This window comes from Bradyrhizobium sp. USDA3010, from assembly GCF_056429065.1.
This window is the reverse complement of record NZ_JBWJZD010000027.1, coordinates 1-110846: the sequence shown is the minus strand read 5'-3', so window position 1 is coordinate 110846 and position 110846 is coordinate 1. Positions and strand designations below refer to the sequence as shown.

The window sequence follows — 110846 nt, the reverse complement described above, 5'->3', positions numbered from 1 at the left end:
CGCCGCCTCGTCGTCGGACTCGCGGGTGTCGGGTGTGAAGCCGCCGACCAGATCGAGATGGGTGCCGGGCTTCAGGTTCGCGCCCTTGACCAGCGGCTCACGCGAGCGGGTGCAGGTGGTGATGATGTCGGCCTCGCGTGTCGCGGCGTCGAGATCGGTGACGACATCGGCGGCGATGCCGTCGTCCTCCAGCAGCGTGGCGAGCTCCTGCGCGCGCTCGACGGTCCGGTTCCAGATCCGCACCCGCTTCAGCTGCGGCCGTACCGTGCGGTGGCCCCGCACCAGCCAGCGCGCCATCTCGCCGGCGCCGACCACCAGCAGGGTCTCGGCATCCGGCCGCGCCAGATGCTTGGCGCCGAGCGCGGAGTCGGCGGCGGTCTTCCAATGGGTGATCTCGGCGGCGTCCATTACTGCCAGCGGCCGCCCGTCATTGCCGTCGAACAGCACGCAGACCGCCTGCACGGCCGGCAGCTTGCCATGCGCAAGGTTGCCCGGGAAGCTGGTGTACAGCTTGGTCATCATGAAGCGGCCGGCATCGACCGCGCTGCGCGTCACCAGCTGCTGGCCCCTGTCGTCGCCGAGATAGCCGTCCTTTACGGCGATCTTCGGCCGCCGGTGCGCGGCCTCGATCGCCTCGATCAGGATCGGAAAGGTCAGGACGCGGTTGACCTCGCGGTCGTCGACAATATGCACGTGTTTCTCTCCTCGGGCGCGCCGGACGCCCCAAAAAGCGTTCCGGACTGATAGCGCGTAGGGACGGCCAGTCAACCGGACATGCGCCACCGCGCGGCGCTTGCTATCCTGCGCACCTGATTCTCTCGCAGGTCTTTGCAAGCCGTGGTTGCAGTCGTCGTCGCCGTCCTGATCTTCATGCTGCTCGGCGGTGCCGCGCTTGCGACCATGGCGATCCATGGCCGGCTCCAGGACCATCACCGCAGCGACGAGACCAATACCTCGGTACGCCTGGTCGCGACCCTGTTCGTCACCATGCCGTCGCTGCTGCTCGGCCTGATGATGAACAATTCGGCCAACACCTATGTGGCGGTTGACCGCAACCTGCATGTGTTCGCCACCGACATCATCCTGCTCGACCGCAGCCTGCGGCCGCTCGGCCCCAGCGCCGACGAGCCGCGCAAGCGGCTGCTCGCCTATGTCGAGCAGGCGCTCAAGGATGTGCCGATCTCGCGCGCGAACGAGGTGTCCGAACATCTGCTCGACGAGGTCGGCACCAGCCTCCGCGAGCTGAAGTTCGACGACGAGCAGAGTGTCGCGCTGTGGAACGACGCCCGATCGGTCTACCGGCAGGCGGTGCAGCAGCGCTGGACCTTTGCCGAGCAGTCCGACAGTACGTTTCCGTCGCCGCTGATCTGCATCCTGGTCGGGTGGCTGACGCTGATGTTCGCGACGCTGGGCTTTCGCGCACCGCGCAATGCGGTCGTGGTCTCGACCTACATCGCCGCCGCGGCGCTGATCGCGGCCGCGATCTATCTGATCCTCGAAATGAGCACGCCGTTCTCCGGCCCGATCCAGCTCTCCGACCGCCCGCTGGTGCGCGCGGCCGAGGAGATCAGACGGTAGGAGATTCGGTGCTGTAGCCCGGATGAGCCAACGGGTCGCGCGAACGCGCCCGATGACAGGCTCCGCGATATCCGGGGGCGTCCCGCATATCGCTGCGCTCATGCGGGCTACGGGACGGTATCAACGCGCGCCTGCCGCTTTATTCCGCTTCTGCGGACGGATGTATCGAAAATTCTTCGCGCGCCGCCAACGGAATACGGTGCGTCCTTCGGCGTCCTTACGCATGCAAGCCATTTGCATTCGAAAGGGAGACACCATGAAGACAACGCTCGCACTCGCGCTCGCTACCGCCGCTTCATTCGCACTCGCCTCCGCCGCCTTTGCCGCGCCGCCGACCAAGACCGGCACCACGGCGAAGGGCTCGGTGCTGACCGACACCAAGGGCATGACGCTCTACACTTTCGACAAGGACACCGAGGGCAAGTCGGCCTGCAACGGCCCGTGTGCCACGAACTGGCCGGTGCTGAAGGCGGAAGCCAGCGACAAGGCCGAAGGCGGCTACACCATCATCGCGCGTGACGACGGCTCGAAGCAGTGGGCCTACAAGGGCAAGCCGCTCTATACCTTCGCCAAGGACCAGAAGGCCGGCGACATCACCGGCGACGGCTTTCTCAACGGCGCCTGGCACCTCGCGCAGCCCTGAGGCGTTGCGGAGGACCGCAGGGCGGGTGAGCGCAAGCGTAACCCGCCATTTCTCCGCGTGCGAGATTTGCGGCGGGTTACGCTGACGCTAACCCGCCCTGCATTCGCGCCTCACGCTCGCTGCTTCAGCGCCATGCCCATGCTGATCCAGCTGACGCCGGCGCAGATCAGGTCGACGCTGAGGAAGATGCCGAGCACATAGAGGCTCGACACCGGCCAGCGCGCCAGGATCATGGCCCCGAGCACCAGCGTGATCAGCCCGGAGATCGCGACCATTCCCCACGGCGCCGCCGAGTTCATGCCGAACGCCAGGAAGATGCGGACGATGCCGGAGACCACCAGCGCGATGCCGAGGAATAGCGTCAGCGTTGCAGCTGCGAGCAGCGGGTTTTCGAAGGTGATGAAGCCCGCGACGACATAGAGCGCGCCGAGCAGCAGCCAGAACAGGAACTTGCCCCAGGTCTTGAACTGGAACGCGTTGATGATCTCGGCAACGCCGGCGACGATCATCATCGCGCCGACGAACAGCACGCTGACGACGGTGGCAAAGAACACGCTGCCGAAGGCGAGCACGCCTGCGATCAGGTAGATCACGCCAAGGGCAACGATCCAGCCCCACTTCGCGCGAAGGTTGGCAAGCCCGGATCCGAGGCTGTGAGGAGGTGTGGCGGGTGAGCTGGACGCTGTGGACATCGATCGCTCCCGAATACTTGATCAAACCATGCTACCATAGGTCATGGCGCCGACAAGGGCAGGCGCCCGGCTGGCACCAAATGCATGCTGGCACCAAAGGCGCCGCAACACGTTGATTCAAGTCAACCGGTGTGTTGCCGCGCAGCATTTCGTGGTTTGACGACAGCCCGTACCGGACGACGGACTGTCCGGATCGGAGTGCAAATAGTCCGGATCGCGCAACCACCCCAGGGAGGTCGACATGCCCACCACGCACGACAAGGACCACGTCTACAAGATCCTCGAACTGGTCGGATCATCGGACAAGAGTATCGAGGCGGCGATCGAGAACGCCGTCAGCCGCGCGTCGGCGACGATCCGGGAAATGAAATGGTTCGAGGTGGTGCAGACCCGGGGCCATATCGAAGGCGGCAAGGTCGCGCATTATCAGGTGACGCTGCGGGTCGGCTTCACGCTGGAGTAGGGCGGCCTCAGTTCGTCACCCACTACAACTGTCATCGCCCGGCTCGACCGGGCGATCCAGTACGCCGCGGCCTCTCGGCTCAAGCACTGGCGTCTCTGGAATACTGGATCACCCGCTTTCGCGAAGGCGGGTGATGACACCGAACTTGCTCGAGATCGCGCCACACATTCGATGTCGTCCTGGCGAAAGCCAGGACCCATTACCCCAAATCTAAATTGTTGTGCGGCGCTGGGGCCGCTGTCCCGTTCATCACCGAATGCGGTGGTTATGGGTCCTGGCTTTCGCCAGGACGACGAATGGGAGGGAGCCGCGCACCCCCATCGCCCATCACCGCCGCGACAGCGGCGCGGGTGGCGGCGGGGCGGTCGAGCCGGCGGCGAGCGAGCGCTGCACCATCACGGTGTCGGACCAGCGGCCGTAGCGATAGGCGACACCGGGCAGATGGCCGACGCGGGCGAAACCGAACCGCTCGTGCAGCGCCAGCGACGCCGCATTGTCGCTGTCGATGTAGCCGATCATCTGGCGGAATCCGGCCGCCGCGCAGGCGTCGACCAGTTCCTGCAACAGCCGGCCGCCGACGCCCTTGCCGGTGAAGCGGTGGTGGATATAGATCGAATGCTTCACCGTGTAGCGATAGGCCGGACGCTTGCGGAACTGGACCACATAGGCATAGCCGACCACCTCGCCGTCGCACAGCGCGACCAGATGCGGCAGGCGGGTGTTGCGCAGATTCTTGCGGCGGTCGCGCAGGTCGTCGGGCTCCGGCGTGCCGGAATCGTCGACGCTCTCCTCGATGCCGTGGCGGATGTGATAGCGGTAGATCGACAGCATCGCATCGACGTCGCTGTCGCGCGAGGGACGGACGGTGATCTTGTGATCATTCTCCATTGTGTTGCGTCCGCTGGCCCTATTCGGACACGACATAGGTGTAGAAGCGGACGCGGCCCGCGTCGTCGATCTCCTTGTAGATGCCCTGGACCTCGACCTCGAAGCCCGGGAACGCATTGAAGCTCGCCTCGAACATCCGCAAGTAATCGATCATCGGCTTGCTGCGTTCCGACAGCCGCTCGCCTGGCACGATGGTGGCGATGCCGGGCGGGTAGACCACGAACGGCGTCGCGGCGATGCGGCCGAAGATCTGGTCGATCGGCAGATAGTCGACGTCGTTGCGGATCAGATATTGCGCCGCCTGGCGCGGCGACATCGCGATCTCCGGGAGATGCTCGGGCAGGAATTGCTTGGCCTGCAGCGTGCTGACGCCGCCGTCGCGGAAGAAGCGGTGCATGTCGCCGCAGAGGTCGCGCAGCCGCACCCCGGTGTAGCGTTGCGGGCGGCGGCGGAAGAATTCGGGGATGACGTCCTCGACCAGCGCGTTGTCGTCGTGCAGCTTCTTGAAGGCGACGAGCCCGGACACCAGCGTGCCGGCCTTGCTGGCCTCGACGCCGGGTGTCAGCAGGAAGAGCAGGGAGTTGAGGTCGTTCTTCTCGGCGACGATCTGGTTCTCGCGCAGATATTGCGCGACGACCGGGGCGGGGATGCCGTGGTCGGCATAGGCGCCGGTGGCGTGGTCGAACCCCGGCGTCAGCAAGGTGAGCTTGTTCGGGTCAGTCATGGCGAAGCCCGCGGTCAACTCCGGGAAGCCGTGCCAGGTTTCGCCCGGGCTGAGCTGCCAGTAGGACGGATTGGTGGCGAGCTGATCGGTCGAGATCGTCTCCCAGGCGACATTGTGCACGCCGTTCTCGCGTGCGACGTCGGGGATCATCACGCGGTCCGGCACGAACGGCTCGAAGAACCAGCGCCGCTCGGCGCGCGTCTCCTTCTCCTCGAACTCGCGCTTCACCGCGCGGATCTTCTTGCGCAGCTCGATGCCGAGCCGGATCGTGTCGTCCCACAGCACTTCGCCGGAGCGGCCCTTCATCATCTGCGCGCCGACGTCGAGCGAGGCGAAGATCGGATAGAACGGCGAGGTCGAGGCGTGCTGCATGAAGCTTTCGTTGAAGCGGCGGTGCTCGACCCGGCGCTTCTGGCCCTTGATGTGGCGGTCGCGGATGTGGATCTGCGAGGCCTGCGAGAAGCTCGCGAGCTGCTTGTGGGTCGATTGGGTGGCGATGATGCCGGGCGCCTCGGGGCCGAGATCGGCAAGCCCCATCGCGAAGCGGCCGGCATAGATCGGGTGGAACTTCATGAAGCCGGCCCAGGCCTCGTCGAACAGGATGTAGTCGCAGAGATGGCCGATGCGCTTGAGGATCATCTCGGCGGAGTGGATGGTGCCGTCATAGGTGCACTGCTCGACCACGGCGACGCGGAACGGACGCTCCTTCTTCCAGGCGTTCTCGTCCTTGACCAGCGGGTGCTTGCGGATCTGGTCGCGCAAGCTCCCCTCGTCGAGCAGGTCCCAGCGCATCGGGCCGATCAGGCCCCAGGCGTTGCGCACTGTCGGCACATAGACCGGGATGCCGCCGCCGATCAGGAGCGCGCCGTGATGGGCGGCCTTGTGGTTGTTGCGGTCGAACAGCACGAGATCGCCGTCGGTGACCAGCGAGCCGAGCGCGACCTTGTTGGATGTCGAGGTGCCGTTGAGCACGAAATAGGTCTTCTCGGCGCCGAATATCTTGGCGGCTTCCTTTTGCGCCCGCAGCGCCGGCCCCTCATGGGTGAGGAGGTCGCCGAGATCGAGCACGGAATTGTCGAGGTCGTCGCGGAACACCGCCTCGCCGAGATGCTCGACGAACACCCGGCCGATCGGGCTGCGGCTGTAGAACACGCCGCCATTGTGGCCCGGGCAGGTCCAGAGCTGGTTGCCTTCCTCGGCATAGTCGACCAGCGCCCCGAAGAACGGGGTCTTCAGGTTCTCGGCATATTGCTTCAGCCTGGAGATCAGGTTCTTGGCGATGAAGGGCGGGGTTTCCTCGGACAAGAACACATAGCCGTCGATGAAATCGAGCACCTCGACCGGCAGGTCCTCGAACCGCTTGCGGCGGATCAGCAGGAGGATCGGGAAGTCGAGGCCGCGCCGGCGCATCAGATTGATCAGCGCCGCGGTCTTGCCCTCGAGACCCTTCTTGCCCCAGTCGACCACCATGCAGCCGATCGCCGCATCGGTCTGCACCGCGATCTCGGCATCTTCCAGCTTGCGGGCGCGGACCACCTCGAAGCCGGAGCGCTCGATTTCGGCGATGATCTGGTTGAAGCGGATGCCTTCGAGGTCGTCGGCCTCGAAAACAGGCGCGGCGAACAGGAAGTTGAAGCGTTTGAAATAGTCCATGCGTGTCCCCGAAACTGGTCCGCTGAACCTGTCGGCACAATTCATGACAAAGAGATGACACTCCCGCTGCGACGCCAGGTGCCATGGCCAAATCCGCGTCGCCGCGCTGAACTCCCGATATTGCCAGCTTTCGCAAAAGGAAGGCGCCATGCCCCAGCCTGCCAACCCCGCTGTTGCCGACCATTTGGCCGCGCTCGAGCGGCTTGCCCCGCTGATTGCCGAGCAACGGGCGGATTTCGACCGGGGACGCCGGCTTCCCGACGCCGTGGTCCGCGCCCTGGCCGAGGCCGGAATGTTTCGGCTGTATTTGCCGAAGGCGCTGGGCGGGCCGGAATTCTCGCCGCTCGACTTCATGACGATCGTCGAGGCGGCCGCCGCGCTCGACGGCTCGGTAGGCTGGCTGGTCGGCAATGGCGGCGGCATGAGCCGGGCCGGCGGCTATCTGCCGGAGGAGGTGGTGCGGGGCTGGTTCGCCGATCCGCTTGCGTTCATCGCGAGCGCAACTGGGGCGATCGGGACGGCGGTGGAGGTCGAGGGCGGCTATCGCGTCAGCGGACGCTGGCCGTTCGGCAGCGGCGCGCCCCACGCGACCAGGTTCATGGGGCTGGCGAGCGTCAAGGGGCCCGACGGCAAGGACAGCCCGCCGATCTGCTGCTACGTCGATCGCGCCGACGTCCGCCTCCACGACACCTGGTTCGTGTCCGGACTGCGCGCCACCGGAAGCTGCGACTTCGAGATGCAGGACTGCTTCGTGCCTGACAGCCACACCCATCCGCTGGTCGACTTCAAGCCGACCCAGCCGGGTATCCCGTACCGCCTGCCGGGTCTGGCGGCGTTTTCCTGGACCGTCTCGGTCGTGCCGCTCGGGATCGCGCGCGGCGCGCTCGACGCCTTCATCGCGCTCGCGGGCAAGAAGCCGCGGCTGGGTGGCGTCGGCCAGCTGCGCGACGGCGAGCTGGTCCAGTCGATGGTCGGCCGAGCCGAAACGGCGCTGCGGTCGGCGCGGGCGCTGCTGGTCGAGGACATGACGGAGCTGATGGCGGCGAGCGAGGCCGGAGGCGAGCGCCTGATCGAAGCGCGGCTGCTGCACCGGATCGCCTGCGCCAACGCCGGCGAAAGCGCCGCCCGAATCGTCGATATGATCGCGGCGTCCGCCGGCACGGCCGCGATCTTCGAGACCGGTACGCTGGAACGTTCGATCCGCGACGTCCAGGCCGCGATCAAGCATGTCGCGATGACCCCGATCAGCTACGGGCTGGTTGGCCGCGTAAAACTCGGCCTGCCGCTCGGCACGACGCGGTTTTGAGCAGGGCCGCCGGCGGTGCAGGTTTCTCTTGCCGAGCGCTCAGGAAGCGACCGGCACCAGGCCGTAGCGCAGCATCGTATCTTTCATCCTGGCTGGATCCGGGGCACCGCCTGCCATCAGCGCCGCCATGTCCTTGAAATATTGCGGTCCGAGCGCGCCGGGGCTGAGGAGGCAGAGGCAGGTCGCCGGACCGTTCGAGCGGTTGGTGAAGCCGTGCACGACACCGCGCCTGATGAACACCGACTCGCCGGGCCCGATGTCGACCTCCTTGCCGTCGACCCGCCAGGTCGAGACGCCCGAAAGCCCGTAGATCGTCTCGTCCCAGCTCTCGTGATAGTGCGGAATCGGCATCCGGGCGTTGGGCTGCAGCGTCATCTCGAACAGATCGACGCTGCCGCCGGTGGTCTCCTTGCTCTGCAGGAATTTGAGCTGCAACGTACCGAAATCGATCAGGTCGGGCATGACGGACTCGCAAATGGTTCGGGTGCCCACCGATAGCGGACGGCGCCGCGAGAAGCCAACGGCGCGTGCAGCCCGGACGCGAAGCGCGCTCAGTAGACGAGGTTCGTACCCGGCGGCTTCTCCAGTGCCGCGGCCAGCGTGCGATACTCCTCGCAGTCGGTGCCACAGATCTCGGCGATCCGCTGCAGATGATACTGCGCCTGGTCGCGGTTGCCCTGTTCGATCTGCCACAGGCCGTAGTAGTTCCACGTCAGCACGTGGTTGGGATCGGCCTTCAGCGCGCGCTCGTACCAGACCTGCGACTGCTTGTAGTCGCCGAGCTTGCGATAGGAGTAGCCGATCAGGTTGGCGACGTTCGGATGATCGTCGCGGCCGAGCGTGTGGAGCTGATCGATCGCGGCGGCGTAGTCGTTGCGTTCGTAGATCGTCGCATAGGCCGCGCGATAGCCGTCGCGGAATGCCGGATCGTCGAAGCTGGACTGCTTGGCGGGCTTCTTGACCCTGTGCGTGGTCCGTCTGTCCTTCTGCTGGGGATAGGCCGGCGTGGGGGTGCTGTAGCTCGACCCGTAGAGCTCACCGCCGCCTGCTCCTCCGCCGCCGCCACCACCTCCACCAGCGGCGAGGGCGGTGTGCGGTGGGAACAGGATGATCGGTGCTGTCAGAAATGCCGTAAGCATTGCGAGCTTCATCGGTGACTTGATCATGCGCATCTCCCGATTTGACGTAGACAGTCGTTGATCTCAAGCACTAACTCCCGATCGCGAGAGACATTCCGCGCGCTCTGAAAATTATCTGTCGATGCGGCAATCGCACTGTCGCTTCCGGGCGTTGCACTTGCGCCTGCCGGCTGGTTTGTTCGCCGAAACTAACATCGGTGTTAGAATCGTATTCAAGTCTTCAGTGTCTACCCGGCGCGCAGCGACAAGGACGATTGATGATGCAGACGGACCTCGCCGAGATCTACCGGAACTACATTGCCTGCCTGAACCGGCAGGACTGGCCGCGGCTTGGCCAATTCGTCGGCGACGACGTATCCCACAATGGCCGTCGGATCGGGCTACCAGGCTATCGCGCGATGCTGGAGAAGGACTTTCGCGATATCCCGGACCTTCGCTTCAACATCGCGCTGCTGGTGTCAGACGCGTCTCACGTCGCAAGTCGGCTGGCGTTCGAGTGTTCGCCGAAGGGAAACTTCCTCGGCCTGGCTATCAACGGCAGGCGTGTGTCGTTCACCGAAAACGTGTTCTACAAACTCCGCGATGGCAAGATCGTGGAGGTGTGGTCAGTGATCGACAAGACGGCGATCGAGGCGCAGCTGTAAGCGGTGGCTGACGCGGCGCTATTTCTGCTCCAGGTGCCAGGCACTATCCCAATCCGCCGCCGGCGGATTTTGCCTGAAGGCTGCAACGCGCGCCTTCATTGCGGTCGACGGTCCGTCGCCCGGCGCCGCGGCCAGTGCCGCGGTGAAGGCTTGCTCGGCATCGTCCCAGCGCTGCGCGCGATAGGCGGCGAGGCCGTCGGCGTAATGCTGCCGCAGCTCGGCCTGCGCTGATGTCAGCTCGTCCTTCTTGCCCATGATCTCGAACACGGCGACCGGCTGGCTCTGCCCCATCACGACCAGGCGATCGATCTCGCGCAGTTCGATGGCGTCGGCACAGGCGCTCGCGGTGGCTTCCGAGATCAGGCTGCGGCTGCCGTAGAACTTGTTGGCGCCTTCCAGCCGCGAGGCGAGGTTCACGGTGTCGCCGAGCACGGTGTAGCTCATCATGAATTCAGAGCCGATGCTGCCGACCAGCGCTTCGCCGGTGGCGATCCCGATCCGGATATCGCAATCGGCCGGGATTGCGCGCACGCCGAGCAGTTCGGGCAGATCCTTGCGCAGCTGGCTGACCTGGCCGATCATGTCGATGGCGGCAAGCGCGGCCAGATGGGTCTGCTCGGCCTCCTCGACGAAGGGGGCGCCCCAATAGGCCATGATGGCGTCGCCGATATATTTGTCGATGATGCCGCGATGCGCATGGACCGGCGCGGACATCGTCGACAGATAGAGGTTCATGATCTTGACGAGGCCGCGCGGCGTCACGCCTTCGCTCAGGCTGGTGAAGCCTTTCATGTCGCAGAACATCACCGTCATGATGCGGCGCTGTCCTTCGGTGGCGGCGATCGCCGGCTGCTCGAGCAGGCCCTCGGCGATCCGCGGATTGATGTAGCGGCCAAAGGTCTCGCGGATGCGCTGGTTGTGACGCAGCGTCTCGATCATGCGGTTGAAGGCGGCCGACAGCTGGCCGATCTCGTCCTGGGTCGTGATCGCGATGGTGCCGTCGAGGCGGCCCGCCTCGACCTCGCGGGTGCCCTCCAGCAGCCGCATCACCGGGCGCGTAATGCCGCTGCCGACCAGCATCGCGAACACGAAGCCGAGGATCGCGGCAATCGCGGTCACGACGCCGGAGATGATGATCGCCCGCTGCTGGGCACTCATCACCTTCGCGGCGGCCGAAGCGACCTGCGCCAGCATGTCGGCACGAATGCCTTCGATCTTGTTGGCGAAGTCGTCGCGCAGCGCGTCGGCGCGCAGCGTAGTCGCTTTCGCGGCCGCGAAGTCCTGGGCGTCGAGCTGGTCGAGCAGCGTCTTGTTCTCGGCGTTCAGGCGCATCAGGAGGTCGTTGACGGCATTGTCGATGCGGTCATCGAGGCGCCCGAGGGCGGCGTTGTCCGACGGGGTCGAGGGATCGGCGATGATCGAATCGATCAGCACGCGCGCCGCGTCGGCCTCGCGCTTGATCTGGGGCTCGATTTCGTCGAACGTCTTGCGCGCCGCGTCGTAGCCGCTGGCTTCTCCCGCCGCCTGCATCTTCGCCATCATCATCCGGCGCATCGCCAAAGACCGCTCCAGCGAGCGGATGTTGACGCGGGCGAGATGGCCATAGGCGGGGATGTAGCGGTTGGTGAGCTCATCCAGGAGATGGCCGACCTGGCCCGCCATCACCATCGACAGCAGCGAGGTGATCACCGCGAGGACGATGAGTCCTGCGGCGATGCCGACGATCTTCTGCCTGATCGAATTGCGAAACATGCCCAGCCCGGCCGCAGCTGCAATAAGCGGATCACCCCCGCCATGGCGGCGAAACAGCTAATAGAGTTCCGCGGCCCGCGGTGCAAGCGACCGGCGTGGCCGGTCTCGCCGCCGGACGAGGGCTGGCGTCGGGGCTAGCGCAGTCCTTCGTAGACCATGAGGCCGCGCGCGATCGCGAGCTTGCGCAGGGTCCGCGGCACCAGCCGCTCCTGGGGATGCAGGTAGCGCCACGAGGTCAGGACGAGGTCGTGCAGCCGGGTGACGTCATCCTCGAACGGGGCGAGCAGGCCGGTCAGGCTCGCCGGCATATGGACGCGGGCGGTGAAGGGCAGGAGCAGCAACTCGAGGTGCGCCTTGGAGCCGGTTTCGGTCGTGGCGGTGATGCCGGCGATGGCCGGCAGGGTCTCTTCGACGACACAGGTGATGATGTCTTCGATCTCGCCGCGGCTTTCGCCAGTGAAAAGGGCGGAAAAGCTGCGGTTCTTGAGGTCGCAGCCGAGCAGGGCGGAGGTGCGGGTGCCGGCGACGCGGAACGGAAAGCGGGTCTCGCCGTCATAGGACAGCACGAAGATGTCGGACAGCAGCTCGCGCACCGCGGACGGTTCGAATTCACTCCGGTCGGGTGCACGCGCAGCGCCGCGCTTCGCATTCCAATAGGCGAAGAATTCGCGGCTGGAGCTGTGTTTCATCTAAAAACCTTGCCCGGCACCTGGCTCGGCGGGACACATCTGTCCCGGTTTTGCTCAGGCGCCTTCCCTTCTCTGTTGTGCAGGGAGGGCTGTGCAGCGTCCATGCCGTGGCCGCGGTTCGGGCGGCTTATCGGCAGCTTTGTGTTGTTAAGGTAAATTTAACTATGTCCTTGGCGGCCGCGGAACCTGCGCCTAGGGTCCGCGCGTTCCCGTTCGCCGGCTGCCCCAAGCGCCGGCGTGGTTGGTACACAGGTGGCGTGAAACAGTTTGGTCACCGTGCGGGAGGGGTGGGGATATTCTCCCGATCCCTCTGGGGCACGAGAAGACCAGCCGATCAGGGAGGGCGTTCTCAGCGCCCTCCCTTGTTTGTTTTTATTGACGTTTTCCGCGCACTGCATTTCCAGTTCGGGACAGCCGTCTCCTTTTGATCCACCGCAACGCGTCCCTCATCTCGTCGAGAAGATTTCGCTCTGATCCCCGATGACGAACCGCTGCCCCACCGAAACCGAAGCCTGCACCCTAGCCGAAAGCGCAGGGCATGGCAGATGGACGAGGCACAAGTCGTTGCAGCTAAACGGCGGGTTGCAGAAAAACCCTCCGTTTCCGAAAGGCCCATCACCGTCGCGCCCGTAAGATGGCTGCGATCCCGGAAGCAACATTTGAAAGCGGCATAAAGGATGCACGCCGAAAGGTAGAGGAGCATTCGCGCGGTCAGCATGATGGCTGAGCAGAAGGCGAAGAATGAGATGACGGCCAAAAATGCGCCCGGACCTGGGCGCGGAAAAGCCGTGGTGCCAGCGGCACCGGCTTTTAAACCTACGCTCGCAAGTCAAAAGATCGATAAGAACCTCGCGAAGCGTGCCCGTAAGATGGCGGCTATCGGAGCGCGCGCACGTAACCGATCATCTCTTCGGTATCATCAGTGTCTTTGAAGAGGGTCCTCAGCAGCCGCCACAATTCGCGGTGCCCGGCAGTTTGTCCACCTTGCTTGAGATAATCCGCGATATCGATTGCTGCAGTTTGGATCTCAATCGTACCGCTGACGCGTGCGTCCAAATGCGCCACCTCCCGCTCGACATACAAGCTTTTGGTGTCCGTATCGAAGACCAGTGCGCAACGATCGGCGTGGGTGACCTCAGGGCCTCTAACTTGGCGGTACAACTCGCGTCTGAGGAGGGCCATGTTCAACTCCGACGGTTTCCGACAGCAGAATCCGAAGCTTCGGCTTCATGAGGCCGCCGCCTTCTCTCTCGCCTTCTTGATATGGAAGTCGGCCAGCTTGGCTTCTTCCTCCGCCAACAGCTCGTGGAGCAGGGCGATCTTCCTAGCGTCGGTCGCGGTCGCCAGTAGCTCTTTGTAGTGAGCGATGTTCGCCTGAAAAATGAAATTCAACATGGCTCGACTTCCTTTGGTTGAGCCAAGGTTCGTTATGCTGCGCCTCGGAAAAGCAAATAGCGAATCAAATGTCGGCTACCGACAATATGAACCTAAGGCCACTCCAAAAATCGAAACTGAGCCCCCAGGTGCAAACACTAAGTAGGTTAGGTGAGCCGCTTACCTTTGACTCCCAATGGCTTTCTCAGCCCGGTCTTGATCCTCCACGCCCAGCGCAATGCAGTTGCCGTACCGAACTCAGCCAGAAAATGCGGTGCAGCTGAGGGACCGAAATGCTTGCTGGACGCCATCAAGTGGACGGCCTGCAAGCACTTGTGCAGCGAGATATGGGCGGACTCGAATACCCCTGATCCGGGAAACCCCTTACGCACACCACCCGAATTTTAAACACGGGCTCCTTCGGGCTAGATGATGCTCGATGAGTCAGGATGCTCGGGGCCATGATGGGCAAAGAGTGTCCGTTAGCGGTGTCCGACGACAATGACCAAGCTTGAATTGATGAAGGTCAAAGACGCTGCCAAGGAACTGCCAGACCATTTTGTTATGGACTGGCAGACGATAGCGAGCGCACCGTTCGACCGTGATCTCGAAGTCGCGGTTTTCGACGCTGGAGAAACCCACGCGGTTGTCTTTCCGTGCCGCCGTGTGCTTCGGGGTTGGGTAAGCGCGGAGACGGCGGCCCCCGTTGCCATTCATCCAACCCATTGGCGCGAATGGCAGGCCTCCAACTCAGCGCTTTTTGTTGTGCTCGGTCCGGGCATTGCGCAAGGCGGCGACCTTTAGCTCCTCCTCCGCCAGTAGACGTTCGATAGCGGCGCGCCTCTCCGCGTCCGTTTCCGTCTCAAGGAGCGCCTTGAAGTGCGCAATGTTGGCGTTCGCGATCTCTTCAGGCATCCGGATAGGCGTCCAATCACCGACCAAGTTGATCCGACCCCGATCCACAAGGGACATACGGCCGTATTGCGATGCGGCACGAGAGTATCGCGATCATCTGCCCCCTTCAAGCCGTGGCCGATCAGCGGTACAAGCGATCCATCGAGTTGGAATCCTGCTCAATGAAAATCTGTCATGCAGCGATTTTCGCCGTCGCGTTTGAACTGACCGGATCGGCGGCCCTTGCTGCGGATGCAAACCACGGGGCGGAGCTGGCAAAACGATGGTGCGCCACCTGTCACGTGGTCAGCGACGATCAGAAGCAGGCAGTCGCCGATGTGCCGCCATTTGCTGCAGTTGCGCGTAACCCAGATTTTAGTCCCGATAAGCTGGCGCTTTTCCTGCTCGACCCGCATCCAAAGATGCCAAATTTTCCGCTGAATCGAGTCGAAGCAGCGGATATCGCCGCTTACATCGCATCGCTGCGCAAATAGCGCAGAGGCGAGGTTATAAGCAACCGGCCCCATCACCGTGATTCTACGGCTTGGCACAATCTGCACTGGTGCGGTCGGTTCCCGGGCGTAGGCTTCAATCCCAGCTGTAGGGGTTGTGTCATGGGCAGTGACATACTCGAAAGCGTTTGCATCGTGCTCCTCGGGCTGAGCCCGCTCGTCATCATCGGCGTCGTCATGTACGTGGAGTGACCGCAATCTGGCTCAGCGCATCGGGCCAGTAGATGGCCCCAGCAACTAGCCTCCTCATAGGCCGCCAATGGTTGCTGGGGTCGCTCAATCAGAGGCCGCCTCAGTTGGCGGCCTCTATCGTCTCTGGGTGTAACGTTACGAGACGATTTCCTAAACGCACCTCGTCATCTCCACGCATCACCTTGGCTTTGATCCTTCCAGCCTGTTGGATCACCAAATTTTTGAACGTGGCCGTGATCGTCATATCGAGGCAATTGCTTGGAAGTGTCGCCATGCCTCAAGCTGGGCGCCACACGACAGTAGGTACGAAGCCGTGGCAACAATGAAGTAGCGGTCGAGGGCCGTCGCCGGACGTTCACCGGCCTTGCGGATCGCCTGCGCCTCGGCGTCGATGAGCTTCGTGAATTCGGCCTCGATGTCACCGCCCAGCGGCTTGGTCACGCCACATGCAGCGTTCCGCTTCGCCCGTTCGCGAGGATGTAAACAAAGAATTGCGCGTTCATCTTGCACCAAATGGATACGGAAGGCGTCTTAAGTCTCGCAAGTTCAGGGAGCATTGCCAATTTCGATGGGTCCGGCTCTGCATCGCAACACTGCGTGGCTGCGACGCGTCCGGGCCACGAGAGATGTCCGATTTCGGGATTGTGCACTTGCACAGCGGCATGAAAGCCGCCTATCTGGGATGCACAGCCGCATTCGAGGTCGTCGACCCCTTGGACTCCCATCCCGAATCCCCGCTCGAGCCGCCGCCGGAGGCGCCGCGCGAGCCGATCCTGACCTTGCCGCCGGCGCTCACCGCCTACATCCTCCTGATCGCGGTGATCCATCTGCGGGTGCTGCTGCCGCCGGAGATGGAAAACTGGACCATCGACGTCTTCGGCTTCATCCCGAAGCGGTACGATTCGACGCTGCTCGACATCACCTTCCCGGGCGGAGACGGCGCCAAGGTCTGGACCTTCGTCACCTATTCGCTGCTGCACGCCAACCTTACGCATATCGGCTTCAACGTGCTGTGGCTGCTGCCGTTCGGCAGCGCGCTGGCGCGGCGCTTCGGTGCGGTGCGCTTTTTTGTCTTCATGGCGGTGACGGCAGCCGCCGGCGCGCTCGCGCATCTGTTGACCCATGAGCACGCCATTGCGCCGATGATCGGCGCGTCGGCCTCGGTGTCGGGGACGATGGCGGCGGCGATGCGCTTCGCCTTTGTGAAGGGCAGCTTTCTGTCGTTCAGCCGCGGCGATGCCGACGCGGCCGCCAAGGTGCCCGCGCTGTCGCTGTGGCGGGCGCTGCGCAACGGGCGGGTGCTCGCGTTCCTGGCGATCTGGTTCGGCGTCAATATCCTGTTCGGCGCCACCTCGCTGTCGCTCGGTGCTGAGGACGCGAGCGTCGCCTGGCAGGCGCATATCGGCGGCTTCCTCGCCGGGCTGTTGCTGTTCTCGCTGTTCGATCCGATTCCGCGCGCGCGAGATGATGCTGCGGATGCGTCGTCGCTGGACCAGGCCGGCCGCGTCTGATCGCCGCTTGCGGCTCGGTTCGAATTCCTCCATCATCTTTGCGACACAGAACAAAGCGGGCCAACACATCGAGCCCAGCTACCGACCGCGCCCCAAAACCGAAATTGGCGCGGAACTGTTGATTGAAGACTCTGGCGAACAGGCTCGACCCCGCTGATGCGGGGAGCGAACGGATTCAGGGAGACGACAATGACGGTACGTTCCATTCTCGATGCAAAGGGCCATCAGGTCATGAGCGTCGCGCCCGGCGCGAAGCTCTCGGCCGCGGTCAAACTGCTGGGCGAGCGCAAGATCGGCGCCGTGCTGGTGATGGAGCAGGGCCGGATGGAAGGCATCCTGTCGGAGCGCGACATCGTGCGCGTGCTCTCAGAGCGCGGCGCGGGCGTGCTGGAGGAACCGGTGAGCGCGGTGATGACCAAGAAGGTCGTGAGCTGCCGCGAGTCCGATACCGTCAGCGGCCTGATGGAGATGATGACCACCGGCAAGTTCCGCCATCTCCCTGTCGTCGAGGACGGCAAGGTGGTCGGGCTGATCTCGATCGGCGACGTCGTCAAGCGCCGCGTGCAGGAATATGAGCAGGAGCAGGAAGCGCTGCGCGACTACATCAAGACCGCCTGAGCAAGACCGCCTAAGCGCTACTTCCCGGGGGTGCCCACGCCGTTGGACGGCGGCACCAGGATCTCGATGGCTTCCTCGATCGCGCCGATGGCGCGTTCGGCGGCGCGGATGCCGTGTGCGATCAGGTCGTCGGCGCGGTGGAAGTCGAACCAGCCGATCTGACCGACGCGCGGCGAGATCAGCATGTCGGGCGGATCGCCGGCGAGGCGCGCGCGGGTAATGCGGTCCTGCATGATGTTGAAGGCGTCGACCATGACGCTCGAGATCCCGGGCCGGCTGGCGCTGCCGAAAAACTCCCGCTTCACGGTCCGTTCGGCGGAGAAGAAGCGGCCGAACCGCCGCTTCGGAGGTTCCGGCTCGATCTCTGCCTCGGCGGTCACCGCGACCGTCACTTCGGGCGCGGCGGACGGTCCGTGATTGTAGATCGTGGTCGAGTGCGCGAACACGTCGCTGGAGAGGTTCGCTGCAATGACGATCTCGGCGCCGAGGGCACGGGCGGCCGAAACCGGCACCGGATTGACCAGCGCGCCGTCGACCAGCCAACGGTCGCCGATCAGCACCGGCGCGAAGATGCCGGGCAGGGCGTAGGAGGCGCGCATGGCGTCGACCACACGGCCCTGGGTCAGCCAGATCTCGTGCCCGGTGCGGACTTCGGTTGCGACGCTGGCGAACTTGACCGCGAGGTCCTCGATCATGATCTGGCCCAGCGCCGCCTCGATCTCGGCGGCGAGCTTGGTCCCGCCGATCAGGCCGGAGCCGTTGAGGCGGATGTCGAGGTAGCCGAGCACGCTGCGCGGCTGCAGGCTGCGGGCCCACTGCTCCAGCTTGTCGATTTGGCCGGCCGCATAGGCGCCGCCGACGACGGAGCCTATCGAGGTGCCGACCACGACGTTGGGGACGATGCCGTGGGCGAGCAGGGTCTTGATGATGCCGATATGGGCAAAGCCGCGCGCGGCGCCGCCGCCGAGCGCGAGCCCGATCACCGGCCGGCGAACCGTTCCCAGTCCTACCTTGTCAGGACCGTCGGAGCTCTTTTGGCCTCGGCCCATCCAGCTATCCAACACGGCAAATCTCCTGCCAGCGCGAGACTAGGCCGCGCGGCATCGCTGCGCCAGCGTCGTCCGGTTTCATGGTTATTCCCCACAGGCATGATTCATGCCCCGGGTGGACCGCGGTAGGCAGGGAATGTGACTTGACCGCGACGATAGGACTAACATCGGCTTGATCGAGCGGTTCCAAACCGGGGACGGCGCCCCCGGGACTGTGACAAAGCATTGGACGAAGGCTTGAATTTGCCGCGTTTTCGTTGAAAAGCATGCTGATGACTTCGAGGGGCAACGGCATCGGCGGATGCGGGCGGGGCATGCAGCTCCTTCCGCTATTGACGCTTGCGGCATTTTTGCTCGCCTTGATCCCGACTTCGGTGTCGGCGCAGTTCTTCAGCGACCGGCCACCGCCGATCCCGCCAGCCTCGGTTCCGGACGTACCGTCCGGCCCGGCGCTCAATTTGGCGCCGCCGTCCGGGCCCGGTTCGGGGCCCGTTCTGCCCGGTCCGCTGACCCAGCCGACCATCGTCCAGCCGTCGATTGCGACCGTGCCTCCGGTGACGCCGCCGGCCGGCTCGCCGACCGCCGGGCAGGCGGTGCTGTCGCTGACGGCGCGATACGGCAAGGACCTGCCGGTGATCAATGCCGGGCTGGTGTGGCGGGTGTTCGCCGACAAGCCGGATGACAACGGCACCTACAAGCTGATCCGCGAGGAGCGCGGGGCGACGCCCAACCTCGTGCTGCCGCCCGGCAACTATGTCGTCCATGTCGCGCTCGGCCTCGTCAGCGCGGTCCGCGCCGTCAGCCTGAAGTCGGAGACCGACCGCGAGTCCTTCGTGCTGCCGGCCGGGGGCCTGCGGATCGAAGGCCGGGTCGGCTCCAGCAAGATCCCGGCCAACCAGATTTCGTTCGCGATCTACAAGGGCAGCCAGTTCGACGGCTCGGACCGCGGCCCGCTGGTGCCCAACGTGTCCGCCGGCGACGTCGCGCTGCTGCCGGAGGGCACCTACTACATCGTCTCCAACTATGGTGACGCCAACTCGGTGGTGCGCTCCGACATTCGCGTCGCGGCGGGCAAGCTCACCGACGTCACCGTCACGCATCGCGCGGCCGTCATCACCCTCAAACTGGTCAGCGAGAAGGGCGGCGAGGCGCTCGCCAACACCGCATGGTCGGTGATCACGCCGGGCGGCGACGTGATCAAGGAATCGATCGGCGCGTTCCCGCGCGTCGTGCTCTCCGAAGGCGAGTATCGTGCGATCGCCAAGAACGAGGGCAAGGTGTTCGAGCGTCCCTTCAACGTCGTCAACGGCGTCGATGGCGAAGTCGAGGTCGTGGCGCGCTGACGCCCGCTCGAATTGCATTTCATGCAACTGTCATAGTCTCTAACGTGAACTAACCATCGCGCCAGTTTGAGCTGTCATAATCGCTGGCGGCGACGCACGGGCTCGCTATTTTTACATGGCGTTAAGCCGCGGCATGACTTGGATGCCACGGGGACTAAGGCGCGCCGAGTTCAAATTGTGTCGTCATCGCGCCTTGGCTTTTTGCTTGAGCATGATCCCTTCGGAAAGCTTGTTTCGCATTTTCCGGATCATGCTCCGGCGTTTGCGTGAACGGGGCGTGCCATGATCATGGCCAACAAGAAATCAGCAAAGACTTCGGCCAAGTTCAATTCCGAGATGTTCGCCGACGTTCCGGTTCTGCAGCGCAAGTGGCAGGCGGCAGTTCGTCCCGGTGAACAGCTGCCGCATTACGAGGACGTGATGCTCGGCAGTCTCGGCCGGCTCGCCGATCACATCGTGCTGCTGCGCAACGTCGACGGCGTGCTCAGCGTCTCGCACACCGGCCGCTACGTCCAGACCTGGCTGAACGACGAGCGCTGGGACATTCCACTCAGCGCGCTGCCGCCGGACTGCGCGACGGCATTGACCGAAGCCGCCGCGAATGCGCGCGAGAACTGCCGGCCCTATCTCGCGTCGGCGCATTGCGTGCGCGACGGTCTGGTGCGGACCTTCGACGTGCTGGCGCTGCCGACGCGGTCGCGCTGGGGCGGCATCCTGGTCGGCGTCTATGTCAACGAGCGCAATGCGCAGTACAATCTTCTCGATACGATTTTCTCGGCCACCGACGAGGGCGTGCTGTCGCTCGCCGCGATCCGCGACGCGCGGGGCGAGGCGGCCGACTTCCAGATCGTGCATCTCAACCAGGGTGCCGCAAGGCTCCTGATGCAGCCCGCGACCGAATTGCTGTGGCGCCGGCTCAGCGCCGGCGGCAATCCGCTCGCGGCGCCGGCGGTGATGAACCGCCTGCGCGGATTCGTCGGAAGTGGATTCGTCGGCAACGGTCCTGGCGGCCAGTTCGAGATCGACAGCGGCGATCGCTGCCTGCGGCTCGGCGTCACGGCGTTCGGCGACATGCTGTCGCTGACCGTCTCCGGCGTCACCGCGTTGAAGCAGCGCGAGCAGTCGTTCCGTCTGCTGTTCGAGAACAACCCGATGCCGATGTGGGTATTCGACGCCGGCACGATGGAATTCCTCAGCGTCAACGACGCCGCCGTTCAGCACTATGGATACAGCCGGGAGCGATTTCTCGGCATGACGCTGCGCCAGATCTGGCCGGAGGATGAGTGGGCCATGCACAGCGCCGCCTTGCGCGAGGTCGGCAACGTCTATCAATCGAGCCGCGACTGGCGGCACATCAAGGCGGACGGCGCCGAGATCCATGTGCTGACCTTCGGACGCAGGGTGGCGTTCGAGGGCCGCGACGGCTATCTGGTCGCGGTGGTCGACATCACCGAACGCCGCGCCGCCGAAGCGCGGATCGCGCACATGGCGCACCATGACGGTCTGACCAACCTGCCGAACCGCGACTTCTACCAGGAGCGCCTGCGCGAGGCGCTGGAGCGCAGCCGGCCCGGCAATCGGCGGGTCGCTGTGATGTGCATCGATCTCGATCTGTTCAAGAACGTCAACGATTCCTTCGGGCATCCGATGGGCGACCGGCTGCTCAAGCTGGTGGCGGAGCGGCTGCGCGAACTGGTCCGCGATGACAATGTGGCGGCCCGTCTCGGTGGCGACGAGTTCGCGATCGTGCTTGCCGCGGATGTCTCGCCGAACGAAGCGAGCGCTTTCGCCGAGCGGCTGATCGATGCCCTGAGCGCGCCCTACAAGATCGACGGACTCGAAGTCGTGGTCGGTGCCAGCGTCGGGATCGCGCTGTCGCCGGGCGACGGCACGACGTCGGAGGACCTGATGCGCAATGCCGACATGGCGTTGTATCGCGCCAAGTCCGAGGGCGGCGGCGTGCATCATTTCTTCGAGCCGGAGATGGATCAGCAGGCGCAGAAGCGCCGCGACATGGAGCGCGATCTGCGCGCCGCCTTCAGCAACGGCGAATTCGAGCTGCACTACCAGCCGCTGGTCGACATCGCCGCCGACCGCATCAGTGGCTTCGAGTCGCTGCTGCGGTGGCAGCACCCGCAGAAGGGCATGATCTCGCCCGCGGAGTTCATCCCGGTTGCGGAAGACATCGGCCTTATCGTCGCGCTCGGCGAATGGGTGCTGCGCGAAGCCTGCGCCGAGGCGATGAAGTGGCCCGCCGACGTGAAGGTCGCGGTCAATCTGTCGCCGGTGCAGTTCCGCAGCCGCAATCTGGTCCAGGCCGTGATTTCGGCGCTGGCGCATTCCGGCCTGTCGGCGCGTCGGCTCGAGCTCGAGATCACCGAGTCGGTGTTTCTGGCGGAGACCGAGGCCAATCTCGCCATCCTGCATCAGCTGCGCGAGCTCGGCGTCAGCATCTCGATGGACGATTTCGGCACCGGCTATTCCAGCCTGAGCTATCTGCGCAGTTTCCCGTTCGACAAGATCAAGATCGACCGCTCCTTCGTGAAGGACCTCGCGCGGCGCTCCGATTGCCTGGCGATCGTGCGCGCGATCTCCGGCCTCGGCCGCAGCCTCAAGATCACCACGACCGCGGAAGGCGTCGAGACAACAGACCAGCTCGACTGGCTGCGCGCCGAAGGTTGCAACGAAGTGCAGGGCTTCCTGTTCAGCGCGGCGCGGCCCGGGCACGAGATCGCGGCCCTGCTGCGCGGCTTTGCGGAGCGCGCGTCGAAGGCGGCGTAACTCTCCGCTCGTCATGGCCGGGCTTGACCCGGCCATCCAACATTCTTCAGAAGATTCTATCGGTAGATGGATTGCCGGGTCAAGCCCGGCCATGACAGATCTACGGTTTCAGAACCGCGTCACGATATCCGACAGCACCGGGCGCGGGCGATCCTCGCTCGGCTTGGTCGGCGTGCCGATATGAATTAGACCTGCGAGCTTCTCGTCCGGCTTCAGGCCGAGACCGTCGAGCACGTCGCGGTCGAAGGCAAACCAGCCGGTCAGCCAGCAGGCGCCGTAGCCGAGCGCGCTCGCGGCGGTGACGATGTTCATGGCGCTGGCGCCGGCCGACAATTCCTGCTCCCACGGCGGCACCTTCGGGTGCGGCCTGGTGAAGGAGACCACGCCGATCACCAGCGGCGCGTCGGTCAGGCGCTTCTTCTCGACCTCGATGTCGGCGGCGGGCGCGCCGGGATTCTTGCGGGCAAACACCTTCGCGATCACGTCGCCGGCGCGGGCGCGGGCCTCACCCTCGAACACGATGAAGCGCCAGGGCGCCAGCTTGCCGTGGTCGGGCACGCGCGCACCGATGGTCAAAATGGTCTCGAGCTCGGCCGCGGACGGGCCCGGGCCGGTCATCTCGCGCGGTTTCAGCGAGCGGCGCGTCTTCAGGAGTTCAATGGCATCGGGCACGGAAATGTCCTTCAAGTGGAGTCATGCCCCCAAGATGGGGGCACGACCAAGCCGACGAAAGGCAGTTTAGACCGATTGTGAAGATCAGGCGGCCGATCGCGCCCGTTTCACGTCCGGCGGTGTCGCTTCATCGACCAGCGCGGCGATCGCCTCATCGGTCGGCATCACGGTCTGGCGCTCGCTCCCGAGGCGGCGGACGGAGACCGAATGCGTCTCGGCTTCCTTCTTGCCGACGACGAGCAGGGCCGGGATCTTGGCCAAGGAGTGCTCGCGGACCTTGTAGTTGATCTTCTCGTTGCGCAGGTCGATCTCGACGCGGAGGCCGGCGCGGCGCGCCGCGGCCGCCACCACCTTGGCGTACTCGTCGCCCTCGGAGGTGATGGTCGTGACCACGAGCTGGGTCGGCGCCAGCCAGAGCGGGAAGTTGCCGGCATAGTGCTCGATCAGGATGCCGATGAAGCGTTCCATCGAACCGCAGATCGCGCGGTGCACCATCACGGGCGCCTTCTTCGAGCCGTCGTGATCGATGTAGAACGCGCCGAAGCGTTCCGGCAGGTTGAAGTCGACCTGGGTCGTGCCGCACTGCCAGTCGCGGCCGATGGCGTCGCGCAGCACGTACTCGAACTTCGGCCCGTAGAACGCGCCTTCGCCCGGGTTGATCTCGGTCCGGATCCGGTTGCTGCCCTTGGCCTTGATCTCCGACAGCACGGTCGCCATCACGCGCTCGGCATGATCCCACATCTCGTCGGTGCCGACCCGCTTTTCGGGCCGCGTCGAGAGCTTGACCGTGAGCTCGCCGTCGAAGCCGAAATCGGCGTAGGTCGACAGGATCAGCTCGTTGATCTTGAGACACTCATCGGCAAGCTGCTGTTCGGTGCAGAACACATGGGCGTCGTCCTGGGTGAAGCCGCGCACCCGCATCAGGCCGTGCATCGCGCCCGACGGCTCGTAGCGATGCACAACGCCGAACTCGGCGAGCCGCAGCGGCAGGTCGCGGTAGCTCTTCAGGCCGTGCTTGAAGATCTGCACATGGCCCGGGCAGTTCATCGGCTTCAGCGCGAACCAGCGCTTGTCCTCGGCCTCGTCACCGGCGGACTGCGCCGCGAACATGTTCTCGCGGTACCAGTCCCAGTGGCCCGAGGTCTCCCACAGCACCTTGTCGAGGATCTGCGGCGCGTTGACCTCGCTGTAGTCGCCGAGCAGCCGGCGCCGCATATAGGCGATCAGCTGCTGGAAGATGGTCCAGCCCTTCGGGTGCCAGAACACCACGCCGGGCCCTTCCTCCTGGAAGTGGAACAGGTCGAGCTCGCGGCCGAGCTTGCGGTGGTCGCGCTTCTCCGCTTCCTCGATCTGCTTGAGGTAGGCGTCGAGATCTTCCTGCCTGGCGAATGCGGTGCCGTAGATGCGGGTCAGCATCGGATTGTTGGAATCACCGCGCCAATAGGCGCCGGCCACCTTCATCAGCTTGAAGGCGTTGCCGATCTTGCCGGTCGAGGTCATGTGCGGGCCGCGGCACAGATCGAACCAGTCGCCCTGGAAATAGATCTTGATCGGCTCGTTGCCGGGAATCGCGTCGACCAGCTCGACCTTGAAGGCCTCGCCCTTGTCGCGGAACACCTGCTTGGTCTTCTCGCGATCCCAGACTTCCTTGGTGAACGGCTTGTCGCGCGCGACGATTTCGCGCATCCGCTTCTCGATGGCGGCAAAATCTTCCGGGGTGAACGGCTCGTTGCGGAAGAAGTCGTAATAGAAGCCGTTCTCGATCACCGGGCCGATCGTGACCTGGGTGCCCGGCCACAGCGACTGCACGGCTTCGGCAAGCACGTGCGCGGCATCGTGCCGGATCAGTTCCAGCGCGCGGGGATCTTCACGGCTGATCAACTCGATCTTGGCGTCGGCTTCGATCGGATCGTTGAGATCGGCGAGCGTGCCGTCGAGCGCCATCGCGACGGTGCGCTTGGCGAGCGAGGGCGAAATGCCTTTGGCGATGTCGAGGCCGGTGGTCCCTTTCGGGAAATCGCGCCTCGCTCCATCAGGGAAGGTGAGGGCGATCTTGTTCACGGGTTCTGCGGGTTTGAGGTTAGAGAGGCTGTACTGGAATCCGGAACCGGATTTGGGCGTGTCTGCCATCGATGTCTCCTGTAGCTCACTCCTGCGAACGAGCGCAGGTAAGCGGAAAGCAGCGGTATAGCAGGGGATTTGACGCCTGCAATCCGGCAATATCAAGAAATTGGCCCTCCTGCCGCACCGATTCGAGAGAAGCTCGCCTGCACCTGACGGCGCCAAGCGTTGCGACGCTGCCGATCATCGTCTAACGTCGAATGTCCACTTTCCCGCCATCGTGCCATCCGCAAGGTTCATGTTTTCCCGTCTCCTGCTTTTCGTGGCGTTGCTTCTGGTCCCGGGCATCTTGCGGGCGGAAGAAGCACCGGTCGAGAAGGCCGGGTTTGCGAAAAGGCTGACCATCTATCTCGCCAAGGGACCGGCGAATGCCTGCGGCGCCGGTTGCGATCGCTGGATCGCGATCGAAGGCGAGATCGATCGGAATGCCGCAGCGCGGATTCGCAGCTTCCTGCTTACCGTCAAGGACCCGCAGCTTCCGATCTACCTTCATTCGCCGGGCGGAAACGTCGAGCAGTCCTATGCGATCGCGCGGTTTCTGCGTGCACGCAAGGCGATTGCCCGGGTCGGCCGCACCAGCGTGCCGGCCTGTTCCACGGGCACGCAGATCGACACCGCCTGCGAGAAGATCAAGGCTGTGAAAGGCGAGGTCGAGGCCGAACTCACCACGCGCAACGCGATGTGCGTTTCGGCCTGCGCCTATCTGTTCCTGGGCGCGACCAACCGTGAAGTGGCGCCCGACTCGGTTCTCGCGGTGCATAACTCCAAGCTGATGTTCGTCGTCCACGGGAATCCGCCGCCGCAGGTCGTCGCCGATTTCAGGCGGCGCGAGATGGTGAGCGCCGATCGCGACCGCAACCTGTTCCTCGCGGCGATGGGAATCAGCCATGAGCTCAGCGAGCTGATCCGGACCGTGAAGTTCGAGAACCTGCACGTGCTGACGCGGCCGGAGCTCTATCGATTTGGAATCGATACGCGGCCGCTGCCGGAAACGCTGTGGGCGGTGGAGAAGGAAACCCGGCCCTATGTCCGCAAGATCGCGCAGCAGAAGAAGGGCGACGGCAGCTCGTTCCGCATGATGGAGTGGCGCCTGTTCTGCGAGAACAAGGATCGCGGGCGGCTGATGTTCGTGCGCGAGTTCGACGAGGGCGCCGCCGGCAAGAGCACGGTGGTGATGATGGCCGGCGCCGCCAAGGCGATCGCATTCGGCAGGTTGCCGGCGCGGTTCGGCAAATACGAGGTCTGGAGCGACCCGGTGGGGTCGGACACCGTCAAGGCGATGCTGGCAGTCCCGCATCTGCAGATCGGCGAAAGCACGCCGTCGTCAGACGGCAAGTCTGATCCCAAGGGCGATCCCAAGTCCGATATCAAGTCCGATCTCAAGCCTGACTTTGCGACATTCGATATCGAAACGACCGGGCTGGAGCAGGGCTGGACGCAGCTATTGGCGTCGTGCCCGGCAGCAAGCGCCGGCCCGAAGCCTGCGAGCCCGTTGCCGGCCGCCGTGTCGCCGAGCGTCAACGCGGCGCCGGTCGCATCGCCGTCGCCATGAGCGCAACAGGCGCCATTCGATCACGTGCCATCGATCACGTGCTATGCATTTAGATGCAGTTGCATTGATTTCGGGGTCTGCTATCAACGCGGCGTGAAACGCTTCGCTCCCACCGCATTGATGCTCGGCAATATCGTCACCGGCTGCTCGGTGCTGGCGCCGGCCGGCATGCTGTCGGAGCTGTCCAACGGGCTCGGCGTCACGATCCACGCCGCGGGTCTCCTGATCACCTTCGGCGCGATCGTGCTGTGCGTGGGCTCGCCGGTGACGGCGTGGCTTACCAGCCGGTTCGAGCGGCGGGCGCTGCTGACGGCGACGCTCCTGGTGCTGACCCTGACCAACGCGGCATCGGCCTTCGCGCCGGACTACGACAGTCTGTTGATCATCCGCCTGGTGATGCTCGCGGTCGGTGTCCTCTACACGCCGCAGGCGGCCGGCACCGCGGCGCTGATCGTGCCGGTGGAGAAGCGCGGCAGCACGATCGCCTATATCTTCCTCGGCTGGTCGCTCGCCGCCGCGATCGGGCTGCCGTTGATCACCTTCATGGCAAGCCGTTACGGTTTTCGCGTGACCTATGGCGCGATCGCGCTGACCGGGCTCGTGAGCTGCCTGCTGCTGTGGTGGCGGTTGCCCGGCGGGTTGCATGGCGCGCCGGTCGACTTGAGGACCTGGGCCGATCTCGGCCGCAATCCGACCGTCATCCTGCTGCTGTCGATCACGACGCTGCAGATGTCCGGCCAGTTCGTGGTGTTCACCTTCATGGGGCCGCTGCTCGGCAAATTGACCGGCGCCAACGCGGACGCCGTCGGGATCGTGTTCGCGCTCTACGGCATCTTCGGGTTCGTCGGCATTGCGATCGCAACGCGCATCGTGGATTCCTGGGGCGCGTGGAAGACGTCGGTGCTGTTCACGGTGCTGCTGCTCGCCGGCGTGGCCGGCTGGGCGCTGAGCGCCGGCGCCTACGCATTGATGGCCGTCTCGGTTGCGGTGTGGGGCCTCGGCTTTGCGTCGACCAATTCGATGCAGCAGGTGCGGCTGGTCGGCGCGGCGCCGACGCTTGCGTCGGCGTCGATCTCGCTCAACACCTCGGTGCTCTATATCGGCCAGGCCATCGGTTCTGCGATCGGCGGATTGCTGTTCGCGCGCGAATGGCTCCACAGCGCGGGCTATGTGGCCACGGCCTTGGTCGCGGCGGCCCTTGCGGTCGTGGTCATGACGCGGCCGCGACAGACGGTGCGCGCTGCCGCAGCCGAGTGAGCCTCGCGCTTGACGCGCTCGAGAGCGTTTTCGAGCGAAGTGAATAACGGTCCGCAAGAAACGCGTTGCGCGTCACCACTTCACGCTCTGGCTGGGCACGATGAATGCCGTCGTGCTCGGCTTGCTCGGATTGTGGGTGAAGTAGCCGTAGGCGGCAACGATCACGACGAGCAGGGCAAGTACGGCCAGCAGATCGATCTGCCGGGGATCGTGCCCGTTGTGGCTGAGTTTCCAGCGCATTGTTGTTTCCTCCCCAAGGGGGCGATGAAACAATACGCCAAGTATCGCCACAGTTCCGCCGGAACAGCTACGCGCGTGGCGTTTGGGAGCGTCGCAACAGATCAAGCGTCGTTGACACCGCGCCATCGGCCATAGCGCCAGGGCAGATACCAGTGCGCCCCAGGCGGCCTCGTCTGCGGGACATTATCGATGCCGGAGGTTCCCCAGGGCTGGCAGCGCAGCAATCTTGCCAGCGTCATCCACCCGCCGGCCCAGAGTCCGAAGCGCTCGATCGCTTCATCGCCATAGACCGAGCAGGTCGGCAGATGCCGGCAGTTGTAGCCGACCAGCGGCGACAGCGTGTGCCGGTAGATCCAGATCAGGGCGCGGCCAAGGTTGCGCGGCAGGCGGCGCATGGTGGTGGCACAGTCCATGCATCGCGGATGGTGTGTCGTTGAATGATCGGTCGGTGACATACGCAAGTATGTACGTAATCTTGCGGGGGTTCCAAGCTAAGGAACTGTTCAATTGCAGATATTTACGCCACAGTTGGCCATTATTGCACAGCACCGATGGCGCTGCAGCAAGGGCTCTATGGACGGTCCAGGTCAGCAACGCTACCGTTCCCATTGCGCGCCGATGACAGATTCGTGGCGCATTGCCATGGGGCCATTGCCACCGCTCGCATCACCAAGGGCTTGGGGGAAGGAACCAAATTGAGGCTCGTGAACTCGCTTTCATTGCGCAGTTGGGTGCTCACCGGCGCCGCTGTCTTTTGCTTCGCGGTTTCCGGCACGGCCGCATGGGCGGGTAACTCCCCGCAGGCCAGCCCGACCCTCGAAGAACGCAAGCTGCCGATGAAGTTCAGCTGGATCGCATGCCAGCCGAATTGCCGCGGCTGGGTGTCGGCGGTCGGCATCATCACGGCCGACAGCCCCAAGGAGTTCGACGAGTTCGCGCGCAGCCGCCAGCTCAGCGGCGCCACCATCGTGCTCGACTCCAGCGGCGGCTCGGTCAACGACGCGATCGCGCTCGGCCGCCGCTTCCGCGGTCTCGGCGCGCTAACCACGGTTGGCACCAGCGTCGTCAATGCGGCCGCGCAGGGCGACCGCGCCAGCGTGCTGCCGGATGCCTATTGCGAGTCGATGTGCGTGTTCCTGCTGTTGTCGGGCAAGACGCGCTATGTTCCGCCGGCCGCGCACATCCGGGTGCATCAAATCTGGATGGGTGATCGCGCCGATGACGCCAAGGCCGCCAGCTACACCGCGCAGGACCTGATGATCGTCGAGCGCGATATCGGGCGTCTTGCCAAATACACCTTCGAGATGGGTGGGGCGGGTGAGCTGTTGTCGCTCGCACTTAGCGTACCGCCGTGGGAAGATTTGCACGAATTGTCGGCGGCCGAATTGCGGCTGACCAATCTCGTTACCACCGATGCAGTCGCCGACGTGCTGCCGCATCAGGACAACGCAATCCCGGTCGCCGATGCGAAGCCGAAGAACGCCGATCGCTTCGCGAGCAGCGCGATGGAAGGCGAGGCGCTGCCGCAAGCCACCAAGGCGACCAAGACCGCCGAGGCCGTGGTGCCGACCGGCGGCACCGCAGCGCCGGCGCCGGTCCAGCCGTCGCAGTAAGGTTGAGGCTGGCGGTCGGGCTTACGCCGGCTGCTTTGCTTTGGCCTCGATCTGGCCGATCGCATCGACCACGGCGTCGAAGGTCAGTAGCGTGGAGGCATGGCGGGCCTTGTAATCGCGCACCGGCTCGAGCAGTGCGATGTCGGCCCATTTGCCGCCCTGCGGAGGCTGGCCATTTTCCTTCAGCATCTTGCGGACGGTCTCGCGCAGTTCGCGCAGTTCGTCCGCAGTCGACCCGACCACATGGCTTGCCATGATCGAGGAGGAGGCCTGGCCGAGCGCGCAGGCCTTCACGTCATGGGCGAAATCCGTCACCACGGGGCCGTCCATCTTGAGGTCGACCTTGACGGTCGAACCGCACAATTTGGAATGGGCGGTGGCACTGGCGTCCGGCTCGGCCAGTCGTCCGAGGCGCGGAATATTGCCGGCCAACTCAATGATCCGCTTGTTATAAATGTCGTTCAGCATGGGGGTAGATGCCTGGTTCCGGCTGCGCCGGGCGCTCTTGGCGGCTGGGTCTCACCGTCCTATATATGAACCGCATCGTCCGAAACATAGCCCGGCTATGCTTCCACCGCGGGTCACTTGCGCCGCGACGGTGCTACAAGAATGGGACTCAGGCGCCCGGCGGTTCGACGACCCGCCCCGTCTGCCCGGTGACACATCCGGCCCGAAGGCAAATGCCAGGGCCGGTCGAACGGAGAAGACATGGACGCCTTGATCAAACCGATTCGCCCCAACAAGCCGGCCGATGCGAAGGCCAGCGAGCTCGACCCCTCAGAATTCCTGGCTGCGGCCGTTCGTGCCGACCAGCCGCGCCCGTCGCGGGCGGAGGCCGAGGACGCCGTGAAGACGCTGCTCGCCTATATCGGCGAGAACACCGGCCGCGAGGGCCTGCTCGACACGCCGCGCCGCGTCGTCGAGGCCTATGACGAGCTCTATCAGGGCTATCATCAGTGCCCGGCCGAGGTGCTGAACCGCACCTTCGGCGAGACCGCCGGCTACGACGATTTCGTCCTGGTCCGCGACATCGAATTCACCTCGCAGTGCGAGCATCACATGATGCCGTTCTACGGCAGGGCGCATATCGCCTACACGCCGGTGGAGCGCGTCGTGGGTCTCTCCAAGCTGGCGCGGTTGACCGACATCTTCGCCCGCCGCCTGCAGACCCAGGAGCATCTCACCGCGCAGATCGCGGCCGCGATCGACGAGGTGCTGAAGCCCCGTGGCGTTGCGGTGCTGATCGAGGCGGAGCATACCTGCATGTCGGTGCGCGGCGTCGCCAAGCATGGTGCATCGACCTTCACCAGCCGCTTCACCGGCATGTTCCGCGACAATCCGGCGGAGCAGCAGCGTTTCCTGTCCCTGGTGCGAGGACCGAGCCGGTAACCTCGCGTTTTCCCAAGCGAGGTTTGCCGTGTCCGCATCGACCCACGATCACGACCGCGAAGAAGGGCTGGCCTTCCAGCCCAAATTCGACGCGACAGGTCTTGTGACCTGCGTCGCGACCGATGCCGCGACCGGCGACGTGCTGATGGTCGCGCATATGAACGACGAAGCCCTGCGCAAGACGATCGCGACCGGCGAAGGCTGGTACTTCAGCCGCTCGCGCAATGCGCTGTGGCGCAAGGGCGAGAGCTCGGGCCAGACCCAGCGCGTGATCGAGATCCGGATGGATTGCGATCAGGACGCGGTGTGGATCAAGGTCGAGCAGATCGGCGCCGCCTGCCACACCGGACGGCGCTCCTGTTTCTATCGCGCCGTGAAGGGCGAGGGCGGCAATGTCAGCCTGTCCTTTGTCGACGCCGAGCGGCTGTTCGATCCGGCGCAGGTCTACCGCAAATAGCGGGTCCTGCTGGGCTCTCTGGATCTTAACGTGCCGTTAACCATAATTGCGGCAGGTTGGCGGGACATGGGTGCCGATTGCCGGCACCCGGCAAGGCACCCGGACAGATGGCGGTCGACCTCTTCAATGCGACGGCTTCGGCAGGTGTCGATGCTTCGCGCCTGAAGGTCGCCGGTTCGATCAAGCAGGCGGCCGCGACCACCGGCACGAGCTTCGAATATTTGCTCACGACCGCGAAGATGGAATCCAATTTCAATCCGCGGGCCGGCGCCACGACCTCGTCGGCGCACGGACTCTATCAATTCATCGACCAGACCTGGCTCGGCACCGTCAAGGAGGCCGGAAGCCAGCTCGGCTACGGCCAGTATGCCGACGCCATCACCAAGAATTCCGACGGCAGCTATTCGGTCAGCGATCCCTCCGCGCGGAGCGCGGTCATGAAGCTGCGCGACGATCCCGATGCGGCGTCGTCGATGGCCGCGGTGCTGACGCAATCCAACAGCTTCAAGCTCACCGGCATGCTCGGCCGTCGCCCGACCGATGCCGAGCTCTATATGGCGCATTTCATGGGTGTCGGCGGCGCCGGCAAGCTGATCTCGAGCGCCGAGGACAGCCCGAGCGCCAATGCCGCCGCGATGTTTCCGAAGGCGGCAGCCGCCAACCAGTCGATCTTCTACGATAAGTCGGGCAGCGCGCGCAGCGTCAGCCAAGTCTATTCGGTGCTAACCACGCGCTACGCCGCGGCTGCGAATTCGAACGACACGCGCACGGCGTTTGCCGCGGCGGGCGGCGACACCATGTCGCCTTATGCGATCGCAAGCGCTGCGCCGACACAGGCGCCGGCCATGGACACCGCGTCCTATCTTTCGACCTTCCCGAATGCCCGTGCGGCCTCATCAGCCGGTGCGACCTCGGCCGTCGCATCGGCGCAGCCGGCGCCGGCCTTCCGCTCGCTCTACCAGGGCGGCGACCGTTCGGAGCCGATCTCGCCGGCGGTGCAGGAGCTGTGGGGAAATTCCGCATCGCTGACCACGTCGGCGACGCCAAAGGTCCGCGCGCCCGGGCGGCTTGATCTGTTCAGCGATCCGAACGGCACCTACAGCAGCGGCTAGATTGCCGGCTTCGCAGGTGCGTTGGCGCGCCGTGGCTGTCTTAACGAAACGTCAATAATCCCAAACGTTTATGGTGAACCCTTTGTTAAGCGTCATGGTTTATTTTTCCTTGTAGTGGCGTCGTATGTCGATGCCGTCTCGTTGCGTAAGCCGGCAGGACCATGATCGTTCGGCAGTTCATTAGTTGGATTAGGACCGCTCCGGCAGGCGAGCGGGCAGAGGCGACGCGGGCGTTGGCCCGGGCTTGGCTCATTTCGGATCTCACCGAAGGCGACCGCATCGCAGCCGAAGGCGCGCTGCTGATGCTGCTCGACGACCCATCGCCGCTGGTGCGACAGGCGATGGCCGAGGTGTTTGCATACAGCGCGGAGGCGCCGGCTACGATCGTGCAGGCACTGTCGGCCGACCAGCCGGCGATCGCGCTGCCGGTGCTGGAGCATTCACCGCTGCTGATCGATGCCGACCTGGTCGACATCGTCGCGACCGGCTCCGACGAGATGCAGTGCGCGATCGCGCGCCGCGCCAATCTGCCGGCCTCGGTCGCCGCGGCGATCGCCGAGGTCGGCTCGGCGGCGGCCGCGCTCGAGCTGATCGAGAATCCCTACGCCGGGCTTGCGCCATTCTCCTGGGACCGCATCGTCGAGCGCCACGGCCATCTCGCCGCCATCCGGGAATCGATGCTGCAGCTGGAAGATTTGCCGTCGGCGACGCGGCTCTCGCTGGTCGCAAAGCTCTCCGACACGCTGGCGCAGTTCGTCGTCGCGCGAAACTGGCTCGGCGCCGACCGCGCCGACCGCATCGCCGGCGAGGCGAAGGAGCGCTCCACGGTGAACATCGCCGCGCGTGCCTTCGGCGACGACATGCAGAACCTGATCACGCATCTGCGCGCCACCGGCCAGCTCACCGCCGGGCTGATTCTGCGCGCGCTGCTGTCGGGCAATCTCGATCTGTTCGGGGCTGCGCTCGCCGAATTGTCGGGACTGCCCTATGGCCGGGTTTCCGCGCTGTTGAACGACCGCGGCGGCAACGGCCTGCAGGCGCTGCTGCGGCGCGCCGGCCTGCCGGAATCCACCTACGCGGCGTTCCGCGTCGCGCTCGAGGCCAGCCACGAGGTCGGCTATGTCGACAGCGGCGACGGCGCCGCGCGGCTGCATCGCCGCATGGTCGAGCGCGTGCTGACCCATTGCGAGACCGATCATTCGGCGGCCGAACCGCTGCTGATCCTGCTGCGCCGCTTTGCGACGGAATCGGCCCGCGAGGATGCGCGCATGTTCTGCGAGGAGCTCGCCGCGGAAGACGCGGTCGCGGTGCTGCCCTACGACGACGATCTGATCGCGGCCTGACAGCCGCGTTCTCCCGAGATTGAGGATGATTGAAGCCGTGGCCGCTGCCGCGGCGCGCGGCTATTCGCCAGGCACGATGCTCGGCGCGAGGATGGCCTCGAGATGCTCGGGGCGGTCGCGGTTGGCGTGGGTCAGGAATTCATCGGCGATGCCGCGGAGCTGCTTGCTCAACACGCCGGCCACGACCGCGGTATCGAGCTTGGTGCGGTTCCGCACGATCGCCTGCACGGCGTTGATGTGGTGGGCAATCAGCTGCGCCGGCACTGCGGCGAGATCAGGTGCGTGCTCGATGATGCGGCACAGGCTCTCGGCCGCCGCCGCCGCCGAGGGATAACCGAATGTCGCGGCATCGCCCTTGATGTCGTGCGCGGCGCGGAACAGCTCCTCGCGCGTCTTGTCGTTGAAGCCTTCGCGCTGCACCGTGGCGTGCGCGGCGGAGAGGCGGTCGGCCTCGATCGCCATCCATTCCTTGAACTCGCCCGACAACCCGGCGAGCGCCTTTTCGGCGCGGCCGACCGGATCGTCGAGATCGCTCTCGGGGATGCGCAGCAGCACCTTGCGCAGCGGGTTCGGCTGCGTGATGACATGGTGGGTGCCGAAACTCTTGACCTCGATCGTCCCGGGTTTGTCTTTCGCCATGGCGATATCCTAAATGGTCGAGCGCGCCTTCTCGAGCAGCGACGGCTGTTGCAGGATTTCGACCTCGCCGCTGCCGCGGCGTTCGGGGCCGATATAGGTGTTGGTGGTGTTGCGGCGGCGGTCGGGGCCGAAATAGGTCTTGGTCTTGATGAACGGACGCGGGTTGGCGACCACGTTCATGATGCGTTGGTAGAGGCCCTTGGCCGAGATCGGCTTGGCCAGGAATTCGGTGACGCCGGCATCGCGCGCCACGGTGACGCGGCGCTTCTCGGAATGGCCGGTCAGCATGATGATCGGCGCGTAGGGATTGCCCTTGGATTCCGGCTGCCGGATCATCTGCGCAAGCTCGAGCCCGTCGAAGATCGGCATCGACCAGTCGGTGATGACGATGTCGGGCACATAGTGGGTGTACATCTCGAGCGCGGTGGCGCCGTCCTCGGCCTCATACACCTCGCGCGCGCCGAACGAATGCAGCAGCGTCCGCAGGATGCGGCGCATGTGCGGATTGTCGTCGCAAATCAAAAATCGCAGCTTGTTGAAATCGATGCGATACATGGTCCGGTCCCGAACGGGCATACCGGGCCAATGCGGTATTACCCGACGTTAACCATATCCCGCCCTGGGTTAATGATTGGTTGCCGGGCGGGGTGGGCCGGTGCGCCGTCAGTAGCCGAACTGCTCGCGCAGGATGCGCTCTTCGAGCGAATGGCCGGGATCGAACAGCATCCGCATCGCGATCGTCTTGTCGGAGAGCACCTCGACCCGGCGGACGTCGCGGACCTCGTCATGGTCGGCGACCGCGGCGACCGGGCGCTTCTCGTCCTCGATCACCTCGATCACCACGAAGGCGGAATTCGGCAGCAGCGCGCCGCGCCAGCGCCGCGGCCGGAACGCGCTGATCGGGGTCAGTGCCAGCAGCGCCGCGTTGATCGGCAAGATCGGCCCCTGGGCGGAGAGGTTATAGGCGGTCGATCCGGCCGGCGTCGCCACCAGGATGCCGTCGGCCATCAGCTCGGGCATCCGCTCATGCTCGTCGATCAGGATGCGCAGCTTGGCGACCTGGTAGGTCTGCCGGAACAGCGCGACCTCGTTGATGGCGTGATGCAGATGCACCGCGCCGTGGATGTCGGTCGCGCGCATCAGCAGCGGATTGATCAGCGACTCCCGCGAGGCCGCAAGCCGCGTGCGCAGATCGTGCGTCGAATATTCGTTCATCAGGAAGCCGACGGTGCCGCGATGCATGCCGTAGATCGGCTTGCCGCTGCGCATGTTGGCGTGCAGCGTCTGCAGCATCAATCCGTCGCCGCCGAGCGCAACCACGACGTCGGCATCGGCGGCCGAATAGTTGCCGTACATCGCGGTCAGCTGCTCGAGCGCCGTCTGCGCTTCCGCGCTCGCGCTGGCGACGAAGGCGATCTTGTCATACCGCTTGGAGCTAGCCATCGCTCACGAACTCGTTTGGCACGGAACACGCCGCGCTCGTCTATACATCCCGGGCGGCCTTGTCGAGATGGTCCCGTGAGAGACCCGATGCCCAACGGGTGCCGCCAGACTAGCGCAGTTCGCTAGTGATATGCGTAAATGTCGGCCCAGGGAGTGAACGGCATGGCTAACAGTTTTGCGACACGGCTCACCGCGGCGTTGCTGGTGGCCTGCCTCGCAACCGCGGTGCGGGCCGACGACGAGACCCCGCAGCCGTCGCCGTCGCCGAGCGCGCAGGCCCCGAGCGGTCAGAACCCAAGCGGCCAGAAGGGACGGGCAGGGCGCGGCGAGACGGGCTCCGGCGCCAGCGCTACGGCCAACACGCCTGCCGCCGAGCAGCACCGCCTGCCGCCGGATTCCACGACCAAGCAATCCGTCGCGCTGCCCGGCCGGACACTCGCCTTCAGCGCGACCGCGGGCTCGATCCGCGTGTTCGACGACAAGGGCGAGCCGCTCGCCGACATCGCCTACACCTCCTATCAGCTCGACGGCGCCGAGAAGGCGAGCCGCCCCGTGACGTTCCTGTTCAACGGCGGGCCGGGCTCCGCGTCGGCCTGGCTGCAATTCGGCAATGTCGGGCCGTGGCGACTGCCGTTCGACGGAGCGGTCTCGTCGGCCTCGCCGGAGCTGCAGCCGAATGCCGATACCTGGCTCGATTTCACCGATCTTGTGTTCATCGATCCCGTCGGCACCGGCTACAGCCGCTTCGTCACCTCCTCGGAGGATGCGCGCAAGCGCTTCTTCACTGTCGATGGCGACGCCAATTCGGTCGCGCTGGTGATCCGCCGCTGGCTGGAGAAATACGACCGGCTGACCTCGCCGAAATATCTTACTGGCGAAAGCTATGGCGGCATCCGCGGGCCCAAGGTGGTGCGCAATCTGCAAATGCAGCAGGGCGTCGGCGTCCGCGGCCTGATCCTGATCTCGCCGGTGCTCGATTTCCGCGACTATACCGGTACCAGCATCCTGCAATATGTCGCGAGCCTGCCGACCATGACGGCGGTCGCGCGGCAGGCGAAGGGGCCGGTGACGCGCGAGGATCTCGCCGACGTCGAGAGCTACGCGGGCGGCGACTTCCTGCTCGATCTCGTCAAAGGGCAGGCCGATACCGAGGCCACCACGCGGCTCGCCGACAAGGTCGCAACGCTGACCGGCATCGATCCGGCGGTGAGCCGCAGGCTCGCCGGCCGCTTCGACATCGGTGAATTCCGCCGCGAGTTCGATCGCAAGAACGGCAAAGTGACCGGCCGCTACGACGCCTCGGTCGAAGGCTTCGATCCCTATCCGGACTCCAGCTCCTTCCGCTTCAACGATCCGTCCGGCGATCCCCTGATGGCACCCTTGACCAGCGCCGCCGTCGATCTCACCACGCGCAGACTGAACTGGCGGCCGGACGGTTCCTATCATCTGCTCAGCGAAAGCGTGAACAAGGGCTGGGAGTTCGGCCATGGCATCAGCCCGCCGGAGTCGGTGACGCAGCTGCGCCAGATGCTGGCGCTCGACCCCAAGCTGAAGCTCCTGATCGGTCACGGCCTGTTCGATCTCGCGACGCCGTACTTCGCCTCGAAGATCATCCTCGACCAGCTGCCGGCCTTCGCGGGTCCGAGCCGCACCAGGCTCGCGGTCTATCCCGGCGGCCACATGTTCTACTCCCGCGACGGCTCGCGCCAGGCATTCCGCAAGGAGGTCGAGGCGCTGGTGAAGTGAGGGGAATATCGCTGCCGATCGGAGTGGAGTAGCGGACGGAGCGCGATCTCTTTCCGACGTCGTCCCGGCGAATGCCTGGCCGTCGTGCTTCGAAGCTCGCTGCGCTCGCACCTCCAGCGACAAAGGCAAAGCCTTTGCGCGGGCATGACGGTGATGGAGCTGGTCGCATTTCTCTCCATTCGTCGTCCTGGCGAAAGCCAGGACCCATAACCACCGAATTTCGATTGTGAACGAGATCGTCGCCCCAGCGTCGCGCACCGATTACCATTTGGGGTAATGGGTCCTGGCTTTCGCCAGGACGACGGCGGTGGATGGTGCTCGATTCATGATGACAAACACGCGGTGTCGAGCCGGGCGATGACAGATGAGGATGAGGGCATGGCTTCACGTTCTTGTCCGAGCCTTGCTGTTCGTTCCGCCCTCTCCTGAACGGAGGGCGCAGGAAAGCCGGGTGCCGATCGCATTGCCTCACCCATAGGTCTCCACGATGAAGTCGATCAGGGCGCGGAGCTTCGGCGTCATCTTGCGGTTCTTCGGCCACAGGATCTGGCGCGCGCGGGCCTGCGTCGTATAGTTCGGCAACAGGACCTGCAGCCGTCCCGCGGCGATGTCCTCGGCGAGCAACTCGTCGCGCATCAGCACGATGCCGGCGCCGGCCAGCGCCGCATAGCGGATGCCGAACGCGCTGTTGATGAAGAGGCGGCTTGTGACATCGACATGCACTTCGCCCTCCGGTCCGACGAAGGTCCATCGCTGCCCGTCCGACCAGCCGGGATAGCGCAGGCATTCATGGTGGATGAGATCCCCCGGATGCGTTGGTGTGCCGCGTTCGGCGAGATAGCTCGGCGCGGCGCACACTACACCTGTGTAGGGCGACAGCGAGCGCGACATCATGGTGGAGTCGGTCAGCGTGCCGACGCGGATCGCGGCGTCGAGGCCTTCCTCGAGCAGATCGACCATTTTGTCGCTGAGCACGAGGTCGACCGAAACCTCCGGATATTTCCTCACGAAGCGGACCAGCGCGGGCGCCAGGCTGTACGACCCGAAGGCGACCGAGGTCGCCACGCGCAGCTTGCCGCGCGGCGCGCTCAACGCCTCCTCGACCAGCGCATCGCCGGCCTCGGCCTGCTCCAGCAAATGCTTGCAGTGATCGAGATAGCTGCGGCCGAGCTCGGTGAGGCCCTGCCGCCGCGTCGACCGGTTGATCAATTGCGAGCCGAGCCGGTCCTCGAGAAAACGGATATGCTTGCCGATCATGGTCGGCGAGATCCGCAGCTCTTTGGCCGCCGCGGTGAAGGAGCCGAGATCGGCGACGCGGGCGAACACGGCCATGCTGGTCAATCGGTCCATGGATTATAAACCAACGGTTATTTCATTGCGCATCATCGCGCCGCTTACGCGGCGTTGGAATTGGATTTATTACCATAAGTGAGTAATCGGCGCGAATGCGCGTTCGATCGCTTTGGAATGTCGCGGTTGCGCCCGGAGGGGCGCAGTCCGGGCGGGTCTCGAACCAGGACAGGAGTGTCAGGATGCCTTTCCAGATCATGATCAATGGGACCAGTCATTCGGTCGATGCCGATGGCGATACGCCGCTGCTGTGGGTGCTGCGCGACGTGCTCGGCATGACCGGCACCAAGTTCGGCTGCGGCATGGCGCTGTGCGGCGCCTGCACGGTGCATCTCGACGGCAGCGCGGTGCGCTCCTGCATCACGACGATCGACAGCATCGGGGACTCCAAGATCACGACCATCGAGGCGGTCGGCGGGACGCCGTCCGGCAAGAAGATCCAGGACGCCTGGCTCGCGCATGAGGTGCCGCAATGCGGCTACTGCCAGTCCGGGCAGATCATGTCCGCCTCCGCCTTGCTCGCAAGCAAGCCGAAGCCGACCGACGCCGATATCGACGACGCGATGTCGGGCAATATCTGCCGCTGTGGCACCTATGTGCGCATTCGCGAAGCCATCAAGCAAGCCGCGCAGTCGGGAGGTTGAGCCATGACGCTGATCGACAATTTGTCTGAGCGCGCCGCCGATCTGTCGCGGCGCAATTTCCTCCGCGCCAGCGCGATCGCAGGCGGCGGCCTGCTGCTCAGCGTGAGCCTGCCGTTCGCCAGCCGCGAGAGCGAAGCCGCGGCCGCCGGTGACTTCGCGCCGAATGCCTTCATCCGGATCGGCGGCGACGGCAAGGTCGTGCTCACCATGCCCTATGTCGAGATGGGGCAGGGCACCTACACCTCGATCCCGATGCTGATCGCCGAGGAGCTCGAGATCGGCCTGACGCAGGTTCAGCTCGAGCACGCGCCGCCGAGCGACAAGCTCTATGCCAACCCGCTGCTCGGCGTGCAGGCGACCGGCAATTCGAATGCGATGCGCGGCGCCTGGCAGCCGATGCGCAAAGCCGGCGCCACCGCGAAGGCGATGTTGGTCGCGGCCGCGGCGAAACGCTGGAACGTCGAACCCGGCTCGTGCCGCGCCGAGAACGGCGAGGTGCTTCATGGGGCGACGGGACGCAAGCTCGGTTACGGCGAATTGGCGGCCGACGCGGCGCAGATGCCGGTGCCCGAGAACGTGACGCTGAAGAGCCCGGCCGAGTTCAAGCTGATCGGCACGCCCGCCAAGCGGCTCGATACGCGCTCCAAGATCAACGGCTCGGCGGTCTACGGTATCGACGCGCGGCCGCCGGGCGTGAAGATCGCGACGCTGGCGCAGTCGCCGGTGTTCGGCGGGCGGGTCAAGCGCGTGGATGATGCGGCGGCGAAAGCCGTCAACGGCGTGCGACAGATCGTGAAGCTCGATGACGCGGTCGCCGTGGTGGCCGATCACATGGGGGCGGCGAAGAACGGTCTCGCGGCGCTCACGATCGAGTGGGACGAGGGGGCTCACGCCAAGCTCGCCACGTCAGATATCGCGCGCGAGCTCGAAGCCGCCACCACGAAGCCGGGCGCGGTCGCGCAGAATATCGGCGACGCCGACAAGGCAATGGCGAACGCGGCGACCAAACTCGAGGCAAGCTATCAGCTGCCGTTCCTCGCGCATGCGACGATGGAGCCGATGAACTGCACCGTGCATGTTCGCGCCGACGGCTGCGAAATCTGGGTCGGCAACCAGGCGCTCTCGCGCGTGCAGGCGGTGGCCGCGAAGATGCTGGACCTGCCGCCGGAGAAGGTGGCGGTGCACAATCACCTGCTTGGCGGCGGTTTTGGCCGCAGGCTCGAGGTCGATGGTGTCATTCGCGCCGTACAGATCGCAAAGCAGGTCGATGCGCCGGTCAAGGTGGTATGGACCCGCGAGGAGGACATCCAGCACGACATGTACCGGCCGTACTGGTGCGACCGGATTGCGGTCGGTCTCGATGCATCGGGCAAGCCGGTGGCCTGGAACAACCGGTTCGCGGGTTCTTCCGTCATTGCGCGGTGGGCGCCGCCGGCGTTCCGCAACGGTCTCGACCCCGACACGACAGAGGGGGCGATCGATCTCGTCTATGACATTCCGAACTTCCACGTCGAATATGTCCGGGTCGAGCCGCCCGGCATTCCGACCGCGTTCTGGCGCAGCGTCGGGCCCTCGCACAATGTGTTCGTCACCGAAAGCATGATCGACGAGATGGCGGCGGCCGCCAAGCAGGACCCGGTCGAATATCGCAAGGCGCTGCTCGGCAAGTCGCCGCGCGCCAAGGCGGCGCTCGAGCTTGCGGCAGCCAAGGCCGGCTGGGGCGGCAAGCTGCCGGCCGGGCGCGGCCGCGGCGTGTCGCTGCAATTCGTGTTCGGCAGCTACCTCGCTCAGGTCGCCGAGGTCGAGGTTGCCAAGGACGGTTCGGTACGTGTCCATCGCGTCGTCTGCGCGATGGATTGCGGCACCGTGGTCAATCCCGACACCGTGCAGGCGCAGCTGCAGAGCGGCATCAATTTCGGCGTCACCGCCGCGCTCTATGGCGAAATCACGCTGAAGGACGGTCGCATCGAGCAGAGCAATTTCGACAGCTACCAGATGCTGCGGATCGATCAGGCCCCGGCCATCGAGGTCCATATCGTGCCGAGCACCGCGCCGCCGGGCGGCATGGGCGAGACCGGGACATCGGGAATCGTGCCTGCGATCAGCAACGCGATCTTTGCGGCGACCGGCAAGCGGCTGCGGAAGATGCCGGTCGATCCAGCGGTGTTGAAGCAAACGTAAGCTACCGGCCGTCATGGCCGGGCTTGTCCCGGCCATCCACGTCCTTTCTTATTCGATTGGAGTGAAGACGTCGATGCCCGGGCATAGGCGAGCGGAAGCGACGCCGTCCTTCGGACGGCGATGCCCGCGCATGACGGAATGCCGGCGCGATCGTGAAGCCGGGCGGATTTGCGCCCTGCAATTGATCCGTGCGAGGCGGTTCGCCAGTCTCAAGTCGCCCCTCGTATCACTAACGCTCACGGCTCCACGGGAAGAGTGAGGCCGGGAAATCGGCCGCGTAGCGGTGACCGATCGGCGGGCGGGGCTCTTCTTGCGGAGGATTCGGGTCAGGCTCGATCACCTTCCTGTAAAGATGCCAGGTCGCATGACCAAGCACCGGCAGAACGACGCAGAGACCGACGAAGAATGGCAGTGAGCCCACGGCCAGCAATACTGCAACGATCAATCCCCACGCGGCCATCTCAATTGGATTCATCATCACGGCCCTTATCGAGGTGCGGATCGCATCGATCGCTGTCGCATGGCGGTCGAGCATCAGCGGAAACGAGACGACGCTGACGCACAGGGCAGCCAGGGCGAAAAGGAAGCCGACGCCGCATCCGATGATGATGAGCGACCAGCCTTCGGGTGTCGTCAACACGCGCTCTGCGAAATCAGGGATGCTCGCAGCCGGAGCATAGCCGAAAGTCGCAATGTAGATCGCGTCCGCGGCGGCGATCCAGACCCCGAACAGAACGAACAGGAGAATGCCAAGTTCGAGCATGGCGCCGAACGACGGCGCGCGCAGCACCTGCATTGCATCCCAGGCTCCTGGCTCCTCTCCCCGCTCGCGGTGGCGACTCAGTTCGTAGAGGCCTAGTCCGGCGAAAGGACCGATCAGGGCGAAGCCGGCGGCGAGCGGAAACAGCAGCGGCAGCACCGAATAGCCGATCACAAGTCTGAACAGGACAAGTCCGAGGACGGGGTACATCACGCACAGGACGATGGCGTGGGTCGGGACGGCCTTGAAGTCTTCCCAGCCGAGGCGCAGCGCGTCGCCGAGGTCGGAAAGGCTGATCTTGCGAACGACAAAGGCGGTCGAGACGCCAAACAATTGCAGTTTGGGTCGTGCGAATACGGTGGTCATGGTTCCGGTCTCCTTGCTTGTGCCCGCAGGGGAACGGAGCGCCATCAACACACGCACATCCGCCTCATGCGCGAAAATCGCGACTGAGTCCGGCAAATCAGATTCAACCAGAACGAGCTTGCCGGACGACATCTGTCGCAACCGGTCCAATCAAACTAGTCCGATGCGCCGCAGAAGCAAGATGGCGAACGCGGTCGGGAAAATTGTGCAAGCGCACAAGCCAGGTTTTGCGATGCACCATCTGATGGCGGGTCCCGATCGGGTGCTCTCCGGCATGCAATGCATTCGCGCCGACGCGCGCCGGACAGAGGCGGGACATACTCCTCTATTGACGCCGGGCTCGACGAGTACCATCTTGAATGCACTGAACGCCCCCAAGCTCCGATGAGATTGCGGCCGTGACGTTGATCCTTTGTCATGATGCCCCAGCGTCGCGACCGGCAGAATGGGCGAGGCAAAAGGCACGGTGATGGTGTCCGTGACACCATACCTTTGACACCATACCTTTGACGTGAGCTCCGCCCTTTCGTTCGTCTCCGCAGCCTTCAATGGCAAGGAGGAATGAGGGATGGCTGTCGCGCTCGTACTGCTCCTGGTTGCGGTCGCCTCGGTGCTGTTTCACATCTACAGCCCGTGGTGGTGGACGCCGATCGCCTCGAACTGGCGCTACATCGACGACACGATCAATCTGACGTTCTGGATCACCGGCGCGGTTTTCTGCGCGGTCATCGCGTTCATGGCTTACTGCGTGTTCCGTTTTCACCACAAGGAGGGACGCCGGGCCGCCTACAATCCCGAAAACAAGAAGCTCGAATGGTGGCTCAGCATCGTGACGGCAGTCGGCGTCGCCGCCATGTTGGCGCCCGGCCTGGTCGTCTGGCACCAGTTCGTCACCGTTCCCGACGACGCGACCGACGTCGAGGTCGTTGGGCAACAGTGGATGTGGAGTTATCGGCTTCCGGGAAAAGACGGCCGACTCGGCACGTCAGATGCGCGCCTGATCAGTTCCGACAATCCTCTGGGGTTGAATCCCAACGATCCGAACGGACAGGACGACATCGTCGTTCAAAGCGACGATCTGCATCTGCCGGTTGGGAAGCCGGTGAAGGTGTTGCTCCGCTCAATCGACGTTCTGCATGATTTCTACGTGCCCGAGTTCCGGGCCAAGATGGACATGATACCGGGCTCGGTGACCTATTACTGGTTCACGCCCACCCGCACCGGAACGTTCGACGTCCTCTGTGCGGAGCTGTGCGGCGTCGCGCACGCGCAGATGCGGAGCAGGGTCGTCGTGCAGGAAGCGAAGGAATATCACGCGTGGCTTGAGAGGCAGCGGACGTTTGCGGAGTTGTCGGGGCAGCACGACGTCGCGAAGGCCGCGTACAAGACTGGTAGCGAATGAACATGCCGACGAGGATCAGCCGGATATGAGGTGAACTTGTCGCTGAGCGGAAGACCAAGGAGGGTATTCCGATGGTCGATATCCCGTTTGATGAGGTTGCAGGCATCCCGCCCGCCGAAGTAGGTGAGGTTGAGCTCTATCACCCGCACAGCTGGTGGACGAGATACGTCTTTTCGCAAGACGCCAAGGTTATCGCCGTCCAGTACTCGATCACGGCGATGTCGATCGGAATGGTTGCGCTGGTGCTGTCGTGGATGATGCGGCTGCAACTGGGATTTCCCGGCACATTCTCCTTCATCGATGCCAATCAGTACCTTCAGTTCATCACCATGCACGGCATGATCATGGTGATCTACCTGCTCACGGCGTTGTTCCTCGGCGGCTTCGGCAACTACCTCATCCCGCTGATGGTCGGCGCGCGGGACATGGTCTTCCCCTACGTGAACATGCTGAGCTACTGGGTTTATCTGCTCGCCGTGCTGGTGCTGGTCGCGACGTTCTTCGTGCCCGGCGGGCCGACCGGCGCCGGCTGGACGCTTTATCCACCCCAGGCGATTCTCTCCGGCACCCCCGGGCAGGATTGGGGCATCGTTCTCATGCTGGCCTCGCTGATCCTGTTCATCATCGGCTTCACGATGGGCGGGCTCAATTATGTGGTGACAGTGCTGCAGGCCCGCACGCGCGGCATGACATTGATGCGGATGCCCCTGACGGTGTGGGGCATCTTCACGGCCACCGTGATGGCGCTGTTGGCCTTCCCGGCGCTGTTCGTCGCCTCGGTGATGCTGCTGCTGGACCGTCTCCTGGGAACCAGCTTCTTCATGCCGACGCTGGTCGAGATGGGCCAGCTGACGAAGTATGGCGGCGGCAGCCCGATCCTGTTCCAGCATTTGTTCTGGTTCTTCGGCCACCCCGAAGTCTACATCGTCGCCTTGCCGGCCTTCGGCATCATTTCCGATCTGATCAGCGTCCACGCGCGAAAAAACATCTTCGGCTATCGCATGATGGTTTGGGCGATCGTGGCAATCGGTGCGCTCAGCTTCGTCGTATGGGCGCACCACATGTATGTGAGCGGCATGAATCCGTATTTCGGGTTCTTCTTCGCCACCACGACACTCATCATCGCCATCCCGACTGCGATCAAGGTCTACAACTGGGTGCTGACCCTGTGGCGCGGCGACATCCATCTCACGGTGCCGATGCTGTTCGCGCTCGCGTTCATCATCACGTTCGTGAACGGCGGCCTGACCGGACTGTTTCTCGGTAACGTGGTCGTGGACGTTCCGCTGTCGGACACGATGTTCGTCGTCGCGCACTTCCACATGGTGATGGGCATCGCGCCGATCATGGCCGTGTTTGGCGGACTCTATCACTGGTATCCGAAAGTCACCGGACGCATGCTCAATGAGGCGCTTGGACGTTTCCACTTCTGGGTGACGTTCATCGGGGCCTATGCGGTCTTCTTCCCGATGCACTATCTGGGCCTGCTCGGGATGCCCCGCCGCTATCACGACATCGGCGAGACAACCTTCGTCCCGGCATCGGCCCACGACCTCAATGCGTTCATGAGCGTGGCGGCGCTGATTGTCGGCTTCGCCCAGCTTGTCTTCCTGTTCAATCTCATCTGGAGCCTGTTCAAGGGAAAAGAGGCTGGCAGCAACCCCTGGGGAGCCGCCTCGCTGGAGTGGCAGACACCGGAAACCCCGCCCGGACATGGCAACTGGGGCAAGGACCTCCCGATCGTCTATCGCTGGGCCTACGATTACAGCGTGCCGGGCGCTGCGGGGGACTTTGTGCCGCAAAATGAACCGCCGGCCGGATTGGCGACGCAGGGAGCCCATCCGTGAGTGCCATCATCCTGTTCATTGCTACAATTGCAGCGATCGCGGGATGGTGGCTCTCGCAGCAACGGCTGGCTGCCAAGCCGTGGCTGGAGCAGGGCGTGGCCGTCGATCTTCGTGGTGAGCGCGGTTCGTCCGTGCCGACGGCGAAGATCGGACTGGGCGTATTTCTCGCAGTCGTCGGCTCGTTGTTCGCGCTCCTGATCAGCGCCTACTCGATGCGCAACAGCATGGTGGACTGGCGGGAGCTGCCCCTGCCCAGGCTGTTGTGGTTCAATACCGGCGTCCTGGTCATCAGCAGTGTGGCGCTGCAATGGGCGCTGATGGCCGCGCGACGCGACGACATTGACGGCCTGATCGTCGGCCTGCTGATCGGCGGAGCATCCGCCGTGACCTTCCTGGCCGGACAGCTATTGGTCTGGCAGCAGCTGAAGGCCGCCGGCTATTTCGTGGCGTCCAATCCGGCCAACTCCTTCTTCTACCTGATCACCGCGGTGCACGGACTGCATCTGATGGGCGGTCTGGTGGCGCTTGGCAGGACGACCGCCAAGGTGTGGCGTGGCGCGCCGATGATGCAGATGCGCCTGAGCGTGGAGCTCTGCGCCATCTATTGGCATTTCCTGTTGTTGGTCTGGCTGATCTTGCTCGGTCTGATGACGGGCTGGACCGACAATTTGGTCGACATCTGTCGCCAGTTGCTCACCTAGCGAGGCGGGAAGCGATGACGGAAACCACACTTGCACCCCCCCAGACGTCGCCCGGAACGATATCCGGATTGCGCGGCATCGCCGCCGACTGGGCCTCGGACCAGCGTGCCTTCAAGCACGTGTCCTGGGGGAAGGCCATGATGTGGATCTTCCTTCTGAGCGACACCTTCATCTTCAGCTGCTTCCTGCTGTCGTACATGACGGCGCGAATGTCGACGACCGTGCCGTGGCCCAATCCCAGCGAAGTGTTCGCGCTCAATCTCGGCGGCAAGCACATTCCGCTCATCCTGATCGCGATCATGACTTTCATCCTGATCAGCAGCAGCGGAACGATGGCGATGGCTGTCAACTTCGGCTACCGCCGGGATCGCGTCAAAACGGCAGCCTTGATGCTGGTCACCGCGGCATTTGGCGCGACGTTCGTCGGAATGCAGGCCTTCGAATGGACCAAGCTGATCATGGAGGGCGTGCGGCCGTGGGGCAATCCATGGGGCGCGCCGCAATTTGGCGCCTGCTTCTTCATGATCACCGGTTTCCACGGCACCCACGTGACCATCGGCGTGATCTTCCTGATCGCCGTCGCGCGAAAGGTTTGGCGGGGAGACTTCGACGTCGAGCGGCGTGGCTTTTTCACGAGCCGGAGGGGGTACTACGAGATCGTCGAGATCATGGGCCTGTACTGGCACTTCGTCGATCTGGTGTGGGTGTTCATCTTTGCCTTTTTCTATCTCTGGTGAGGTTGGCGCATGACAAACGCAGCGGTACATGTGGAAGGGCAGGCAGCGCAACATGCGCTGCACGCGTATGCGCACGACGCAGTCGCATCAGGAGCCACGCACGCAGAGGGCCAGCAGCATCCGATCAAGCTCTATCTCGTGGTCTGGGGATGGCTGTTCGTGCTCAGCACCTGCTCATACCTCGTCGACTTCTTCGGCATCCATGGCCATCTCCGATGGTCACTGATCCTGCTGTTCATGGTGCTGAAGGCCGGCCTGATCGTTGCCGTGTTCATGCACATGGCCTGGGAGCGGTTGGCGTTGGCCTACGCCATCCTGTTGCCGCCGGTGCTCGTGCTGGTCTTTGTAGGGATCATGGTGTTCGAATCCGACTATACGCATCTGCTTCGGGTGATGTTTTTCGCGCCAGCGAGCTAGCAGGCAGGACGGCTGAGAACTCGCTACGTCGACTGGGACTCTGCGAAGAAGGCCTTCAACCGATGGCCTTTCGAGCATCGAACTGACGAGGAATCAATCTCGTGCAAATCAATCGTTCAATTCTTCGCCGGAGCTATACCAACATCGGAGACTACGTCGCACTGACGAAACCGCGCGTCATGTCGCTGGTCGTCTTCACCGCACTGGTCGGTCTTATGGTCGCACCAGGCGGCATCGATCCCGGGGCCGGCGTCGTTGCTGTTGCTTGCATAGCTGCTGGAGCTGGCGCCGCAGGTGCGCTCAACATGTGGTACGATGCCGACATCGATGCGGTGATGGCGCGGACCGCCATCCGTCCAATTCCCGGCGGCCGTGTATCGCGCCCGGAAGCGTTGGTTTTTGGATTGATGCTCGGGACGTGCGCGGTCCTGACCCTCGGCACTTTGCTGAATATGGCCGCTGCTGCACTCCTTGCCTTCACGATTTTCTTCTACGTCGTCGTCTACACGATGTGGCTCAAACGCCGAACACCGCAAAATATCGTCATTGGCGGTGCCGCTGGCGCACTCCCTCCGGTGATCGGCTGGGTCGCGGTCACCGGAAGCGTCGGGCTCGAGCCGCTCATCCTGTTCTTGATCATCTTCCTCTGGACGCCACCCCACTTCTGGGCATTGTCGCTCAATCTTGCTGGAGAATACGCCCGCGCCGGTGTGCCGATGTTGCCGGTCGTCGCCGGCAAGACCGAAACAAAGCGCCAGATTCTTCTCTATAGCGCGCTTTTGGTTCCGATCTCGCTGCTACCTTATGCACTGGGATTCGCGGGGGGCATCTATGGCGCGGCCGCGGCGATGCTGGGAGCGATCATGATCTTTCTCGCATGGCAAGTACGTCGAAGCCACGACAAGGAAAGGCGGCCTGCTCGTCGCCTGTTCGTGTTTTCGATGCTCTATCTGGTGCTTCTTTTTGGTGTGCTGCTGATGAATGCTGCACCCTACGCCCAGTCCAACTAACGCGACGCATTCGAATCGACAGCCGCAGGGCTTGCTTCGTGCTGTCCCCGGCGAGACTGGGCTTGCCTAGCCGATAAACCAACATCTTCGCTGCGGGGCGTGCGCCGCCGGACAAATCAGTGGCAGGGGCTCAGGCTGGCCCGGGCCCGCCACAGCATTCGCCGCGCGTCTGCACCGGAGGGCAGGGGACAGTCCCGTAAGAGCAGAACACGCAGCAATCGCCGGCAAGCGGCTTGAGGCGGGTGCCGCAGCCGCGACAGTCGTAGAAGAACTGGCAGGCATCGCTCGGCATGGTTTCGGTCGCGGCGAATCCGCAGGCCGGACAGGTCAGGGTCGAGACGAGTTGCATGGGCCGCGGGTCCGTTGGTTAATCCCTCATGTCATTTCGGCGATAGCACAGGTCAAGGCCCCATCTGGCAGGATTGTGATCGGCGGCCGCCAAAGACGGGCTTATCCAGCCGGGATGAAGCCGCAAACTGTCGGGATGATGTGTGAACTGGGCTGAACCCGACGCGGCTTCGAAAATATTCGTGGTCCGGCCGATCGGGCTGTAACCAAACCGGTCGCCTGAGCGAACCAGACCATAGAAGCGCTGCATGACGACCGCGGAAAACGAGCTCAAGCCACTGATGCTTGCCAGCCAGGATGGCGATGCGGCGGCCCACCGGGCGTTGCTGGAGCGCCTGAGCCGGCATTTGCGTGCCTACTACAAGAGCAAGCTTGCGAGGACCGGCCGCGGCGCGGCGGAGGCGGAGGACCTGGTGCAGGAGGCCGTGTTGGCAATTCACCTCCAGCGGCACACCTACGACCCGGCACAGAAGCTGACGCCCTGGGTGCACGCGGTCGCGCGCTACAAGCTGATCGATTTCCTGCGTCGCACGCGGGCCTCGCGCGCCGACGTGCCGATCGATGAGGCCGACGACATCACAGCGCATGACGATCATATCGGCGCCGAGAGCAGCTTTGACCTCAGGCGATTGCTCAAGCAATTGCCGGCGAACATGCAGTGCGCGATCGCGGCCGTGAAGCTCGACGGATTGAGCGTCGCCGAAGCGGCGCAGCGGTGCGACATGTCGGAATCCGGTGTGAAGGTCAGCATTCATCGCGGGCTGAAGGTCCTGGCCGCGTTGATCGCCGGGAGGACGGAGCCATGAAGACGGATGACCTCATCGCGGCGCTCAGCAACAATGTCGAGCCGGTCGATCGCCGGCTGGTCGGCCGGACCGTCGCTATCGCGCTCGGGCTGGCGTTGGTTGCCGCACTTGGCCTCGTGCTTGCCGGGCTTGGCGTCCGCGCCGACCTGACCACGCCGCGTGCCTTGACCTTCCTCTTTCTGAAGCTCGCATTCGCGCTGGCTACTGTCGGCGCGGCGTCGGTCTATCTGACCCGGCTGGCGCGGCCGGGCGGCGAGCGAAAGAGCTCGCTTGGACTGGCCGCACTCCCGTTCGGTGCGATCATGCTGCTTGCCGGCATCAGCCTCGGACAGGCGCCCAGCTCTCATTGGGACAGGATGGTCATGGGAGACCAATGGCTCGAATGCCTCATCTCGGTTCCGATCATCGCGATCGTGCCGTTTGCCGTGGTGATCTGGGCAGTCAGAAAGGCGGCGCCGACCAATCTGGTGCAGGCGGGTGCATTCGGCGGCCTTGTCGCAGGTGGCGTGAGCGCCGTCGCCTATGCACTCCACTGCACCGATGACTCGTTGCCCTTTGTCGCGCTGTGGTACGGCGGCACGATCGTGCTGTGCACACTCGCAGGCGCGGCATTGGGACCGCGGTTGCTGCGCTGGTGAAAGGCAGTGATCGGACCTCTCACGTCGGCGTGAGCGTGTAACCGGAGAAACATTGGCTCCGAACTCATGATCAGAAGCGCAAATCAATGCGCTTCAGGAAAATGATGGAGCCGATGATGTCGATCAACAAATGCCTGCTTGCCTTCTCAATCCTTGCGCCGCTTGTGGTGGCATCGGCAACCGCGCAAGCGGGCCTGACCGCCTCCGACAGGAGGTACCTGCCCAACGAGGCCTCAGAAACCGCATCGGCGGCTACGGTTGCCGCGCAACGCGACCCGATGTCTGCATTCGGCTACGATCAGGGAGCGATGCGCGTGCAGCCGGCGAGCGTCCCGGACGCTGCCCGGACGCCGTGGCGCTATCACGGCGGCCCGAAGGCTCGATAGGCGCGGCATGCGGGCGCCAGGCCGGGATGAACGATTAACCACCCAATCTCCCGCTGGTGCAGTTGTGAACAGGGTGACCTTTTCAGCACCCGTCCTTTGTGAGACTGTCGCAACATGAATGTTCGCCAATTGTTCAGATTGCTGCTCGCCGTCCTCGTGACGGGAGGCCTGACAATTGCGCCGCTGGCGACGCCCGCGGCGGCCGGATCTTCGTTGACCGGTATGAGCCAGATGGCGGACATGTCTGACATGGCGGCCGATATGCCGTGCTGCCCCGACAAGCAGAAGAGCAATGATTGCCGGGATTGTCCGCTGGTTGCGATTTGCATGTTGAAGATCCTGCACGCGGGACCATCGACCCTCGGCTTCGCGGTGAGGCCGGCGACGCAGCTGCAATTGCATCCGCACGACGATCTGCTCGCTGACGGGTTGGTCCGTCCGCCGCCCGACCATCCTCCTCGACATTTGGTCTGACTGGCGCCGCAAGCGCCGGTTGCTGCCGCGCGACCTTCTGGCGCGTGGACGTCGCATGCCGCGCAAGCGGCAGATCAGATCCAATCGAGGAATGAAACGAAATGACGTCGTTCAATACGCCGCGTGCCGTAGCGGCCGCGCTCATCGGCCTGGCGCTGACTGGCATCGCCACTGTCGCGCTCGCCGACATCAAGGACTACGAATTCCAGCTCGTCGACCAGACAGTTCAGGCCGGTCCGGACAAGGTCGTCACCGTCCGGCTGATGAACAGGAAGACCGGCAAGGCCGTGCCTGACGCCGTGATCTTCACGACGCGGCTCGACATGGCCCCAGACGGAATGCAGGAGATGGCCACCAAGGTCACGCCGATGCCGGGGACCGAACCCGGCACCTATCGGTTCAAGGCGAACTTCGGCATGGCCGGGCGCTGGCAGCTGTCGCTCGGCGCGAAGGTGCAGGGCGAGACCGGCACGGTCGAAAGCAAGCTCGTCGTCACGGCCGGGAAATGAACCGGCACGCTCTGGCAGGCGCTGCCGCTGCGATCGTTGCAGCGGCAGGCGTCGCGTATCTCGGTCGCGGCCTGCCGCCGTGGCCGGGCGCAAATCTCGCTGCCGCTGCCGCGCAAGCGGCGGAAGCCGGCGCGCCGATCTATTTCCGCGATCCGGACGGCAAGCCGTCCTACTCGCTGACGCCGAGGAAGACGTCTGACGGCCGCGACTACCAGCCCGTCGCCGCCGGCGCCGATCTCAGCTTCGACGAGCCGGAGGCGCCGATGGCGATGCCGGCGGACAGCAACGCCACGGCCGCCAAGGGTGAGCGCAAGGTCAAATATTACCGCAATCCAATGGGGCTTCCCGACACCTCGCCGGTGCCGAAGAAGGATTCCATGGGGATGGACTACATTGCCGTCTACGACGGCGAGGACAGCGACGACGGCTCGATCACGCTGTCGCCCGGAAAAATCCAGCGCACCGGCGTCAAATCCGAAGCGGCGGAGCTGCGTCGCATCCGGACGCCGGTGCGCGCGCCCGGCACGATCCAGCTCGACGAACGCCGCGTCTCCGTCATCGCGATGCGGGCCGAGAGCTATGTGCAGAAGGTCGCCGACATCACGACCGGCAGCCGGGTGACCAAGGGGCAGCCGTTGATGGAGATCTACAGCCCGGCGGTGTCGTCCGCGGCGGCCGAATATGTTGCGACCATGACCTCGAAGGCGATCGCGAATATCGAGCCCTACGGACGCGGCTCCAAGCAGCGGCTGACCAATCTCGACGTTCCCGAGACCGTCATCGCCGAGATGGAGAAAAGCCACACGGTGCCGCTCGCGATCCAGTGGTTGTCGCCGCGCGACGGCATCGTGTTGCAGCGTGCCGCGATCGAGGGCATGCGTGCCCAGCCAGGCGACGTGCTATTCCGGATCGCCGACGTCTCTGTCGTGTGGGCACTGGTCGATGTCGCCGAGCGTGATCTCGGCAATATCGTGGTCGGGCAGAAGGTCGCGGTGCGGGCCCGCAGCTATCCCGGCCGCACGTTCACGGGCCAGATCAGCGTGATCTATCCGCAGGTCAACAAGGACACGCGCACCGCGCGGGTGCGGATCGAATTGCAGAATGCCGATCTCGCGCTGCTGCCGGACATGTATGTCGACGCCGAGATCGACATCGGCAGCGCGGCGCCGGTGCTGACGGTGGCGGAAAACTCCATCCTCGACACCGGGAGCCGCCAGACCGTGCTGATCGACCGCGGCAAGGGCCGGTTCGAGCCGCGCGAGGTCAAGCTCGGGCGGCGCGGCGACGGCTATGTCGAAATCCGCGACGGGATTGCCGAAGGCGATGCGGTCGTCACGTCGGCGACCTTCCTGATCGACGCCGAAAGCAATCTGAAGGCGGCGATCAAGGGCTTTGCCGAGGCCGGCGCTGCGCAAGCGGCAACGGCCGACGGCCGGATGACGGAGGGAGGCCGGCCATGATCGCCCGTGTCATCGCCTGGTCGGCCCGCAACCTGCTGCTGGTGCTGTTCGGCACCGGCTTTGCGGCAGCCGCGGGCCTCTACGCTCTCATCCATCTGCCGCTCGATGCGATCCCCGATCTCTCCGACACCCAGGTGATCGTCTACACCGAGTATCCCGGCCAGGCGCCGCAGGTGATCGAGGACCAGGTCACCTATCCCTTGACCACGGCGATGCTGACGGTGCCGAAATCGAAGGTCGTGCGCGGCTTCTCGTTTTTCGGCGTCTCCTTCGTCTATGTCATCTTCGAGGACGGCACCGACATCTACTGGGCGCGCTCGCGGGTGCTCGAATTCCTCAACGGCGCGGCGTCGCGGCTGCCGGCCGGCGTATCGCCGACCATCGGGCCCGATGCCACCGGGGTGGGGTGGGTCTACCAATATGCCGTGATGTCGAAAGAGCTGAATCTTGCCGACACCCGCACCATCCAGGACTGGAATCTGAAATTCGCGCTGGCGAGAGCGGAAGGGGTGGCAGAGGTCGCGAGCGTCGGCGGCTTCGTCAAGCAGTACAACGTGATCCTCGATCCGCAGCGGATGCGCGACCGTGGCATCACCATGCAGCGGATGCGCGATGCGATCCGCGCCAGCAATGCCGACGTCGGCGGCCGCACCGTCGAGCTCTCCGAGTTCGAATATGTCATTCGCGGCAAGGGCTATCTCAGGGATATCAACGATCTCGGCAACATCGTGCTGAGGACCGACAACGGCACACCGGTGCTGCTGCGCGACGTCGCCCGCGTCGAGCTCGGCCCCGACGAGCGGCGCGGCATCGCCGAATTGAACGGCGAGGGCGAGGTAGCGAGCGGCATCGTGCTGCAACGCTTCGGCGTCAATGCGCTCGACGTGATCGAGAACGTCAAGAAGCGCTTCAAGGAGATCGCGACCAGCCTGCCGAAGTCGGTCGAGATTGTGCCGGTCTATGACCGGTCCAACCTGATCTATGCTGCGATCGACACGCTCAAGCGCACGCTGTTCGAGGAGAGCGTCGTGGTCGCGCTGGTCTGCTTCGTGTTCCTGCTGCATGTCCGCAGCGCGCTGGTCGCGATCCTGATGCTGCCGGTCGGCGTGCTGATGGCGTTCGGCGCGATGAAGCTGCTCGGGATCGGCTCCAACATCATGAGCCTCGGCGGCATCGCGATCGCGATCGGCGCCATGATCGATGCGGCGATCGTGATGATCGAGAACGCGCACAAGCATCTGGAGCGGGCCGAGCCCGGCCGCTCGCGGGTCGCGATCCTGATCGAGGCCGCAGCGGAGGTAGGACCGGCGCTGTTCTTCAGCCTGCTCATCATCACCGTGTCGTTCATGCCGATCTTCACGCTGGAGTCGCAGGAGGGGCGGCTGTTCTCGCCGCTCGCCTTCACCAAGACGTTTGCGATGGCGGCAGCCGCGCTGCTGTCGGTGACGCTGGTGCCGGCGCTGATGGTGATCTTCGTCCGAGGCAGGATTGTCCCCGAGCACAAGAATCCGATCAACCGTTTCCTGATCTGGATCTACCGTCCGGTCATCAACGGCGTGCTGCGGGCCAAGACGCTGGTGATCCTGCTCGCGCTCGCAGCGATCGCCGTCACGGTCTGGCCGGCCCGGCAACTCGGCACCGAGTTCATGCCCGATCTCAACGAGGGCACGCTGCTCTACATGCCGACCACGCTGCCGGGGATCTCGGTGACCAAGGCGGCCGAGCTGCTGCAGATGCAGGACCGCATCATCCGCAGCTTTCCCGAAGTCGTCTCGGTCTACGGCAAGGCCGGCCGCGCCGCGACCGCGACCGACCCGGCGCCGTCGGAGATGTTCGAGACCGTCGTCAACCTCAAGCCGAAACAGCAATGGCGCAAGGGCCTCACGCTCGACGGCCTGATCGCCGAGATGGACAAGGCGCTGCAATTTCCCGGCGTCTCCAACGCCTGGACCATGCCGATCAAGGCGCGCATCGACATGCTGTCGACCGGGATCCGGACGCCGGTCGGCGTCAAGGTGATCGGCCCCGATCTCGCCGTGATCGACAAGCTCGCCCGCCAGATCGAGCAGGTCGTGAAGGGCGTGCCCGGCACCTCGTCGGCCTATGCCGAACGCGGCCTCGGCGGCTACTACCTCGAGATCACGCCGAACCGCGAGGCGTTGTCGCGCTACGGCATCGCGGTGCAGGACGTGCAGGACACGATCGCGACCGCGCTCGGCGGCCAGACCGTCACCACGACGGTGGAGGGACGCCAGCGCTTCACGGTCAACATGCGCTATCCGCGCGACCTGCGCGACAATCCGGGCGCGATTGCCAGCGACATCCTGGTGCCGATGCCGGCGGGCGGGGCGGTGCCGCTCGGCGAGGTCGCCGATATCACGCCGGCGCGCGGGCCGACCACGATCAGAACCGAGAACGGGCAGCTTGCGACCTACATCTATGTCGATATCCGCGATCGCGATCTCGGCGGCTATGTCGCGGATGCGCAGCGCGCGGTGCAGGCCGCCGTGCAGTTTCCGCCCGGCACCTACGTGGTCTGGAGCGGGCAGTACGAATATCTCGAACGCGCCGCGGCGCGGCTCAGGATCGTGGTGCCGGTGACGCTTCTGATCATCTTCCTGCTGCTCTACCTCAACTTCCGCTCGGTGGCGGAGACCATGATCGTGATGCTGTCGCTGCCGTTCGCGCTGGTCGGCGGGCTCTGGCTGATGTGGGCGCTCGGCTTCAACCTGTCGGTTGCGGTCGCGGTCGGCTTCATCGCGCTCGCCGGCGTCGCCGCCGAGACCGGTGTCGTGATGCTGATGTATCTCAACCAGGCGCTGGCCGAGGTCACCGCGCGTCGTATCGCCGAGGGCCGCACGATCGGTCGCGACGATCTCAACCGCGCGATCATCGAGGGCGCCGTCGAGCGTGTCCGGCCGAAGATGATGACGGTGGTTGCCATCATGGCCGGGCTGCTGCCGATCATGTGGAGCACCGGCACCGGTTCCGAGATCATGCAGCGCATCGCGGTGCCGATGATCGGCGGCATGATCTCGTCGACCTTGCTGACGCTGATCGTGATTCCCGCGATCTTCGCCGTCGTGAAGGGCTTCGCGCTTGGCGCGAGGGCGCCGGAAGCGGATGTCGTTGCGCCGGTTGTGCGACAGCGTGTAGCAGGGGCCGGGAATCCGTTGGCTGGTTCAAACCGGATTGAATGATACCCTGCGGGGGTATATAGGATGTCGGTTCGCGGCCAACTGATTTGCAGTCGGGGTGCGGGCGGGGCGAGTTCGGGGCGATCACACAGGTGTTGGTGCGGTTGACGAGGTCAGGGCGGGTGCGGGCGGGATGTTCAATCATCCTGGCCTATCTGTTCTGCGTCCTCGCGCCGTCCGTCGCGCTTGCATTCGGGGCGCCGTTTCCGTGCCTGACCGATGAGGTCCAGCCGGCAGCAGTGCAGGTGCATCATACCTCGATAGCGCATGCGGATGGCGCCGCGCACGATCATGCCGCCCACGATCATGGCGGCATGCATATGCATCATGCCGATGGCGCTGAACCACCGTTGAAGCACAGCCACGACGGCAAGAACGCGCCGGGACCGTGCTGCGCGATGATGTGCGTGTCGGCGCTGCCGGCCGATCTTCCGTCCGTCACTGCTCCCTTGCACCCGATCGTGACCCGTCTCGCCGAGGCTCTTCAGAGCCTGCACAGCGAGGCGCCCGCGCGGCTCTATCGTCCCCCCATCGCCTGATCCTCAGCTGACATCGTGGCTGCGCCGCGCGCTCGCGTGCGCATGCCTTCATTCATCTGACGATCGGGACAGATCCATGTTTTCGCATTTCGGGGCGAGACTCGCTGCCGTGGCCAACAGACTTGGCAACAGACTTGGCAACAGACTTGGCAACCGGCTTGGCCGGCGCGCGCCGCCCACATTCGTGTCGCGGATCGCCGCCGCCATCCTCGCGGCCGCGCCGCTTGCCGGCTGCATGGCCGACGGCCGGCCGCTTGCCGCCGCAGGCGATCCGGCAAACCCGTCGGCGGGCAGCACCAGCGTCGGCTACCGCTCGACGATCGCCCCCTACAGCAGCCTGCGTCCGGCGACGCCGCTGCCCTGGCGCGAGCGCAACGACGGCGTGACGCCGCAAACCAAATCTGATCACAATTCGAACCGGTAGGAGGGCGCTATGCGACATCTGGCCATCGCGCCGATCCTGCTGCTGACATCCGCGCTCGCGGGATGCGCCTCGTTCTCGCCCGACGGCGGCATGGGCGTCGTCTCCGAGGTCACCGAGCAGGCGATCGGCAAGGACATCGCCTTCGTTCGCACCAAAGACGAAGCCACGACCGTCGACGCCGCGGTGAAGCGGCTGCTGGCGCGCAACCTGACGGCGGATGCCGCCGTGCAGGTCGCGCTGCTGAACAACAAGGGTTTGCAGGCCGCCTATAACGAGCTGGCGCTGGCGGAGACGGATCTCGTCGCCGACAGCCTGCCGCCGAACCCGACCTTCTCTGTCTCGCGCATCACCGGCAACGGCGCCAGCGAGGTCGAGCGGCAGGTGGTCGGCGACATCCTGGCGCTGGCGACGCTGCCGGCGCGCTCGGAGATCGCACGCGAGCGCTTTCGGCAGGCGCAGCTCAAGGCCGCGCTCGCCACCCTGCGGCTCGCCGCCGAGGTGCGGCGCGGCCATGTCGCTGTTGTGGCCGCGAACGAGACGGTCGCGCTGCTGACGGATGCGAAGGCGACTGCCGAATCGACCGCGCAGCTCGCCAAGAAACTCGGCGAGACCGGCGGCATGAACAAGCTCGACCAGGCCCGCGAGCAGGTGTTCTACGCCGAGATCACGGCCGACCTCGCCAGCGCGCGGCAGAACGCGGCAAGTTCGCGCGAGCGGCTCGCGCGCCTGCTCGGGCTCTGGGACGGCGATCTCGGCTTCCGACTCCCCAGCAAGTTGCCATTGCTGCCGAAGCAGCCACTGGAACAGCCGTCGATCGAGGTCGCCGCGGTCGGTCATCGCGTCGATTTGCAGATCGCACGGATGGAGATTGTCGCGCTCGCCAAGGCGCTCGATCTCACCGAGGCGACGCGCTTCGTCACGCTGCTCGATGTCGCCGGCATCGACAGGCGGACGCGCGATCCTGAGGGCCCGCCGTTCAGGGAGCGCGGCTTCGACGTCCAGTTCCAGATTCCGATCTTCGACGGCGGCGAGGTGCGGGTGCGTCAGGCGGCCGAGACCTACCGGCAGGCCATGAACCGCCTGACCGAGAAGGCGATCAATGTCCGCTCCGAGGCGCGCGACGCCTACCGCGCCTACCGCTCGACCTACGACATCGCGAGCCACTACCAGCGCGAGGTGCTGCCGCTGCGGCAGATCATCACCGAGGAGATGCAGCTGCGCTTCTCCAGCATGCAGGTCGACGTGTTCGCGCTGCTGACCGAAGCGCGGCAACGGCTTGGCTCGCTGCGCGCAGCGATCGACGCCAAACGCGACTTCTGGCTGGCGCAATCCGACCTGCAGACCGCGATCAACGGCGGCGGCCCGGCGGCCGCGCCATCGACACCATCCGCCATCGCCTCGACCGCACCTGCGGCCGGCGATCATTGAGAGGAGACGTAGATGTTTTCACGTCGAGGGTTTTTGGGCAGTGCGGCGCTGGTCACGGCAAGCGCGGTCAGCGGCCGCGTTCAGGCTGCCGCGATTCCGGAGGCGCCGACCATGGACAGAGCGGTGATGCAGCCGCCGCTGTACCCGTCGAGCGGGCCCGATTACCGGCCTGTGGTGACGCTCAACGGCTGGTCGCTGCCGTGGCGGATGAACGGCGATTGGAAGGAATTCCATCTCGTCGCCGAGCCGGTGGTGCGCGAATTCGCTGACGGCATGAAGGCCAATCTCTGGGGCTATAACGGCCAGGCGCCGGGACCGACGATCGAGGCGGTTGAAGGCGACAAGGTCCGCATCTTCGTCACCAACAAATTGCCTGAACATACCACGGTGCACTGGCACGGCATGATCGTGCCGTCAGGCATGGACGGCGTCGGCGGCCTCAACCAGCCGCACATCAAGCCGGGCAAGACCTTCGTCTACGAGTTCGAGCTGAAGCACAGCGGGACCTTCATGTACCACCCGCATTCCGACGAGATGGTGCAGATGGCGATGGGCATGATGGGCATGTTCATCGTGCACCCGCGCGATCCGGCGTTTCGTCCGGTCGACCGCGACTTCGTCTTCATCATGAGCAGCTACCTGATCGATCCCGGCACCTATCTGCCGAAGGTCAACGAGATGACCGATTTCAACATGTGGACCTGGAACAGCCGCGTCTATCCCGGCATCGATCCGATGCCGATCCGGCTTGGAGACCGGATCCGCGTGCGGATCGGCAATCTGACCATGACCAACCATCCGATCCATGTGCACGGGCACAATTTCGCGGTGGCCTGCACCGACGGCGGCTGGGTGCCGCAGAGCGCGCAATATCCGGAGACCACGACCGACGTGCCGGTCGGCGCCGTCAGGGCGTTCGACATGCTTGCCGACAATCCGGGCGACTGGGCGTTCCACTGCCACAAGTCGCACCACACCATGAACGCGATGGGCCACGACGTGCGCAATTTCATCGGCGTGTCGCGTCAGGATCTGGCCAAGGCGGTCGGCAAGCTCGCGCCCGACGCCATGGTAATGGGATCGACCGGCATGGCGATGGGCAACATGGAGATGCCGGCGCCCGACAACACGCTACCGATGATGACCGGAACGGGGCCGTTCGGGCCGATCGAGATGGGCGGCATGTTCACGGTGATGAAGATCCGCGAGGGGCTCGGCCGCAACGATTACGCCGATCCCGGTCCGTACAACTATCCGCCGGGCACCGTTGCCTATGAGGTCGACGCGCCCACAGCCGAGCCCGCGCGTCAGTCGCCGGCTTCTCCCGAACGAAAAGCCAAGCCATCGATGAAGGGAATGAAGATGTAGCGGATCGACGCGACGTCCCACGAAAAGCAAGCATCAAACTCAAAATGGAGAGTCCATTGAAAAATCTCACCAATACCGTCATCGCGCTCGTTGCGCTGTCGATCACCGCGATGCCGTCGCGCGGTCACGAAAAACACGGTCACCAATCCTATTCGGCCGGCGAGCCCGGTGATCCGAGCAAGCCGTCGCGCACGGTCGAGGTCGAGATGAAGGAGATGGAGTTCACGCCGTTCCGCATCGAGGTCAAGCGCGGCGAACAGATCCGCTTCGTGATCAAGAATGCCGGCACCGAGGATCACGAATTCCTGCTCGCGACCACCGAGGAGAATCTGAAGCATGCCGAAGTGATGAAGAAGCATCCGCACATGGAGCATGACGATCCGAACGGCGTCCGCCTCGCGCCGAAGAAGACCGCGGAGATCGTCTGGAAGTTCACCAAGGCGGGGACATTCGAATATTCCTGCCTGATCCCCGATCACCGCGACTACGGGATGACCGGCCGCGTCATCGTGAAATGAAACAAGCAACGAGAGAAAGGACGACAACGATGAACAGGATGATCCGGATTGCAGCCGCAGCTGCGCTGGCGCTGACATTCGGCGGCGCTTTCGCGCAGGCCGCAGCCATCAACGGCGAGGTCAAGAAGATCGACGAGAGCGCGGGCAAGATCACGCTCAAGCACGGCCCCGCCAAGAGCCTCGGCATGGATGAGCCGATGACGATGGTCTACCGGGTCAAGGATCCCGCGCTGCTCAAGCAGGTCAAGGTCGGCGACAAGGTCAAGTTCGAAGCCCAGGAGGGCGACGGCGGCTACACCGTCACCGCGATCCAGAAGGCGAAGTGAGGTGACACCCGTATCGTCGCTCCGCGCGCGATGGGCTGTCGGCTGAAACGCAGCCGGCAGCAGCAACGAGCGCAAGACGTGATCGTCAAAGCAGAGCTGTTCCAAGCGGATCGGCTTGAATGCGTAGCACGGGTGGATTTATCCTGTGGTCTGGAAGGACAAGCCATGAGCGACTGCTGCGAGCAGAAGACGTCCGAATGCTGTGCGCCACCGCCGCTGAGGTTGCCGAAGAAGGCGGGCGCGTCGGCGTTGGATCGTAACCTCACGGCTGATGCGTGCGGCTGCTCGGGCGGCGTTCTGGTGTTTGACGGCCTCGATCCGCGCTACAAGCGCGTGCTCTGGACCGTCATTGCCATCAATGGCGCGATGTTCCTGACCGAGATGATCGCGGGTCAGCTTGCCGGATCGCAGGCGCTCAAGGCGGATGCGCTCGACTTCCTCGCCGATACCGTCACCTACGGACTGAGCCTTGCGGTGATCGGCGCAAGCCTGCGGATGCGTGCGTCGGCGGCGCTGCTGAAGGGCGCTTCGCTGAGCCTGATGGCGCTCTGGGTGGTCGGCTCGACCGTCTACCAGACTCTTATTCTCGGTGTGCCGAAGGCCGAGGTGATGGGCGCGATAGGGACGTTGGCGCTTGCGGCGAATCTGTCGTCCGTTCTGCTGCTGCTGCCCTACAAGAACGGTGATGCCAATGTCCGCTCGGTCTGGCTTTGCTCGCGCAACGATGCGATCGGAAATCTCATTGTGATGGTGGCCGCGCTCGGCGTGTGGGGAACGGCCACCGCCTGGCCCGATCTCGCGGTCGCCGCGGTGATGGCGATGATATTCCTTACCTCGTCGGTGCAAATCCTGCGGCAGGCATGGGCCGAGTATCGCGAGGCGGCGCTGCGCAGCCCGACGGCGGCACATGGCTGATTGAGCCGCACCTGCCCGAGGCGTGGCAGGGGCGTGGGAATTCGCCTTGTATTTACCTTAAATGATGGCCCCGGGGGAACGTCCGTGGCAGCGGCGCGTTGCTGTGCATCATTCGTGCGCAGAAGGTCCCCTCCATGACAGTCAACGCGGCAATACTGATGGCGGCATTGGTGCTGTCGGGGACCGTGTTGGCGCAGAGCTCCGGGCCCTCGGCCGGTTCGGCGGGGGCCGGGCAGGCTGCCGCCAATGTCGCCACCACCGGCCAGGCGCTGAACATCGGCAAGAAGACCGGCGACAGCGGTGCGCCGGTCGAAAAGGCCGCGCGTCCGGCCGGGCCGGACCCGGCAACCCCCGGCACTACGGTCGGCGCGAGCCACCGGCAGAAGCCCGACCGGCGGCTCGAGCATTATCCGTAATCCCTCATTATCGGTAATCCCCGGGGATGCCACCGGGCCCGCGTCGGGCCGGACGGCCGCAGTCATGATACCGTCACGCCAGTTCGGCTAACCCAGCCTTTTGGGTCGAAATGCGGTGGTGGGAATGGCAATGGCGGACGGGGCACGGGTCCTGGGCATGGACAGGCAGGTCGCCAGCGTTCTGCTCGTCCTCGCCGTCGCCCAAGTGTTCGGGTGGGGGACCCTCGGCCTGCCGGCCATCTCCGGCCACCAGATTGCCGCCGATCTGCAGGTCCCGCTCCCGCTGGTGTTTGCCGGCACCTCGACCTTCTACGTGACAATGGGCCTGTGCGGGCCGCTGCTCGCCGGGCCATTCCGACGCGTCGGCGCGCGGCGTGTCATGATGATCGGCAGCGCGGTCGCCGCACTCGGCTTCGTCGTGCTGGCCTGCGCCCGCGAGGCGGTGCTGTATTTCGGCAATCCTCGGTGCCGCCGGCAGCGCCGCGCTGAGCACGGCCGCCTACATCATGCTGAATGAGGTGGCCGGGCGGAACGCGAAAGGCGCGATCGGCGCCCTGATGCTGGTCACCGGATTGTCCAGCAGCATATTCTGGCCGACGACAGGGTTCCTCACAGCGGCGATCGGCTGGCACGGGACCTGTCTGGTCTATGCAGCTGCGATGCCGCTGGTCTGCCTGCCGCTTTACACGTTCGGGCTGCCGCGCCGTTCGGTCGACGACGCCGAAACCGCGCCGTCATCGCACCGTTTGGCCGCGCCGCCGCCGGCCAGGAGCACGTTTTTTCTGGTGGTGGCGGCGATTGCGCTGAACGCGTTCGTCAGTTTCGGCTTCAGCGCGGTGCTGGTGGAACTCCTGAAGGCGCAGGGATTGTCGGCGGCGGAGGCGATCGCGTTCGGCTCGACGCTCGGCATCGTGCAGGTATCGGCGCGCGCGATCGATTTCCTCGGCGGCCGCCGCTGGGACGGCATCACCACGGGGCTGGTCGCCGGCGCGCTGCTGCCGGTCGCGATGCTGATCCTGATCGCCGGCCACGGCAGCCATTGGGCGATTGCGGCTTTCATCCTGATCTACGGTCTTGGCAGCGGCGCGCTCGCGGTCGCTCGCGCGACCATCCCGCTGGCGTTCTATGACAAGAGCGAATTCGCCAAGGCGACGTCGCATATCGCGCTGCCGCTGAACCTGATCTCGGCGGCGTCGCCGCCGACGCTCGCCTATCTGCTGACGCGGTTCGGCGGCAACGCCGTGCTCGAGCTCGCGATCGCCTGTTCGGCCGGCGCGCTGGTGCTGCTCGCCATCCTCGGCCGCCGCCGGCCGGTGCTCGCGATCACCGCGGCCTCATGACGGCGCGACGATCCGCAGGACGGTGTCGGGCATGGTTCTTGCTCCGCAGGAGCTGTGCGATCGCGTGACGCGTGGGGTTGCCATGACCCAAAAGACAATCGGCTTTGTCGGTTTCGGAGAAGCGGCCCAGTGCTTCGCGGCTCACCTGGCGGGGAAGGGCGTTACACCGCCGCTGGTGTTTTGCGAGGGAAGGAGCAATCATCCACCGTATTCGGAAGCGTTCCGCAATATCGCCGCCGCGCACGGAGTCGAGCTGGTGGATAGCCTTCGCGAGTTAATGGCGCGCGCCGACATCGTGTTCTCCGCGGTCGTGGTCGCGACCGCCATACCGGTCGGCCAATCGATTGCCGCGTTGGTCCGGCCGGGGATGCTGGTGGTCGACGTCAACGCGTCGACGCCCAAGGCCAAGCGGCTGACCGGCGATGCCGTTGCGGCGAACGGCGGTGCCTTCGTCGATGCCAACCTGATGGGCGCGGTCAGCATCTATGGCGCGGCGGTGCCGCTGTACTGCTCAGGCGATGGCGCCGCGCGCTTCGCCGAATTGTTTGCGCCGTTGGGCTTCACCGTCGAGCTCGCTGGCCTGGAGGCTGGCACCGCCGCGGCGGTGAAGATGCTGCGCAGCGTGGTGACCAAGGGCATGGAGGCGCTGATCGTGGAGGCGCTGACCGCCGCCTCGCTGGCGGGCGTGCGCAGCGAGGCGCTGCGTGGCATTTGCGAACCGATGGATGCGACGCGCTACAGCAAATTCGTCGACATGTGCGTGCGCACCGACGTGCTGCACGCCGAGCGCCGCGCGGTCGAGATGGATGGCGTCGCGGAGGGGCTGCGCGAGATCGGCCTGCAGCCGATCATGACCGAAGCAACCGCCGCGCGGCTCAGGACGTCGGCGAAGCTCGGCCTGCGTGATGATTTCGCGGCGCGCGCGGCCTACAGCGCCGATGACGTGCTCGATGCCTATGCGGCGCGCACCGCCGAGTTGCCGCATCCGTAGTCGCTTCGCTCTGCCGATGCTACGTAGCAAACGGCCGGCGCTGTCGTCGTGACGGCGCCGGCCCGATTGATCGCGTGGCTTGGCTCAGTAGACCAGTCCGGTGCCCGGCGGCTTCTCCAGCGCTGCGGCGAGCGAACGATATTCGTCGCTGTTGGTGCCGGCGAGCTGGGCGATGCGGTTCAAGTGGTATTGCGCCTGATCGCGGTTGCCCTGTTCGACCTGCCAGAGGCCGTAATACTGCCAGGTGCGCACATGGGCCGGGTCGGCCTTGAGCGCGCGCTCGTACCAGACCTGCGAGACCTTGTAGTCGCCGAGCTTGCGATAGGAATAGCCGATCAGGTTGGCGACGTCGGCACGGTCGTCCTGGCCGAGCGCCTTCAGCTGCTCGATCGCGGCGGTATAGTCGTGCTTGTCGTAAATCGTGGCATAGGCCGCGTGATAGCCGGCCAGGAACTTCTGATCGTCGATCGCGGAGCTCTTGTCCTTCTTCGCCTTCTTGCCCTTGCTGCCGCTGTCGGAAGCCGGCGGGGAGGGATTTTCGCCGCCTGCGGCGTAGGCCGAGATGACCGGCCCGGCGGCGAGGGTCATCGAGAGCACTGCGAGGCCCAAAAACTTCCAAAGAAACTTCGGCGACTTGCTCATTCCTGGTTGCTCCTGATCGTTCCTGATCGTGCTCGGTAATCCTACACCCAAGCCTGATAACTTGAACACCCGAGGGTGCAGAACATTCCCGCCCGGTCCCACGATTGGGTGATCCTCGCAATCGGCCGGCAGGGGCGGCCAACATGACCAAGATGTCATTCACATGAATGAATACCGTCAGCGTCCTTCAGAACGGGTTCAGTGCGCGGCCCATAAGGTCACGTGCATTGATCGGTGAGGCCGACCATCCGGCCGGAGACCTCTCGATCCCGCAGAGGAGACCACCATGCTGAAGACGATTTCCGCCGCGCTGCTCGCCATGTCCGTGATCGCAGCGCCCGCGCTCGCCGCCGAGGCCGGCAAGACTGCTGCTCCCGCGCCGGCGACCACGACCGCCCCGGCGACCAAGGCCGCCCCCGTCATCAAGAGCGAGCAGCTGCCGTCGAAGGTGCGCAACGCCAACGCCACGATGCACCACAAGCACTATCGCCATCACCGCCACCACAAGCACATGGGCATGCTGAAGGTGAAGGCGCCGAAGCATGCGACCAAGCACATCCATGCGAAGGTCGCGACCAAGCACGTCGCGCCGGCCAAGCGCGGCTGATCAAGCGCGGCTGAGCCTGATCCGAAGGGCGTCGTTCGATCCACATTGCCCCGCTGCGCCCTTGGGATGCAGAACCGGCCCGTCCGTCCATTGCTTCCCCAATGGCGGCGGGCCGGAGTGCGTCGGGGCTTCGGTTGCGAGGCTGGGCGCCGGCTCGGCAGGAACAACCGAGTTGCGAATTCCCCGCCTGGCGGTTTATGAGACCCGGCCGGGGACCCATGAAACAGCGTCGTTTGCGGACTTCATCAAAACTGGCGGCGATCCTGCTGCTCTCGATGCCGCTTGCCGGCTGCCTCACCAGCGATGACGGCGGCGGCTCGACCACCTTTACCGACGATCGCGGCGTCGCCAACCAGCCGTTTCCGGACCGGTACCGCGACCAGATCCTGGCCTTCATGCGGACGTACCTGAACAATCCGGTTGGGGTCCGCGAAGCCGGGATCGCCGAGCCGGTGCAGCGCACGGTCGGCGGCCGGCTGCGCTACGTGGTGTGCCTGCGCTACAGCGCGAAGGATACCGACGGCAATTACCGCCCGGCCCGGGAGCGCGGCGTCCTGTTCGTCGACGGCCGGCTCGACCGCATCCTCGACAATGCCGCCGAGGCCTGTGCCGGCGCGTCCTACGCGGCATTTCCCGATCTGGAAAAAATGTCGCGCTAGGCATGATCCGGAAAAGTGCGAAGCGTTCCCTCGCGACAAACGCGTAGCGTTTGCGCGGAGATCATGCCCAGACAAGGAGCCAAGGCGCGATCTGATCGCGCTTTGGGACGCGGCGGGTCGTCGCAGCCGCAGGCCTGATCAACTCGTTAGCGAACTCCGATCACTTTTCGGGGAGCGCTGAACTTCAACTTAGCTGTTTGCGACTTACATACAGCCGAAATGCGGCTGCTTAACCGGTGAAAAAACCTTCTGTGGCAAGGAACAAACGGGCGTTGTTGCGACCCTGTCACAGCTCGGAAACATCACAGGTCAGGCATTGCCCCAAAGCAACCTAATTGGCGTCACGTTGTTTGGCTTAACAGCGCAGCGTTCGTAACGGGGATCAGAGATGAAGAGGTTTTTGCTCGGCACAGTCGCGCTGGCCGCCCTTGCGGGCCCGGCATTTGCGGCTGACATGCCGGCCCGCACCTATACCAAGGCACCGCCGCCCTATACCGCCCCGGCGCTCGTCTACAACTGGACCGGCTTCTATATCGGCGGCCATGTCGGCGGCGCGTTCACCGACGGCACCAATCTGATGGGCAGCGACGCGCGCTTCATGGGTGGCGTGCAGGGCGGCTTCGACTATCAGTTCGCGCCCAACTGGGTGATGGGCATCGAGGCGCAGTACTCCTGGCTGCCGAGCTCCTCGAACAATGGCCTGACGTTCCCTGCCGGAACGGTCGTGACCGGCAATACCGACCAGCTCGGTTCGGTGACCGGCCGCCTCGGCTACACCTGGGGTCCGGCGCTACTCTACGCCAAGGGCGGTTACGCCTGGCGCGACAACAACAACATCACGGCGTCGGTCGGCGGCGTGCCGGCAGCCTTCACCACCGATGGCGGTCACAAGGACGGCTACACGGTCGGCGCGGGCCTCGAATACATGTTCGCCCCGAACTGGTCGGCGAAGGCCGAGTACCAGTATTACAATTTCGGCAAGACCACCTTCACCAGCGGTCCGGCCGACATTGTCGGCGCGAGCTTCCGGAACGACGAACATACCGTCAAGCTCGGGGTCAACTACCGCTTCGGCTGGGGCGGTCCGGTGGGCTCCCGCTACTGATCCGTCATCGTATCATCGAGATCGAAAGGCCGGCCTTCGGGTCGGCCTTTTTCGTTGGCCTGCCGCGTACCCGCGCTCCCACATTCACCCGATGTTCAGCCCGTGCAATGCAAAAAATAATTCCTGCATTGCACGGAACTTTCATCGTGATGCGCTATTGTGGGATCGCCGGGCTGGTGGACAAACGAACATGCGTAGCTTTGCGTTAGGGCTGATCATCTCTGCGGTCTCCGTGCCGTGCTTTGCCCAGACCATCCTCAAATCCGAACCCTTGGCGCTTGCGCCTTACGAGGTCGTGTTCGTGCAGGACGCCTCCTGCACGGCCGGCAAGGTGCTCAAGGTGACCGGGTCGATCCGCGGTCTGCATCGGCGGAAAATCTGCGTCTCGCTCGCCGCCGAACAGGCGTCGCTGGCGACGGCGACGCCGTAACGGCAGCACGACGGCCGCATCGGCATCCGGTCCGCCTAGGCGCACCGGACGACCCACTGTCCCTCAGTTCAACCGCGGCTCCAGACGCGCTTCGCGATCGGCATCGGCCTTGTTCTTGACCGGGTCCTCGTTCGGCTCGGGCTGGCACGGCCGGATTTCGTAGTCATTGTCCAGCACCGGGCGGAGCGAGGACTTCTCCTCCTCGGAGACGGTATCCACCACCAGGCCCGACTTCCGGGCAAGCTTCCAGACGTCGTCCTCGGTCGGGTAGGCCTTGCTCAGCTTGGCGTCTTGATAGAACAGCGCGTACGGCATTCGTCGTTTCCCCAAACAACCGACAACGCCAAGGCCCGTCCCGGGTTTCACACGAGATCGCCGTTCCGATCACGGAACCGTGAGCTAGATTCGGGCAAGCATCTGAAAACATGAGTCATTTCGGACCTTTTGCCGGAGGGGCCTGAGTCCTTAATGAGCGGTAAACCCCGGAAAAAAGAATCCCCGGGACTCCCCGGGTAGAATCGCCGGATGCTCCGAGCCATGAGAGCGATCCACCAGCCCCCCTACGAACGCGTGCAGCTCGCGCTTGCGGTTGTGCTGCTCGCAGCCTGTGCCGCCAACGTGGCGCTGGTCTGGTCGTGGCTTTAGGGAAACTTGGCTCCGGCCAAAACCTGTATGTAGTGGCCCACGCGAAAACGCCGTGGCCACGCGACCCCGGCACCGATTGACGGGCCGGCCATTCCTTCCATCATTGCCAGCAGAACAAGTGCCCGCCGCGGCCTGCGCGGACGGGCCGCGATCGGGGTGGAGCTGTCATGATCGAGATGCTGAAGGAACGGGTCAATTGCGACGCCGGGCTGGTGCGGCGCGGCCGTTACGTCACCACGACATTCCTGCTCGAGATTGGCAAGGCCGCCTGGCTGATTGCGATCCATGAGGGCCGCATCGTCGCGGTGACGAAGGGCCCGTTCGTGATGCCGTCGTCGTCCTTTGCGCTGCGCACCTCGGACGAGGAATGGGACCGGTTCTGTGAAAAGCGGCCGCCGCCGGGCTCCAACGACCTGATGGCACTGATCAAGCGCCGCGTGCTGAAGGCCGAGGGCGAGCTGCAGATCTTCATGGCGAACCTGCGTTACTTCAAGGAGGCGCTCGGCAAGCTGCGCCGCGAGGGAGCCGCCGCATGAGCGCCAAATTCGAACCGATCACCGGCCGCTACATGCATCTCGAACTGTCAGGCCGGGCGCACCGCGTCTATGTCGAGGAGGCCGGCGCGGGCACGCCGCTGCTCTGCCTGCACACCGCGGGCGCCGACGGGCGGCAATATCGCGGCCTGATGAACGATGTCAGCGTTACGCGCAACCATCGCGTCATCGCCTTCGACATGCCCTGGCACGGCAAGTCGTCGCCGCCCCAGGGCTGGCACGACGAGGAGTACCAGCTCACCTCGGCGCAATACACGGCGATGATCCTGGCCGTGATGGAGGCGCTCGATCTCGACCGGCCGATCGTGATCGGCTGCTCGATCGGCGGCCGGATCGCGCTGCATCTCGCGCTCGAGCATCCCGAACGCTTCCGCGCGATCATCGGCCTGCAGGCCGGCGCGCATGTCGATCCCTATTACGACCTGAACTTCCTGCACCGGCCGGACGTGCATGGCGGCGAGGTCGCGGCCGCCATCGTCTCGGGCCTGGTCGGACCGGACGCGCCCGGCAAAGAGCGGTGGGAGACACTGTGGCACTACATGCAGGGCGGCCCCGGCGTGTTCAAGGGCGATCTCTATTTCTACAAGATCGACGGCGACATCCGCGCCCGCGTCGCCGAGATCGACACCAGACGCTGCCCGCTGTTCCTGCTGTCGGGCGAGTACGACTATTCCTGCACGCCGGAGGAGACGCTGGCGGTGGCGAACAGCATTGCCGGCAGTGAGGCCACCATCATGAAGGGCCTCGGGCATTTCCCGATGAGCGAGAACCCGGGCGAGTTCTTGAAGCATCTGCTGCCGGTGCTGGAGAAGATCGGCGGCGGCTAGAGCGTTTTCAAGCGAAGTGGATACGGGTTCGCGCTCAGAAAACGCGTCAGAACAAGAGTCGCCACTCTCGACCTCGTAGGGCGCGGTGTGACAGACTGCGTCATCGCACGAAAAGGTTACGCGGGAGGTCTCCATGCTTCCGAAGGCTGAAGCGGCATATTTCGCGATTGCCGATATTTCCGGCTATACCAACTTCCTCGCGGCGGTCGAGCTTGACCATGCGCAGGACATCATCGCCGATTTCATGGACGTGGTGGTGAAAGGGCTGCGCCCGCCGTTTCGCCTCGCCAAGTTCGAGGGCGACGCGGCGTTCGTCTACTCGACCGGGACAATTGACGGCTCGCTGCTGCAGGACGCGATCGAGGGCGCCTATTTCAAGTTCAGGCGGCGCCTGCGCGACGTTCGCCAGGCCTCGACCTGCGAGTGCAAGGCCTGCGTCGCGATGGGCGATCTCGATTTCAAATTCGTCGTGCATCATGGCGAGATGGTGAAGCAGAAGATGGGCGGCAGGGAAGAGCTCGCCGGGCGCGACGTCATTCTGGTCCACCGGCTGCTCAAGAACACGGTTGGCGAGAAGGTTGGCGGGCATGCCTACGCGCTCTACAGCGACGCAGCGATCCGCGCCATGGGCGTCGACCCGGTGGCACAAGGTCTGATCCCGCATCAGGAAACCATCGACATCATCGGCGATGTGACGCTGTGGGTGCGCGATCTCGAGGCGGCGTGGCGGCAGGACGACGCGCAAACGCGGCTGGAGGTGACGCGCGAAGACGCCTACGCGATACTGGAGTTCGACATCGCCGCGCCGCGGCAGACAGTGTGGGAGTTCATCACCGTGCCCGGGCAATGGCGGAAATGGTGGGACGCCGACGACATCGTCGAGGAGTCAGGCAAGGGGCGACGCGGTGTCGGCACCAAAAATCATTGCGCGCACGGCAACCATACCAACGTCGAGGAGACGCTCGACTGGCGTCCGGTCGACTACTTCACGGTCGGCATCACGCTGCCGGTGCCCGGAGCGCCGCGCATCATCATGACCCGGGCCGTTCTCGACGGCCCAGACGGAACGTCGCGTTTCGAGCTGCGGATCGCCAAGCCGAAGCCGAAGGACCGGGCGTTCCTCGATGGCGCCGCGGCCAAATTCGCCGAACGGATGACCCAGGCCGTGGCCGGCCTCCGATCGATGGTGGAAGGCAAGCAGCCTGCCGTTGACGCTGTGGAGGAGCCGACGCTGGCGCGATCGAGCGGACGCTTCCTGAGCGAGCCGGTGAAACCGGGCGCGCGCGGCTGAAGGTCAGCGAACGATTCGGAGATCAAAGGGAGGCGGTTACTTGCCGGAGCGCGGCAGCTCGCTGTTGTCGCGGATCGCGGCGCGGACCTTGGCCATGGTCGTGGTGCAGTATTCCTCGCGCTCCCTGAGGAAACGCTGCTGCTGCGCGCGGAAATTGGCAACACGCTCCCGCACCTCGGATCCGAAGTCGCCGCTGATGTCGAGCTTGGCAAATTGCGGCGGCTGCGCCGGCGGCGGCGGGACTTCGACGACGGTCACCGTCAAAGGCGGCGGCGCGGGGGGCAGCCCCTCGAGCACGGTCGGCACCGGAAGCGGCGGCGGCATGACCACCCTTTGGGCCTCTGCCGCAGGCTTGATCTCCAAGGCCGGCTTTGCCTCCAAGGCGGGCTTTGGCTCAAAGACTGGCTTTGTCTCAAAGACTGGCTTTGCCTCAAACGCTGCCTCGACCACGGCCGCGGTGGCGGGCAGCGGGGCAGGCGCTGGCGGCACGGCGGTCCGCGGGGCAGGCGCCGGCAGCTCGGCGTCGGGCAGCTTGCCCTTCACCGACTGTACGAAAGCCATTGTCTGCGCGATCAGGAGATCGCGTTCCTTCATCCACTTCATGGCGCACCTTGAGCGGGCGGATTGCATCAGAGCAACCCCGCGGAAGCAAGCACTCGCGATCATGATGGTTGACGAAGACGCCTGTTTTGCAGGCACGGTGACAAAATTGTGACGTGCCAGGGCGCGAGGACGGTTAGCGCTGACGGGGATTGGTGTTCGGGACGAACGGGGTACCGACGATCCGGACCGCCGTCTGGGCCGGTGCCTGGCTTGGGACCGGCGCCTGATTCGCGGCCGGCCGGGGCGTGGCGTTGGCCGGCGCGGGCGCCGGATCGAGCACGGCGACGATGCCGGCGGCGGCCACGCTCAGCAGCGTGAAGCCGCCCAGAAGCATCAAATTGCGGTTGGTTTCGTGCACCCACATGCGGGGAAAATCGCCCAAGGGGGCATAATGTTCCGAACAAATCCTCAAGTGCTTTCGCGCGGTTTGGCCTCGAGCTTGAGAAAGTGCGGCAGGAGCAGACCTGAAAGCTCAAGTCGCGAGTCCACCGGCCCGGTGTGCCGGCGGGAGCGGGCGGGTTCTGCCTAGTGAGCCATCGCCTCGACAGGTGCGGGTTCGGTGCCGCGGGCCTCGATCAGGTCGGCGTAGCGGCCATACTCCTCGGCCATTTCGAGCAATTTTTCACGCACCGCGGCGTCGGTGACCTGGCGGGCCAGCCGTCGCGCCTGATCGGACTGGAAACGATAATGGGCTGTGTCGGACATCGTAGGCTCCTCACACATGTGTAAGGGCCGTCCGGCAAAGGTTCATCAAGACGTCATTCAAGGGACGTCATTCAAGGGAAGACGTCATTGAAGGGCAGGCGCTATTGAAGGGTGTTGGACCGATCGGTCGATGTAGCCGCGACCGGATGGCCGGCCTTGTCCTCGCGGACCTCGACCTCGAACCAACCCATCTCCTTCAGCTCGCGCGCCTTCTTCTCGGCCGCGTCTTCGCTGTCGCGCTTCAGCACGATTTGGCTGGTGCCATCCCGGGCAAGGATCAAATAGGTCATTGGCTGAGTCCCATCCCACATTCTGCATACCGCGTTTTGGGCTGCAAGGACAGAAACAAGGCAAGGGATGGGTGATCCTACGGGGATGATCCCACGATTCCTGCCAAGGCACAGGGCGTCCGGCTGTTCCCGACGGCTGTCGATATCGGCCTGCTACGCCGGATGATCGCCGACATCCGAGACGCGCTTGAGACCAGCGGAGCTTGACTGGCGAGCTGTCCGCCACTGGCTTCCAGTGGCAGGTGTACAAGTTGCGGTTCGTAAAAGCGCACTTAGATGACGGACATCATCCTGCTTTGCTTGCGAGCCTGCCGAGCAAGGCTCGTTCGATGAGTCGCCGCTGTCTTGCGTGTTCCCGCAAGTGCCGTCGGTGATGCGAGGCATCTGGTGGAAACCGGAAGACTACGGCTTCCGTTAAACGTTGTGGGTAATCCAACTGAGGCTCTTTGATTGAGCCGCAAATACATGCTCGGCTTGGATCAAGGACAATGCGCGGCGCAAGCTGTGTAGATCTGGATGGAGGACTCGATGCCCAGGCACTTCGGTTTGAAGGCAACATCGGCGGCAGGACGGTCGGCATTCACGGGATCATCAAGAGATTTGCAGCAGCGGACCGCGCCGGCATCTGCGTCGAAGAATCGTGCTTCGGTCAATTCGCCGGCGTCAAAGCCCGCTTCGCCATGCTCGGAGCTGCCGTATTCCCCTACGAGCTGGCGGGGCTGCTGCGGTCGACGGTCGATCTCGGCCGACTGAAGCTGCGCGCGACGAGGCGTGGCTGACCAGTCTTCATAGTTCGGACGGCTCGTGCTTCTTGTCGCGCTTCAGATCCAGGCGATCGACGCGTTCATCGATCAGTCGATTCAATCTCTCGTTCCGCAGCGTATCCTTCCTGTACAGCCCGCCATGCAGGCGATAGGCGACCAGGAGCAGGACCACAGCAACGCCGACGAGATAGTAGGACCAGTCCATCATCAGAACCGCGCCAAGCAGTGTCCATTGTGAAACAGCAAGTCTCGGCAACTGTGCCAGGCAGCGCTAACGGCGGCTCGCCAGCATCACCGCAAGGTCAGCTCAATTGGCGCCCGCGAGGATGAACAGATTGTTGTAGACGGGTAGTGCGATAAGGGCGACCACATAAGCCACTTGGCGTTCGCTGTTGCCGTGCCAGAGCAACCATATCACGAGGTAGGTTAGGCCCAGTTTGGCAATAAGCCACCATTCACCCAGCCACTCCTGGGTGAGCCACATGAACGGGTTCAGTTCGCCCATTCCCCGCTGCAAGATCTCGTTGGTGGTGATCAGATCCGAGTAGCCCATCAGCAGGGCGCAGACCAGCAGCATTGCCTTCAGCAACGACGTCCTCGCCCGCAACTGCTTTTCCGTCATCCGGTGCCTGCCCGAAATCCGCTTGTGGCTCCCTGTGCCGCAATTTTGCGGGATGTTTTCGGCGCGTGCAAGCCTCCACGACCCGGTTGTCCAACGCCCCGCGCTCCAACGCAGCCACGTCAGGGATCCCGTACCGAGGCACGGTCAACTGACCCGTCTCGTTGATTTCGTGAAAAACTGGTGCCGGCTGAGTGCTCCACACAGTTTAGCCGACAGGAAAACGCTGGCATTATTAGCTTTGGAGCTTGGTCCGAACCGGAGAATCCCACAACTGCGAGGCGGCCAAAGCCACGGCGGCGGTAGGGCTGGGCCTTCAGTACACAATTCGTTCTCGTTTTGCGGTCTGTTCCCGTCGCCCTCGGGGTGCTGTCTGTATTTGAGCCCCGTGTCCTAGTTTGAATTTGAGAGTGGCCTACTTTCGATTTTGTTGCGTCCGCCGCAAAGCGGATCGCCCCATAAGCACGAAAACCAACACGATGGTCAGAAGACCAAAAATCGATTGTGTGTTAGCGGCGAACTCGCCGAATGAGCTACCGTCCTTCGGAAGGATGCTTGCAAACGCGCATATGGCGAAACTCATGCCGCAAGAGAACTTGAGCCTGTCGATCCCCTTGATGTAGTCGGGTTCCTCTAACGTTAAGCCCCCAGGGCCGCCTTAGTTGGCGTTGTCCCTGATCTTGCCCTTACCTTCGCAGGCCGCGCATTTGACCGGATAGATTCTGTGACCCGGCTGCACCGCCTGCGTAATCGGCTGGACGCCCGTGCCATTGCAGGCCGGGCAGATACGCTCTTTGATTTTCGGCTGCATGTTGAGCCTTTCTGGCCGCGCCTCAATTGGGCGAATCGAAAGGGGCCGCTCCACGCGCGGCCCCTTGCCGGTTTAGTTTCGAAAATCTGTTCGGGATGAAAAGCTAGCCCCGGCAAGGTCTAGGTTAGAGTTTTCAACAACATTGTTGGATTCCGGAAGACTACGGTGTTTCGCTATTGGAACCCTCCCGGAACCCGATATCACCCGCTCGCGTTAACTGACTGCCTCTCGCGTAATGCACAGGAGGAGGTTGGCATGATGGAGCATCCCAATCTTGATTCGTATGCAGTTCGAGCGCGCATCTGTCTTGGCTTTGCGATCATTGGAGCGGTGCTATTCGCCGCCGTAATGCTCACTGGCATACGATAAAGGCCGTCTCAGTTGGCGGCGTCTCCCCGCTCAGATTTTCGGCGCAGCACCGGCCCGATCGAAGACCGGCGTCTCTTCTTCGTCGTCAGGTGCAGCACCGGTCGGCGTATCTTCTGTCGCGTGTCGCAACAACTCGGTGTCAGCGTCGAGCCCGTCAACGGTTTCGTTTGCCTGACTGCCCGAGTCGCGCCGCCGAGCGGGAACCTGTGCCGCGCCGGAACCAGTAATGGCATCAATTGCGCTCGACCGACGTGGCGTCCAATTCTTCCGTGTCATTGGAACCTCCGTGACGAGTCAATCTTTTCGCTCGCTCCAGGTTCCGCTCAGCAGGTCTAGTCAAACCCGGCACGCAATGCCCGGCTATTTTTTTGCGTTGCATCCCAACCGGAGTTATCCGGCCATCCACCGTCGCGTGAGCGGCGGCCTTTACACCTATCAACAACAGAAAATGAAAATGATTTTGAACGACAAAGACGATTGCGTTGAATCGATCGCTGGATCACTTGAACGAACCGCCGCTTGGCGCAGAACACTGGTTGTCAAATTTCCGGACGGATCCGCGCAATCTGTGGGCCGCAGATGCGCTCGAAACGCTTGCTGTAGCCGCAGCTGATCTTACCGACGAACAATGGCACGAGCTGCAGCCCCACTTTGGCGGTTGGGCCTCAGAGACGTGGCGAAACGCATTGAGCCAATCCGCAAGGGTTTTCGGGTTTCAGCATCGCTCCGTGAACTTCAACTACTTCTTGAAAATTCTACTGCAAAATCTCACGCCAGAGAGTGTTGCCGCCTGATGGTCGTTGCCCAGTCGGATATTGCTCAACTGTTCGAAGACATGAATTTCGCGGAGATCGAGATTCATACGCTGGCTGACGGCTTAATCAATGAAATGCATATTGGTGTTAAGGGCACCATGACCGCACTATTCCTGAAGGGGCTCGCTCAGAAGGTTAGGCGCGGACTCGCGGGAGCTGTCCGGGCAGGCAGGAATCCCGGTGGCGATTTATACGGATAAGGGCGTAGTGTCGGCTAAACTGGTGGTGCCGGCTGAGGGGATTGAACCCCCGACCTTCAGTTTACAAAACTGCTGCTCTACCGCTGAGCTAAGCCGGCGACATGGGTATGATTTGCGCGCTCGCATAGCAGACTTGGTGCGCCGGGGCCAGAACCTGAAGGCCAGAACCCGGGAGATCCGGATCGACCCTTCGCCCCCACCGGCCAGGCGGCAAAAAGGCGGCCCGAAGGCCGCCTTTTGCGCATCAGCGGTACGCCTGAGCTACTGGCAGGGATGTCGCAGGCCGTCGCCGCCGCGGAACCAGGTGCCGGGGGTGCAGACAAAGCCGTTCTGCCGGGCATATTCCTCGCCGCCGATCGGGGTGCGGGCATAATCGGGGCCGCCGAACGGGGCGGTCGCGATTGCAGCCGCCGTGCCGACCGCGCCGCCAACCACACCGGCCGCGACGCCGGCGGGGCCGGGGTCATAGCGGTTGTAGCTGCCCTGCCAGTCGCGGTCCCGCCGATAGGTGTGGTGGCGATAGGCGGTGCGCGTGGTGCCGGGCGTCATCGTCTGGCATCGGGCATCGGGATCGTCATTCGAGCAGCGCGCGGCGGTACCGATGGTCTGCTGCGCCATCGCGGAGCCGGCCAAGGTCGTAGCGAGCAGGGCTGCTGCGCCAACGATGGCGCCGCGCATCTTGAGCTGTGTCATGCAAGGTCTCCTCTCGTCGTTGTGCCGAGCTAATCTCGCCGTGCCGCGACCGTTCCGACGCGGCCTTGCCCTGCGTTCAAACCGGTGTGAAGTTCCGTAACTCTCGCGCATGATGTGTTCCGGATGATGCTGTCTTGACGAGAATTGCATGCACACCAGCGACATCGACTACGCCGCCGGCGACGCCAATTTGCGCGGCTATCTTGCGTTCAAGGACCGCGGCGCAAAGCGTCCCGGCGTGCTGGTATTCCACGAGGGGCTCGGGCTCGGCGATTTCGCGATGGAGCGGGCACGCAGGCTTGCCGAGCATGGCTATGTGGCGTTCGCCGCCGACATGTTCGGCGAGCGGCGGCAGGCCGCCGATCTGCAGCAGGCAATGACGCTGATCGGTCATTTGCGCTCCGATCCCGCCACGCTCCGCGCACGGGCCCGTGCCGCGCTCGCGACACTCACGGCATTGCCCGAGGTCGATGCTACCCGTTGCGCGGCGTTCGGCTTCTGCTTCGGCGGCACGGTCGTGCTCGAGCTCGCGCGCGACGGCGCCGACCTCAAGGCCGTCGTCAGCTTCCACGGCGTGCTCTCGACCACGCAGCCTGCGGCGGCGGGTGCGGTGAGGGCGAGCGTGCTGGTCCTGACCGGGGCCGACGATCCGTTGGCGCCTTCCGACCAGGTCGCGGCGTTCGAGAACGAGGTGCGCGCCGGCAAGGTTGCCGACTGGCAAGTGATCAGCTACGGCAACACGCTGCACGGCTTTACCAACCCGACCGCCGACGGTTCGATCATGAAGTCGGCGCTCTACGACGCGCGGGCCGACCGCCGCTCCTGGGCGGCGATGCAAGGCCTGTTCGACGAGGTGCTGGCTTGACGAGCTGCCGGCCTGACAAGATCGGCGATGTGGTGTTTGATCTGCCGTCACGCGCCGGCGCGGGGGATTGATGTTCGGAATCTTGAGTCTTGGCTTTCTGCTCGGCATGCAGCATGCGCTGGAGCCGGATCACATCGCGGCGGTATCGAGCATCGCGGCGCGGCGCAGCCATGTCGGTGATATCGTCAAGCACGGCCTGACCTGGGGCCTCGGCCACACGCTCACGCTGTTCGTCTTTGCCGGTGCTGCGATCCTGCTCGGGCGCGCGATCCCCGAGACGGTATCGCAGCCGATCGAGACCGCGGTCGGCGTCATGCTGGTCGGCCTCGGCGCGCATGTGTGGTGGCGGCTGTGGCGCGACCGCGTGCACTTCCACACCCATTCGCATGGCGACGGCATGACGCATTTCCACGCCCACAGCCACGCCGGCGAAACCGTGGCGCTTGCGTCCACCAGCCCGCACGTCCGCGCGGCGCACAGCCACGCCCACCGCTTCCGCTGGCGCACGCTGCTGGTCGGCCTGATGCACGGCATGGCGGGCTCCGCGGCGCTGTTGGTGCTGACGGTGTCGCAGGCCCCGAACCCGGTGATCGGGCTCGGCTATGTCGCGCTGTTCGGCGTCGGATCGATGATCGGGATGGGCGTGCTGTCCAGTGTGATCGCGGTGCCGCTCGCGGCCTCCGCACGCTGGCTGACCTGGGCCAATCGCGGCCTGCAAATGGCGGTCGGCGCTGTCACGATTGCGATCGGCGTCCACTCGATCATCGAGAACGCGTTCACCTGACGCATACGCGCCCAGAGCCGCCGTTAACGATTCCTGAGCCCGCACGGCCGCATTGACCGGATGCCGATGCTTGCGCGTTAGGCTTACCGCCAGTTTGGCCCGCGGCCTTAACCCTTCCGCCAAGCCGTTGGATTAGGCTGCGGGTGGAACAATTCGGGACGCTGGGTGAACATGCGCGGAAGTCTTGCGCTGGCGATATTGGCTGCGATGACCTCGACGGCGCTGGCCGGCGGCGGTTTCGACATCGTCGTGCCCAATCGCCCCGGCGTGCCCATTATTATCAATGGCGTCGACGCCTCCTACGCCGTGGTCGAAAGCGCGATGGGGCTCGCCCGCAACGACTCGATGGTGCCGACCGTCTATGGCGGCCGCCCGATCGATCCCCAGCCGAATGTCGGCCATTATTATCCGAGCCTCGGTCGCATGCCGGGTTACGGCCGCCTCGAGATCGAGCCACCGGCCAACCGCCGCCTGCCGCAGCCGGCCGAGAGTTATCATCAATCGTGGGGGGCGCAATCCGCGCCGCTCCCGGCGCAGTCCAACGTGCCGGTCGATCCGCCGCCGGTGATCTACGCGCCGCAGTTCAACGGGCCGCGGCCGCTGCCCGGACCGGTCCCGCGGCCACCGCGTCCCCGAGGACCCTAAACCAACTGCCCCAAATCAACAGCCCCTCGCGGGGCGCCTTCATAGCCACCAAGAGCTAACGCGACGAACAGAGAGACCATCAGGAGAGAGTAATGCGTCAAATGATCAAAGGACTGATTGCGGCCGTGGCCGTCATGGTGACCGCGCCCGCAATGGCGTGCGGTTTCAACCCTTGCGGCTATTCCGCGCCCGTCGTGAATTACGGCTGCGGCGGCTGCGGTGGCTACGGCTACGGCTACGGCTATGGCGGTTACGGCGCGGTCGAACGCCTGCCTGACCCGGATGCGGCCTACCCCGACGCAGCGCAGCAGTACTATTACGTCAACCAGGGACCGAGCTACACCGGCCCGGGCAATTGGGCGCCGCGTCCGTACTACCGCGAAGGCTATGGCCGTCCGTATTACGGCTATCGCCACTATGGCTACCGCCATCACTATCGGCCCTACCGTGCACACTACGGCTACGGCTATGCGCCGCATCGCTACGGCCATCCGGTGCTGCGCCGCTACTACTGATCCGACGATCGGTCGAAGAGATATCAGCGCCCGTTCGCGTCAAGCGAGCGGGCGTTTTCGCTCACATCAGCCCGAGCCGGCTGGCGCCGATATAGAGCGCGAGCACACAGGCGTTCGAGACGTTGAGGCTCTTGATCTCGCCGGGCATGTCGAGGCGAGCGACGACGCGGCAGGTCTCGCGCGTCAATTGCCGCAAGCCCTTGCCTTCGGCGCCGAGCACCAGCGCGAGCGGCTGCTGCAATTGAACCTTGCCGAGATCCTCGGCGCCCTCGCTGTCGAGACCGACGGTCTGGAAGCCGTGGTCGTTCAGTTCGTTCAGCGCACGCGCCAGATTCTGCACGGTGACCATAGGCACCAGCTCGAGCGCGCCGGAGGCGGACTTCGCCAGCACACCGGTGGCCTCCGGGCTGTGGCGGGCGGTGGTGACGATCGCCTTCACCGCAAACGCCGCGGCCGAGCGCAGGATGGCGCCGACATTGTGCGGATCGGTGATCTGGTCGAGCACCAGCACGATGCCCTCCTGTGCCAGCGTGTCGATGCCGGGCGAGGGCAGCGGATCGGCCTCCGCCAAAAGGCCCTGATGCACGGCATCGGGGGTGAGGCGCCGGTCTATATCGCCGGGCCGAACGATCTCCGGGGTGACGCGGGTTGCGATGTTTTCGTCGGCAAGGCGCTTGGCGGCGTTCTCGGTGAGGTAAAGCTTGCGGATCTGGCGGTCCGGGTTGGCAAGCGCGGCCGCCACCGTGTGCCAGCCATATAGAATCACCGGCCCGTCGGAACCGGATTCGCGCTCCCGCCGGGCCGGCGGCCGGCCGAATTTCGGCCCTTTTTGGAAGGGTTTACCGCCCTTGCCTCGGAAATTGGGTTTGCGGTCGCGATCGCTCATGTGAGGCTTGTGTCACGGCTCCCGATTATTGGCAATTTACACAGCGTTTTCGAGCGAAGTGGAGGGCGGTTCGCGTGAAGAAAACGCGTCAAAAACAAGAATCTAGCCGCCGCTATTGCTCGTTTGGAACAGAGATCGCGACAGCCTGCAAAAGTATGCCAAATTGCGCGCCCGCTTGGTTGACTTTGGGGACCGCCTTCGCCCATAAACGCGCCCGACCGCGCACCCGCTTCGGGTCGGCCGGTTATCAGCGTCATTTCGATGACCGGTCCGCCGCCACTCGCGCGGCCGGTCTGATGCTGTTGGACGGGGGAGTGTCCCGAGTGGCAAAGGGAGCTGACTGTAAATCAGCCGCCTCATGGCTTCGCAGGTTCGAGTCCTGCCTCCCCCACCACGCTTCGCCCTGACGGGCTACGCGTGGCGCAGCCACGCCTGACCTGTCAGGGCAAAGCGTGTCCGGCGTAGCTTGAGCGCCAGCGAAAGCGAAGACGGACTGGCCAAGGGCCTCGCTTCCCCGAACTTCAATTCGACACGTTACTCCCATTTCGCTGGGCATGCCGACAAGGCGTCTCGCGCCGCCACCACGACTCACCCCCGCAACCCGCGCCGCAGCAGTTTCCCGAAATCCTGCGCCATCTGCGACGGGGCTTCATGCGTCGGGGAGAGGATGGCGATCTGGTACTGGATCTTCGGTTTGAACGGGCGGATGGCGAGGCCTTCGGTGAAGGGCTTACTCACCACCGGATCGACGATGCCGACGCCGCGGCCCTCGGCGACCAGTTGGCACGCAGTCGAGAAGAATTCGGTTTCCGCGACCACGTTCCAGCGCGCGCCATATTCGGAGAAGGCAGATGCCAGCTGCTGGTAGATCGGGTCGCCGCGAAACAGCGTGACGAAGGGGACGCCATCGAGGTCATCAGGGGTGATCTGCTTGAGCTTCGCGAGCGGATCCGCATGCGGCAGCATGCACACGCATTCATACGAGAACACCTCCATGTGCGATGTCGGATAATCCAGCGGCAGTTCGGCGACCGCGAGATCGAATTGCTGCGTCGAGATCAGCTCGCGGACGGTCGCGGAATTGCGCGTGATGATCTTGATCTGCAGTTCGGGCTTGTCCCTGGCGAACTGCGACAGCAGGCGCGGCAGCAGGCTGATCGAAATGCTCGGATAGGCCGCGATCGCGAGGTGACCGCGCCGCCCGGACCTGATCTCGGCCGCAACGCGCGCCGCGTTCTCGACGGCTTCGAGGGCGCGCGCCGCTTCGACATAGAACAGCTTGGCTTCCGGGGTCGGTTGCAGGCGGCCGCCGCGGCGCAGGAACAGATTGAGGCCGGTCTCGTGCTCGAGGCCCGCGATCATCGTGCTGATGCCGGGCTGCGACATGCCGAGCAGTTCGGCCGCCCGGGTCATGGTGCCGTGGAGCATCAGGGCGCGGAAGCATTCGAGCTGTCTGAGGCGCATGCGCGACTATACGAATCTGCTATAATGGACACAATTAATATTATTAGAATTACATGATGAGCGGTGCTCCAATGGCGCAACGAGCCATTGAGGAGGCACCACATGACCGCAGCAACGATCGATCTGACCCGCGCCCGTCTGATTCCAGCCCGCAACGGCGTGGCGGCTCGCCTCGATGCGGGAGAAACGGTCATGGTCGTCAACACCCATGGCAAGCAGGTGGTCGATACCTGGGCCTTCAATGCCCGCGACACCGGCGAGTTCATGTCGATGGAGCACAGCCGCGCATCGATGCTGCGGCTTGTTCCGCGCGTGGGCGACACGCTGACCACCAACCGGCGCCGCGCGATCCTGACCTTCGTCGCCGACACGACGCCGGGAATCCACGACACGCTGATCGCGGCCTGCGACATTCACCGCTATCGTCAGCTCGGTGCCGTCGGCCATCATGACAATTGCACGCAGAATCTGGCGCATGCGCTCGAGGCGGTCGGCCTGTCGGCTGCGGTAACGCCGGCTCCGCTCAATCTGTTCATGAATGTACCCGTCACCGACGGTGGACAACTGGACTTCAAGTCGCCCGTCAGCGAGGCCGGGCAGTATGTGGCGCTGCGTGCGGAGATGGATCTGGTCATCGTGTTCTCCGCCTGTCCGCAGGACATGGTGCCAGTGAACGACATGCGGCCGACCGACGCTCATTTTCTCATCGCCTGATACAGGCCGCGCGGAGAACCGATCATGCGCAAGCTGCCGCCGCTCAATGCCGTCCGCGCGTTCGAAGCCGCGGCGCGCCATGAGAGCTTCACCGCCGCCGCCAATGAGCTCTGTGTCACGGTGACGGCGATCAGCCACCAGGTCCGGCAACTCGAGGCAATTCTCGGCCACAAGCTGTTCGAGCGCTCCGGCCGCGCGGTCGTGCTGACCGCGGAGGGCCATGCGGTGTTCCCCATGCTGCGCGACGGCTTCGACCGCATGGCGAGCGCCTTCGCCGCGATCCGTCCGCCGGCCGACGGCGATGCGATCACGGTATCGACCACGCGCGCCTTCGCCGAGCGCTGGCTGATGCCGCGGCTCGCGCGCTTCAACGCGGCGTTTCCGCACCTCGTCGTCCACATCGATGCGACCGAAGAGGTGCGGACGCCGGGCGCAGACGGCGTGGATCTGGCCATCCGCTACGGACGCGCTGACCGTGCCGGCGAGAAATCGGTGCTGTTCAGCGATCGCTACATTGCGGTCGCGGCGAGCGCAATCTGTCCGCCCGGTGCCCGTCTTGCCATCGACGACGTCCGTTCGCGCTCGCTGCTGGCGTTCCGCTGGAAGAACGCCGCGCTGGATTCGCCGGCGTGGTCGGCCTGGCTCGCGGGCGTAGATCACGATCCCATGCGGGACTTCCGGATCTCATGGTACAGCGAGGAACCGCTGGCGCTGCACGCCGCCGAGCGCGGGCTCGGACCGCTGTTGTGCAGCGATGCGCTGGTCGACGAGCAATTGCGCGACGGTACGCTGCGCCGGCTCGATGGTCCCGCGCTTGCGGGCTTTGCCTATCGTCTCGTCGATGCGCCGAGCGCTGCCCGGCGCAAATCCGTGACGGCGTTCATCGACTGGCTGCGGGCAGAGGCGGCCACCTTTCGTGCAGCTCCCGAACAGGTCATGACACGGGCCGCGTGAAGTAGGGCAGGGTCTCGACGCGGACCTGGTAGGTGCCCGCCTTGACCAGGCCGTCGAGATGCGCGGCGATGTCCTCGAGCGATGCGAACCAGACCTTGCGTTCGGCAACGATCTGCTCGAGCCAGCGCTCCACGACGCGCCAGCGAGCAAGCCGGCCGGTCAGGAACGGATGCCAGATCCCCATCCAGAATCCGCCGGCCTCATAGGCGGCCTCGAACTCCTCGAACGAGGCGGCAAGACCCTCGCTCGGCGATTTGACCGGCATCATGTAGCCGATCTCCGCGTAATGGGCGAAGGGCGGCCAATCGTCCGATCCCCAGTGCGGCGGCATCTCGTAGAGCGACCCGCGTGCGGTGCGCATCTGGTACGGGATGTCGTCGGCCATCAGCGACGAATCGTAGACAAAGCCGTGCTCGATCAGGAGGTCGATCGTGGTCTGGTTGGCGTTGTAGACCGGCGCACGGTAGCCGCGCGGCTTGCGCCCGGTCATCGCGACATGGATGCCGAGCGCGCGTTCGAAGGCCTCGCGCTGCTGCGCCGAGGAAATCTCCGTCGGATCCTCGTGGATGTAGCCGTGATGGCCGATCTCGTGGCCTCCCTTCAGGATCGCCTCCACCGCATCCGGATAGCGCTGCATGGTCCAGGCCGGCATGAAGAACGACTGCTTCAGGCCGAGGCGTCGATAGGTTTCCAGGATGCGCGGCACGCCGACGGTCGGCCCGTATCGTCCCATCGTGATCGGATAGAGCCGGTCGAACGAATCCTTCGGCCGGGCGATGTGAATGAGACTGTCGGCGTCGACGTCGAACGTGATCGCACAGGCGCAACGCGCCCCGTTCGGCCAGGGGATGGGATTGCGGATCATCGGATCATCCTCGTGCAGCCGGCGGACAGCGGTGCATCATTCCGCCGCCACATTAACAGGCCCGTCGATTCCAAGACACTGCCGGACCAGCACGGGGAGCGCGGCAAAGGCGTCGGCGAGCGATCGGCGGTAGCGGTCGTCGTTGAACTCCTGGTAGTCGACCGCGATCAGATGGCTCTCCTGCACCCCAAGATAGTGCGCGCAGGTGAAGATATGGGTTTCCAGGTGGTTCATGGTTTCCCGCACCCCGCCGGGGCCGAAGCCGAATTCGCCGCGCGAACTCAGCACCACCAGCGTCTTGCCGCGCATGATCGGCTCGAGCGGAAAGTCGCCGCGCGCGAGATCGAAGCTGAAGGTCTTGTCGATGCGGATCACCTTGTCGAACCATGACTTCAGCGCCGCCGGCATGCCATAATTGTGCATCGGTGCGCCGATGACGATCACGTTGGCGCGTTCAAGCTCGTCGATCAGCGCATCGGAGAGACGAAGCTCGTCGTGCTGCTCCGCCGTACGGTCGCCGGGCGCGGTGAAGGCGGCGGCTACCCACGCCTCCGTGATCAAGGGAGGCGGATTGCGGCCGACGTCGCGCGAGATGATCGTGGCGCCGGGCTCGTGCGTCAGCCAGTGCTCGACAAACGACCTGGAGAGTTTCCGGCTGACCGAACGGTCGCCGCGCGGGCTGGCATCGATATGCAGAAGTGTCGTCATCCCTGGCCTCGGCTGGTTGGGGGCAATGCGTTGGCTCCACAATGACCGAGTGCCCGGGTCGGCGTGATTGACGAATCCGGCAGCTGAGTTGAGAAAATCTCAACAGTGAAGCGGGGCGCCATGGTGACACGGTCTGCGAGCGTGATCGCGGCGGGATCTGTCGCCATTCAACACGCAAACTTCACTCTCGATCTCATCTCAACCCGGCTTGAGGATTCCTCATTATCGCCTCGCGGCTGCCTGCTGCTCAGATGCCCCATCCGGCCCAAACCAATGCGCCGGACAAACGGGGGAAACATGTTGCTCAAGCAGACACAGCTTCCGGCGCAGGATGAGGCCGGCTTCGATGCCCACGGAATTGAGCCGGTGCCGGCGGCGCACCGCACGTCGTCATCATCAGATCAGTTCTGGATCTGGACCGGCGCGAACATCGCGCCGATCAACTGGGTGCTGGGCGCGCTCGGGATCCAGCTCGGCCTGAGCCTGCTGCAAACGCTTACCGTCATCGTTGTCGGCAATCTGTTCGGCGCGGCGCTGTTTGCCGCCTTCTGCCTGATGGGACATCGCACCGGGGTGCCGCAGATGGTGCTGGGCCGGCTGGCGTTCGGCCGCCGCGGCGCCTATCTGCCGGCGCTGGCGCAGGTCCTGATGCCGATGGGGTGGGGCGCGATCAACACCTGGATCGTGCTCGACCTCTGCACGGCGGCGCTGGAGCGGATGGGCATTGGCGGCGGCGTCGAACTCAAATACGCGATCGCGGTGCTGGTGATGCTGTTCCAGATCGGCATCGCGGCCTGGGGCTTCAATGCCATCAAGGTGTTCGAGCGCTACACCATGCCGTTCATCCTGCTGATCATGGCGGTCATGACCGCGCTCGCCTTCCTGCGCGTCGATATCAGGTGGCAGTCGGCAACCGTCACCGGCATGCCGGCCTTCGCCGCGGCGACGCAACTGATGACCGCGATCGGCATCGGCTGGGGCATTTCGTGGCTCACTTATGCCTCCGACTATACGCGCTTCACCAGGCCCTCGCTCGGCGCTGCCAAGGTGTTTCGGGCGACATTCCTCGGCATGTTCCTGCCGACGGTCTGGCTCGCTTTTCTCGGTGCAGCCATTGCGTCCGCAGGCGCCGGTTCCGATCCGTCGAAGCTGATCATCGCAGCTTTTGGTGCGATGGCGCTGCCGGTGCTGCTGGTGCTGCTCCATGGCCCGATCGCGACCAACATCGTCGTGATCTATTCCGCGGCGCTGTCGTCGCTGGCGCTCGATCTGCGGCGGCCGCGCTGGGTGATCTCGGTGATCTCCGGCCTGATCGCCTCCGCGATCCTGTACGCCTTCCTGCAATCGGGCGATTTTGCCCACGCCTTCGACAATTTCATGGTCGCCCTGATCGTCTGGATCAGCCCATGGGCCGGCGTGACGCTCGCGGACTTCTACCTGGTGCGACGCGGCCGCATCGATGTCGCCTCGCTCTACGAGGACCCGGGTCGGGATCGTGATTTCAACTGGGCCGGGCTGATCGCGTTTGCTGCCGGCTTCGTGGCGGCGTGGGCTTTCCAGATGGGCACGATCAAGGCCATGCAAGGTCCGCTGGCGTTGGCGACCGGCGGGGTTGACCTGTCGTGGCTCACCGGCATCGGCGTTGCGATGGCGAGCTACCTTGCGCTGCATCGGCTGCTTGAGCGTCCGCCGGCGCGGAGTGGCCCGTCGCCGGCTGCGGACGCTGCGTCGATCGAACCCGCGCCCACATCGACCTGACAGGGGCACGGCTTGCGCCTGTTCAGTCCATCCGCGCGAACAGCTCCACCAGCGTCTCGCGCAGCCAGCGCTGCGCGGGGACGGTGTCGTTGCGCTGGTGCCAGAACAGGCTGACGATGCGCGGCGGCGCTGGCAGCGGCACCGGCACCGCATGCAGATGGGGCGCGTGGCGGGACTGCGCGCTGAGGTCGCGCGGCAGCACCGCGATCAGGTCGGAATGGCGCACGATCTCGTAGGCGGCGTTGTAATGATTGACGGTCGCGACCAGGTTGCGCGACAGCCCGCGCGAGGCGAGAAACTGGTCGTAGGTCGGCAGCGTCTTGCCGGCGAGGCTGACATCGACATGCTTGGCGCCGAGGAAGCTGCGGGCGTTGAGCCGCTTCCCGTTCGCCAGCGGATGATCCCGCCGCATCATGCAGGCATATTCGACGGTCCACAGCGAGCGTGAGCGGATCGCGGCCGGCGGCTGCTGCGCCTCGTTGACATAGACGCTCAGCACGCAATCGACCCGGTTGTCCTCGAGCCGGTCGCCGATCTCGAGAATGGTGTTGGGCAAAGTGTGGATGCGCGCGGAAGGCGCGATCTCGCCGAAGCGCTTGATGAGCCGCGGCATCACCAGCGAGGACACGTAGTCCGACATCGACAGGCTGAATTCGGCCTCGGTGCGCCGAGGATCGAAGGCGTCCTCGTCGAGTGCGCGGCGAACGTGTTCCAGCGCATCGCCGATCGGCTGCCACAGCGTCACCGCGCGCTGTGTCGGGCGGATCCCGCTGGCTGATCGCACGAACAGGGGATCGCCGAGCGCGTCGCGCAGGCGGGCGAGGGCGTTGCTGACCGCGGGCTGGGTCATCGTCAGCGCGCTCGCCGCGCGCGTGACGCTGCCCTCGGTCATCAGCGCCTCGAAGACTTTCAGCAGGTTGAGGTCAAGCGTGCGGAAGGACACGAGCAATATTCACAATGGTGATGTACCAGATAACAATTATAAATTATTCCCATAATATTGATTTGTCTATCATTCCCCCGGCTGACCTCGCGGCGCGTGCCGACCGTGGGGCGGAGGGGGACTTTTTCATGTCAATGATTTCGGCGCGCATCGAGCGCCTGCCGTTCGCGCGTTTCCATGTGCACCTGCTGCTGATGGGCGGCCTCGGCTATTTGTTCGACGCGATGGATGCCGCGGTGCTGGCGTTCATCCTGCCGGTGCTGCGCACCGCCTGGGGGCTGACCAATGTCGAGACCGGCGTGCTCGGCAGCAGCACCTTTGTGGGCTATCTGTTCGGCGCGCTGCTTGCGGGGACGCTGGGCGACCTGATCGGCCGCCGTGCGGTGATGATGTCGGCGCTCGCGCTCTACAGTGCAGCTTCGCTGGTCAGCGCGACGGTGGACAGCTGGCCGGCGTTCTTCGCCGCGCGCGTCGTCGCCGGCATGGGCACCGGGGCGGAAAGCGCGATCATCGCGCCTTATCTCGCGGAATTCGTGGCGCGGCGTTACCGCGGCGCCTTCACCGGCGCGCTCGCCGGCTTCTTCTCGTTCGGCTTCGTCGCCGCCGCCTTGCTCGGCTATTTCATCGTGCCGGCCTACGAGAACGGCTGGCGCATCGTGCTCGTGATCACCGCCGTGCCGGTGGTGATGCTGCTGTGGTGGCGCCGGTCGCTGCCGGAATCGCCGCGCTGGCTGGAAAGCCGCGGCAGGGTGAAGGAAGCCGAGGCGGTGCTCGACAAGATCGAGGCCAGCTTCGCGCGCGAGGGCCGTGTGCTGCCGGCTCCGGTCGCCGAGCCCGTTGTGCCGGCCGTATCGTCGGGAACGCTGCTGAGCAATTTTGCGGCGCTGTTGGCCGGCCGTCAGGCGCGGATCACAACCATGACCTGGATCATGTGGCTGTCGATCACGTTCAGCTATTATTCGTTCTTCGTCTGGATTCCCGGCCTGCTGGTGCAGAACGGCATGAGCATCACCAAGAGCTTCGGCTATTCGCTCGCGATGTATTGCGCGCAGGTGCCGGGCTATTTCACCGCCGCCTTTTTCAACGAGCGGATCGGCCGGCAGTCCACGATCGCAACTTACATGATCCTCGGCGGTGCCAGCGCGCTCGGGCTCGCCTTTGCCGCAAGCGACGGGCAGATCATGGCGGCCGGCCTGCTGCTGTCGTTCTTCATGAACGGCACCTATGCCGGCGTCTATGCCTACACGGCCGAGGTGTTTCCGACGGCGATCAGGACCACCGGCGCAGGGCTCGCGTCCGCGATCGGCCGTGTCGGCGCGATCATTGCACCGATCCTGGTCGGCTATCTCTACCCCAATTTCGGCTTTGCCGGTGTGTTCGGCGTCACCACGACCGTGCTGTTGATCGGTGCCGTCACCGTCGTGCTGATGGGCGTGCCGACGCGCGGCCGATCGCTGGAAGACATCGCAAGCGAAGCCGCGTGATCACTCGGGCTACGTTCTGACAGGAGACCTTTATGTCCACGACCCTCTTCAAGAATGCCGCGCTGCTCGATCCGCTGCGGTCCGACCTGCTCGAAGGGCACCACGTGCTGGTCGAGGATCGCCTGATCAAGGAGGTGTCCGATCGGCCGATCGAGGCCTCGGTCGATCGTGTCATCGACCTCAAGGGCAAGACCCTGATGCCCGGCCTGATCGACCTGCATGTGCATGCGGTCGCCGTCGAGCTCGACCTGTCGCAGCAGGCCCGCATGGCCAACGTGCTGGTGACGCTGCGCTCGACCATGCTGCTGCGGGGCATGCTGAAGCGCGGTTTCACCACCGTCCGCGATGCCGGCGGCGCCGGCTATGCGCTCAAGCAGGCGATCGATACCGGCCTGACCGATGGGCCCAGGCTGTTCGTCTCCGGCCGCGCGCTCAGCCAGACCGGCGGTCACGGTGACGGGCGTGCCCGCTCGGACTATCTGAGCGACCCGACCTGCTCCTGCTGCGTGCGGGTCGGCGCGATCGCGCGCGTCGTCGACGGCGTCGATGCGGTGCGCAAGGCGGTGCGCGAGGAGCTGCAGATGGGCGCCGACCAGATCAAGATCATGGCCTCCGGCGGCGTTGCGTCGCCCACCGATCCGATCGGCGCGTTCGGCTATTCCGAGGACGAGATCCGCGCCATCGTCGCGGAGGCGAAGGCGCGGCACACCTATGTGCTGGCCCATGCCTACACCGCCGAGGCGATCGAGCGCGCGGTGCGCTGCGGCGTGCGCACCATCGAGCACGGCAATCTGGTCGATCTTCCGACCGCGCGCCTGATGGCCGAGCAGGGCGCCTATGCGGTGCCGACCCTCGTCACCTACGAGGCGCTGGCCACCGAAGGCGCCAAATACGGCCTGCCGGCGGCGAGCGTCGCCAAGGTCGCCGACGTGCGCGATGCCGGCTTGCGCTCGCTCGCGATCTATCGCGAGGCCGGCGTCAAGATGGGGTTCGGCACCGATCTGCTCGGGCCGTCGCAGCGGCTGCAGAGCGAGGAGTTCCGGATCCGCGCCGAATGGTTGGGTCCGCAGGCGGTGATCGCGAGCGCGACCATCGTCGGCGCCGAGGTGCTCGGCATGGAAGGCAAGCTCGGCCGCATCGCGCCGGAGGCGTTTGCCGACCTGCTGGTGGTCGAGGGCAATCCGCTGCGCGACGTGGCGTGCCTGCTCGGCCAGGGCGAGCACATCCCGCTGGTGATGAAGGCCGGCAAGGCCGAGGTCGACCGGCTGGGCGGGTAACGCAAGATGAAGTCAGGCTGGATCGATCCTGCGGCCGGCTCCCTGAACCTCCCGCGCTAGCGGGCAGGGCGATCGCATATGGCTATCGGCCACGTTCCATAGCCGGCGATGACGACGTCGAGGCGTCAGCTGCAGAAGTCCGCAAATGCCATATGCGATCGTCCCGGAGCGAGGTGACTCTGCACGATTTCTGGATAATAGAAGAATGCCACTGATTTGCCCGACGAGTCAAGTTGCCGTGTCCGCCGGCTACTTTGCATGGGGTTGTTTTCGATATTTTGGCAGTGCGTCCATGCGACGGCAGGCTATTGCATCCGGCTCGCTTCTGACCGTCCGGCCTCACCACACCACGCGGAGGCCCGCGGTGCCCTTCGAGGGGCTCGGGCAGGCCGACTAGCCCGATCACGATACCGCTGGCGGCGTTGACGTGGCCGGGCGGAAGCACGACATACCGGTTGCCGACCCCACCCGCCGCTCCGGAGCCAGCCATGAACGCGCCCCCCAACATCGATCACGTCACGCCGCAGTCCGACGGCGACGTTGTGAGCTGGCTGACCAACGAGACGCGCGACCAGCGCTTCATCGACAACATCTTCGCCGAGCTGTGCATCCGGCTGCAGGGCGCGGGCATTCCGCTCAAGCGGGCGACCATGAACCTCCTGATCCAGCATCCGCAGTGGCTCGGCGCCCGGATCATCTGGGCCGACGGCAAGCGCGAGGCCGAGATCACGCGGGTCGACTACGATGTCCAGCAGCGATCGGAATATATCGGCAGTCCGGTCTACGAAATCCATCAGGGTGCCGACGAGGTGCGCGAGAAGCTCGAACGTGACCCGTCGCAGGGCCGCAAGCACGCACTCTATGACGACATGCGCGCGCAGGGTCTGACCGATTATGTGGCGTGGCCGCTGCTGCATACGCTCGGCAAGCGGCATGTCGTGACCTTCGCGACCGACCGTGCCGGCGGTTTCGATGATGCGCATATCGCTAGCCTGAAGACGGTGCTGCCGGTGCTGGCGCTGGTCAGCGAGATCCGGATGAAGAACCGCCTGGCGCGGACGCTGCTCGAGACCTATGTCGGGTCGCACGCCGGCGAGATGATCCTGGCCGGCGCGACGCGGCGGGGCAGCGGCACGACGGTGCGCGCCGCGATCATGATCTGCGACTTGCGGGATTTCACCCGGATCTCGGACTCCTGGCCGCGCGATGACGTGATCGATCTCCTGAACGACTATTTCGACGCGATGTCGGAGCCGATTGCGCGGCATGGCGGGGAAATCCTGAAATTCATCGGTGACGGCCTGCTTGCCATTTTCCCGCTCAGCGAACCCAAGGCCTGCGCCAACCTGCTGCATGCGGTAGCCGAGGCGCGGCTGGCGATGGCGGCGCTGAGCGAAAGGAACGGCTTGATGGGCCGTGCGCCGATGAATTACGGCATCGGCGTCCATGTCGGCGACGTCATGTACGGCAATATCGGATCGCGCACCCGGCTCGACTTCACCGTGATCGGCCCTGCCGTGAACATGGCGTCGCGGCTCGAAGCCCTCACCAAGCAGTTGAAGAAGACGGTTCTGCTGTCCCGCGCCTTCGCGGATCTCGTCGAGCACGATTTCGCGCTCGAACATGTCGGCGAGCACCCGGTGCGTGGCTTCAGCGAGCCGATCGAGTTGTTTGCCTATAACGGCTGAAGAAATCTTCAGGCCGGCGTCGCCTTTTGCGCCGGCGAAGCCCGATCGATGAATCCCTTGGCGAGGGCGTGATAGACGCCCTCCTTGCAGATCAGGCGCGAACTCGCATGCGCGATCAGGGCCGCGGCCATCAGCGGCACCACCATGGCGTGATTGTCGGTCATCTCGGTGACGATCACGAAGGCCGTAATTGGGGCCTGAACCACGCCGGCAAAATACGAGACCATGCCGAGCAGCATGAGGGCCGCAAGCGGCGCGCCGTGAAACAGCGGCGCGATGTTGGAGCCGAGCCCGGCGCCGACCGCGAGCGAGGGCGCGAAGATGCCGCCCGGCATGCCGCTGATCGAGGCGAACGTGGTCGCCAGGAATTTCCACACGCCGAAGCTCCCGGGCAATTGCGATCCGGCTTCCAGCGCGGATTTGACCTGCTGATATCCCGTGCCGTAGATCGCGCCGTCGGAAGCAATTCCGCAAATCGCCGCCGCAAATCCGCAGGTCGCGGCAAAGCCGACCGGGTAGCGCTTGATCGCGCGTCCGGCCGGATTGGCAAATCCGCGCGCCATTGCGATCAGGATGCGGCTGAACAGGCCGCCCGCCAGACCTCCGGCCACGCCGCAGAGCGGGACCGCGAGCCAGTCGGTGCCGTTGCGCAGGGCCGTCGCGCTGGTGCCGAAGTAAGTGTAGTTGCCCATCAAAGCGAGCGACGTCAGGCCCGCGGCGATGACCGCGCCGATGATCAGGCTGGAGGTTCGCGTCTCGAAGGCGCGGCTCATCTCCTCGATGCCGAACACGATCCCGGCCAGCGGGGTGTTGAAGGCGGCCGCGACGCCCGCCGCCGCACCGGCAAGGATCAAGCCGGGTTGGCGCCGGGGCGAGAAGCGGCCGAGCGCAAACATGATCGACGCGCCGATCTGCACCGTTGGTCCCTCGCGCCCGACCGATGCGCCGCACAGCAGGCCGAACAGGGTCAGCAGAATCTTGCCGGCGGCAATGCGCAGCGAAACCAGGCTTTCCCGCGCGGTCTGGTCGGTCAGATGGCGCGCGGCAATGGCCTGCGGGATGCCGCTTCCCTGCGCGTTCTGAAAAAAGCGATTGGTCAGGTAGACCGAGAGCGCGAAGCCTGCAGGCGTCAGCACCAGCGAGGCGTAACGGACATGCGACACCAGTGCCGTAAAAGCGACCTGCGCCAGATCCGCGAGCTGGGCGAGTGCGACAGCCGCCGCACCGACTGCAATGCCGCCCAGCAGGAAGATGGCCCGGCGCTGCCAACGCGCGGAAACGATTCTGAACAGCCGCCTCTGGCGGTTGGAGGGGAAGCCCATTCTGACGCAATTCCGGCTGATGTCGTGGTCCGGTCCGGACGAATCACGCCATTCCTAGCACGCGTCGACGGTGGGCGAAGCTCAACAAATCAGCAAGGCATGCCCGCGCAGCCGCCAGATGCCGAAGCCGAAATCTGTGATTTTCCGCGCGCAGCGGATATCCCGCCGCCTATCTCCGGCGCCGCTGCTTCCTTGGAAACAGCCGATCGCGGATGTAGCGCGAGGTCGGTGTGAGGCGAAGTCCGCGCGGCTTCTGCCAGGCGGCGCGGTCGATCTCCTTCTTGTCGCCGATCGCCAGCCTTCCCTTGGCGTTCTTGGCGATGAAGATCGCATCGCTCATCCTGCGGCCGGAACGCTTGTTCTTGGCCGTCACTTCCTTCCACAGGCTGAGCCTGCCGAGCTTGAGTTTCGGCAGCTCTTCCTTGATCTCACGCTTCAGGCAGTCCTTGCCGGTCTCGCGCGCACGCCTGCGTCCGCCGGGGAACATCCACAGCCCGTCAGATCGACGTCGGACCAGAAGGACCTTGCCGCGCTTCGCGGCAACCAGTTTGGAAGACTTCGTCATGTACTGCGCAATGACCGAAACAGAATCGACTCCATTCTAATTTGTCTATTTGAGTAGACAAGTTCGAGGGGCGAATTGTTCCACAGTCATGTGTCGGCGGTTTGTCTGCCACGGATCGCCTGAGCACTGAGGAAATCCTGACGACACGCGTCCTCGTACGAGGAGCGGCAAGTGAAGAGGCGGCCGGCTGTGACGGTCTGTAGCGGCTCCATTGCGGACGCTTGCGCCCGTTGGCCGTGATCCGGCCGGGCGCGTTCGTCCGTGGCCGAACGTCCTCACGTTGAGTTTGTGAGAATGGTGATCCTCCTGGTTCCCGGCGCGGGAACCGGGCACGACCTTCGATGACAAAAATCCATGACTGGCAGGCTCCGCCGCTTGACTAGATGTTCCTGTTTTGTTCTAATTGCCCTCCACCGTGAATAGGAGGCCGCCATGGACAACCGTATCAGCGAAATTCGCAGGCAGATCAGGGCGCTGCGCGTCAGCATGCTCGAGGCCGAGGCCATCATGCGACAGCAGATCAACCGGGATGAGGACTGCGCCTTCGTTGCCGGCGACCTCCTGAAGATGCGCCTGGTGATGGGCCGTCTGGTCGAAGAGCGGGGCATGCTGGGCGACCGCGAGCCGATCATCGTGCATACAAGCGTTGCTCCGCGCCGCCGTGCCGCGACGCCGATCTTTCTTCGCGCGGCGAAGCCGGAGCTCGTCGCCGGCGAAGCGCGTGGGTGATGACGCACCCAGGATGCAACGGCTGCGCACCGAGTTGCGCGAGCTCGACGCATCCGTGAATCGGCTGAGGCAGGCCGGACGCGATAGTGCATCGGCGCAGCTTCTGCTGTCGCGCAAGCGCGCCGAGCTGGAGGACGTGATCTGCCGGAGGAAAGATGAGAGAGCCGCTTCGGTATTTCCACGACAGCGATGATCATGCGCCCTGGATCAAGGCGCTGGCCGAGGTCCGGCACATGGCGACGCGGGAAGGCTGGTGCTTTCACCACGTGCAGGCGATCATCGTGGCGATCGACCAGTATGCGGAGGCCGCGCTTGGCAACCGCGAGTTCTTCCTCAACCGCCCGCAGACCGTCGGCCCGCTGCGGCGAGGCGAGGTGCCGTAGCGGGCGGCATCGTGTGCGACAGCTTGCGAGCTGGCGCTGCCGTCATCAACGCCGCCAGCTGACCTGCTCAAGGCAATACATCGGCGGGATGCTTGTCGCGATGCTCGACATATTCGACGCGGGTCTGGTCCGGATGCAGCACCAGCATGTTGCGGCCGGTCGGGACCGGCTTGGGAGCCTCGAGTATCGTGGCGCCGACGCCGGGGAGATGCGCGGCGAATGGATCGATATCATCGACCAGAAACGTCAGATGCGTCGCCGTGAACGGCTTCAGGCTCTGTTCCGTCCCGGCAATGAACAGGATCGAGGCGACCTGCGCCAGCCTGAGATCATATTCGGGATAGTCGAACCGAAGGCGCGCCGGCTGGCCGATCAGGGCCTCGTGGAAGGCCACGGCCTCGTCCAGGCCCTCGAGCGGCAGGTAACGTCTCGCCAGGATATTGAGTATCTTCATCGCCAGGTCCTGATGTTCTCGTGTTGCTGCGACCGCCATCCGCTCCAGCCAGACGACGCGACAAGGCGCGCCGCCGCTTGCGCAGCGCCGCGATCGCCCGATCGATCTGGTCGAGCTTCTCCTGCATCACGGCGGAGCAGTTCACGCGCGCGCCGCGCCGGCCGTCTTCAAGCGCGGTCAGAAGATTGCGGAGCTCGCGGGTCGAGAAGCCCGCGGCGATGAGGTCTTTCACCCACGCAGCCCGCTCGATCTCCGACGCGGAGTAGCTTCGATAGCCGTTTGAATTCCGGCGCGGCACGATCAGGCCAGCCGCCTCATAATGCCGAAGCGCCCGTGCACTCACGCCAAGTTGGTGTGCCGCCTCCTGAATCCGCATCGCGATCTCCTGTCGAGGGTCGGCCTAGCACCTTCTCATTAGTGGCAATGTCAAGCGCCGTGTTGCGGGGGCTGTGCCGGGCGCCGCCGCTGAACTACGTCAATCCTCCGACGCGGACGCAGGGGCCAAATGTCCCGGCCTGCCTGATCTGGCCGGGATGGCGAATCCGCTGCCGGCGACATATCGTGACGGTCCGCGGCCGAATCTGAGGCGGATCGTTCATCGCCGGGTCATCTACATCAGGCCATCGTCAGCGCCGCGCCCGCGGGCGGCGGCGGCACATTTTTCGGAGGAGGTTTCGGATGATCAGGGGCTGGCAGATTGCGACGTCGGCGCTCGCCATCGTCGTGATGGTTGCAACGCTGGGCGCAGAGGCGAACGCGGCGCAGTGCGGCAACGGGCCCGGCGGATTCGAAGCCTGGAAGGAGCAGTTTGCCGGCGAGGCGAGGGCCAAGGGCGTCGGCGCCACCGCGATCGACGCGTTGATGCAGGCGCATTACGCCAGTGCGACGATCGCCGCGGATCGCGGCCAGCGCAGTTTTGGCCTGTCGCTCGAGCAGTTCATGGCCAAGCGTGGATCTGCGACCATCGTGGCGCGCGGCCGTTCGCTGAAGCAGTCGCAAGCGGCGCTGTTCGCCTCGATCCAGCAGCGTTACGGCGTGCCGCCGGGACCGCTGATCGCGATCTGGGGCATGGAGAGCGGCTTCGGCAGCCAGCGCGGCAACCAGAACATGCTGTCGTCGATCGCGACGCTTGCCTATGACTGCCGCCGCCCGGACTTCTTCACCGACCAGCTCTATGCCGCGCTGAAGCTGATCGACCGCGGTACTTTGTCCGGGAGCACGCGCGGCTCGATGCATGGTGAGATCGGCCAGACCCAGTTCATGCCGAAGAACGTCCTCGCCTATGGCACCGGCAATCTCGACGTCGCCGCCAACGCGTTGAGCTCGACGGCGAACTTCCTGCACGCCCATGGCTGGCGCGCCGGCGCCGGCTATCAGCCCGGGGAACCCAACTTCGCCGCGATCGAGGCGTGGAACGCGGCGGGGGTCTATCAGAAGGCGATCGCGATCATGGGAAGGCAGATCGACGGCGGCCAATGAGCGCAGGCCCAAGTTGCTTCACTCCAGGTTCCTTCATTCCCTGTTAACGCAACGGTGCCCAGATCGTTTGTGGTGAAACGGAGCCAGGCTCCATGCTCAAGAACGGCACCTATGCGGCGTGGTTTCGGACGTCACTCGCTGACGGCACCGGCATCGTGCACATGGCCGACGGCAGGCTGTGGGGCAGCGATGCCATCATGCTTTACGACGGCACCTATGAAGTCGACGGCGGGCGCTTCTCCGCCGTGCTCACCGCCAGACGGCACTCCGAGGGACATGCGACCGTGTTCGGCACCGACGACCTCGTGGTGCGGCTCGAAGGCGTATGGAGCGGCGCGATCGCGACGGCCGCGGGCAGGGCGGATGCCGTGCCCGATCTCGCCTTCGAGGTGACGCTGATTCCAAGCAATGGAGTGGCGCCCACACCGCCGCCCGATCCGCCGCTGCCGAAGTTCGATCCGAGCAAGCTGCCGAAGCTGCCGAAGCGCTCGAGTCGCTGAGCAACTTTATGCGTCGCTCGGGCCCGCGGTCTCTGGAAACGGCGCGCCGGGGATGTAGAGCTTCAGCGCCCGGATCTCGTAGACCGCCGACGGGTTGACGCTACGCAGGTCGCGCGCCGCAGCGATCGCCTCGGCTTCATCGGCGCAATCGATCACGTAGAAGCCCAGCAGCTGCTCCTTGGTCTCCGAGAACGGGCCGTCCATCACGATGCCGTGGCCAGGTCCGCGAAGGGTGCTGGCGTTGCGGGTCTCGCCGAGCCGGGCAGCCGGGCCGAGCCGACCCTTCAACCGTTGATGGACCTCGCGCAGACCCGCCATGACGGCCGCGTCCTCATCGGCGCTCCACGACTTGACCTCGGCTTCGACGTGATAGGCCAGGATGGCATAAAGCATCTCGAGAGTTCCTCATTTCTGTTGCGGCAGGCCCAAGGACGGCTCAAAGCCACCCATGCCGACATTTCATGTCTAGTGAATCGGACGGTTTTTGTGCTGCGACAAGGTATCCCGCCGGCGGCATGGCGGTGGCGAATCCCGCGGCCCGGACAGGTAAAAAGGCGCGGCGGAATCGCTTCCGCCGCGCCCCCGGATTTGTTGTCTCGCTGGTCAGGGCTGAGAGCGCCCCGATGCCAGGCTGATTACTCAGAGCCTAGCGGGCGATCCCAGCGAGGTGACAGCGCTTGAGACAAGACACTAGATCACCTCCTTTCTTTGTTGATGGGACCAGCAATATAGGTGGCGAATCTGCCGCTGTTAAGGCCGCCGTCCGTCCTATCCGGGCCAGGAACCGGCCGCCTAGCGCGGACATATTCGCGTTTGCCGGCGCACAAGGACGCCCGCCGAGGCAGTTGAGACGGCCGACCGGCCGTGTTAGGTGATCGCTCGATGCGGGTGTAGCTCAATGGTAGAGCAGCAGCCTTCCAAGCTGAATACGAGGGTTCGATTCCCTTCACCCGCTCCAATGTTTTCAATCACTTATCGGATTTCTTGATTTCCATTCCGACAAGACGGCTGAATCCATTCCGACAAATGTTCACTTTCTGGCCGTTTGCTTGCGCCGCTTGATGCGCTTCATCTGTGCGTCCTGCTTGGCCTCGTCGTCATGATGAAGGTAGTGCGCCATCGCTTTGGTCGATGACCATTGGCCCTTCTTCATCAGTTGCGTTTCTGTGAGGCCGGACATGCTCGCCTCGGTGGTCCCGCCATGCCGGCCAAATGACGTGAAGGTCAGCTCAGGACGCAAGCCCGCGGCCAGAATGATCTTCTTCGAAATGCGCTCGACCTGAGTCAGCATTTCGCCCTTGCCGCTCCAGGGCAAACTACTACCATCCCGGCGCAGCATCAGGCCGCCCGTCGGCCGCAATGCTTTCATGGCGTCAAGCTCGGCCATTAGCAGGGGATAGAGCGGCTTACCCTTCTTATCGAAGAGCGGCTCCCATGAGCCCGTGCTCGTCTTGTAGTTGATGACATAGACGTGGTTCGGGCGGCTTTCCGGCCGATAGTGCTCCGCCATGAATCGGATGAAGATATGAGCCTTGCGCTGCAGCCATTCCCAACCGATCAGGACACCCGTTGCCAATGACGGATAGCCCAACTCGATCGCTTTCGCACGGAACGCTGCCAGCTCGTCAAAATTAGCATGTGGTGTTTCGCGGGAGGTCGACTGCAGGCCCATCTTCTCAAATGGATTCTTCGCCGGAAACAGATGGGGGTGTGCCCTTGAGATCGTGTTCCATGCGCCGCGAGCGGTCTTCATCGCGTGGTTCACGGTCGTGCGGCGTTCAACCTTCTCGCCGTCGACGTCTTTGTAGAGCAGCTTCTCGAACAGATCGTCCGCAAACGCCGTATCGATGCTCGAAACGCGCAGCGTGCCCAGGCGCCTTCCGTCCTTCAATAGGTACTCGCAGATCATCTTGATGCCGGTTTCATGCACGCGACATTGACCCGGGCTCAAAGGCTGCAAACGCTTCGCTGTTTTCTGTTTCCACGTTCGACGATACTCGTGAAACATCCAGTCCAGCGTTCCGATCACTACTCCAATGCCCACGGGATTTGCATCGTCGCCACCCGTCAGCCAGCTGTCGAACGCAGGCAGCAAGATCTTCTCGGCGCGCTGCACAGCCAACTCGTAATCGGTGCCGAGCGGTTCGTTCTTGACTGGACAACCTTTTTTACGTGCCCACGTTGGCACGTCAAAAAAATACGCGAGGCTCCCTTTCTGAAGGCGTTTACGCCTTGTGTAGCGAGGCAGCGGCAGAGCCGAACGTCCCACCCTCATCACAGCAAACTCCTGGATACCTCCGGATCGTCTTCAGGATCTATTGGAATCGATCTTTCTTCCTGTATCAACACGGAAATGCGTCCGTCAGGCCAAATCTCGACTCGCGCGACTTTGCCACCACTGTCGAGGACACCTCTAACAGCGCGTTTAATATCTGCCTCGGTAAATCTGGTCCGGGACATCCAATTGATTTGTACGCGATCGCTGAATCATTAAATCATGAGGTTCAGTTGTGACTCCACTGAAACAAGTGAAAGAGTGGAGCACCATGGCGAAAATAGACGGGGCAGAAGCCTTCTTGCGACAAACAGATCGATGGAGGGCATAATGTTCATTTTCCGTTGATGTAATTGGGCGACGAAAAATCGGAAAGCGCGATTTGCTGAATCGTGACCTGGTTGTGCTTGTGTGGCTGGAGCCAGCTTAAACTTCCCCATGATGGATTGGAGCGAGAGTTCAAGTTTATCAGTTGGTTAGAGGACAGCGTGTGCACGACGTGTGCACTGGGAGACCAAAGAAAATCTAGAGACAAACGATGTGAGCACGCCGAACCGGGCGCTTCAGCGTCGGCGGTAGACGAGCGTAGGCGCGACCTGCCGGCAAGCTGGTGATTGTCGAAGTGGATCGTCGATGGACCGCAGTTGGCGCAAGGCGGCCCTTCCTAAGCGCGACCCTTTAGCCCGGCTAGCAAGACGCAGATCCAAAGATCCATTTGCTGCAGGCCACACCTCGTTGCAGGATTGGATAATCTTCGCTTCAATCGTCTTTCACTATCCGCGGGTGGCACAGCAATAATAAAGTCATGGAGAATTCATGCCATCGATCGTCATTGCCCAGGGCGGCGGCCCCACCGCTGTGATCAACCAGACGCTGTGCGGCGCCATCCTTGCCGCGCGCAGGCATGATCCGTCGTTGCAGATTCTCGGCGCGCGCTGCCTCACGGCGGACAACGTCGTCGACCTCACCGCCGTCCCCGAGGCGGATCTGCACCGCCTCGGCAACACGCCCAATTCGGCGCTCGGCTCGACCCGCGACAAACCAGATCCCGACACATGCTCTGATATCCTCGCGGCGCTGGACCGGCTCGACGCCCGTGCCTTCGTCTATATTGGCGGCAATGACACGGCCGGAACGCTCGAGCTGCTGCGTCAACAGTCAAGTGGCCCCTGCCATTTCGTGCATGCCCCCAAGACGATCGATAACGACTTGATGGAGAACGATCATGTCCCCGGCTTCATCTCGACCGCCGCCTTCGTCGCCAACGCCCTTGTCAGCATCGATCTCGATTTTCGCGCCATGCCCGGCATCCATGTGGCCATCGTTATGGGCCGTCATGCCGGCTTTCTCACCGCCGCCGCAGCAGGCTGGCAGCAATCGCCCGACGATGTCCCGCATCTGATCTACACACCGGAACAGCCGTTCTCGGTTCCCGGGTTCCTCGACGAGGTCGAGGCGGTTTATGCGCGCCTGGGCCGCTGCATCGTTTCGATGTCCGAGGGCGTGCAGGACGAGATGGGTCGGCCTCTCACCGAGGCGCTGGCGGGCGGGTCGGTCGAGCGCGACGCCCATGGCAATCTGCAATTGACCGGCGGCGATCTCGGCATCGAAATCCAGAAAGCGCTGAAATCGCGTTTTCGCAAGGCAAGGGCGCGCGTCGATACGCTAGGCTATCTACCACGCGGATATATCGGCGTGATCGACGAAACCGACCGCAAGGAGGCTTTCGCTGCAGGCGAATTTGCCGCGCAAAGCGCCTTAACCGGCAGTGGCTCGGTGGTGCTACACTATGACGGCGACCGCATCGAACCTCAGCTCGTGCTGCTCGAGCGTGTGGCTGGCAAAACGCGTCATATGCCGGACGACTTCTTTGCTGGGAGCAGTGCCGTTTCGGCTGAGGGACGGGGCTATTTTCGGCGGCTTCTACCCACACGGCCCGACATCTTCCGGCCGTTCGTGTGAAAATTCCGGATAGGGCATTCTCAACGTGAGGCTCTCAGAAGTGTTTTTTGGCACAACGGCGGACGTCCGCTCGTGGGCAACGCCGTCCTTGTGCGGAACTTGACTACAGTTCCAACCGGACCGAAGTACGAAACTTGGAGAAGAACCGTCGTCTTCCGATCACAACAGGTAGAGAGTTCATTTTCACCGCTCGGATTGGCTGCTGCATGACCGCGCTTCGGTGGCAGGCGGGTGTGATCTATCAGATCTACCCACGTTCCTTTCAGGACACCAATGACGACGGCATCGGCGACCTTATAGGGATCGGGCGGCGGCTCGACTATCTTGTCAGCCTTGGGGTCGACGCGATCTGGATCTCCCCCGTCTACCTGTCGCCGATGGTTGATTTCGGCTATGACGTCGCAGAGTACTGCGTTGTCGATCCACGCTTCGGCAGTCTGGCAGACTTCGGCGATCTGCATTGCCAACTTGCCGTCCGGGCCGACGACCGGATGATGCCTGGCACGGCGTCGACGATTTGGCGGAGCTTGTATTCGCTATCCCGAAAGGCTTCCTCGGCGCGCTAGCGTTCGGTCAAATCGAGCACGAATGCCACCGTCTATCGGCATGTCTATTTCGCCTGCTATCAATCGTACTAGGGCCTCGTCCTCAAGGGACTCGAGGTAAAGTCTAACATCCTGGGCCGGAGCCCTTGCGGGCCAGTGTTGTAGGCTTATGTGAAGAGCGACTAGCACTCGCTCATTGCGACTGCCAATCCAGAAAATAAATCACAAAATCCAAGGAGGATCGCATGAAATTTCGTCCGCTCCACGACCGCGTGGTGGTCAAGCGCATCGACGCCGAAGACAAAACCGCAGGCGGCATCATCATTCCGGACACTGCCAAGGAAAAGCCCTCGCAGGGCGAAGTCATCGCCGTCGGCCCGGGCGGCCGCGACGAGGCCGGCAAGTTGATCCCGATGGACATCAAGGTCGGTGATCGCGTCCTGTTCGGCAAGTGGTCGGGCAGCGAGGTCAAGATCGACGGTGTCGACCTCCTGATCATGAAGGAAGGTGACATCATGGGCGTCCTCACCGACGTTCCCGCCGCCAAGAAGAAGGCCGCTTAAGCGTTTTAGCCCGTTTCCTCATCATAAGGGCCGGCGCAGCCGGCATCTCGAAGGATGAGGCCGTAATCTTCATCCCTCAAGGATCCGCCCAGTTGCGCGAGCTTCGGGACCTGACCAGTCGAAAAGGAAGATCATTATGTCAGCCAAGGAAGTCAAATTCGGCGTCGATGCCCGCGACCGCATGTTGCGCGGTGTCGACATTCTCCATAATGCGGTGAAAGTAACACTCGGTCCCAAGGGCCGCAACGTCGTGCTCGAGAAGTCGTTCGGCGCTCCTCGCATCACCAAGGACGGCGTCACCGTCGCCAAGGAGATCGAGCTCGAAGACAAGTTCGAGAACATGGGCGCCCAGATGGTGCGCGAAGTCGCCTCCAAGTCCGCTGACGCGGCCGGCGACGGCACCACCACCGCGACCGTGCTTGCGGCTGCGATCGTCCGTGAAGGCGCCAAGTCGGTCGCCGCCGGCATGAATCCGATGGACCTGAAGCGCGGTATCGACCTCGCGGTCGAAGCCGTCGTTGCGGACCTCCAGAAGAACTCGAAGAAGGTCACCTCGAACGAGGAGATCGCCCAGGTCGGCACCATCTCCGCCAACGGCGATGCCGAGATCGGCAAGTTCATCGCCGACGCCATGAAGAAGGTCGGCAACGAGGGCGTGATCACGGTTGAGGAAGCCAAGTCGCTGGAGACCGAACTGGAAGTCGTCGAGGGTATGCAGTTCGACCGCGGCTACATCTCGCCCTACTTCGTCACCAACGCCGACAAGATGCGCGTTGAGATGGAAGATGCCTACGTCCTGATCAACGAGAAGAAGCTATCTCAGTTGAATGAATTGCTTCCCTTGTTGGAAGCCGTGGTGCAGAGCGGCAAGCCGCTGGTCATCATCGCTGAAGACGTCGAGGGCGAGGCGCTTGCCACCCTGGTCGTCAACCGCCTGCGTGGCGGCCTGAAGGTCGCGGCCGTCAAGGCTCCGGGCTTCGGCGATCGCCGCAAGGCCATGCTGCAGGACATCGCGATCCTGACCGGCGGCCAGGCCATCTCGGAAGACCTCGGCATCAAGCTCGAGAACGTCACGCTGCAGATGCTCGGCCGCGCCAAGAAGGTGATGATCGACAAGGAGAACACCACGATCGTCAGCGGCGCCGGCAAGAAGGCCGACATCGAAGCTCGCGTGGCGCAGATCAAGGCGCAGATCGAGGAGACCACCTCGGACTACGACCGTGAGAAGCTGCAGGAGCGTCTCGCCAAGCTCGCGGGCGGTGTCGCGGTGATCCGCGTCGGCGGCGCGACCGAGGTCGAGGTAAAGGAGCGCAAGGATCGCGTGGATGACGCGATGCATGCGACCCGCGCGGCTGTCGAGGAAGGCATCGTGCCGGGCGGTGGCGTCGCCTTGCTGCGAGCCTCCGAGCACCTCAAGGGCATTCGCACCAAGAACGATGACCAGAAGACCGGCGTCGAGATCGTGCGCAAGGCATTGTCCTACCCGGCCCGCCAGATCGCGATCAACGCCGGTGAAGACGGTTCGGTGATCGTCGGCAAGATCCTGGAAAAGGATCAGTACTCGTACGGCTTCGACTCGCAGACCGGTGAATACGGCAACCTGATCTCGAAGGGCATCATCGATCCGACCAAGGTGGTTCGGGTGGCGATCCAAAACGCGTCCTCGGTGGCGGCTCTTCTGATCACCACCGAAGCCATGGTGGCCGAAGTGCCGAAGAAGAACGCGGGTGGCGGCGGCATGCCTCCGGGTGCGGGCGGAATGGGTGGCATGGACTTCTAACTCCGAACATTCGGAGCTCAACAATAAGATGGCTCGGCAGCGATGCCGGGCCTTCTGTACTGGCTATACGTCAATCTCGACCGGTGAGATCGCGACTCTACTTGATCCGGAGGAGACCTACCTGAAATCTGCGCCCATCGATTCGTGGCTTTTTCGACTTTGCGGGTCCACCGCCGCGGCTGTCTGATAGATCGGATCGAGACTTGGCCGATTGCCGATAGGACTGGTCGCGTAAGTCCGGAAGAAGCCTGACGACACGTCTACGGGCTATCATCCGCCATCGCTGAGCAATATTGCACATTTGTTTGCGCGGAGCGGTCAACTTGTTCCGCCAGAACAAACGATGTCTGAGCAATATTGCACAGTATCTGTCCCCGCTCGGGGCTATCCTGCGTAACCGCGGTAACATCATAGCGTGATTGTCGAATCGTGAGGACGCAAAGATGAACATGTCCGGCGAAAGCCTTCTCGTCATTTTGGTTGTCGGCGTCGCCGCCGGCTGGCTTGCGGGCCAGTTCGTCCGCGGGACCGGCTTTGGCCTCGTTGGCGATCTCATCGTGGGAATCGCGGGCGCCTTCATTGCGAGCTGGCTGTTTCCGCAACTCGGAATCCGTTTCGGTTTGGGCGTTGTCTCGGCGATCATGAGTGCCGCGATTGGCGCGGTGTTGCTGCTTCTGATCATCAGACTGGTCCGCGGAAGAAGCCGATGGGCTGGAAGCTGGGGCGGACCCTGGCGGAGACGCTGGTGGTAAATGCGGTCGGAAGGCATGGTTCGTTGTCCACCAGAAAGCCGCTCGTTGGCACGCCTGCTTGCCCGCTATCGCGAACCGAACAGCGCGCGCAGCGTATTCGAGCTGGTGATTACGGCCGTGCCTTTCCTCGCGATCTGGGTCTTGATGTGGGCGGCTCTTGATCACGGGTACTGGATTGGGCTTCTGCTGGCGATACCCGCAGCGGGTTTCCTCGTCCGTCTCTTCATGATCCAGCACGACTGCGGCCACGGATCGTTCTTCCACGGCCGGCGCGTCAACGATTGGGTCGGCCGAACCATCGGGGTCTTGACCCTCACTCCGTACGATTACTGGCGACGTAACCACACCCTCCATCACGCGAGTTCGGGCAATCTCGATCATCGAGGATTCGGCGACATCGACACATTGACAGTGAGCGAGTTTCTCGAACGGTCCCGATGGCGTCAGCTGCTTTATCGTCTGTACCGGCATCCGATCGTAATGTTTGGCTTGGGTCCCACCTATCTGTTTATCTTGCGGCACCGCTTGCCGATCGGGATGATGCGAAGCGGCTGGAAGCCCTGGCTAAGTACGATGGGCACGAACGCCGCCATCGCGATCCTGGCCGCCGCGATGATCCGGCTGATCGGCTTTGGGCCCTTCCTTCTGGTGCATTTGCCGATCATGGTTTTGGCGGCGTCGATTGGTGTCTGGCTGTTCTATGTCCAACACCAGTTCGAGGACACCACCTGGTCCCATGATGGGGCCTGGAGTCTTCACGAAGCTGCGCTACATGGCAGTTCGCACTATTACTTGCCAGCTGTGTTGCGCTGGTTCACGGCTAACATTGGTGTCCACCACGTCCATCATTTGTGCAGCCGAATCCCTTGCTATCGGTTGCCGGACGTGTTGCGAGATCATCCGGAATTCGCTGCCATTGGACGGATCACCCTGCCGCAGAGTTTGCAGTGCGTGGGGAGGGCTCTGTGGGACGAGACTGGGCGACGCCTCATTTCGTTTCGAGAGCTGGAGATTGCCCTGCTGCTTGAAGGGGGCAACAACCAGACGCCTAGATTCACATCGAATTTTGGCATCGACCGCTGACGCACCGGTCGGGGTCTCGTACGCCAGTGAGCTCCCACTTGGTGGTCTCAGCAGTGCGCGGGCTCTGACCTTCCAGCCCCGACAGCCCTACCTGCGAGACATTTGTGCGCTTGGATGTTGCAGAGATCCTTCGGCAAGCGGGTTTTGAAGTGATTGAGGCCGCAAAAGCCGATGCTGCGATGGAATTCATTGATGCAGGCGAGCGGGTCGACGTGGTGTTCACAGATGTACAGACGCCAGGCCTTTTGACCGGCTTCGCTTTGGCCGAGCGTATCCGAGCCAAGTTGCCGATGGTGCCGATTATCATAACCTCCAGTAATACGAACATAGAGGACGCGGCGAGCCGATTAGGGAAATTCTTGCCGAAGCCATATTCCCCTGTTGGGATCCCGAACCTGATCGCAGAGATCGTCGGTTCAGTGCCGTGATGAAATAGATGGAACTAGCAACTGTTCTCGTCGTGGAGAAGGACATTCTCGTCCGCCAGCCGCTTGCCCAGTACCTGCGAGATTGCGGTTATCGTGTCTGGGGGGCAGTCGATGGCGATGAGGCTCGTGCCGCTCTTTCGAGTGGCAGACACACGGTGGACGTTGCGCTCATTGGCGTGAAGAGTTTGCCGAGCGAGAGCGGATTTGCTCTCGCGTCATGGATCAGGATTCGCCAGCCTGACGTGAAGGTGCTGCTGGGAGGGACCACCACCAAAGTCCTGGAGCTCGCCGGCGACCTATGTAACGACGCTCCCGATGGTGGGCTGGATTATAAGACGGTGCTGGATCACATCCGTCGGCTGCTCGCTGCCCGCGATCGCGCCGGAAGGACGAGCTAAGGCGTTGAATGTGGTGAGACGGGCGATGCGCCCATCAAGGGCGCCTCAGTCCATGACAGCATAGAGGCTGTACAGGCCGCCCAGCAGATCCAGGAAGTCATAAAGACTTATCTCACATCTCCAGCCAACCAAGAGGCCCAAGCTGAGCCGAGTTTGTTTCAGTCGGCTTCCGAATTGTGGACGCCGATTCCTTGGCTCAGGGGCTCAAATATTGCAGGCCGAATAGCATTCAACAAGCAAAGCAGCGGGAGCGGGTATCCGCTCCCGCTGGCCATGCCTATTTGCCGTTGATCGCATGCGCTTCGCTTTCGACTGTGCCTCCGGCAGCTTCGGCATAGTCACGGTCAGCACCCCGTTCTTGAATGCGGCCGACACCTTGTCTTGGTCGACACCCTCGACCGGAATGCGCCGTTCGAAGCGGCCGTAGTAGCGTTCGCTGGATCGTCGATCCTTGTCTTCCGTTTCGGTCTTCTTCTCGCCTTTGATCGACAGAATGCCGTTAGCGAACTCGACCTCAATGTCTTTCTCGTCGAGGCCTGGCAATTCCGCCGCGACTTTCACGTCCTTGTCGGTCTCGCTGACCTCGATGTTGGGCCAGCCCATCGACCGCTCGAGCAGGTGATCGCCAAACGGGGCAAGATCGAAACCCCGAAAGACGTCGTCGAACAGACGATTCATTTCGCGATGCAGGGCCAAAAATGGGCTCGTACTTCCGCCGCGTTGGGCGGGAACGTTACGACCTCGGCCCCAGGGAATGAGATCAGTCATAACCATGTTTTCCTCCTTGTAATCCAGACATCTGGCCAACGCCCGCGGCATCACCGCACCGCGAGACGATGCCAGAACGGGGCAGCGAACCTTCAGGCCGGCCTGCTTGCGCTCAAGCTGTTGGCCGTCGCTGCCCGCGCTAATGGAGATCTGGCGTGGTTTCATCGCCTCCGGAAGTTCACGCACAAGGTCGATCTTGAGCATGCCGTTCTCGAATGAGGCGCCCTTCGCCTGCACGTAGTCCGCGAGGTTAAAGACGTGCCGGAATGGTCGTGCAGAGATCCCTTGGTAGAGATACCGATGCGCGCCCTTTTCGGTTTTTCCACCTTCAATCCTCAGAACGTTCTGTTCTGCGGTAATGGTGACCTCTTCGGGCGTGAAGCCAGCCAGCGCGCCGTCTGCAAGCCGAACTTTGCCATCGAATGGCGCGGATGACCGAGAGCCCCTTCGAAGAGGGCTGGCTTGGCGCGGGAAACAGAGGCAAAGCGGCACTGATTGCTGCTTAACTGATCACCGGGGGCAATTGGCCCGCCGAACGCCGACGGAGCGCGGTACGGCATCGAACGACATGCATCGCTATGCCGCGAGGCCTCTTATTCTACTCCTACCGGCCCATCTAGCGCCGACCGGACAATCCCGCAGCAAACCGCTCAAAGAAATGGCCCGCTTCGATGGGGGCACTTCTTGCGTGATCGGGCTCACCAGCCGGGATCTACAACAACATCGGCCGCGTAGCCGTATCCCTAACAGGGTGCTGGTGGCGCCGAATACATCGGGGCGGGTACATAAGCGGGACGGCCCACCAGGACGCGCTCGCGCACGATCGGTGGCGGCGCAACGACACGCGTCGGCGCGACGTACGCGGCAGCTGGGGCCACTACCACAGCGTAGGGCTGAGCATAGGGGGTCCACATAGACGGCCTGCGCGGACGCTCCGGTAGCGCCGACGCCCAACGAGCCGGCGATCGCTAGGCCGGCAATCGAGAGCTCGTTCGGTATCGCTGTCATATTCTGCGTCTCGTATTCCTAACCCGTCCTATTCGTGAGAGTGCGGCTTTTGGGCCCGATTGATGCGGCCGTACATCTGCTCTGACGAGGCGCACAGGATTGCCTTCGGCTTTTCACCGCCTGACGACCGGTACTTTGCAACGCGC

120 protein-coding genes, 3 tRNA genes and 2 pseudogenes (1 of these 125 running past the window's edge) are annotated in these 110846 nt (G+C 64.1%); 78 read left to right on the top strand and 47 right to left on the bottom strand.

All coding sequences use genetic code 11. The annotated features are described in order from the left end of the window. A protein-coding gene (locus AC066Y_RS31675) for an ornithine cyclodeaminase family protein (protein WP_478277293.1) crosses the window boundary here: on the bottom strand, positions 1–693 show its 5' portion. The gene continues 252 nt to the left of window position 1, outside the view; 693 of the gene's 945 nt are visible here — the first part of the coding sequence; it begins with the start codon at positions 691–693; its stop codon lies beyond the left edge, outside the window. Positions 694–837: 144 nt separating this feature from the next. Between AC066Y_RS31675 and AC066Y_RS31670 the strand changes: the two genes are divergently transcribed. Together AC066Y_RS31670 and AC066Y_RS31665 are read left to right on the top strand one after the other, a co-directional pair. Continuing rightward, on the top strand, positions 838–1578 hold the full coding sequence (locus tag AC066Y_RS31670) for a bestrophin-like domain (protein WP_478277292.1): 741 nt from the start codon (positions 838–840) through the stop codon (positions 1576–1578). Between the two features lie 256 nt (positions 1579–1834). Next, entirely contained in the window at positions 1835–2221 is a 387-nt protein-coding gene (locus tag AC066Y_RS31665; protein WP_478277291.1) for a COG4315 family predicted lipoprotein, read from the top strand. 110 nt (positions 2222–2331) lie between these two features. Here the strand turns inward: AC066Y_RS31665 and AC066Y_RS31660 are convergent, their stop codons facing one another. Next, positions 2332–2913, bottom strand: a complete 582-nt coding sequence (locus AC066Y_RS31660) for an HdeD family acid-resistance protein (RefSeq protein ID WP_063695610.1) — start codon at positions 2911–2913, stop codon at positions 2332–2334. 241 nt (positions 2914–3154) lie between these two features. On the opposite strand from AC066Y_RS31660, the gene AC066Y_RS31655 reads away from it, so the two are divergent. Next, positions 3155–3376 (top strand): dodecin, encoded by a 222-nt coding sequence (locus AC066Y_RS31655; RefSeq protein ID WP_478277290.1) that lies wholly within the window; start codon positions 3155–3157, stop codon positions 3374–3376. 327 nt (positions 3377–3703) lie between these two features. Here AC066Y_RS31655 and AC066Y_RS31650 read toward each other — a convergent pair whose 3' ends face one another. Both AC066Y_RS31650 and AC066Y_RS31645 read right to left on the bottom strand, forming a co-directional pair. Continuing rightward, positions 3704–4264 (bottom strand): N-acetyltransferase family protein, encoded by a 561-nt coding sequence (locus AC066Y_RS31650; protein ID WP_478277289.1) that lies wholly within the window; start codon positions 4262–4264, stop codon positions 3704–3706. A 19-nt stretch (positions 4265–4283) separates the two neighbouring features. Next, entirely contained in the window at positions 4284–6641 is a 2358-nt protein-coding gene (locus AC066Y_RS31645; RefSeq protein WP_478277288.1) for an Orn/Lys/Arg family decarboxylase, read from the bottom strand. Between the two features lie 148 nt (positions 6642–6789). Here AC066Y_RS31645 and AC066Y_RS31640 point away from each other — a divergent pair, with 148 nt between their 5' ends. After that, positions 6790–7947: an acyl-CoA dehydrogenase family protein gene (locus AC066Y_RS31640; protein ID WP_478277287.1), complete on the top strand. Its 1158-nt coding sequence runs from the start codon at positions 6790–6792 to the stop codon at positions 7945–7947. A 39-nt stretch (positions 7948–7986) separates the two neighbouring features. On the opposite strand, the gene AC066Y_RS31635 is transcribed toward AC066Y_RS31640, so the two are convergent. Beyond that, positions 7987–8409, bottom strand: coding sequence for a cupin domain-containing protein (locus AC066Y_RS31635; RefSeq protein ID WP_478277286.1), 423 nt, complete (start codon positions 8407–8409; stop codon positions 7987–7989). 89 nt (positions 8410–8498) lie between these two features. Beyond that, positions 8499–9113 carry a tetratricopeptide repeat protein gene (locus AC066Y_RS31630; protein WP_478277285.1) on the bottom strand — a complete coding sequence of 205 codons (615 nt, stop codon included), beginning with the start codon at positions 9111–9113 and terminating at the stop codon, positions 8499–8501. Between the two features lie 230 nt (positions 9114–9343). Between AC066Y_RS31630 and AC066Y_RS31625 the strand changes: the two genes are divergently transcribed. After that, a complete protein-coding gene (locus tag AC066Y_RS31625; RefSeq protein WP_478277284.1) occupies positions 9344–9730 on the top strand; it encodes an ester cyclase in 387 nt (128 codons plus the stop codon). An 18-nt stretch (positions 9731–9748) separates the two neighbouring features. On the opposite strand, the gene AC066Y_RS31620 is transcribed toward AC066Y_RS31625, so the two are convergent. From AC066Y_RS31620 to AC066Y_RS31605, 4 genes are all read right to left on the bottom strand, one after another. Beyond that, complete coding sequence (locus AC066Y_RS31620; protein WP_478277283.1) at positions 9749–11482, bottom strand: adenylate/guanylate cyclase domain-containing protein; 1734 nt, start codon at positions 11480–11482, stop codon at positions 9749–9751. Between the two features lie 134 nt (positions 11483–11616). Further along, positions 11617–12171 (bottom strand): PAS domain-containing protein, encoded by a 555-nt coding sequence (locus tag AC066Y_RS31615; RefSeq protein WP_478277282.1) that lies wholly within the window; start codon positions 12169–12171, stop codon positions 11617–11619. Positions 12172–13047: 876 nt separating this feature from the next. Further along, positions 13048–13353 carry a hypothetical protein gene (locus AC066Y_RS31610; protein ID WP_478277281.1) on the bottom strand — a complete coding sequence of 102 codons (306 nt, stop codon included), beginning with the start codon at positions 13351–13353 and terminating at the stop codon, positions 13048–13050. Positions 13354–13398: 45 nt separating this feature from the next. Then, complete coding sequence (locus AC066Y_RS31605) at positions 13399–13566, bottom strand: hypothetical protein (RefSeq protein ID WP_478277280.1); 168 nt, start codon at positions 13564–13566, stop codon at positions 13399–13401. A 480-nt stretch (positions 13567–14046) separates the two neighbouring features. On the opposite strand from AC066Y_RS31605, the gene AC066Y_RS31600 reads away from it, so the two are divergent. Continuing rightward, positions 14047–14349: a hypothetical protein gene (locus tag AC066Y_RS31600; protein ID WP_478277279.1), complete on the top strand. Its 303-nt coding sequence runs from the start codon at positions 14047–14049 to the stop codon at positions 14347–14349. A gap of 272 nt (positions 14350–14621) precedes the next feature. Beyond that, positions 14622–14933 (top strand): c-type cytochrome, encoded by a 312-nt coding sequence (locus tag AC066Y_RS31595; protein ID WP_478277278.1) that lies wholly within the window; start codon positions 14622–14624, stop codon positions 14931–14933. 450 nt (positions 14934–15383) lie between these two features. Here AC066Y_RS31595 and AC066Y_RS31590 read toward each other — a convergent pair whose 3' ends face one another. Continuing rightward, positions 15384–15584, bottom strand: coding sequence for a hypothetical protein (locus AC066Y_RS31590; protein WP_478277277.1), 201 nt, complete (start codon positions 15582–15584; stop codon positions 15384–15386). A 221-nt stretch (positions 15585–15805) separates the two neighbouring features. Between AC066Y_RS31590 and AC066Y_RS31585 the strand changes: the two genes are divergently transcribed. After that, the gene (locus AC066Y_RS31585; RefSeq protein ID WP_478277276.1) at positions 15806–16654 is read left to right on the top strand and encodes a rhomboid family intramembrane serine protease; all 849 of its coding nucleotides are present in this window, start codon (positions 15806–15808) and stop codon (positions 16652–16654) included. A 189-nt stretch (positions 16655–16843) separates the two neighbouring features. Continuing rightward, positions 16844–17272, top strand: coding sequence for a CBS domain-containing protein (locus AC066Y_RS31580; RefSeq protein ID WP_478277275.1), 429 nt, complete (start codon positions 16844–16846; stop codon positions 17270–17272). A gap of 17 nt (positions 17273–17289) precedes the next feature. Here the strand turns inward: AC066Y_RS31580 and AC066Y_RS31575 are convergent, their stop codons facing one another. Continuing rightward, positions 17290–18336 carry a patatin-like phospholipase family protein gene (locus tag AC066Y_RS31575; protein ID WP_478277274.1) on the bottom strand — a complete coding sequence of 349 codons (1047 nt, stop codon included), beginning with the start codon at positions 18334–18336 and terminating at the stop codon, positions 17290–17292. Positions 18337–18593: 257 nt separating this feature from the next. Between AC066Y_RS31575 and AC066Y_RS31570 the strand changes: the two genes are divergently transcribed. Then, positions 18594–19664 (top strand): hypothetical protein, encoded by a 1071-nt coding sequence (locus AC066Y_RS31570; RefSeq protein WP_478277273.1) that lies wholly within the window; start codon positions 18594–18596, stop codon positions 19662–19664. A gap of 282 nt (positions 19665–19946) precedes the next feature. Further along, on the top strand, positions 19947–22445 hold the full coding sequence (locus AC066Y_RS31565; RefSeq protein WP_478277272.1) for a putative bifunctional diguanylate cyclase/phosphodiesterase: 2499 nt from the start codon (positions 19947–19949) through the stop codon (positions 22443–22445). Positions 22446–22553: 108 nt separating this feature from the next. On the opposite strand, the gene AC066Y_RS31560 is transcribed toward AC066Y_RS31565, so the two are convergent. Both AC066Y_RS31560 and thrS read right to left on the bottom strand, forming a co-directional pair. Further along, positions 22554–23117 carry a nitroreductase family protein gene (locus tag AC066Y_RS31560; RefSeq protein ID WP_478277271.1) on the bottom strand — a complete coding sequence of 188 codons (564 nt, stop codon included), beginning with the start codon at positions 23115–23117 and terminating at the stop codon, positions 22554–22556. 84 nt (positions 23118–23201) lie between these two features. Further along, entirely contained in the window at positions 23202–25247 is a 2046-nt protein-coding gene (gene thrS, locus AC066Y_RS31555; RefSeq protein WP_478277270.1) for a threonine--tRNA ligase, read from the bottom strand. 229 nt (positions 25248–25476) lie between these two features. Here thrS and AC066Y_RS31550 point away from each other — a divergent pair, with 229 nt between their 5' ends. Both AC066Y_RS31550 and AC066Y_RS31545 read left to right on the top strand, forming a co-directional pair. Further along, complete coding sequence (locus AC066Y_RS31550; RefSeq protein WP_478277269.1) at positions 25477–26790, top strand: COG3904 family protein; 1314 nt, start codon at positions 25477–25479, stop codon at positions 26788–26790. 120 nt (positions 26791–26910) lie between these two features. Then, on the top strand, positions 26911–28047 hold the full coding sequence (locus AC066Y_RS31545; protein WP_478277304.1) for an MFS transporter: 1137 nt from the start codon (positions 26911–26913) through the stop codon (positions 28045–28047). A 72-nt stretch (positions 28048–28119) separates the two neighbouring features. Here AC066Y_RS31545 and AC066Y_RS31540 read toward each other — a convergent pair whose 3' ends face one another. Together AC066Y_RS31540 and yidD are read right to left on the bottom strand one after the other, a co-directional pair. Continuing rightward, positions 28120–28287 (bottom strand): hypothetical protein, encoded by a 168-nt coding sequence (locus AC066Y_RS31540; protein ID WP_420964700.1) that lies wholly within the window; start codon positions 28285–28287, stop codon positions 28120–28122. Between the two features lie 101 nt (positions 28288–28388). Then, positions 28389–28700 carry a membrane protein insertion efficiency factor YidD gene (gene yidD, locus AC066Y_RS31535; RefSeq protein ID WP_478277268.1) on the bottom strand — a complete coding sequence of 104 codons (312 nt, stop codon included), beginning with the start codon at positions 28698–28700 and terminating at the stop codon, positions 28389–28391. A 282-nt stretch (positions 28701–28982) separates the two neighbouring features. Here yidD and AC066Y_RS31530 point away from each other — a divergent pair, with 282 nt between their 5' ends. Then, positions 28983–29900 (top strand): COG3904 family protein, encoded by a 918-nt coding sequence (locus AC066Y_RS31530; RefSeq protein WP_478277267.1) that lies wholly within the window; start codon positions 28983–28985, stop codon positions 29898–29900. Positions 29901–29921: 21 nt separating this feature from the next. On the opposite strand, the gene AC066Y_RS31525 is transcribed toward AC066Y_RS31530, so the two are convergent. After that, positions 29922–30368, bottom strand: a complete 447-nt coding sequence (locus AC066Y_RS31525) for an iron-sulfur cluster assembly scaffold protein (protein WP_029080129.1) — start codon at positions 30366–30368, stop codon at positions 29922–29924. A gap of 240 nt (positions 30369–30608) precedes the next feature. Between AC066Y_RS31525 and folE the strand changes: the two genes are divergently transcribed. The 4 genes from folE (at position 30609) to AC066Y_RS31505 (ending at position 34201) form a co-directional block, all read left to right on the top strand. Further along, positions 30609–31289, top strand: coding sequence for a GTP cyclohydrolase I FolE (folE, locus tag AC066Y_RS31520; RefSeq protein ID WP_478277266.1), 681 nt, complete (start codon positions 30609–30611; stop codon positions 31287–31289). 28 nt (positions 31290–31317) lie between these two features. Next, positions 31318–31746, top strand: a complete 429-nt coding sequence (gene hisI / locus AC066Y_RS31515; RefSeq protein ID WP_420964696.1) for a phosphoribosyl-AMP cyclohydrolase — start codon at positions 31318–31320, stop codon at positions 31744–31746. A 107-nt stretch (positions 31747–31853) separates the two neighbouring features. Continuing rightward, a complete protein-coding gene (locus AC066Y_RS31510; RefSeq protein WP_478277265.1) occupies positions 31854–32858 on the top strand; it encodes a transglycosylase SLT domain-containing protein in 1005 nt (334 codons plus the stop codon). A 161-nt stretch (positions 32859–33019) separates the two neighbouring features. After that, positions 33020–34201 (top strand): DUF2336 domain-containing protein, encoded by a 1182-nt coding sequence (locus AC066Y_RS31505; protein ID WP_478277264.1) that lies wholly within the window; start codon positions 33020–33022, stop codon positions 34199–34201. A gap of 60 nt (positions 34202–34261) precedes the next feature. Here the strand turns inward: AC066Y_RS31505 and AC066Y_RS31500 are convergent, their stop codons facing one another. From AC066Y_RS31500 to AC066Y_RS31490, 3 genes are all read right to left on the bottom strand, one after another. After that, the gene (locus tag AC066Y_RS31500) at positions 34262–34840 is read right to left on the bottom strand and encodes an Hpt domain-containing protein (protein ID WP_478277263.1); all 579 of its coding nucleotides are present in this window, start codon (positions 34838–34840) and stop codon (positions 34262–34264) included. A gap of 9 nt (positions 34841–34849) precedes the next feature. Then, on the bottom strand, positions 34850–35395 hold the full coding sequence (locus tag AC066Y_RS31495; protein ID WP_092115128.1) for a response regulator: 546 nt from the start codon (positions 35393–35395) through the stop codon (positions 34850–34852). A 108-nt stretch (positions 35396–35503) separates the two neighbouring features. After that, positions 35504–36283 carry an NAD kinase gene (locus AC066Y_RS31490; RefSeq protein ID WP_478277262.1) on the bottom strand — a complete coding sequence of 260 codons (780 nt, stop codon included), beginning with the start codon at positions 36281–36283 and terminating at the stop codon, positions 35504–35506. Between the two features lie 162 nt (positions 36284–36445). Between AC066Y_RS31490 and AC066Y_RS31485 the strand changes: the two genes are divergently transcribed. Beyond that, a complete protein-coding gene (locus tag AC066Y_RS31485) occupies positions 36446–38029 on the top strand; it encodes a S10 family peptidase (RefSeq protein ID WP_478277261.1) in 1584 nt (527 codons plus the stop codon). Between the two features lie 468 nt (positions 38030–38497). On the opposite strand, the gene AC066Y_RS31480 is transcribed toward AC066Y_RS31485, so the two are convergent. Further along, positions 38498–39379, bottom strand: a complete 882-nt coding sequence (locus AC066Y_RS31480; protein WP_478277260.1) for a LysR substrate-binding domain-containing protein — start codon at positions 39377–39379, stop codon at positions 38498–38500. A gap of 182 nt (positions 39380–39561) precedes the next feature. Here AC066Y_RS31480 and AC066Y_RS31475 point away from each other — a divergent pair, with 182 nt between their 5' ends. After that, positions 39562–40023 carry a (2Fe-2S)-binding protein gene (locus AC066Y_RS31475; RefSeq protein WP_478277259.1) on the top strand — a complete coding sequence of 154 codons (462 nt, stop codon included), beginning with the start codon at positions 39562–39564 and terminating at the stop codon, positions 40021–40023. Between the two features lie 3 nt (positions 40024–40026). Then, positions 40027–42204, top strand: a complete 2178-nt coding sequence (locus tag AC066Y_RS31470) for a xanthine dehydrogenase family protein molybdopterin-binding subunit (protein WP_478277258.1) — start codon at positions 40027–40029, stop codon at positions 42202–42204. Between the two features lie 229 nt (positions 42205–42433). On the opposite strand, the gene AC066Y_RS31465 is transcribed toward AC066Y_RS31470, so the two are convergent. After that, entirely contained in the window at positions 42434–43330 is an 897-nt protein-coding gene (locus tag AC066Y_RS31465) for a DUF2189 domain-containing protein (RefSeq protein ID WP_478277257.1), read from the bottom strand. 568 nt (positions 43331–43898) lie between these two features. Between AC066Y_RS31465 and coxB the strand changes: the two genes are divergently transcribed. The 6 genes from coxB (at position 43899) to AC066Y_RS31435 (ending at position 49444) form a co-directional block, all read left to right on the top strand. Next, positions 43899–44732 carry a cytochrome c oxidase subunit II gene (coxB, locus tag AC066Y_RS31460; RefSeq protein WP_478277256.1) on the top strand — a complete coding sequence of 278 codons (834 nt, stop codon included), beginning with the start codon at positions 43899–43901 and terminating at the stop codon, positions 44730–44732. A 71-nt stretch (positions 44733–44803) separates the two neighbouring features. After that, complete coding sequence (gene ctaD, locus AC066Y_RS31455; protein ID WP_478277255.1) at positions 44804–46579, top strand: cytochrome c oxidase subunit I; 1776 nt, start codon at positions 44804–44806, stop codon at positions 46577–46579. After that, the gene (locus AC066Y_RS31450) at positions 46576–47280 is read left to right on the top strand and encodes a cytochrome c oxidase subunit 3 (protein ID WP_478277254.1); all 705 of its coding nucleotides are present in this window, start codon (positions 46576–46578) and stop codon (positions 47278–47280) included. The genes ctaD and AC066Y_RS31450 overlap by 4 nt, the downstream gene beginning before the upstream one ends. Positions 47281–47294: 14 nt before the next feature. After that, on the top strand, positions 47295–48017 hold the full coding sequence (locus AC066Y_RS31445; protein ID WP_478277253.1) for a heme-copper oxidase subunit III family protein: 723 nt from the start codon (positions 47295–47297) through the stop codon (positions 48015–48017). Positions 48018–48026: 9 nt separating this feature from the next. Then, positions 48027–48434, top strand: coding sequence for a cytochrome C oxidase subunit IV family protein (locus AC066Y_RS31440; RefSeq protein ID WP_478277252.1), 408 nt, complete (start codon positions 48027–48029; stop codon positions 48432–48434). Between the two features lie 101 nt (positions 48435–48535). Beyond that, positions 48536–49444: a heme o synthase gene (locus tag AC066Y_RS31435; RefSeq protein WP_478277251.1), complete on the top strand. Its 909-nt coding sequence runs from the start codon at positions 48536–48538 to the stop codon at positions 49442–49444. Between the two features lie 130 nt (positions 49445–49574). Here the strand turns inward: AC066Y_RS31435 and AC066Y_RS31430 are convergent, their stop codons facing one another. Then, positions 49575–49793 (bottom strand): GDCCVxC domain-containing (seleno)protein, encoded by a 219-nt coding sequence (locus tag AC066Y_RS31430; RefSeq protein ID WP_478277250.1) that lies wholly within the window; start codon positions 49791–49793, stop codon positions 49575–49577. 247 nt (positions 49794–50040) lie between these two features. Between AC066Y_RS31430 and AC066Y_RS31425 the strand changes: the two genes are divergently transcribed. The 17 genes and pseudogenes from AC066Y_RS31425 to AC066Y_RS31345 all read left to right on the top strand — a co-directional run bounded on the left by AC066Y_RS31425 (position 50041) and on the right by AC066Y_RS31345 (position 65527). After that, the gene (locus tag AC066Y_RS31425; RefSeq protein WP_478277249.1) at positions 50041–50598 is read left to right on the top strand and encodes a sigma-70 family RNA polymerase sigma factor; all 558 of its coding nucleotides are present in this window, start codon (positions 50041–50043) and stop codon (positions 50596–50598) included. Then, positions 50595–51236, top strand: a complete 642-nt coding sequence (locus tag AC066Y_RS31420; protein WP_478277248.1) for an NrsF family protein — start codon at positions 50595–50597, stop codon at positions 51234–51236. The genes AC066Y_RS31425 and AC066Y_RS31420 overlap by 4 nt, the downstream gene beginning before the upstream one ends. Positions 51237–51352: 116 nt before the next feature. After that, positions 51353–51622, top strand: coding sequence for a hypothetical protein (locus tag AC066Y_RS31415; protein WP_478277247.1), 270 nt, complete (start codon positions 51353–51355; stop codon positions 51620–51622). 114 nt (positions 51623–51736) lie between these two features. Beyond that, entirely contained in the window at positions 51737–52096 is a 360-nt protein-coding gene (locus tag AC066Y_RS31410; RefSeq protein ID WP_478277246.1) for a hypothetical protein, read from the top strand. 101 nt (positions 52097–52197) lie between these two features. Further along, positions 52198–52605 (top strand): FixH family protein, encoded by a 408-nt coding sequence (locus AC066Y_RS31405; RefSeq protein WP_478277245.1) that lies wholly within the window; start codon positions 52198–52200, stop codon positions 52603–52605. Continuing rightward, positions 52602–54065, top strand: a complete 1464-nt coding sequence (locus AC066Y_RS31400) for an efflux RND transporter periplasmic adaptor subunit (protein ID WP_478277244.1) — start codon at positions 52602–52604, stop codon at positions 54063–54065. The genes AC066Y_RS31405 and AC066Y_RS31400 overlap by 4 nt, the downstream gene beginning before the upstream one ends. Further along, a complete protein-coding gene (locus tag AC066Y_RS31395; protein WP_478277243.1) occupies positions 54062–57265 on the top strand; it encodes an efflux RND transporter permease subunit in 3204 nt (1067 codons plus the stop codon). The genes AC066Y_RS31400 and AC066Y_RS31395 overlap by 4 nt, the downstream gene beginning before the upstream one ends. A 95-nt stretch (positions 57266–57360) precedes the next feature. Further along, positions 57361–57801, top strand: coding sequence for a hypothetical protein (locus AC066Y_RS31390; RefSeq protein WP_478277303.1), 441 nt, complete (start codon positions 57361–57363; stop codon positions 57799–57801). Between the two features lie 109 nt (positions 57802–57910). Then, complete coding sequence (locus AC066Y_RS31385) at positions 57911–58225, top strand: hypothetical protein (RefSeq protein ID WP_478277242.1); 315 nt, start codon at positions 57911–57913, stop codon at positions 58223–58225. Between the two features lie 9 nt (positions 58226–58234). Continuing rightward, on the top strand, positions 58235–59653 hold the full coding sequence (locus tag AC066Y_RS31380) for a TolC family protein (protein ID WP_478277241.1): 1419 nt from the start codon (positions 58235–58237) through the stop codon (positions 59651–59653). A 12-nt stretch (positions 59654–59665) separates the two neighbouring features. Beyond that, positions 59666–61021, top strand: a complete 1356-nt coding sequence (locus AC066Y_RS31375) for a multicopper oxidase family protein (RefSeq protein WP_478277240.1) — start codon at positions 59666–59668, stop codon at positions 61019–61021. A gap of 44 nt (positions 61022–61065) precedes the next feature. Next, a complete protein-coding gene (locus tag AC066Y_RS31370) occupies positions 61066–61539 on the top strand; it encodes a cupredoxin domain-containing protein (protein WP_478277239.1) in 474 nt (157 codons plus the stop codon). A gap of 29 nt (positions 61540–61568) precedes the next feature. Continuing rightward, complete coding sequence (locus AC066Y_RS31365) at positions 61569–61865, top strand: copper-binding protein (protein WP_478277238.1); 297 nt, start codon at positions 61569–61571, stop codon at positions 61863–61865. Between the two features lie 165 nt (positions 61866–62030). Further along, positions 62031–62780 (top strand): cation efflux transmembrane domain-containing protein, encoded by a 750-nt coding sequence (locus AC066Y_RS31360; RefSeq protein ID WP_478277237.1) that lies wholly within the window; start codon positions 62031–62033, stop codon positions 62778–62780. A 134-nt stretch (positions 62781–62914) separates the two neighbouring features. Next, positions 62915–63196, top strand: a complete 282-nt coding sequence (locus AC066Y_RS31355) for a hypothetical protein (protein ID WP_478277236.1) — start codon at positions 62915–62917, stop codon at positions 63194–63196. Positions 63197–63326: 130 nt separating this feature from the next. Then, positions 63327–64536, top strand: a pseudogene (locus tag AC066Y_RS31350) (MFS transporter). An 82-nt stretch (positions 64537–64618) separates the two neighbouring features. After that, complete coding sequence (locus AC066Y_RS31345; protein ID WP_478277235.1) at positions 64619–65527, top strand: NAD(P)-dependent oxidoreductase; 909 nt, start codon at positions 64619–64621, stop codon at positions 65525–65527. An 84-nt stretch (positions 65528–65611) separates the two neighbouring features. Here the strand turns inward: AC066Y_RS31345 and AC066Y_RS31340 are convergent, their stop codons facing one another. Then, on the bottom strand, positions 65612–66169 hold the full coding sequence (locus tag AC066Y_RS31340) for a tetratricopeptide repeat protein (RefSeq protein ID WP_478277234.1): 558 nt from the start codon (positions 66167–66169) through the stop codon (positions 65612–65614). 286 nt (positions 66170–66455) lie between these two features. Here AC066Y_RS31340 and AC066Y_RS31335 point away from each other — a divergent pair, with 286 nt between their 5' ends. The 4 genes from AC066Y_RS31335 to AC066Y_RS31320 all read left to right on the top strand — a co-directional run bounded on the left by AC066Y_RS31335 (position 66456) and on the right by AC066Y_RS31320 (position 68970). After that, entirely contained in the window at positions 66456–66776 is a 321-nt protein-coding gene (locus tag AC066Y_RS31335) for a His-rich protein BRANT (RefSeq protein ID WP_478277233.1), read from the top strand. A gap of 218 nt (positions 66777–66994) precedes the next feature. Beyond that, positions 66995–67435 (top strand): hypothetical protein, encoded by a 441-nt coding sequence (locus tag AC066Y_RS31330; RefSeq protein WP_478277232.1) that lies wholly within the window; start codon positions 66995–66997, stop codon positions 67433–67435. Between the two features lie 388 nt (positions 67436–67823). Next, positions 67824–68540, top strand: coding sequence for an outer membrane protein (locus tag AC066Y_RS31325; RefSeq protein ID WP_478277231.1), 717 nt, complete (start codon positions 67824–67826; stop codon positions 68538–68540). Between the two features lie 190 nt (positions 68541–68730). Continuing rightward, a complete protein-coding gene (locus AC066Y_RS31320; RefSeq protein WP_050402822.1) occupies positions 68731–68970 on the top strand; it encodes a DUF6719 family protein in 240 nt (79 codons plus the stop codon). 63 nt (positions 68971–69033) lie between these two features. On the opposite strand, the gene AC066Y_RS31315 is transcribed toward AC066Y_RS31320, so the two are convergent. After that, positions 69034–69285, bottom strand: coding sequence for a hypothetical protein (locus tag AC066Y_RS31315; RefSeq protein WP_478277230.1), 252 nt, complete (start codon positions 69283–69285; stop codon positions 69034–69036). Between the two features lie 497 nt (positions 69286–69782). Here AC066Y_RS31315 and AC066Y_RS31310 point away from each other — a divergent pair, with 497 nt between their 5' ends. From AC066Y_RS31310 to AC066Y_RS31300, 3 genes are all read left to right on the top strand, one after another. Next, the gene (locus AC066Y_RS31310) at positions 69783–70151 is read left to right on the top strand and encodes a hypothetical protein (RefSeq protein ID WP_478277229.1); all 369 of its coding nucleotides are present in this window, start codon (positions 69783–69785) and stop codon (positions 70149–70151) included. After that, positions 70148–70996, top strand: coding sequence for an alpha/beta fold hydrolase (locus AC066Y_RS31305; RefSeq protein WP_478277228.1), 849 nt, complete (start codon positions 70148–70150; stop codon positions 70994–70996). Before AC066Y_RS31310 ends, AC066Y_RS31305 begins: the two co-directional genes overlap by 4 nt. A gap of 133 nt (positions 70997–71129) precedes the next feature. Further along, positions 71130–72287: a DUF2652 domain-containing protein gene (locus AC066Y_RS31300; protein ID WP_478277227.1), complete on the top strand. Its 1158-nt coding sequence runs from the start codon at positions 71130–71132 to the stop codon at positions 72285–72287. A gap of 36 nt (positions 72288–72323) precedes the next feature. Here AC066Y_RS31300 and AC066Y_RS31295 read toward each other — a convergent pair whose 3' ends face one another. The 4 genes from AC066Y_RS31295 to AC066Y_RS31280 all read right to left on the bottom strand — a co-directional run bounded on the left by AC066Y_RS31295 (position 72324) and on the right by AC066Y_RS31280 (position 73885). Further along, positions 72324–72890, bottom strand: coding sequence for a hypothetical protein (locus tag AC066Y_RS31295; protein ID WP_478277226.1), 567 nt, complete (start codon positions 72888–72890; stop codon positions 72324–72326). Between the two features lie 133 nt (positions 72891–73023). Next, positions 73024–73272 carry a hypothetical protein gene (locus tag AC066Y_RS31290; protein WP_478277225.1) on the bottom strand — a complete coding sequence of 83 codons (249 nt, stop codon included), beginning with the start codon at positions 73270–73272 and terminating at the stop codon, positions 73024–73026. Between the two features lie 143 nt (positions 73273–73415). Next, positions 73416–73595, bottom strand: coding sequence for a hypothetical protein (locus tag AC066Y_RS31285; RefSeq protein WP_092115094.1), 180 nt, complete (start codon positions 73593–73595; stop codon positions 73416–73418). Between the two features lie 101 nt (positions 73596–73696). After that, entirely contained in the window at positions 73697–73885 is a 189-nt protein-coding gene (locus AC066Y_RS31280) for a hypothetical protein (protein ID WP_478277224.1), read from the bottom strand. A gap of 488 nt (positions 73886–74373) precedes the next feature. Between AC066Y_RS31280 and AC066Y_RS31275 the strand changes: the two genes are divergently transcribed. Next, positions 74374–74664, top strand: a complete 291-nt coding sequence (locus AC066Y_RS31275; RefSeq protein ID WP_478277223.1) for a hypothetical protein — start codon at positions 74374–74376, stop codon at positions 74662–74664. Positions 74665–74671: 7 nt separating this feature from the next. On the opposite strand, the gene AC066Y_RS31270 is transcribed toward AC066Y_RS31275, so the two are convergent. The 4 genes from AC066Y_RS31270 to AC066Y_RS31255 form a co-directional block, all read right to left on the bottom strand. Next, a complete protein-coding gene (locus tag AC066Y_RS31270) occupies positions 74672–74857 on the bottom strand; it encodes a hypothetical protein (protein ID WP_478277222.1) in 186 nt (61 codons plus the stop codon). 99 nt (positions 74858–74956) lie between these two features. Continuing rightward, a complete protein-coding gene (locus AC066Y_RS31265) occupies positions 74957–75271 on the bottom strand; it encodes a DUF5658 family protein (protein WP_478277221.1) in 315 nt (104 codons plus the stop codon). 655 nt (positions 75272–75926) lie between these two features. Then, positions 75927–76079 (bottom strand): zinc finger domain-containing protein, encoded by a 153-nt coding sequence (locus AC066Y_RS31260; protein WP_478277220.1) that lies wholly within the window; start codon positions 76077–76079, stop codon positions 75927–75929. A 399-nt stretch (positions 76080–76478) separates the two neighbouring features. Beyond that, entirely contained in the window at positions 76479–76724 is a 246-nt protein-coding gene (locus AC066Y_RS31255; protein WP_456722462.1) for a hypothetical protein, read from the bottom strand. 397 nt (positions 76725–77121) lie between these two features. On the opposite strand from AC066Y_RS31255, the gene AC066Y_RS31250 reads away from it, so the two are divergent. Next, a complete protein-coding gene (locus tag AC066Y_RS31250; protein ID WP_478277219.1) occupies positions 77122–77463 on the top strand; it encodes a hypothetical protein in 342 nt (113 codons plus the stop codon). A gap of 23 nt (positions 77464–77486) precedes the next feature. Here AC066Y_RS31250 and AC066Y_RS31245 read toward each other — a convergent pair. Beyond that, positions 77487–77561 (bottom strand) — tRNA-Thr (locus AC066Y_RS31245). A gap of 163 nt (positions 77562–77724) precedes the next feature. Next, a complete protein-coding gene (locus AC066Y_RS31240) occupies positions 77725–78156 on the bottom strand; it encodes a hypothetical protein (RefSeq protein ID WP_478277218.1) in 432 nt (143 codons plus the stop codon). Between the two features lie 148 nt (positions 78157–78304). Between AC066Y_RS31240 and AC066Y_RS31235 the strand changes: the two genes are divergently transcribed. The 4 genes from AC066Y_RS31235 to AC066Y_RS31220 all read left to right on the top strand — a co-directional run bounded on the left by AC066Y_RS31235 (position 78305) and on the right by AC066Y_RS31220 (position 80965). Further along, positions 78305–79021: a dienelactone hydrolase family protein gene (locus tag AC066Y_RS31235; protein ID WP_478277217.1), complete on the top strand. Its 717-nt coding sequence runs from the start codon at positions 78305–78307 to the stop codon at positions 79019–79021. Between the two features lie 70 nt (positions 79022–79091). Next, on the top strand, positions 79092–79805 hold the full coding sequence (locus tag AC066Y_RS31230) for a HoxN/HupN/NixA family nickel/cobalt transporter (protein WP_478277216.1): 714 nt from the start codon (positions 79092–79094) through the stop codon (positions 79803–79805). 171 nt (positions 79806–79976) lie between these two features. Then, the gene (locus tag AC066Y_RS31225) at positions 79977–80450 is read left to right on the top strand and encodes a hypothetical protein (RefSeq protein ID WP_092115086.1); all 474 of its coding nucleotides are present in this window, start codon (positions 79977–79979) and stop codon (positions 80448–80450) included. Between the two features lie 92 nt (positions 80451–80542). Next, entirely contained in the window at positions 80543–80965 is a 423-nt protein-coding gene (locus tag AC066Y_RS31220) for a hypothetical protein (protein ID WP_478277215.1), read from the top strand. 61 nt (positions 80966–81026) lie between these two features. Here AC066Y_RS31220 and rlmB read toward each other — a convergent pair whose 3' ends face one another. Further along, a complete protein-coding gene (gene rlmB, locus AC066Y_RS31215; protein WP_478277214.1) occupies positions 81027–81851 on the bottom strand; it encodes a 23S rRNA (guanosine(2251)-2'-O)-methyltransferase RlmB in 825 nt (274 codons plus the stop codon). Positions 81852–82159: 308 nt separating this feature from the next. Between rlmB and AC066Y_RS31210 the strand changes: the two genes are divergently transcribed. After that, positions 82160–82245: transfer RNA gene (locus AC066Y_RS31210), tRNA-Tyr, on the top strand. 194 nt (positions 82246–82439) lie between these two features. Here the strand turns inward: AC066Y_RS31210 and AC066Y_RS31205 are convergent. Then, a complete protein-coding gene (locus AC066Y_RS31205) occupies positions 82440–83315 on the bottom strand; it encodes a LysR family transcriptional regulator (RefSeq protein WP_478277213.1) in 876 nt (291 codons plus the stop codon). Positions 83316–83417: 102 nt separating this feature from the next. On the opposite strand from AC066Y_RS31205, the gene AC066Y_RS31200 reads away from it, so the two are divergent. Together AC066Y_RS31200 and AC066Y_RS31195 are read left to right on the top strand one after the other, a co-directional pair. After that, positions 83418–84029 carry a DUF1989 domain-containing protein gene (locus AC066Y_RS31200; RefSeq protein WP_478277212.1) on the top strand — a complete coding sequence of 204 codons (612 nt, stop codon included), beginning with the start codon at positions 83418–83420 and terminating at the stop codon, positions 84027–84029. Positions 84030–84053: 24 nt separating this feature from the next. Further along, positions 84054–84983 (top strand): LysR substrate-binding domain-containing protein, encoded by a 930-nt coding sequence (locus AC066Y_RS31195; protein WP_478277211.1) that lies wholly within the window; start codon positions 84054–84056, stop codon positions 84981–84983. Here the strand turns inward: AC066Y_RS31195 and AC066Y_RS31190 are convergent. Next, complete coding sequence (locus AC066Y_RS31190; RefSeq protein WP_478277210.1) at positions 84964–85848, bottom strand: polysaccharide deacetylase family protein; 885 nt, start codon at positions 85846–85848, stop codon at positions 84964–84966. The two genes, AC066Y_RS31195 and AC066Y_RS31190, sit on opposite strands and share 20 nt — an antisense overlap. A 36-nt stretch (positions 85849–85884) precedes the next feature. Beyond that, on the bottom strand, positions 85885–86556 hold the full coding sequence (locus AC066Y_RS31185) for an FMN-dependent NADH-azoreductase (RefSeq protein ID WP_478277209.1): 672 nt from the start codon (positions 86554–86556) through the stop codon (positions 85885–85887). A 297-nt stretch (positions 86557–86853) separates the two neighbouring features. Here AC066Y_RS31185 and AC066Y_RS31180 point away from each other — a divergent pair, with 297 nt between their 5' ends. Beyond that, complete coding sequence (locus AC066Y_RS31180; protein ID WP_478277208.1) at positions 86854–88314, top strand: purine-cytosine permease family protein; 1461 nt, start codon at positions 86854–86856, stop codon at positions 88312–88314. 22 nt (positions 88315–88336) lie between these two features. Here AC066Y_RS31180 and AC066Y_RS31175 read toward each other — a convergent pair whose 3' ends face one another. Beyond that, positions 88337–89263 carry a LysR family transcriptional regulator gene (locus tag AC066Y_RS31175; RefSeq protein ID WP_478277207.1) on the bottom strand — a complete coding sequence of 309 codons (927 nt, stop codon included), beginning with the start codon at positions 89261–89263 and terminating at the stop codon, positions 88337–88339. Positions 89264–89385: 122 nt separating this feature from the next. Between AC066Y_RS31175 and AC066Y_RS31170 the strand changes: the two genes are divergently transcribed. From AC066Y_RS31170 to AC066Y_RS31160, 3 genes are all read left to right on the top strand, one after another. After that, positions 89386–90741, top strand: coding sequence for an MFS transporter (locus tag AC066Y_RS31170; RefSeq protein ID WP_478277206.1), 1356 nt, complete (start codon positions 89386–89388; stop codon positions 90739–90741). A gap of 32 nt (positions 90742–90773) precedes the next feature. Then, positions 90774–92018 (top strand): metal-dependent hydrolase family protein, encoded by a 1245-nt coding sequence (locus AC066Y_RS31165; protein WP_478277205.1) that lies wholly within the window; start codon positions 90774–90776, stop codon positions 92016–92018. Positions 92019–92506: 488 nt separating this feature from the next. Next, positions 92507–93706, top strand: coding sequence for an adenylate/guanylate cyclase domain-containing protein (locus AC066Y_RS31160; protein ID WP_478277204.1), 1200 nt, complete (start codon positions 92507–92509; stop codon positions 93704–93706). A gap of 8 nt (positions 93707–93714) precedes the next feature. Here the strand turns inward: AC066Y_RS31160 and AC066Y_RS31155 are convergent, their stop codons facing one another. Both AC066Y_RS31155 and AC066Y_RS31150 read right to left on the bottom strand, forming a co-directional pair. Further along, positions 93715–95028: a chloride channel protein gene (locus AC066Y_RS31155; protein ID WP_478277203.1), complete on the bottom strand. Its 1314-nt coding sequence runs from the start codon at positions 95026–95028 to the stop codon at positions 93715–93717. 169 nt (positions 95029–95197) lie between these two features. Beyond that, positions 95198–95593: an NUDIX hydrolase gene (locus AC066Y_RS31150; RefSeq protein ID WP_092115072.1), complete on the bottom strand. Its 396-nt coding sequence runs from the start codon at positions 95591–95593 to the stop codon at positions 95198–95200. Between the two features lie 432 nt (positions 95594–96025). On the opposite strand from AC066Y_RS31150, the gene AC066Y_RS31145 reads away from it, so the two are divergent. After that, the gene (locus AC066Y_RS31145) at positions 96026–96322 is read left to right on the top strand and encodes a hypothetical protein (RefSeq protein ID WP_478277202.1); all 297 of its coding nucleotides are present in this window, start codon (positions 96026–96028) and stop codon (positions 96320–96322) included. 155 nt (positions 96323–96477) lie between these two features. Beyond that, entirely contained in the window at positions 96478–96705 is a 228-nt protein-coding gene (locus tag AC066Y_RS31140; RefSeq protein ID WP_021081740.1) for a hypothetical protein, read from the top strand. A 67-nt stretch (positions 96706–96772) separates the two neighbouring features. Here the strand turns inward: AC066Y_RS31140 and AC066Y_RS31135 are convergent, their stop codons facing one another. Both AC066Y_RS31135 and AC066Y_RS31130 read right to left on the bottom strand, forming a co-directional pair. Next, positions 96773–97099, bottom strand: a complete 327-nt coding sequence (locus AC066Y_RS31135) for a VOC family protein (protein ID WP_478277201.1) — start codon at positions 97097–97099, stop codon at positions 96773–96775. After that, positions 97035–97535: a MerR family transcriptional regulator gene (locus AC066Y_RS31130; protein ID WP_478277200.1), complete on the bottom strand. Its 501-nt coding sequence runs from the start codon at positions 97533–97535 to the stop codon at positions 97035–97037. The genes AC066Y_RS31135 and AC066Y_RS31130 overlap by 65 nt, the downstream gene beginning before the upstream one ends. A gap of 302 nt (positions 97536–97837) precedes the next feature. On the opposite strand from AC066Y_RS31130, the gene AC066Y_RS31125 reads away from it, so the two are divergent. Further along, complete coding sequence (locus AC066Y_RS31125) at positions 97838–98638, top strand: lytic murein transglycosylase (protein ID WP_478277199.1); 801 nt, start codon at positions 97838–97840, stop codon at positions 98636–98638. Positions 98639–98730: 92 nt separating this feature from the next. Then, a complete protein-coding gene (locus AC066Y_RS31120) occupies positions 98731–99138 on the top strand; it encodes a hypothetical protein (protein ID WP_478277198.1) in 408 nt (135 codons plus the stop codon). Positions 99139–99144: 6 nt separating this feature from the next. On the opposite strand, the gene AC066Y_RS31115 is transcribed toward AC066Y_RS31120, so the two are convergent. Further along, entirely contained in the window at positions 99145–99531 is a 387-nt protein-coding gene (locus AC066Y_RS31115) for a YciI family protein (RefSeq protein WP_456762346.1), read from the bottom strand. Positions 99532–100022: 491 nt separating this feature from the next. On the opposite strand from AC066Y_RS31115, the gene AC066Y_RS31110 reads away from it, so the two are divergent. Then, positions 100023–100096, top strand: a tRNA-Gly gene (locus AC066Y_RS31110). A 72-nt stretch (positions 100097–100168) separates the two neighbouring features. On the opposite strand, the gene AC066Y_RS31105 is transcribed toward AC066Y_RS31110, so the two are convergent. Then, entirely contained in the window at positions 100169–101413 is a 1245-nt protein-coding gene (locus AC066Y_RS31105) for a hypothetical protein (RefSeq protein WP_478277197.1), read from the bottom strand. An 816-nt stretch (positions 101414–102229) separates the two neighbouring features. Here AC066Y_RS31105 and AC066Y_RS31100 point away from each other — a divergent pair. The 8 genes and pseudogenes from AC066Y_RS31100 (at position 102230) to AC066Y_RS31065 (ending at position 108924) form a co-directional block, all read left to right on the top strand. Next, positions 102230–103375, top strand: coding sequence for a diphosphate--fructose-6-phosphate 1-phosphotransferase (locus AC066Y_RS31100; protein ID WP_478277196.1), 1146 nt, complete (start codon positions 102230–102232; stop codon positions 103373–103375). A gap of 206 nt (positions 103376–103581) precedes the next feature. After that, a pseudogene (locus AC066Y_RS31095) lies at positions 103582–103833 on the top strand (alpha-amylase family glycosyl hydrolase); the annotation flags it as partial. Between the two features lie 332 nt (positions 103834–104165). Then, positions 104166–104483 (top strand): co-chaperone GroES, encoded by a 318-nt coding sequence (locus tag AC066Y_RS31090; protein ID WP_478277195.1) that lies wholly within the window; start codon positions 104166–104168, stop codon positions 104481–104483. 136 nt (positions 104484–104619) lie between these two features. Further along, positions 104620–106263: a chaperonin GroEL gene (groL, locus tag AC066Y_RS31085; protein WP_478277194.1), complete on the top strand. Its 1644-nt coding sequence runs from the start codon at positions 104620–104622 to the stop codon at positions 106261–106263. Between the two features lie 443 nt (positions 106264–106706). Next, positions 106707–107015: a GlsB/YeaQ/YmgE family stress response membrane protein gene (locus tag AC066Y_RS31080; protein WP_478277193.1), complete on the top strand. Its 309-nt coding sequence runs from the start codon at positions 106707–106709 to the stop codon at positions 107013–107015. 15 nt (positions 107016–107030) lie between these two features. Beyond that, entirely contained in the window at positions 107031–108098 is a 1068-nt protein-coding gene (locus tag AC066Y_RS31075) for a fatty acid desaturase (protein WP_478277302.1), read from the top strand. Between the two features lie 104 nt (positions 108099–108202). Further along, the gene (locus tag AC066Y_RS31070) at positions 108203–108526 is read left to right on the top strand and encodes a response regulator (protein WP_478277192.1); all 324 of its coding nucleotides are present in this window, start codon (positions 108203–108205) and stop codon (positions 108524–108526) included. An 8-nt stretch (positions 108527–108534) separates the two neighbouring features. After that, positions 108535–108924, top strand: a complete 390-nt coding sequence (locus tag AC066Y_RS31065; protein ID WP_478277191.1) for a response regulator — start codon at positions 108535–108537, stop codon at positions 108922–108924. 204 nt (positions 108925–109128) lie between these two features. Here AC066Y_RS31065 and AC066Y_RS31060 read toward each other — a convergent pair whose 3' ends face one another. Then, complete coding sequence (locus AC066Y_RS31060; protein WP_478277301.1) at positions 109129–110025, bottom strand: Hsp20 family protein; 897 nt, start codon at positions 110023–110025, stop codon at positions 109129–109131. Between AC066Y_RS31060 and AC066Y_RS31055 the strand changes: the two genes are divergently transcribed. Next, positions 109993–110127 (top strand): hypothetical protein, encoded by a 135-nt coding sequence (locus AC066Y_RS31055; protein ID WP_478277306.1) that lies wholly within the window; start codon positions 109993–109995, stop codon positions 110125–110127. The two genes, AC066Y_RS31060 and AC066Y_RS31055, sit on opposite strands and share 33 nt — an antisense overlap. Positions 110128–110846 lie beyond the last annotated feature (719 nt).

Coding starts and splice junctions, on each gene's coding strand:
- AC066Y_RS31330 (WP_478277232.1), top strand. CDS start 66,995: ATGAAACAGCGTCGTTTGCGGACTTCATCAAAACTGGCGGCGATCCTG.
- yidD (WP_478277268.1), bottom strand. CDS start 28,700: ATGGACTGTGCCACCACCATGCGCCGCCTGCCGCGCAACCTTGGCCGC.
- AC066Y_RS31125 (WP_478277199.1), top strand. CDS start 97,838: ATGATCAGGGGCTGGCAGATTGCGACGTCGGCGCTCGCCATCGTCGTG.
- AC066Y_RS31620 (WP_478277283.1), bottom strand. CDS start 11,482: ATGTTTCGCAATTCGATCAGGCAGAAGATCGTCGGCATCGCCGCAGGA.
- AC066Y_RS31300 (WP_478277227.1), top strand. CDS start 71,130: ATGCTTCCGAAGGCTGAAGCGGCATATTTCGCGATTGCCGATATTTCC.
- AC066Y_RS31345 (WP_478277235.1), top strand. CDS start 64,619: ATGACCCAAAAGACAATCGGCTTTGTCGGTTTCGGAGAAGCGGCCCAG.
- AC066Y_RS31430 (WP_478277250.1), bottom strand. CDS start 49,793: ATGCAACTCGTCTCGACCCTGACCTGTCCGGCCTGCGGATTCGCCGCG.
- AC066Y_RS31545 (WP_478277304.1), top strand. CDS start 26,911: ATGCTCGGCAATATCGTCACCGGCTGCTCGGTGCTGGCGCCGGCCGGC.
- AC066Y_RS31220 (WP_478277215.1), top strand. CDS start 80,543: ATGCGTCAAATGATCAAAGGACTGATTGCGGCCGTGGCCGTCATGGTG.
- AC066Y_RS31445 (WP_478277253.1), top strand. CDS start 47,295: ATGACGGAAACCACACTTGCACCCCCCCAGACGTCGCCCGGAACGATA.
- AC066Y_RS31505 (WP_478277264.1), top strand. CDS start 33,020: ATGATCGTTCGGCAGTTCATTAGTTGGATTAGGACCGCTCCGGCAGGC.
- AC066Y_RS31375 (WP_478277240.1), top strand. CDS start 59,666: ATGTTTTCACGTCGAGGGTTTTTGGGCAGTGCGGCGCTGGTCACGGCA.
- groL (WP_478277194.1), top strand. CDS start 104,620: ATGTCAGCCAAGGAAGTCAAATTCGGCGTCGATGCCCGCGACCGCATG.
- AC066Y_RS31065 (WP_478277191.1), top strand. CDS start 108,535: ATGGAACTAGCAACTGTTCTCGTCGTGGAGAAGGACATTCTCGTCCGC.
- AC066Y_RS31550 (WP_478277269.1), top strand. CDS start 25,477: ATGTTTTCCCGTCTCCTGCTTTTCGTGGCGTTGCTTCTGGTCCCGGGC.
- AC066Y_RS31565 (WP_478277272.1), top strand. CDS start 19,947: ATGATCATGGCCAACAAGAAATCAGCAAAGACTTCGGCCAAGTTCAAT.
- AC066Y_RS31500 (WP_478277263.1), bottom strand. CDS start 34,840: ATGGCGAAAGACAAACCCGGGACGATCGAGGTCAAGAGTTTCGGCACC.
- AC066Y_RS31595 (WP_478277278.1), top strand. CDS start 14,622: ATGAAAATCTGTCATGCAGCGATTTTCGCCGTCGCGTTTGAACTGACC.
- AC066Y_RS31280 (WP_478277224.1), bottom strand. CDS start 73,885: ATGACCTATTTGATCCTTGCCCGGGATGGCACCAGCCAAATCGTGCTG.
- coxB (WP_478277256.1), top strand. CDS start 43,899: ATGGCTGTCGCGCTCGTACTGCTCCTGGTTGCGGTCGCCTCGGTGCTG.
- AC066Y_RS31275 (WP_478277223.1), top strand. CDS start 74,374: ATGCGCGGCGCAAGCTGTGTAGATCTGGATGGAGGACTCGATGCCCAG.
- folE (WP_478277266.1), top strand. CDS start 30,609: ATGGACGCCTTGATCAAACCGATTCGCCCCAACAAGCCGGCCGATGCG.
- AC066Y_RS31485 (WP_478277261.1), top strand. CDS start 36,446: ATGGCTAACAGTTTTGCGACACGGCTCACCGCGGCGTTGCTGGTGGCC.
- AC066Y_RS31650 (WP_478277289.1), bottom strand. CDS start 4,264: ATGGAGAATGATCACAAGATCACCGTCCGTCCCTCGCGCGACAGCGAC.
- AC066Y_RS31370 (WP_478277239.1), top strand. CDS start 61,066: ATGGAGAGTCCATTGAAAAATCTCACCAATACCGTCATCGCGCTCGTT.
- AC066Y_RS31335 (WP_478277233.1), top strand. CDS start 66,456: ATGCTGAAGACGATTTCCGCCGCGCTGCTCGCCATGTCCGTGATCGCA.
- AC066Y_RS31625 (WP_478277284.1), top strand. CDS start 9,344: ATGATGCAGACGGACCTCGCCGAGATCTACCGGAACTACATTGCCTGC.
- AC066Y_RS31165 (WP_478277205.1), top strand. CDS start 90,774: ATGTCCACGACCCTCTTCAAGAATGCCGCGCTGCTCGATCCGCTGCGG.
- AC066Y_RS31265 (WP_478277221.1), bottom strand. CDS start 75,271: ATGACGGAAAAGCAGTTGCGGGCGAGGACGTCGTTGCTGAAGGCAATG.
- AC066Y_RS31540 (WP_420964700.1), bottom strand. CDS start 28,287: ATGCGCTGGAAACTCAGCCACAACGGGCACGATCCCCGGCAGATCGAT.
- AC066Y_RS31645 (WP_478277288.1), bottom strand. CDS start 6,641: ATGGACTATTTCAAACGCTTCAACTTCCTGTTCGCCGCGCCTGTTTTC.
- AC066Y_RS31305 (WP_478277228.1), top strand. CDS start 70,148: ATGAGCGCCAAATTCGAACCGATCACCGGCCGCTACATGCATCTCGAA.
- AC066Y_RS31100 (WP_478277196.1), top strand. CDS start 102,230: ATGCCATCGATCGTCATTGCCCAGGGCGGCGGCCCCACCGCTGTGATC.
- AC066Y_RS31270 (WP_478277222.1), bottom strand. CDS start 74,857: ATGATGGACTGGTCCTACTATCTCGTCGGCGTTGCTGTGGTCCTGCTC.
- AC066Y_RS31090 (WP_478277195.1), top strand. CDS start 104,166: ATGAAATTTCGTCCGCTCCACGACCGCGTGGTGGTCAAGCGCATCGAC.
- AC066Y_RS31170 (WP_478277206.1), top strand. CDS start 89,386: ATGTCAATGATTTCGGCGCGCATCGAGCGCCTGCCGTTCGCGCGTTTC.
- AC066Y_RS31325 (WP_478277231.1), top strand. CDS start 67,824: ATGAAGAGGTTTTTGCTCGGCACAGTCGCGCTGGCCGCCCTTGCGGGC.
- AC066Y_RS31285 (WP_092115094.1), bottom strand. CDS start 73,595: ATGTCCGACACAGCCCATTATCGTTTCCAGTCCGATCAGGCGCGACGG.
- AC066Y_RS31240 (WP_478277218.1), bottom strand. CDS start 78,156: ATGACACAGCTCAAGATGCGCGGCGCCATCGTTGGCGCAGCAGCCCTG.
- ctaD (WP_478277255.1), top strand. CDS start 44,804: ATGGTCGATATCCCGTTTGATGAGGTTGCAGGCATCCCGCCCGCCGAA.
- AC066Y_RS31395 (WP_478277243.1), top strand. CDS start 54,062: ATGATCGCCCGTGTCATCGCCTGGTCGGCCCGCAACCTGCTGCTGGTG.
- AC066Y_RS31570 (WP_478277273.1), top strand. CDS start 18,594: ATGACTTCGAGGGGCAACGGCATCGGCGGATGCGGGCGGGGCATGCAG.
- AC066Y_RS31380 (WP_478277241.1), top strand. CDS start 58,235: ATGCGACATCTGGCCATCGCGCCGATCCTGCTGCTGACATCCGCGCTC.
- AC066Y_RS31310 (WP_478277229.1), top strand. CDS start 69,783: ATGATCGAGATGCTGAAGGAACGGGTCAATTGCGACGCCGGGCTGGTG.
- AC066Y_RS31075 (WP_478277302.1), top strand. CDS start 107,031: ATGGTTCGTTGTCCACCAGAAAGCCGCTCGTTGGCACGCCTGCTTGCC.
- AC066Y_RS31150 (WP_092115072.1), bottom strand. CDS start 95,593: ATGACGAAGTCTTCCAAACTGGTTGCCGCGAAGCGCGGCAAGGTCCTT.
- AC066Y_RS31205 (WP_478277213.1), bottom strand. CDS start 83,315: ATGCGCCTCAGACAGCTCGAATGCTTCCGCGCCCTGATGCTCCACGGC.
- AC066Y_RS31425 (WP_478277249.1), top strand. CDS start 50,041: ATGACGACCGCGGAAAACGAGCTCAAGCCACTGATGCTTGCCAGCCAG.
- AC066Y_RS31195 (WP_478277211.1), top strand. CDS start 84,054: ATGCGCAAGCTGCCGCCGCTCAATGCCGTCCGCGCGTTCGAAGCCGCG.
- AC066Y_RS31495 (WP_092115128.1), bottom strand. CDS start 35,395: ATGTATCGCATCGATTTCAACAAGCTGCGATTTTTGATTTGCGACGAC.
- AC066Y_RS31105 (WP_478277197.1), bottom strand. CDS start 101,413: ATGAGGGTGGGACGTTCGGCTCTGCCGCTGCCTCGCTACACAAGGCGT.
- AC066Y_RS31360 (WP_478277237.1), top strand. CDS start 62,031: ATGAGCGACTGCTGCGAGCAGAAGACGTCCGAATGCTGTGCGCCACCG.
- thrS (WP_478277270.1), bottom strand. CDS start 25,247: ATGGCAGACACGCCCAAATCCGGTTCCGGATTCCAGTACAGCCTCTCT.
- AC066Y_RS31475 (WP_478277259.1), top strand. CDS start 39,562: ATGCCTTTCCAGATCATGATCAATGGGACCAGTCATTCGGTCGATGCC.
- AC066Y_RS31055 (WP_478277306.1), top strand. CDS start 109,993: ATGCGCGCCCTTTTCGGTTTTTCCACCTTCAATCCTCAGAACGTTCTG.
- rlmB (WP_478277214.1), bottom strand. CDS start 81,851: ATGAGCGATCGCGACCGCAAACCCAATTTCCGAGGCAAGGGCGGTAAA.
- AC066Y_RS31465 (WP_478277257.1), bottom strand. CDS start 43,330: ATGACCACCGTATTCGCACGACCCAAACTGCAATTGTTTGGCGTCTCG.
- AC066Y_RS31225 (WP_092115086.1), top strand. CDS start 79,977: ATGCGCGGAAGTCTTGCGCTGGCGATATTGGCTGCGATGACCTCGACG.
- AC066Y_RS31580 (WP_478277275.1), top strand. CDS start 16,844: ATGACGGTACGTTCCATTCTCGATGCAAAGGGCCATCAGGTCATGAGC.
- AC066Y_RS31145 (WP_478277202.1), top strand. CDS start 96,026: ATGGACAACCGTATCAGCGAAATTCGCAGGCAGATCAGGGCGCTGCGC.
- AC066Y_RS31155 (WP_478277203.1), bottom strand. CDS start 95,028: ATGGGCTTCCCCTCCAACCGCCAGAGGCGGCTGTTCAGAATCGTTTCC.
- AC066Y_RS31420 (WP_478277248.1), top strand. CDS start 50,595: ATGAAGACGGATGACCTCATCGCGGCGCTCAGCAACAATGTCGAGCCG.
- AC066Y_RS31400 (WP_478277244.1), top strand. CDS start 52,602: ATGAACCGGCACGCTCTGGCAGGCGCTGCCGCTGCGATCGTTGCAGCG.
- AC066Y_RS31490 (WP_478277262.1), bottom strand. CDS start 36,283: ATGGCTAGCTCCAAGCGGTATGACAAGATCGCCTTCGTCGCCAGCGCG.
- AC066Y_RS31470 (WP_478277258.1), top strand. CDS start 40,027: ATGACGCTGATCGACAATTTGTCTGAGCGCGCCGCCGATCTGTCGCGG.
- AC066Y_RS31185 (WP_478277209.1), bottom strand. CDS start 86,556: ATGACGACACTTCTGCATATCGATGCCAGCCCGCGCGGCGACCGTTCG.
- AC066Y_RS31525 (WP_029080129.1), bottom strand. CDS start 30,368: ATGCTGAACGACATTTATAACAAGCGGATCATTGAGTTGGCCGGCAAT.
- AC066Y_RS31365 (WP_478277238.1), top strand. CDS start 61,569: ATGAACAGGATGATCCGGATTGCAGCCGCAGCTGCGCTGGCGCTGACA.
- AC066Y_RS31140 (WP_021081740.1), top strand. CDS start 96,478: ATGAGAGAGCCGCTTCGGTATTTCCACGACAGCGATGATCATGCGCCC.
- AC066Y_RS31440 (WP_478277252.1), top strand. CDS start 48,027: ATGACAAACGCAGCGGTACATGTGGAAGGGCAGGCAGCGCAACATGCG.
- AC066Y_RS31480 (WP_478277260.1), bottom strand. CDS start 39,379: ATGGACCGATTGACCAGCATGGCCGTGTTCGCCCGCGTCGCCGATCTC.
- AC066Y_RS31610 (WP_478277281.1), bottom strand. CDS start 13,353: ATGGCCCTCCTCAGACGCGAGTTGTACCGCCAAGTTAGAGGCCCTGAG.
- AC066Y_RS31635 (WP_478277286.1), bottom strand. CDS start 8,409: ATGCCCGACCTGATCGATTTCGGTACGTTGCAGCTCAAATTCCTGCAG.
- AC066Y_RS31315 (WP_478277230.1), bottom strand. CDS start 69,285: ATGCCGTACGCGCTGTTCTATCAAGACGCCAAGCTGAGCAAGGCCTAC.
- AC066Y_RS31080 (WP_478277193.1), top strand. CDS start 106,707: ATGAACATGTCCGGCGAAAGCCTTCTCGTCATTTTGGTTGTCGGCGTC.
- AC066Y_RS31600 (WP_478277279.1), top strand. CDS start 14,047: ATGACCAAGCTTGAATTGATGAAGGTCAAAGACGCTGCCAAGGAACTG.
- AC066Y_RS31115 (WP_456762346.1), bottom strand. CDS start 99,531: ATGCTTTATGCCATCCTGGCCTATCACGTCGAAGCCGAGGTCAAGTCG.
- AC066Y_RS31120 (WP_478277198.1), top strand. CDS start 98,731: ATGCTCAAGAACGGCACCTATGCGGCGTGGTTTCGGACGTCACTCGCT.
- AC066Y_RS31585 (WP_478277276.1), top strand. CDS start 15,806: ATGAAAGCCGCCTATCTGGGATGCACAGCCGCATTCGAGGTCGTCGAC.
- AC066Y_RS31320 (WP_050402822.1), top strand. CDS start 68,731: ATGCGTAGCTTTGCGTTAGGGCTGATCATCTCTGCGGTCTCCGTGCCG.
- AC066Y_RS31640 (WP_478277287.1), top strand. CDS start 6,790: ATGCCCCAGCCTGCCAACCCCGCTGTTGCCGACCATTTGGCCGCGCTC.
- AC066Y_RS31605 (WP_478277280.1), bottom strand. CDS start 13,566: ATGTTGAATTTCATTTTTCAGGCGAACATCGCTCACTACAAAGAGCTA.
- AC066Y_RS31160 (WP_478277204.1), top strand. CDS start 92,507: ATGAACGCGCCCCCCAACATCGATCACGTCACGCCGCAGTCCGACGGC.
- AC066Y_RS31405 (WP_478277245.1), top strand. CDS start 52,198: ATGACGTCGTTCAATACGCCGCGTGCCGTAGCGGCCGCGCTCATCGGC.
- AC066Y_RS31340 (WP_478277234.1), bottom strand. CDS start 66,169: ATGAGCAAGTCGCCGAAGTTTCTTTGGAAGTTTTTGGGCCTCGCAGTG.
- AC066Y_RS31660 (WP_063695610.1), bottom strand. CDS start 2,913: ATGTCCACAGCGTCCAGCTCACCCGCCACACCTCCTCACAGCCTCGGA.
- AC066Y_RS31260 (WP_478277220.1), bottom strand. CDS start 76,079: ATGCAGCCGAAAATCAAAGAGCGTATCTGCCCGGCCTGCAATGGCACG.
- AC066Y_RS31510 (WP_478277265.1), top strand. CDS start 31,854: ATGGCGGTCGACCTCTTCAATGCGACGGCTTCGGCAGGTGTCGATGCT.
- AC066Y_RS31665 (WP_478277291.1), top strand. CDS start 1,835: ATGAAGACAACGCTCGCACTCGCGCTCGCTACCGCCGCTTCATTCGCA.
- AC066Y_RS31615 (WP_478277282.1), bottom strand. CDS start 12,171: ATGAAACACAGCTCCAGCCGCGAATTCTTCGCCTATTGGAATGCGAAG.
- AC066Y_RS31235 (WP_478277217.1), top strand. CDS start 78,305: ATGCACACCAGCGACATCGACTACGCCGCCGGCGACGCCAATTTGCGC.
- AC066Y_RS31190 (WP_478277210.1), bottom strand. CDS start 85,848: ATGATCCGCAATCCCATCCCCTGGCCGAACGGGGCGCGTTGCGCCTGT.
- AC066Y_RS31255 (WP_456722462.1), bottom strand. CDS start 76,724: ATGACACGGAAGAATTGGACGCCACGTCGGTCGAGCGCAATTGATGCC.
- AC066Y_RS31295 (WP_478277226.1), bottom strand. CDS start 72,890: ATGAAGTGGATGAAGGAACGCGATCTCCTGATCGCGCAGACAATGGCT.
- AC066Y_RS31180 (WP_478277208.1), top strand. CDS start 86,854: ATGTTGCTCAAGCAGACACAGCTTCCGGCGCAGGATGAGGCCGGCTTC.
- AC066Y_RS31630 (WP_478277285.1), bottom strand. CDS start 9,113: ATGATCAAGTCACCGATGAAGCTCGCAATGCTTACGGCATTTCTGACA.
- AC066Y_RS31130 (WP_478277200.1), bottom strand. CDS start 97,535: ATGCGGATTCAGGAGGCGGCACACCAACTTGGCGTGAGTGCACGGGCG.
- AC066Y_RS31415 (WP_478277247.1), top strand. CDS start 51,353: ATGTCGATCAACAAATGCCTGCTTGCCTTCTCAATCCTTGCGCCGCTT.
- AC066Y_RS31355 (WP_478277236.1), top strand. CDS start 62,915: ATGACAGTCAACGCGGCAATACTGATGGCGGCATTGGTGCTGTCGGGG.
- AC066Y_RS31410 (WP_478277246.1), top strand. CDS start 51,737: ATGAATGTTCGCCAATTGTTCAGATTGCTGCTCGCCGTCCTCGTGACG.
- AC066Y_RS31655 (WP_478277290.1), top strand. CDS start 3,155: ATGCCCACCACGCACGACAAGGACCACGTCTACAAGATCCTCGAACTG.
- AC066Y_RS31230 (WP_478277216.1), top strand. CDS start 79,092: ATGTTCGGAATCTTGAGTCTTGGCTTTCTGCTCGGCATGCAGCATGCG.
- AC066Y_RS31200 (WP_478277212.1), top strand. CDS start 83,418: ATGACCGCAGCAACGATCGATCTGACCCGCGCCCGTCTGATTCCAGCC.